Source organism: Desulfonatronovibrio hydrogenovorans DSM 9292, from assembly GCF_000686525.1.
Taxonomy (GTDB): Bacteria; Desulfobacterota; Desulfovibrionia; order Desulfovibrionales; family Desulfonatronovibrionaceae; genus Desulfonatronovibrio; species Desulfonatronovibrio hydrogenovorans.
Map to the genome: position 1 here is coordinate 342162 of NZ_JMKT01000009.1, position 102648 is coordinate 444809.

Here is a 102648-nt window from a genome sequence, read left to right on the forward strand (position 1 = left end):
CTTCAACTGGACCAGAAAAAGAATAATGTCTTCTTTTTTCAGATTATCAAAAACATTATACCTGATTAATCAAAAAAAGGGTTTCCAGGAAAATCCCGAAAACCCTTTACTGTCCTTGGTGCCGGAGGAGAGACTCGAACTCTCATGACCGTAAGGCCGCGGGATTTTGAGTCCCGTGCGTCTACCAATTTCACCACTCCGGCAAAAAAATAATATTAAATTTCTTAAAAGGTTAGGTCAAGATTTTTTTTAAAAATTCAGACGATAAAGGCTTTGACCAGGAGGGGTTATTGTGGCAAAAATCACACGACTTAAAACGACATATTTCCAATTAATCCTGAGCGGAGTCCATATGCTGAGTGAAAAGTATCTTGAAGATCTGGAAAAATACCTTAAGTCCGGGGCCCTGGAAAAAGACTTTGAGTATTCATCTGAGGAAAGGCGTCTTGAAATTCTGGACTACCTGGAAAGACTCATGGATCTGGCAGAACTTGCCGATGAAACAGCCACCAAGATCATTTTCAAAAACACTGAACTGGGTCAGGCTTTTGGGGCCAGAGCCCAGAAATAACGCTTCTTGCGGTTCACCTGATACTCCATCAGGTCTACAGTTTCAAATTCCGGAAAATCCTGATTATCCGGCCTTTGCCCGCTCAGGATGACCAGTCTCCCATCCTTGTCCAGCATACCCTGAACCAGGGGCAATAGTTCAGGCCAGGGCATAAAAGCCCTGCTCAGAATTACCCTGGCCGGCAGAATCTGAGGATCAATTTCCTGGATTCTGACATTGAGCACATAGGTGTCTTTAAGGTCCAGGGCCATAAGGGCCTGACTCATGAAAACCGTCCGTTTCATCCTGCTTTCCACCAGATAGTAACTGCCCTTTTTCCAGGCCAGACGAAGAGGTATGCCTGGAAGACCGGCCCCAGCACCCAAATCCAGAATTACCGACCCTGCCTGATCATCATATATCCTGTTCAGGAAGTCAGCCAGGTAAAAGCTGTCCAGGATCAGGTCATTGAGAATCACCTTCCAGTCTGACGGACCCACCAGATTCATGACCCTGTTCCACTTGAGGAGCAGGCTGAGGTAAACATATAAGCCCTGAACCACCTCCTGAGAGAGAAGCAATCCCTTTCCACTCAGCTCATGCTCCAGCTGCTGGTAATTCATCTTTTCCAGCTCCTTGAAGTAGTTATTCATGTTATGGCCAACCGCGAGGACATCTGTGGTTATCTTTATTAAAAGACAAGTTATTTCTTTAGGTTATCCTGGACAGGCCTGACTTGCTTACCACAAGTTAAATACTCGACTTTTAAATCATTACAGGTTAAATTATAAAGTTATCTGTTTTTTGTTAGCAATAACTTTGGGGCTGTCAGCCCCTGGAACCCATTTAAACGCCTGTCGGGGGAAAAATGACAGAAACAAAGACCGCTCTTCTCTTTCCAGGTCAGGGCTCCCAGGAAAAGAACATGGGACGCCAGCTGGCTGAAAAAGAAACCCAGGCCATGGAACTATGGCAGAAAGCGGAAAAGATATCCGGACATCCACTGCGGGAGATTTTCTGGGACGGAGAAGATCAGGACATGTCCCGTACCGAATACTTGCAGCCCGCCTTGACCGTTGTCAATCTTAATGTATGGTTTCACTTCCAAAGCAGGCTTGCCCCTGCCTTTATGGCCGGGCACAGCCTGGGTGAATTCTGCGCCTTATGCGCCTCCAGGGTCCTGAGTGTGGAAAAGACCCTGGAGCTGGTCTCCCTGAGGGGAAGACTCATGGCTGAATCTGGCCGGCAATCAAACGGGGGTATGGCAGCGGTTCTCAAGCTGGACCAGGGTCTTGTGGAAGAGATGGTCCAGGATGCAGCAGAAAAAACCGGAAACTTGATCATCATTGCCAACTACAATACTCCACGGCAGTTTGTGGTCAGCGGGAGCCGACAGGCTATTGAATTCCTTGAGTCAGGAGTTAAAAAGGCCCGGGGAAGAATGGTCCTTTTACCGGTCAGCAGTGCTTTTCATAGTCCTATGATGGACGAGGCTGCTCATGAACTGGCCAAAATGATGGAAAAGGTTGACTGGAAAAACCCTGATTGCAGCATCTACTTCAATTCAACTGCCCAGCCGGAAAATGACCCGGTCAGAATCAAGGAAATAATGAAGAGTCAGATGATCTCTCCAGTCTATTTTGTTCAGCTGGTCAGGGCCATGGTCGAAGCCGGCGCTGGAAAGTTCTACGAATCAGGTCCCAAAGGCGTCCTGTCCAGGATGATTCCCCAGATTCTTGACCGCAGGGAAATTGAAGCAGTCAATCTTGATGCCCAGGATGCAGCAGTTTGATGAGCGGACCAGAAGTTCCGCCAGAACCTTGGGGCCATGAATAAGCTTGCTCCTGGAACCGGCGGTCATTACCTGAACAACATGAACCTTTTTCTTACGGATAATCCATGAACCCAAAAGAATACCTCCAGACCATTCTGTCCGATGTTCTCAAAGAGATGGATCTGGCCTGGCCGGAAAAAGCAACTATAGAACCGCCCAGGGAAAAAAAATTCGGTGACCTGGCCTGTAACGTAGCCATGATCCTCAGCAAACAGGCAAGTCAGAATCCCAGGCAGCTGGCCGAACAGATCAAGAATAGTTTAAGCAGTCATACCCGTGACTTGAAAACAATTGAAATCGCCGGGCCCGGTTTTCTGAACTTCACCTTTAACAAAGAATACTGGCTGACCACCCTGGACCGGATCAGCAAGGAAACGGAATCCTATGGATCTTCCGACTTTGGCCAGGGATCAAAGGTCCAGGTTGAATATGTATCTGCCAATCCCACTGGACCCCTCCATATAGGCCATGGCCGGGGCGCAGCTGTTGGGGATTCACTGGCCAGGATCATGCGTTTTGCCGGTTATGAGGTCACAACTGAATATTACCTCAACGACGCCGGCAGGCAAATGAATGTCCTGGGAATTTCCACCTGGATCAGATACCAGAACCTGTGCGGCTTGCAGATAGCCCTTGATCCGGACCACTACCAGGGCGAATACTTGATAGAGGTTGCTGAAACCCTGCACAATGAATACAGCATCAGCCTCCTGGACATGCCAGAGGAAAGGGCTGTTTCAATCTGCCGGGAAAGGGCCATGGAAACCATTCTGGACGGCATCAAACAGGACCTTCAGGAATTTCGGGTTGAGCATCAGATCTGGTTTTCCGAAAACAGCCTTATCCAGGACAATAAGGTTGAGCAGACCATTGACTGGCTGAAGAAAAACAACATGGCCTACGATATGGACGGGGCTGTATGGTTTAAAAGTACCATCCTGGGTGATGACAAGGACCGGGTTTTGCAAAAGTCCGACAGCACCCTGACCTATTTTGCTTCGGACATAGCCTATCATAAAGACAAGTACGACCGCGGCTTTGACCTGGTTGTGGATATCTGGGGAGCTGATCATCACGGATATGTTCCCAGAATGAAGGCCGCAGTTCAGGCCCTGGGCAGACCGGCCCAGAGCCTGGAGGTCATCCTGGTTCAACTGGTCAACCTGCTCAGGGAAGGTGAACAGGTGGCCATGTCCACCAGGTCCGGCCAGTTTGTTCCTCTGAAGGACGTCATCCAGGAAGTTGGAACTGATGCCTGCCGGTTTATATTTCTAAGCCGCAAGAGTGACAGCCATCTGGACTTTGATCTTGAAGTGGTCAAAAGAAAGACCATGGATAATCCTGTTTACTATGTCCAGTACGCCCACGCCAGAATCTGTTCCCTGTTTGCCAAAGCAGAGGAAAGAGGAATATCAGCTCTGAACAGGGATCTGGATTTAAAGCTTTTAGACACTCAGGAAGATATTGATCTTTTGAAAAAAATGGCTGAATTCCCGGAAGTGGTAGCATCATCAGCCAAAAATCTCAGCCCCCATCATCTGAGCTACTATCTGATGGAGCTTGCAGGTCTGCTGCACAGGTACTATACTGTACATCCCGTTTTAGCGGCCGACAACCAGGATCTCATTCAGGCCAGAATGGTCCTGTTCAATGCCGTGGCAGTGGTTCTGAAAAACGGCCTTAAACTCCTGGGAGTAACCGCTCCGGAAAGAATGTGAGCATATGGCAGCCAGAAACCAGAAAAAAAAGGGCCCCAAAGCCAGCCCAGGGTTCAAGCTTGAGCTGAACTTTACCAGAGCACTGTCTCTGGGGGCCTTTATAATCCTGGCCGTGGTCTGGTCTTTTATCCTGGGGGTCTTTATCGGCCGGGGCTATGATCCGGAAGATGTGATACCGGATATTTCCAGGATAATCCCTGACTCTACAGAGGAACGCAGCGTTCCCAGGGTCTTGCGGCCCGAAGAGCTGGAATTTTTTGACAAGCTCAGGTCAACTCCGTCCCAGCCTGCTCCTGCAGCACCAGCCCCGCCTGCCCCCCAGGCAAGGATTGATCCTCAACCCCGAATCGAGCCTCGGCCTGATCCTGCTCCTGCACCTGAAACCGTTCCCAGGGAAAAGTTTGTCTACACTTATCAGGTTGGCTCCTTTCAGACCATGGAACGGGCCGGCCGTCTCCAGCAGATGCTCATGGACGACGGCATTACAGCCAGCATCACCAAGGCCTTTGCCGGGGATGAACCCTGGTTCAGGGTCATTGTTGAATTTGAAACTTCTGCTGAAGAGGCTCCAGCCATGATGGAGCAGCTCAAAAAACATGGAATCAACCAGCCCCTGTTCAGGGGGAAACGTCCATCATGAGAGTGATTATCAGACTTGACCAGACAAAATGATTGACATGAACTCGGTTTTGAGCTTTAGATTTTCAACTTTGCCGGAGCAGGAACCACAGAACAACGTTCCAGTTCATATCAATATTCCCGCCATGGAGGATACCTAAACATGTTTACAGAAACTTTTGTTCCTAGCCGAGCCTTTTTTACCCGAGGAATCGGGCGTCATAAAAACAAGCTCCAGTCTTTCGAACTGGCCCTTAGGGATGCCGGAATCGAAAAACAGAATCTGGTATATGTTTCAAGTATATTTCCCCCGAACTGCAAAATGCTTTCTGTAGAGGAAGGGGTCAAGGAACTGCTTCCGGGCCAGATCACTTTCTGCGTTATGGCCAGGAATGCTACCAATGAAAAGGGCAGGCTTGTTGGATCCGCTGTGGGCATGGCCTTTCCTGCTGCCCAGAGCCAGTACGGTTACATATCCGAACACACTGCATTTGGAGCTGATGAAAACGAGATCGGTGACTTTGCCGAAGATCTGGCCTCCACCATGCTGGCCACCACCCTAGGCATAGATTTCGATCCGGAAAAGGATTATGATCAGCGCAGGCAGATCTACATGATGAGCGGACAGATTGTGGACTCGGCTTCTGCTCCTTGTGTTACAACCGGTGTAGCCGGTCTGTGGACAACAACCATATCAGCTGCTGTCTTTCTTCCCTGATTTTCATTAATTCCCAATGCAGTCCGGACTGCCCCGGCGGTCCGGACCAACCTTGGATTAAAAGATGTATAACAACTTTCTGGACCTGGAGTCATCAGAACAGGGAACATTCCCCGTCCATGTCTGGCCGGTTCCTTATCAGGGAACGGTCAGTTTCGGTGATGGAACCAAAAACGGCCCGGAAGCAATTCTCAAGGCCAGTTATCAGATCGAGCCTTATGACCCTGAGCTTGATACAGACATAAGCCGGCTCTGCTTTTTCAAAACCCTGCCCTTTCACCGGGTCAGTGCAGGCGGTCCAGGCCATCTTTACCAGGAAATGAAAGATTATCTGAGTAATTTTGATCCAGGCCGGGACTTTTTTTTGACCTTGGGCGGAGAACATTCCATAACTTATCCCCTGGTGGACTTTTACGCCCGAAAATACCCGGATCTGGCTGTAATCCAGCTGGATGCCCATGCTGACCTGAGGCCGGAATTCGAAGGAAGCCCCTATTCCCATGCCTGTGTCATGGCCAGGATCAGGGATCTGGGCCTTAAAACAGTGCAGATGGGTATCAGAAGCCTGGACAAGGGTGAATCTCTGCTTATCAGCAGCAGCCCCGAACATATTCTCCCCCTCTATCCCTGGGACCTCCCGACCCCTGAGCAGGCTGCGTCCAGGGTCAAAAAATTCATCGGCACGTCTCCTGTTTATGTTTCCTTTGACGCTGATGGACTTGACCCTTCCATTATGCCCGGCACAGGAACCCCGGAGCCAGGAGGGCTGTCCTATGGCTGGGTTAAGGATTTCTGGAAGGCCTTATGGCCCGGCCCAAGGCTGGTGGGTATGGACTTTTGCGAGCTGTCCCCCCTGCCGGGAAGCGTTGTTTCTGAGTCAGTGGCAGTAAAATCCATTCTCAAAATTCTGGCCACCTACTTTTCCAGACTGCGGGAATAAGTGATCTCAAGTCTGATCAACAGATAACTAACCGGGTAAAATCAGTTCAGCATGAAAAAAAAGAAAGCCATCCGAACCATCGAATCCCTGCACAATCCCGGAGAAATGGGGCTTAAGCCCCTGGTATCCCTTGATCCTGACCAAATCGACGATTTTGACGATCTCTTACAGGCCATGTCCAAGACATCCTTCAGCGGCCGCAGCCTTGGCGAATCCCTGGATGTTCTGGAGGAAATGGTCACCGACCCTGACTGCTGCGTGGTCGGCACTTTTTCCGGGGCCATGACCGTGGCTAAAATGGGCACCCTGATCTGCAAGATGATTGAGGAGGGATGGCTCAATGTGGTCATTTCCACCGGAGCCCTTATGGCCCACGGGTTCATCGAGTCCATAGGTCTTAAACATTATAAGTATGAAAAAGAGCTCATGGACGATAAAGAGCTCTTCAAGCACGGATTTAACCGGGTCTACGACACCCTGGAACCTGAAATTAACTTCATCAGGGCTGAAGACATCATCCACAAGGTCATGCAGGGCATTGACCCCAATGAAATCCTGTGTTCAGAAAAAATCTGCCGGAAAATCGGACAGTACCTCAATGCCAATATCGAAGGCAGAGGAATCTTGAAGAGTGCCTACCAGCATGGGGTCCCGGTTTATATACCGGCTTTTACTGATTCTGAACTGGCCCTGGACATTGCCACCCATATTTTAAGGATCAAAACAGACGCTCTGGAAGGTGAGGATTTTTCAAGTATCCCCTATCCGTTCAACCCCTTTCACGATCTTTTGAGCTATACCAGAAAAATAGCCAAATCCAAAAAAATCGGGATCTTCACCATAGGCGGGGGAGTGCCCAGGAATTGGGGTCAGCAGGTGGGACCTTTTCTGGAAATAGCCAATCAGCGCCTAAAGGAAGTGGACCTTCCCCTGAGAAGGTTTCAGTATGGAGTCCGGATATGCCCGGAACCGGTTCACTGGGGGGGACTCTCAGGATGTACTTACCAGGAAGGGATATCCTGGGGTAAATTTGTTCCCAGAAGCGAGGGCGGCAGGTATGCAGAGATATACTCCGATGCCACCATTGCCTGGCCGATCCTGATCAAAGGTCTGCAGCAGAGACTGGCCAAAAAGAAATGATCAGGTCTGCTGCTTCTGCCTGATCCAGTCTACAGCAACCTGAAAATCAAGGCTGCCGCTGTAGATGGCCCGGCCGGTAATGGCCCCTTCCAGACCCTTGTCCACCAGATGGTAAATCTGCATTATATCTTCAAGAACAGATACCCCGCCGGCAATGAGGACCGGTTTATCCGTCAGACCAAGCATCTTTTCCAGGGCATCCATGTTTATTCCGCTCTGCATGCCATCCCTGGATATATCCGTATACACAAAAAAAGCACTGCCCATTTCCTCAAGTTCCGGGACCACGTCCTGGATCATCAAACCGGTATCCTCCACCCAGCCCCTTGACTTGAGTCTTCCGTCCCGGGCATCCAAGGATACCCCGATTTTCCCAGGATATTCAGTACACAGCCGGGCAAATAATTCTTTGTTCTCAAGGGCCATGGTCCCGATGATCAGTCTTTTAACCCCAGCGTCCAGATAGGCTTTGGCAGTATCCAGATCCCTGATTCCTCCCCCCAGCTGGACAGGTATGCCCACTCTGGAGCAGATATCCCTGACCAGTTCCCTGTTGACCGGTTTTCCGGAAAAGGCACCGTCCAGATCCACCAGGTGCAGCCAGCCAGCTCCCAGACGCTCCCAGTGCTCAGCCATGGCTGCCGGATCAGATGAAAATACGGTTACTTCATTTTCCAGGCCCTGTCTGAGCCTGACACATTGTCCATCCTTGATATCAATGGCTGGGAAAAGAATCATAAATCAAGCTCCCTGACTCCGAGTTCCAGGCCTTCCCTGGCCAGTTCTCTGGCTGAAACCCATTTTCCTCCCCGCTGAAGGAAACGGCCCATGCCCAGGATATTTTCTGTCAGCGACTGCTGCCTTTCATCAAACAGATATCTGTTAAGCCTAAGCTCATTGAGGTCAATGAGATTCAACTCAAGGGTGACCTTGGCTGGTTCGTCAACTCCCCATTCCCCTCCTTTGCGTTCTCTCCAGTCAAACACAAAGGGGACCAGGATATAATCTGCAGGCACACACTTTCCCACCTGAACCCAGTAGTGAAAGGCCGAACCAGGTGAAGTCCCGTGGGTGACCAACTCAGTGCACTGTTCAAGCAGCCTGGGGTTGATCACAGTATGTCTGCTCCCGGCAGTAAGGGCGGCAAGATCACTGTCCAGCTTTTTCAGGACGTCCTGATCGATTTTCCGCTCTCCAACTATAACATGGTTGTTGATCATCTGCCACCGGTGTACAGGATGGGAAAAAGAAGCCACTGCAACCACGGCTTTTTCCGGCAGAACATCAACAGGCCGTTTGGGGGCGCAGGACCAGGAAATCAGGCCTGTGACCAGAACCAGTATGATTATTTTTTTCATCTTCAATCCAGTGATCCCTTTGTACTCAGGATCTCGGCCCTGCCCTGGAAGACTGCCTGTCTCAAACCCAGGCCGGTTGCCTTGAAGGCTGATTCCAGGAGATGGTGAGAGTTGGACCCGTAAAGAAAGTTTATATGCAGATTCAGCCGGGCATTAAAGGCCAGGGACTTAAAAAACTCCCGCCAGAGGTCTTTTTCCTGACCGGCTATGATTCCCGATAAAAGATGGTCTCCCTGGTAGACCAGGTAGGGCCTGCCGGATATATCCACCACTGCCTCGGCCATGGCCTCATCCATGGGAACTCTGGCCAATCCGATCCGGTTGATGCCTCTCCGGTCACCAAGGGCCTGAAGCAGGGCCTGGCCAAGACAGATTCCCACGTCTTCCAGAGAGTGGTGAGCATCCACCTGGATGTCGCCCTGACACTCCAGCTTCAAATGGATGTCTGCCCAGTGACTCAAGAGAGTCAGCATGTGATCGGCAAACCCAAATCCGGTTTCAATCCGGTTTTCCCTGGCTCCCTGATCCAGATCCAGTTCCAGGGATATCCTGGTTTCCAGAGTGTCTCTTTTGATGACTGCCTTTCTCATTCAAAACTCCGTCATTAAAATATGGGAGTTAACACCAGGAATCAGGACTGATCTTCCTGTTCCTGGTCCTCTGCCTCTTTCTTTTTTTTCTTTTTTTCCTTTCTGTCTTTTCTCTCCTTGCCCCAAATATAGGCCACCAGTATCCCCAATTCATAAAGGACCACCAGAGGACCGGACATGAGAACCTGACTTATGATATCCGGCGGTGTCAGCAGGGCAGAAGCAATAAAGGCCAGCAGGATGGCGTATTTTCTCTGTTTTCTAAGGGTCTTGGAACTGACTATGCCCAGTCGGGCCAGAAAGAAAATAAACAATGGCAGCTCAAAGGCTATCCCAAAGGCAAACAGGAGTTTAATGGAGAAGCTCAAGTATTCCCGCAGGGAAGGCATGGGCTGAATCATATCCGTTGCAAAGCCCATGAAAAAGTTAAAACCTATTGGAAAAACTATAAAATAGCCGAAAAGGGCTCCAGTGACAAAAAACAGGGCCGAGAAAAAAGCTATGGGTAAAATAAATTTTTTCTCAGTATCATAGAGTCCGGGACCGACGAACTTCCAGATCTGATAAAAGATGTACGGACTGGCCAGAAATACTCCGGCCACAAAAGCCACCTTGAGGTAAGTGAAAAAGGCTTCAGGCAGGGAAGTAAAGATCATGGTGCTCTCAGGAGGAAGCACCTCGATAAGGGGGCTCATGAGCAGATCAAAAAGATCCTCTTTAAACCCGTAACAGGCCAGAAAGCCGATAAAGGCGGCAATGACCACCCTGAAAAGCCTTTTTCTAAGCTCTTCCAGGTGTTCGGTAAAGGTCATCCCATCCGGTACGGATCCGGCCTTATCCTCTTTTTTATCCATGTCTTCAGAGTTCATCAGGCAGTGCCGCTCTTTTTATCGGGTTCAGATTGACTTTTTTCTGCGTCCTGGGTGATTTTTTCCTCTGGATAAGGATCCTGCTGGTTATGCTCCTGGGAGTCCGGACTCTCTTTGCTGGCTTTACCAGCCATTTCCTTTTTGATTCTTTTCTTGGCCCTTATCTCCTCATCCCGGTCCACCTCCATCTCAATGGTCCTTTTGACATCTGTGGTAACCCTTCGAAACTCAGCCAGGGTCTTACCCAGAGACTTGGCTATTTCAGGCAGCTTTTTCGGTCCCAGGACCAGCAGGGCCACCACCAGGATAACAATGATTTCAGTTGTTCCTATTCCAAACATGACATTATTCCCACTCTATGGTGCTGGGCGGCTTGGAGGAAATATCCAGGACCACCCTGTTTACCCCTTTAACTTCATTGATGATCCTGTTGGAGATTCCAGCCAGTATTTCCGATGGAACCCGGCTCCAGTCGGCAGTCATGGCATCGACACTGTCCACTATACGCAAGGCAATAACATTTTCATATGTCCTTTCATCGCCCATGACCCCCACTGTCTTCAGAGGAAGCAGAACTGCAAAACCCTGCCAGACCTTCCTGTACCAGTCCGAGGCCTGAAGCTCGTTTTGTACGATACGATCAGCCTTGCGCAGGATATCCAGACGCTCTGGAGTAACCTCGCCGATGATCCTTATGGCCAGCCCGGGCCCGGGAAAGGGGTGCCGCCAGACAAAGACGTCAGGGATGCCCAGCTCCACCGCCACCTTGCGAACCTCATCCTTGAACAGCTCCCGCAGCGGCTCCACAAGCTTGAGATTCATCTTTTCCGGCAGACCTCCCACATTATGATGGCTTTTGATAACAGCAGAAGGCCCTTTAAAGGAAACGCTCTCAATTACGTCTGGATACAGTGTTCCCTGAGCCAGCCACTGGACGCCTGGGATGGCCCTGGCCTCTTCGTCAAAGACCTCGATAAAGGTGTGCCCGATGATTTTTCTTTTCTTTTCCGGGTCTTCCACGCCCTTTAACTTGCTCAGGAAGCGGTCCTGAGCCTGGACATACTTGAGGTTGAGATCAAAATGTTCCTTAAGGGTCTCAACCACCTCTTCACCTTCTCCATGTCTCAGGACTCCGTTGTCCACCAGAATGCAATGCAGTCTTTTGCCAATGGCCTTATGCAGAAGAATAGCAACTACAGTTGAGTCAATGCCACCGCTCAGCCCGCAGACCACCTGGCCTTCATCTCCGATGGTCTGACGCATGGAATCAATGGCACTGTCAATGAAGGAACTCATGGACCAGTCCGGCTTGAGCCCTGCTATCTTGAACAGAAAGTTGTGCAGAATCCGGAAGCCTTCCTCGGTGTGGGCCACCTCAGGGTGGAACTGGACAGCATAAATCTTTTTTTCCGGATTGCCTATGGCCGCGATTTCAACACTGGCAGTCCTGGCCAGGACATCAAACCCAGGGGGGGGAGCAAGCACTGTATCCCCGTGGGACATCCAGACCGTAAGATTTTCCTTGTCCTGCAGGCTGTCCCACAGGGGACACTGACAGGCGAATTCAAGGGTTGAACGTCCGTACTCCCGGTTGATGGAAGGTTCCACTGTTCCGGAAAAGGTATGGGCAATGAGCTGCATCCCGTAGCAGATGCCCAGAACCGGCAGGCCAAGATCAAACACTTCCGGATCAATACCCGGAGAATCACTGGAGCCGACACTGGCCGGTCCCCCGGATAAGACCAGGGCTGAAGGCTTAATTGTTTTAAGTTCATCCAGGCTGATGGTGCACGGATGGATCTCGGAATAAACCCCGGCCTCCCTGATCCTCCTGGCTATGAGCTGGGTATACTGGGAACCGAAATCAATAATAATGACTTTGCTTTGCACCTGCATGTGATGACCTGCCTGTTAATAGTTTTCAATACGGTAATTAGGGGCTTCCTTGGTTATGATCACGTCATGGACGTGACTTTCCTTGTATCCAGCTGCAGTCATCCTCAAAAACCTGGCCTTGGTCTTGAGCTCTTTGATGTCAGCACAGCCAACGTAGCCCATACCCGATCTCAGTCCACCCACCAGCTGGTATATGGTTTCACCCACCTGCCCCTTGAACGGGACCCGGCCAACAATGCCTTCAGGAACCAGCTTGTTGCTCTTGTCCTGGAAATAGCGGTCGCAGCTGCCCTCCTTCATGGCGTCGATGGAGCCCATACCTCTGTAAATCTTGTAGGTCCGGCCCTGGTAAAGGATGGTTTCACCCGGGCTCTCCTCGGTTCCAGCCAGCATGCTGCCCATCATTACCGAATCAGCCCCGGCAACAATGGCCTTGACAACATCACCTGAAAACTTGACCCCCCCGTCGGCCACTACGCATCGGTCCTTTTCCCGGCAGGCCCGGGAAGACTCCATGATGGCAGTGATCTGGGGCACACCGACCCCGGCCACGATCCTGGTGGTGCAGATGGATCCCGGCCCTATTCCCACTTTGACCGTGTCTGCCCCGGCATCGACCAGGGCCCTGGCCCCTTCATAAGTGGCCACATTTCCGGCAATAAGCTGGCATTTGGGAAAAGAAGTCCTGATCTCCCTGACCGATTTGATGATATTTCTGGAATGACCATGGGCCGAGTCCAGAACGATGAAATCCGCCCCGACCTTTAACAGGGCCTCGACTCTGGCCTCTTTATCGCTGCCGACCCCTACAGCAGCCCCGACCCTGAGTCTGCCCATTTCATCCTTGCAGGCATTGGGGTATTTTTTAATTTTTTCAATATCCTTGATGGTGATGAGCCCTTTGAGACGGTTGCCCTCTTCAACTACCAGAAGTTTCTCGATTTTGTTCTTCTGCAGAATATGCTTGGCCTCGGTAAGGGTTGTGCCCACAGGAACCGTGACCAGGTTTGCGCTGGTCATGACTTCCTTGACCCTGGTGGTCAGGTCGTGGACAAACCTGACATCTCGGTTGGTGACAATACCTACAAGCTCACCCTTATCTACCACTGGCAGCCCGGATATCCTGTACTCTGACATCAGGGTCAGGACGTGATCCACGCTGTCATCCGGGTTGACCGTGATGGGATCAACAATCATCCCGCTCTCGGATTTTTTAACTTTTTCCACCTCAAGTCTCTGGCGGTCAATACTCATATTTTTATGGATGACCCCCACACCGCCGGCTCTGGCCATGGATATGGCCATTCTGGCCTCGGTCACGGTGTCCATGGCTGCACTCAAAAGAGGAATGTTCAAAGGAATTTCCGGGGTGAGCATGGTCATGAGATCAACCTGGTCGGGCAGGACCTCTGAATAATCCGGCATCAGCAATACATCGTCAAAGGTCAGACCCTGACCCCAAATCTTATCCATTTTGCCCTCCGTTTCCTAGGCTAAAAAATATTCTGACAAACACTGTATAAACACAAAATGATACCTGCAAATTCAGGCATCTGTCAAACCGGCAATTCCGACATTGCCAGCCGGAGGCAAATGATCAGGGCTGGTTTTCAGTGCTTGATTCCGAGCCTGCAAGTTCAGCATTGACCCTGTTCAGAAGCTGCTCATCATCAGGGTTGATGTCCAGGATACTCTTAAAATGGTCAACAGCCCGCTGCTGGTCATCAAGATAGTATTTGAAGATGATGGCCAGGTTAAAATGGCTGCGATAGTTGCCGGGATCAATTTCCAGAAGGCTTTCAAAAAGTTCTACCGCCTCTGGATAACGTTCCAGCTGAAACAGGCTGAAACCGGCCTGATTAAGAGCCAGATCATTTTCCGGCTCCAAGGCCAGAATTCTGTTCCAGAAGGCATAGGCCCTGTCCCAGGCTTCCATAAGCATGAAAAAATGGGCCAGCTCCTTGAGGGCTTGGACATTTTCAGGATTCCGGTCCACTTCAGCCATGAGGGCTGTAATTTCCGCCATCATGGCCTGATCCTGACTCTGGGGTCCGGTCCTGGTTTCAACTATGATCGACGGGTCCTGGACCCTGGACCATAACGAAGTGGAAAATATGGCCACCAGGCTGAGAATGGCCATAAAAGCCACGGTTTTCTGCATTGCTGAGGGTGAAATAAAACTATTGCTCATCCGAACTGATCTCCAGTTGCCTGACCTTGAGGTCAAGCCTTTTTTGTATGGTTGCCAGATAAAACAGATAACCGCTGATACCGATCCACACTGCGGCGTTACTGATGATTAGATAAGTCATGATGTCCTCTAATAGATAAAAAGATTTCTGATCCGGTCCCTGATTTCCAGCTGTCTGAACCGATAAAGGATAAAGGTCAGGGTCAGCAAGCCCCAGGCAGTAATACACACCAGAACCGTGGTCATCATTTCCGGCTCAAGCCCTCCTCCCCTGGATCCAAATACAGCAGGATGGATGCTTCTCCACATCCTGGCCGAAAGAAAAACCAGAGGAACATTCAAAAATGCCACAATGCCCAGTACCGCTGACACAGCCCGCATTTTTCCAGGGTTATCCATGGATTTCCTGAGGACCAGGTAACCGGCATAAATGAACCACATAACCAGGGTGGTGGAAAGACGGGGATCCCAGGTCCACCATGTATTCCAGGCTGCCCTGGCCCAGATGGAACCTGTAACCAGGGCCAGGGTTGCATACAGCAGTCCCAGCTCGGCCCCGGCCAGGGCCAGACGGTCAAAAGAAGGATTTCTGGTGATGAGAAAGCCTGCGCTGGCGCAAAATACCAGAAAAAAACAGAGCAGTCCCCACCAGGCCAGAGGCAGGTGAAAGTAGAATATTTTCTGGAGCAGCCCCATGGTCGCCTCAACCGGCGCATACACCCAGATGAAATACTGAGCTCCAACCAGTCCCAGCCCGGCTGCCACCGCCAGGATGGGGATAATTTCCTGTGTCAGGGATCTGTTAAGCATGTAGTTCAAGCCTATCCTCGCCAGCCTGTTGAAAGGGCACTCAGGCCCGGTTCAAGGTAACTGGAAGATGGTTTTATCAGTAAGTATCCGGCCTCACAGGTCAATGGTCAATATTCACTGTACACAAAGGGAAAAAGGATCATGGCAGCTCCTGAAAACACTGCCCCGAACGCAAAGGCAATCCCAATCCATCCAGCCAGGTTTTCTTCTGCTCCTCCTCCCATGAAGCATGCTCCCAGCCTGATTCCGGCCAGAAGCAAAGGAATGAGCAAGGGAAAAATTACCACGCTCAAAAGAGAATCTCTGGATGAATGCCCCTGGGAAACAGCACCCAGAAGAGAACCAACCGCAACCAGTCCCCAGTCCACCAGCAGGATGGTTCCGGCCAGGGACCAGATATCAGCCAGGTCCTGTCCCAGAAAAACCATTATGGCCGGCAAAAAAATCATTTGGGCCAGCACAAGCAGGACAAACCCCGAACAGGCCTTGCTCAACCAGATATACTGCAGGGGCAGGGGGGAAATCAAAAGCCCCACCCTGGCCTGATTGGCTTCTTCAAGGGAGTACAGGGTATTGAAAACAAGCACCAGGGCAAAACTGGTGGCCAGCCAGAAGATCGATGCTCCGGCCTGGGCTGGAACTTCCTCTCCCACCGGGGTGGACAGGCTGAAAACAAATACCAGGATCAGACCGAGCAGGACTGGCTGGATAATGCCGGTTCCGTCTGAAAAGATCAGTTTCAGATCCTTGCCGGTTATGCTCAGAAACCCCCTACTCAAGGCCCGTACCCCGGTTCCAGGATCTGAATTCCCTGGCTGATCCGTAAAATGCAGCTTGCTTATTGTCCAGATACAGGACCGTGTCAGTCAAATCCAGGTCTTCTTCCAGGGTATGGCTTATCCAGACCACAGCTGCCTGATCCTGAACAGCCTGGGCGATCCTGGACCGTAAAAGCTCTCTGGAGCCGGTATCCAGGCCGGTCCCCGGCTCATCCAAAAGCATGAGTTCCGGGTCCAGCATAAGCACCCTGGCCAGACTCAGCCGTTGAGACATTCCTCTGGAAAACCTGCCGGCCTTTTCATGGACAAAGGCTTTAAGGCCAACACTGTCCAGAAGTTCAATGAGCTGATCCTGGGAAAGGGGGAGCGCATAGATCCCTGCCCAGAACCTGAGGTTGTCAAGGGCGGTCAGACCTGGATAAATAAAGGTGTTATGCCCGATAAATCCGACCTTTTCCCTGGCCACGCCATGCTTGACCAGCCCGCTTGATGGCTGCACCAATCCAGACATGATGCTCATGAGTGTGGTCTTGCCGGCTCCATTGGGTCCGGCCACAAGGGTCACACTCCCGGCCCTGACTTCAAGACTGACATTCTTGAATACCAGACGCTGATCAAAAAAATGAGTGACCCGGTCCAGTCTGAGCACCAGCTGATCTTTAAATGTATTGTCCTGCATATTACGGCACAATAGAGGCGCTCTCTATAGATTATCCCAGTCCATTCCCTGCTTCGCAACCCTGACCGGTATCTGGATGACCCGGAAGCCAGAAAGCAAAGACCCTGATTAAAGACCTGGTCCGTGGCCGGCCAGGAAATAACTATTCATCCATATCTTCAACTTTCCTGACCCTGACCCGGCCCATTATTGCAAACCCGGCCAGGCAGACCATGAAGCTGCCGATCCAGATCCAGTTGACCAGGGGGGTTATGTTCAACTTGACCGTGATGGTCTTTTCCTGATCAAAGGCCAGGATGGTTGAATAAATCTCATTACCCAGGGAAGGAATTACAGAAACTTCAGCATAGGGAGAGTCAAAATTTCTGTAGAGCTTTCGCTGGGGAGTCAGGGTTCCAAGCCTTTCATCGCCTTTGTAAACATTGATCCGGGCTTCGTATATGGCCAGTCCCGGGGTGATTATTTCTTCAAACTCCACATAATGAAAATCAAACTGGTTGAAACCTACCCTCTCCCCTTTGGGCATAACCATTTCCCTGCTGTCCTGGTATGGTCCTGAAAAGGCCACCCCGAATACAATCATGGCAATTCCGAGATGCAAAAGATACACTCCCCACCCGACCCTTTTCTTTCTGACCTGGGGAGTCAACAGGATATACAGCAGCATGGAAAACATTCCAGCCACACCACTGGCTGCTGCAGCCAGGGGCAGCAGAAGTCTTATGCCGCCTATCCACAAACCCACCATGGTGAATATAAAAACCAGACAGACAATGAAAAAACTGTTTTTATCCTTGATCCCGTCTCTCCATTTAAACCAGGGGCACACGCAGAGTATAACTGCCATAAAGGTAAAAAGAGGCAGGCAGACCCGGTTGTAGAAATCAGGCCCCAGGCCCAGGGGACTGGCTGTCCACAGCCTGGAAATAACCGGCCACATGGTGCCCATGGCCACGATGATGGCCAGGGCCAGCAGCAGCCAGACTGTGACAATCATCATTCCCTGCTTGCTCCAGAAGCTGTCCACTGCACTCCTGTCTCCCTTTCCGGTCAGGGCCACAAAAAAGGTGAAGACCAGAGAGACCAGAATCAGAATCATCAGAGGCAAACCCACCCCGGTCCCTCCAAAGGTATGCAGGGAGTCAATCACATTGCTCCTGACCAGGAAGGTGGCAAAGAAACAGGTAATCAGGCTCAAACAGATGAGGATGAGGTTGGAACGGTGCAGAGTGTTTCGCTGCTTGCCGATCATGGCAGTATGCAGAAAAGCTGTACTCACCAGCCAGGGGATAAGAGACGCGTTTTCCACAGGATCCCAGGCCCAATAACCGCCCCATCCAAGTTCCATATAGGCCCACCATCCACCCAGAAGAATGCCGCCGCCAGTCAGCATGATCCAGGCAAACAGCACCCAGTTCCGGGTCTGGAACAGCCAGGACCTTTGATCACCTGTAACCCATCCAGCCAGGGCCAGACAGGCCGGGATGGTAAATCCGGCATAGCCTAAAAAGGTCATGGGCGGATGAAAGATCATGCCCACGTTCTGGAGCAGGGGATTGAGTCCGCGTCCGGACACCGGGGCCGGGTCCAGGATCAGAAAGGGATTGCTCGGCCCGGTGAGCATGAGCAGGAAAAAAGCCTGGACCATGAAAAAGAATCCCCAGAAATAGCCCTTGGTCTTTTCTGGCAGGCCCCTGTAAACCGGTGAATAGATCCAGACAAGCCCCATAACAGCCATGACCCAGAGCCAGAAGAGCATGGACCCGGCCTGTCCGGCCCAGAAAGCCGACAGCCTGTAGACCTGGGGAAGGAAATCATCTGTATATCGGTAGACATATGAAAAGGAATAATCCTTCATCCACAAGGCCTGCAGCAGTATCAGGGAGGACAGGGTCAGGATCACAAAGCAGGCCACATGGCCCTTTTCCATCCAGGCCACACTCTTCATCCGGTCACTGCCGCCGGACCTTAAGGCCTCCCAGAAAAAAGCCAGGCCAAGAACAACGTAGATCAAAAGGGAAACAAGCAGAGTGAAGAAACCGATATATTGCATTGCATTATCCCGTTCTAAATCAAAAAATTAATAAAAAAGGATGGATCCAGGTCCATCCTTGAGCATGTCTATCCAGTTGAACCAGGGTCTCACCTGGTCAGGCCCCTCAATCAGGTTGTTATTCTTTCTGAAAAAGGATTGAAGCCATAAAGCATCCCTGCCAGGCAAAGCCAGGCTGCCTTGACAAATCATTCCTTTAGTAGGCCCCGTTCTGATACGGAATCTGATCAGGATGTTCACCCCCGTAGGAATCCTGGGATTCGTACTTGGAAGCACACTTGGTCATAAGAGTCGAGGCCATGAACATATTCTGTTCAGGATTCATTCCGCCTTCCACAATGACCTCAGCTCCCGGAGCAAACAAATCCGGAATAGCACCGGTATACCGGACCCTGATAACTTTGGACTGATCTTCCTTGTCCTGAAGGTTGAAAGTTACCCCCAGAGCATCCTGATCCCGCTCCAGGCCGGACCCGCCCACAGTACCGAACAGCCTGGCCCTTTCAAGGCTGGAGGTGTCCATGGCCAGGGCTTCGGACACCTCCAGAAAATAGGTGCTGTTCCTGGCAATACTGGTGGCCATCAGATAACCCACTCCGGAAAAAATAAGCACAAAGGCCACAACATACATGAGCCTGGAGTTCTTTTTACCGGACATTTAAATCCCCCTGATAGTTTATACACTGGGCAGGCTTTAAAACAATAGGTTCTGGCCTGCTCTTTTTATGAAATAATCCTAATCCATTCATTGTTCAATAGTTAATTTTTGACAGCAACTTCATTTCTGGCGGACCAGCCTGTTCCTCCTTTGCCTGGCCAGCTCGCGCATGTCCACCACCTCGTCGGTTTCATCCACGATCTCCTTGCCCAGGATCTCTTCCAGCACGTCTTCCAGGGTGACCAGTCCGGATATTCCTCCGTATTCATCCAGGACCATGAACAGATGGATTCTGGATTCAAGAAATCTGATCAACAGCCGGTCAAGGCTCATGGTTTCTACAACAAAATTGACCGGTTTCATGAGTTTTTCCAGCCTGAGGTCGTCCTGGTCGTTGGCCAGGGCCTCCAGGACCTCCCTGCGGTATATTATGCCCACAATCTCTTCTGGATCACCGTTTTCATAAACCGGTATCCGGCTGTGGGGCCAGAAGGTCTTGTATTCCTTGGCCTGGGACACTGTCATCTGGCTGGGCAAGGAAAAAACCACCATCCTGGGAGTCATGATGTCCTTGACCATCTTTTTGTCCAGGGACAAAATATTCTGGATGGACATCTCTTCGTATGGCTTGATGATGCCTGATTTCCTGGTGATGCTGATCATGGCCAGCAGATCTTCTTCAGATGTGCCTGGTGAATGCTTTCTCTTTTCAATCAGGCCCACGATCTTTCGGCATACAAAAATGATGGGACCAAAGACCCAGACCAGCATCCTTAAGGGCTCGGCCAGGACAGTTGCCACACGCCGGTTGTAGAGTACCCCCAGGGTCTTGGGAATTATTTCAGAAAATATAAGTATGGTCAGGGTAAAGACAATAGTGAAATAGACAAGATTCTGGGCACCAAAGACATGGGCAGCAGCAGCACCGGCTATGGCTGCGCCAGCTGTGTTGGCAATGGTATTCAGGGTGAGGATGGCGGCAATAGGCTGGTCGATTCTGGTCCGCAGGGCGTACAAGACCCTCCCGCTTTTGCGATTCTCTTTTTTTAATCTCTCGATATAACTCCAGGGTACGGAGTAAAGGGCGGCCTCGGCAATGGAACAGAAAGCCGAAATTATCACCGCAAGGGAGAAAGCAATGATCAGCTCCCACATAAGCTTTTAACTGCTAGCAGAAGGATTGACGCCCCGCAAGCATAAAGATTATGGACTGATCTGGATGTTGACTGTTTAACCAGGGGTTTTTTATTGAAGATCAGAAATATTTTTTTGGACCGAGACGGGACCTTTATCCAGGACATGCACTATCTTAAGGACCCGGAAAAAATCCGGTTCATCCCGGGTGCGGTCCGGGCCATGCAGGAAATGACCAGAAACCAGCTCAAACTCTTTATGGTCACCAACCAGAGCGGCATCGGCCGTCAATACTTTACCCTGGACCAGTACTCCAGGGTCCATGAATACCTTGAACACCTGCTGGCAGATAACAGTATCAGCCTGACCGGTTCTGCATTCTGTCCCCATTCACCGGATGATGGCTGCGCCTGCCGTAAGCCTGGCCCGGGAATGTGGGTGGACCTCAGGGAAAAATTCCAGTTAAAGGCCAGTGAAAGCATCATGATCGGAGACAAGCTCTCTGACCTGCTTTTTGCCGGCAGGTGCGGATTCAGGGCTGCAATACTGGTCCTGACCGGGTATGGACCGGCAACCCTTGAGAAGATGGGCCTTGAATCCAGGCCCGGAAAATGGTTTGAAGCCGGAACCATACAGAAAACTCCCCTGCTGGTAGCTCAGGATCTTTTTGCTGCCTGGAACTGGATCCAAAAGGAGCTCTGATTTGCCCTTCAATAAAATCGGGGTCTGGCAAACCGCTTTTCTGGGCGATGCCGTTCTGACCCTTCCTCTGCTTCAGACCCTGAACAATGCCTGCCCCCAGGCCAGACTGTTCTTTTTTGTCCGCAAAGGACTGGGCCGGCTGTTTGAACCGGATACCAGGTTTCAGACCATAGAATTTGACAAATACGGTGCTGACCAGGGGCTTTCCGGTCTGTTCAGGACAGCCCGCAAGATCCGGAAAATGGACCTGGACCTCTGGATTTCGCCCCATGCCAGCTTTAGAAGCGCTATGATCGCGGTTCTTTCCAGGATCAAAGCCCGGATTGGATATTCAAGTCCCTGGCCCAATGTCTTTGCCTACCCAACCAGGGTGGACAGACGGTTCACCCGGCTTGATGAAATCGAAAGAGTCCTTGAGCTGCTCAGGCCCTTAAAGCCGGACAGCATCCAGACCTGGCCCGACCTTGTTCTGGACAAAAGTTCCATGAACAAAGCTGAACAATTCTGGTCTTCCAATATTTCCGGCAGGACCCTTGGCATCCATCCCGGGTCCACCTGGCCCACCAAGCAGTGGCCTGAGGCCCATTTTGCCAGGATTGTGGACCTGACCTCCACCCTGCCCGGAGTCCGGGTCCTTATTTTTGCCGGTCCTGGTGAAGAAAAGGTGGTTCAGAACATCCTCAACCTCAGCCGGAAAAAGGATCATGTCCTTAATCTGGCCGGCCGGCTGAACCTTCCTGACCTAGCTGCTTATATCGACCGCCTGGACTGCTATCTGACCAATGATTCCGGCCCCATGCACCTGGCCTGGACCAGAAAAACCCCGGTTATCGCCTTGTTCGGCCCAACCACCAGGGAACTGGGCTTCTTTCCCAGGGGCAAGGACTCTGTGGTGCTGGAGTCCGGACTGCCCTGCCGGCCCTGCGGACTGCACGGACACCGGCACTGCCCGGAAGGGCACCACAGATGCATGCTGGACATAACCCCGGAAACCGTGATGAAATACATAAAGGAAATGATTCATGGCTGAATCCTGTGTCATTGTCCGGCTGGGATCTTTGGGTGATGTTCTTCTGACCACCGGTGTCCTTGCCTTTGCAGGCAAAGAGCAAGGACTGATGTTTCATGTGGTGACTAGGTCCTGTTTTGGTGATATATTCCTTAATCACCCTGCAGTGCAGGAGGTCATCCCGGTAAATCTGGAAGACCTGACCTGGCAGGGCTGGCAAAAATTCTGTTCCAGCCTGGTCCGGACCCACCCGGGAAAAGACCTGGTGGATCTGCATGTAAATCTGAGGACCTTTTTTCTCAAGCGGATCTGGCAAGGCCAGGTAAAGACCTATCCCAAATTCAGCCTGTCCAGGCGTTTTTTTGCCCTGACCGGCCTGGATGTCTTTAAAAACAGGCTGGTTAGCCTCAATATTCCCCAGCGTTACGCTATTTCCATGAACCAGGAGGCACCGGACAAAGCCAGCCTCATCCCCAGGATCTTTCTCAGCCCAGAGGAACAGAAAGAGGCAGCTACTACCCTGTCTTTTCTTGAACCTGGCAACCCACTTGTCTGTCTTCACCCTTACGCCACCCACCAGGCCAAGACCTGGCCCCGGAGCAGATGGCAGGAACTGACTGTCCTTCTGGAAAAAAACAATCTGGACTGGATCGTCATCGGTCAGGACCCAAACCCCCTGTTCCCTGATCACCCCAGGGATCTGACCAATAAGACCTCCATCAGACAGACAGGGGCGGTCATTGCTCGGTGCGTCTGCCTGGTTACTGGTGATTCCGGACCCATGCACCTGGCCACAGCTGTGGATACCCCGGTTGTAGCCCTTTTCGGACCCACCAGCAGAGAGTGGGGGTTTTTTCCTTCCGGTTCCAGGGATCTGGTCCTGGAGGCAGACCTGAAGTGCCGGCCCTGTTCTCTGCACGGACAAGTCATGGGCCAATGCCGCAACCGGTGCATGGAGCTTCTTGAGCCCCAGCAGGTGGTCCAGGCCTGCTTGATAAATGGCATGGATTCCAATAAGCAGGTTTCATGATGCCGGCTGGATCTTTTCCTGAAACCAGAGCCCAAGAACTTGAGTGGTTCTTTGAAGAGTCTCCTGAAGGCTTCCTCAGGCTGACCATCAGGGGCAACCTCAACATCAGAACTGCCTCCAGGCTGTGGAAAGAAACTGATCAGCACCTGGGCCAAAAAGATTTCTCCGGGCTGGATGTGGACGCAGGCCAGGTGGATTACCTGGATATGTCCGGCCAGGCCTTTTTACTTCACTTTTCCCGGTCCATGGAACAGAAAGGCAAAAAAGCAAAGATCTTTGGACTGCGCCAGGACTTCAGGGAAATGTTTGACCAGCTTTCCTGCTTTGACTGCCTGGAACGGCCCCTGGCCGCCAAAAGATCGCTCCTGGAAGAACTTGGCAAAGCCACAGTCAAACTGGGCCACGATATCCGGGAATTTTTCACATTTGTTGGTCAGTTCGTGTCCGCCCTGACTTACAGCCTTGCCAGACCAGGTACTGTCCGCTGGAAAGACGTATTGCTGCACATTGAAAATGTTGGCGCCAAGGCTGTTTTCATTATCACCCTGATCGGTTTTCTCATGGGCCTGATCATTTCTTTTCAGTCAGCCATGCCCCTGAAAATGTTCGGAGCAGAAATATTCGTGGCCAGGCTCCTGGGACTGTCCATGGTCCGGGAGCTGGGCCCGCTGGTCACTGCCATCATTCTGGCCGGCAGAACCGGATCATCCTTTGCTGCGGAGATCGGGACCATGAAAATCAACGAGGAAATCAGCGCCCTCAGGACCATGGGCCTGAATCCCACCAGGTTCCTGGTGGTTCCCAGGATGCTGGCCACCATGCTGGTCATGCCCTTGCTGACGATTTTCTTCATTCTTTTCAGTCTGATCGGCGGGGCCATTGTCATGGTCTCCCTGGGCTATCCCCTGACAACATACATCAGCCAGGTGACCATGTCCCTGACCATGACTGACCTGGCCGGAGGCATGTTCAAGGCCCTGGTCTTCAGCCTGCTGGTGGCCTGGATCGGTTGCGTCCGAGGTCTTCAGACCACCACCGGGGCCAGTGCTGTGGGGCTTTCCACCACCAGTGCAGTGGTCAGCGGCATTGTGCTCATTGCAGTCACTGACGGAATATTTGCTGTAACTTTTTACCTGCTGGGTATTTAGACCATGGCTGAAGACAATAGACCGGTCATTTCCGTGCAGGGCCTGACCATGGGCTTTGGAAACAGGGTCCTGATGCAGAACCTGAATTTTGAGGTCTTTTCAGGGGAGATATTTGTCATTCTGGGTGACTCCGGCAGTGGGAAAAGTACTCTTTTAAAGCATATGATCGGCCTGTACACGGCTCAGGCCGGAAAAATACTCATCCAGAACCAGGACTTGACCAGCAGCACTGAATCAGGAAAAATGGAGATTCTTCAGAAAATCGGCATCAGTTATCAAAGCGGTGCCCTTTTTGGCTCCATGACCCTGCTGGAGAATGTCCGCCTGCCTCTGGAGGAATTCACGGACCTGTCCAGGGAGGCCATGGACCTGGTCTGCAGGATAAAACTGCACCAGGTGGGGCTTACAGGATTTGAAAATCATATGCCTTCTGAACTCAGCGGGGGCATGCAGAAACGGGCGGCCATTGCCAGGGCCATGGCCCTGGATCCGGGCATTTTGTTCCTGGACGAGCCTTCTGCCGGACTTGACCCCATCACTTCCCTTGAACTGGACGAACTCATCCTGAGCCTGGCCCACAGCCTGAAGATAACCTTTGTCATTGTCACCCATGAACTGAGCAGCATTTTCAAGATAGCTGACCGGATGATCATTCTGGACAAAAAACGCAAAACAGCTGTGGCCCAGGGTCGACCTGAAGACCTTAAAGACAATTCTCCTGATCCATGGGTCCGGGCCTTTTTGAGTCGCGAACCTTTTAACCGGGAAACTTCCAACCATCAGCTGTCATGAGAACAAGCCCCAACTACTACACCATCGGCATTTTTGTGACCATCGGCCTGATCCTGGTCCTGGGATTTCTGATCATTCTGGGAGCCGGAGCCATTTGGCGGGAACGGGTGCTAATTGAGACTTATGTGGACGAGTCCATCCAGGGTATTGACGTGGGTTCCCATGTTAAAATGCGCGGAGTCCAGATCGGCAATGTTGAGCACATCAGCTTTGTCAACATCAAATACCCTGAAGCCCTTTTGACTGAAAAGCGCTATGTACTCCTGGAAATCAGCCTTTCCCTTAAAGCATTCGGAGATGTCACCCCGGAAGAGCTTGAAACCTTTCTGGAACAGGAAGCCAAAAAAGGCCTCAGGGTCAGGATGCTGCCCATGGGCATCACCGGATCATCATACATTGAGATCGATTACCTGGACCCGGTCCGTCACCCCCCCCTGCCCATCAACTGGTCTCCGGAAAACACCTATGTCCCTTCGGCCCCAGGGACCTTTACCCGTCTGGAAGAGACCTTTGAGTCCCTGAGCAACACCATGGCCAAGCTGGAGCAGGTGGATTTCAGGTCAACCCTGGATCACCTGGATGAATTGATTGTCAGCCTGACCGCTACAGTCAAATCCCTGGATCTGGACCACATGACTACCCAGGCCAACCTGTTCATGGATGAACTCAGAGAGACCAACTTGAGGATCTCCGGGATCCTTGGACCCTCCAGCCAGCAAATGGCTCAGGATATAAATATCTACAATATCCTGTCCGACACCAGCCATGTGATGGGCGACATCAGAAAAGGCTTTGAACGGCTGGGCATGGACCAGGAAGACGGAACCCTGGATCAGCTCTTCCAGACCATTGCCAATCTGAGCCAGGCAACAGAAGACCTGCCCCGGACCATGCAGAGTATCAGGGAAGCGGCTGATGCCATGCATCAGGGTTCAGCCGGGTTCAACCGCATGACCCGGAGGGCCCATTCCCTGATGGCCAGCCAGAACCAGAAGATCGAGGCCATCCTGAGAGACATGGAAGTCACCACCAGAAACCTGATGGACCTGACCACCGATGCCAGAAGATATCCTTCCTACTTCCTTTTCGGCGATAAGCCGTTGGAGAGTGATCCAAGATGAAAAAAAATCTCATTTCCGCAGCCATGGTCTGTGCAGCCCTGCTCCTGCTTGCCTCCTGCGCTCCCAAAAAGCCGGGCTTTGAAAGAAACAACTTCCTGGTTGAAACCCAGCGTCAGCTTCCAGCTCAGGACCGGCTGGTAAACAGGCCTTTAACTGTAAGGATCTTTTCGGTATCCCCCATTTATCAGGGCAAGGAAATCATCTACAGGACCCCCCGGAACAGGGTCCATTCTGATTTTTACAACCACTATTTTGTCCTGCCCGGACCCATGATTACCGATTCGGTCAAGTCCTGGTTCAGGGATTCCGGCCTGTTTGCCTCAGTGGTTCCAGTATCCAGCCACCTGGATACCGACCTGGTCCTGGAGGGAGCAATCAATGCCCTTTATGCTGACTACACTGATCAGCATCAGCCCAGGGCTGTGCTGGACATCAGCTTTCTGGTGCTTGAATTTAAAGGGGTGGAATATGAAATTGTATTTCATAAGCAGTACAGGAAAGAAACCCAGCTGACCACCCGGGAACCGGTGCAGCTGATCAACGGGCTGAACAAGGCCCTGAACCACATCCTGACCCTTGTGGAAGAAGATATGGCCATAAAGCTGGCCAGGGAGGAGTTATAGGCTCCAGCCCGGTGATTCAGGAATATTTTACAGGCTTTCTGGCCACCAGCCCGGCCATGTATCTTTCTGGATCATCCAGTCTGCCTTGATAACAGTCCAGGATGTCCCAGTCCTGAAAAAATTCCACCAGTTCGTTTTCCTGAAGGAGAAAATCCGGATTTTTGGGTTTACCCACCTTGGCCTGCCAGGCTGTAAAGGTCTCATACACCACCAGACCGCCGGGAATGACTGACCCTTTGATCTGCCGGATCAGCGGTCTGTACAGATATCTGAACACCAGAACCGCCCGGAAAAATTCAACCGGGAGCAGACTGCCGGACCCATCCTCAAGATCCACCTGCCTGAGCTTCACATGATAATGTTCTTTTACAGCCTTGGCCCGGATCTGTTCCAGACCCTGCCGGTCCCTGTCCCAGAAATGGACTTCAAGACCCTGTTCAGCCAGATACAGGCCGTTTCGCCCGGACCCGCAGGCCAGGTCCAGGACAGGCCCGCCAGAAGCGGTCTCCAGGACAAGGTCAAGATGTTCGGCCAGGTAGCGGGCCGGATGATCATGGCTCACCGCATTTTACTCCTATCCGGCTCTGATGATTCCATAGATAATAAAAACCGTGGCCGGCAAAAGCAGGATAAAGGTAGGCACTGTAAAAAGCAGGAGCAGAAACTGGTCCTGATAGAACAGCCCCATGCCGATGAGCGGGACCAGATTGGCAGTCACCCCCAGCATGGAGTAGTTGTAAAAGGCTTTTCTGCTTTCAATCTTTTTTTCCAGCTCCTTGTCGGTCAGATCATGGCCCCTGGCCGGGAAAAGCATCCAGGCCACCACATAGACCAGCAGAGGCAGCATGGAGATACCCATGCCAGTGCCTGGAATGAGATTGATCAGGACAAAGATCAGAAAAAAGGATATCCGCAGTCCCACCCTGCCTATGCCTTTTTTTTCCGCAATTCCGGCTGTTACCCCGGCCACCAGGGCTTCGTCCTGGAGTCGATAGTAATTTTTCATGGCTCTTCCATCAGTTGGTTGTTCATATGGAGATCAGCAGTCCCGGGCAGAAGAATGGCCTGGCCGGCTGCTTGTCTTAATCAAAACCCTTAAGACTGGGGCCCTGCCTTCTTCAGCCGTGCCGGGCCAGGGGGCAGAATCGGCCGGGCTCTTTAATCTACCGGGCTGGACAAGTTTTATCAAATCCAAATTCCGGTAAAAAACAGCTTTGCCCGGAGCAGCCGGGTCCTGGCATCTGTTACCGCCACCCTGGAGGACTTTTTCAGGATTAACAGCCTGTTTTGCTGAGGCCATTTATTTTGCTGCACCCCCCGGTTCTGGAAACAGCCTTTGGGGAATCCACCACAAATAAAAGACCATGCCCAGAAGCTCAACCAGGGACTGGAAAACAATGGCAACCACTGCCAGCTCAAAAGACTGGGGCAGGGCCAGAGCCAGGGGCAAGACTACAAAAGAATTCCGCGTTCCCAGGCTGAAGGCCAGGACCCGGCCCTGAGATGCAGGCAACCTGAACAGCCGGGCCAGGCAGCGGGCACTAAGACCGGCAATCAGTAAAAACAGGGTATAGATCTTCAGCAGCTGCCCCAGGACATCCATGGATCCAGTGATCAGGTTGACCTGGGCAGCTGCAATGACAAAGAGTACCAAGGCCAGCAGGGGCACTGGAAACCAGGCCAGCACTTCAAGGACTGAGCAGCGGCTTGGTTTTTTCTCCACCCATTTTTCCGTTAAAAAAGCCCCAAGCAAAGGCAGGATGATCAGGCCGCCAAAGGCCACAAGCATTTCCTGTCTGACCAGGGCCAGGGTAAAGGTCTGGCCAAGGAAAAGCCAGAGGTAAACCGGGAGCAGAACAAGCTGCAGCACCAGGCTCACTGGAGAAAAAGCAATGGCATACCTTGCATCTCCCCGGCCCAGGTGGGTGAAAGTGATGAACCAGTCTGTGCAGGGAACCAGAAGCACCAGCAGTACACCAAGCCGGATGGCTGGATCACCGGGCAGAAACTGCATCAGCCCCCAGACGATCAAGGGGAGCACCACAAAATTGCCCAGCACAGCAGCCCGGAGAAAGGGGGTATTGGACAGGGCCGGACCCAAACCTGCCAGAGGTACCTGGGTAAAGGTGGAATACAGGAGCAGACCCAGAAGAGGCCAGAGAATAACTTCCAGCCCATCAGGGGGATGAGACAGGGCTGATCCGGTCATCAAGCCGCAGCTGATGGCAGCCAGGTAAACCAATATCTGGAACTTCTCAAGGGTTTGAATGGTCATGGAAAAAGACCCGCCCTGATCACAGGATCATCTTTGTGTGAAAAATCAAGTCTTATGGCAGAGCCCATATCCCGGAACCCTGGTTCCGGATGGAGCAGCCTGCCCGGGCAGCACCCTGAACAGCCCTAGTAGTATAACCCGGCGTTTCCACCCGTGTGAATGAATAACACCGGACCACTGCCCAGAAGCTTGTCCTTTGAGTAGCTCAGCAAGGCAGCTGCAGCTTTGCCTGTGTACACAGGATCCAGCAGAATGCCTTCCAGCTCGGCAAAAATCTGGGAGGCTGCCTCGCCCTCCCTGGAAGCACAGGCATAACCAGGGCCGACAAATCCGTCATCAATGATGATTTTGTCCGGGTCCACCTGCTTACCCAGCAACCGGGCCGTGGACTGTGCAAGCTCATGGACCAGTTCAAACTGCTCTGGCCTGGACCTGGAAGCACTGATGCCCAGGACCTGGGTCTCACTCCTGGCCAGGCACTGCCCCACCACCAGGCCGGCCTGGGTTCCGGCTGAACTGGTGGAATGAAGAATATGGGAAAAATGGACTCCAGTCTGTTCTGAATACTGGCGGATTTCGTCAAAAACCCTTACATAACTGAGTGCTCCCACAGCATCGCTTCCTCCAGGGTGTAGAACATAAACCTCTTCTGCCTGATCCCTTAAAGAGGCAATCACGGATTGCAAACGGTTGTCCAGGGCTGTCCTGTTATCCGGCTCATAGTGGCAGCGGGCCCCCCATTTGGCAAAAACAGCCCGGCTCAAGGGATTCTGGTCCGATTCAGTACCAGGCAGGACCACATGGAATTTCAAGCCACAGGCTGCTGCCCCGGCTGCGGCATTTCGACTGAAGCTGGTGGCCTTGGTAGTAACAACAGCGGTTGCTTTCCGGACAAGTGCATCTCCCAGGAGGAAGTCGAGCTTCCGGGTTTTGTTTCCTCCCAGGCCAAATCCGGTCAAATCGTCACGCAAAACATAAATTTCCAGCCCGAACTGCAAAGACACACGGGGCAACCTGTGAATAATAACAGGCAGTTGAATAAGGTTGGCCCGCTGATAAGGGGCCAGACAATCAGATATGGTCTTGGTCAATTGTTCTTCCTTTCTGCTGAAATCCGGACAAGACCGGAAGCGCTTATGGACTTTAATCCATCAGGATTGCCACCTGTCTTGAATTTGGACTTCCTGTAAAAAGTTTTTTCAGATTCCGACCATGATCAATTAAACTCCAGCCCAGTCCTTTGCCCTTGAAAAGATCCCGGACCGGTTTTTAGGACAAGAACTACCTAATTTCACTGAAGTGCTCACGCAGCCGTAAAAGGGACTGCTCATCCCAGCCCGGAGGTTCAGTCAGGGCCACCCAGGCGTCAAAGTAATGCTCTGCAGCATACTCATGGCCGTAGCCTGGCGGAGCTGTTCCAGCCGCCATATCCGCAGCAAGCTGGAGCATGGTGATCATGGGGAACCACCGCAGGTCCGAAGATACATCAGGACCACGGGGATCACCCATCCAGGCAGGCTCCTGGTAGAAGGAATCCGGAGAAAAAAAGGTGATGGGATCACTGGCATACTGGAGAAAGGCAATCCGGAAGTCGCCCCAGGGGGCTTGACCCTGTTCAAGGCCGCCTGACTGGTTGGCAAACCGGATCACTGAGTCGTCCCGGAAACGGGGCAGCCACTCCGGAGTGCCGGCCCGGCGGCGCTGGGTTATATCCCGCCAGGTGTCCATCCGAAATGGTGGACCAACCCAGAGAGCACCATTAAAGGGGTCATCTATGATATCGTAGAAATCAAAGGAACGGTCCAGGTTCATGGCTCCCAGGCTCATCCCGAACAGGTACAGGGCCGGTCTGTCACTCTTTGGCAGTTCCCGCCAGCGCCCGTAAACAGCCTGGAACAGGGCTCGGGTGCTCTCCACTCCGTAATTGCCGTCAGCCACCACAGACAGCGGACTGGGCAGATAGCTGTACTGGGCAGCCACACTGGCCACATCACCCCGGTGCAGATACTCCAGGGTGTCCACCCCTGCCGGATCAATCCAGCCTGTGCCGGTGGGGGCAATGAGCACCAGAATGGAGCGGTTGAAACCGCCAATCCGCTCCAGTTCGGCCAGGGCCAGTTCAGCCCGTTCCCTTGATGTTTCAGCAGCATTCAGGCCAACATAGACCCGCAAAGGATCTCTGGTCTGCTCTTTTGTAAACCGGGCAATATCCTGGGCTGCCGGCCCACCTGCAAGATAGCGGCGACCCTGACGGCCCATGGTTTCCCAGGAGATAAGAGAATCCGGACTGCCGGCCCGCAGACTATCCTGGGGCTGGGCCTGCTCAGGTTCAATCAGGGCATCCACCTGCTGATGGGAGTAATCCGCACTTTTGAGCAAAGATGAAAACAAGACCCCGTTCATCATGGCCCAGAACAGATAGAAGGACAAAAGCAAGCCAATGACCACTGAGACCCGGTGGGGAACAACCCGGCGTAAATGACCCGAAAAAAAATTCCAGAGAGCTGCAAAGAGCTTTCCCAGAGCAAAGACAACCAGAAAGACCAGCATCCCCACCAGACCGACCCACAAGGCCCGGACTCCTGGAACTTCCTCCATGCCCATGAGTGCGCGGATATCGTTCTGCCATTGACTGGCCTGCAAGAGAAAGCTGATGGCCAGCAGACCGCACAGAACAGCAACAACAGCCTGGATAATGCGCTGGATACGGACTGAGGGGTAAGGCAGCTCAAAATAGCGCCAGAGCACACACCCGAGCACTCCGGTTGCATACCCGGCCGCCATGGATAAGCCTGAAACAACACCCTGAACAGTGTCCCCTCGGGGCACCAGGCTGGGCGTCAGAGAGAGGGCAAAAAAAGAAGTGCCCAGAAGCAGGCCAATGGTGGAAAAATGCTGTCCAATACGAATCATGGTCAGGTCTTTATTTATTATAAGCCAGGGGTCTAACAGGTCTGATCTGTTTTCATCAGGGAAAAAGGACTTGTCCGGCTATGAGCTGTACTCCAGCAAAATTTCCAGCTGTCCGGTGTGCTGGTCTGCCTGTTCCCTGACCGGGATAAATCCGTTTTTCCTGTAAAACTTAAGGCTTTTTTGATTCTCACGGTACACGGTCAGATAGAGATTCTTTCGCAGGGACTTGGCCTTATCCATCAGCTGTCTGCCAATGCCCTGGCCCTGGTCCTGGGGAGCAACAAACATTGCTGCCAGAAAATCTCCATAAAGGGAGAAAAAGCCCTTGATAACTTTATTCTGAATAAAAACATAGGTCTCAGAGGCTGGAATATATTTATCCCGCATAGCACCTGCCTGTGATGCCCAGAATTCTTTATCCACAAAGCTGTGGGCCCTGATGGAGGCCTGCAGCCAGATATCCAGGACTTCATCCATGTCTGATGATTCAAAAGCCCGTATCATGTTCATTCATCCTGCACCAGGCAGTATAACGCAGGGTCCATGGTCCAGAATAACCATCTCTCTTATCAGCCTGAATCAGGGAGGTCAGCAGCTGGAAGCCCTTGTTGATATAAGCCTCCAATGCATAAAACAATCGTATCTATTCACCACTGGTTTTGATTAGCATCGGACAGGTCATGATTATGGTGAATACTTACAAACAATCAATGATTACAGATAAGTGATCATGGAAATAAATGCACCCTGAGGATCGCTGATCACGCAAAAGCGGCCCACCTCAGGAATGTCCTGGGGGGGCACAAAAATCTGTCCACCAAGGGCAACCGCCATTTTTGCAGCAGCATCCACATCATCAACAGTGACATAAGTTGTCCAGGCCGGGGGCATGGAACCAGCCTCAGGGGGTAATGTCATGATCCCGGCCACTTCTCCGCCATCGGCCCTGGCCATGGTATAGGTCATACCCTCCATGGGCATATCCTCAAAACTCCAGCCAAAGAGCTTTCCGTAAAATGTTTTGGCTGCATCCACATCACTGGTGGTCAGCTCGCTCCAGCTGATCACACCGTGTTTTTTGAGTTTTGGATCCATTTTCACCTCCTGGCAACGTATTGATATTAATATTGATCAACTGATCCTGATTTGGCCACAGCCCGGTCAACACCCGCAACTTAATCTGCTGAAACCCGGCTCATGGCCTTCAGCTGCATTCCCTGGCCGGGCAAGGCTTTGATCCCAAAGTGGGTCTGCAGCACATCTGCATATTCCTCCTCACCCTTAAGGTCCTGCTCCTGCCGCTTGCTGCCCCGGGTGGTAATCAAGCGCATCCCGCGTAATGTTATCCGACCCTCCTCAGTTGCTAAGGAACAGATGGGCTGCCGGGTAAAGTACGACTCTGGTGAGGTCTGATGGTAGTGCAACATTCTGGCATAATCTCTATAGCTGTGCGGCTCACACCTGAAGCGGTACAAGGGCCTCCACTCACCCTTTGCACTGCCTTCGATCAGAATCAGACGGCCACTGCTGTCTTCCTCAATGCGGTAAGCGCCCAGTCCCTGCTTCTGCTCGGCCCGCTCAGCCAGGCGCAGAGGCTCCCGGAACGAGTCGCCAAAGCCAACATCCACCAGCCAGAGATCATCCAGGGTGACCATCAGGGTCATATGATCGAACTCCGGCCCGAACTCCCCGCGATCACTCATGACACTGCCTGAAAGCATTACAACATCAAACCCTAAAGCCCGGAGCAAAGAGGAGAACAAACCGTTCAACTCGTAGCAGAACCCGCCCCGCCTGTGTACAACAATCTTTTCAAAAAGGGCTTTGTCATCCAGGACAATGGGCTCTTTCCAGTGAATGCTCAGGTTTTCAAAGGGGACGCTGAGCAGGTGCGCCACATGCAGCTGCTCCAGGGTCTGGGCAGTGGGCAAAAGCGATCCAGCATAACTGATACGTTTGAGATAAGCAGCTGTATCCACTTGACCTGCCTTTGATGAGCCACTATCGGCAAGAGTCCGGCACCGCCATCATCCGCCTGTGGCCTGCATTGCCTTGTTAGCGTCAGCCAGCTCGTGCTGGCTGAATACTTGAACCCCGCACCGGCGTAACAAAGCAGCTGCAACCCCGATCCCGGAAACCTTTCTGCCTGAAAAACCGCCATCATAAATAAAAGAACTTCCGCAGGAAGGACTGAACTCTGCAAGCACTGCGATTTCAATTTTAAACTTGCTGCATAGGTCCAAAGCTATGGAGGCACCATCCAGGAAGGCGCGGGTCACAACTATTCCTCCCTGTTCAATAACATTTGCCTTGCCATTTAAGACATCATCTCCATTGCCCTTATAAATTTCAGCTGGCAGTCTGGGAATGCTCATTCCAGCTTCAACTTCAGGACAAACAGAAACAACTCGTCCCTCAGACAGCCAGTGATCAATAATCTGGCCGGTCAGAGCAAGGCTTCCACCATCATACCTGACTTTTTCCCCTAAAAGACAGGAACTCATTAATACTTTTTTCAACTTACTCCAGAATATAAGATAGTTGTCCTGGCATCAAACCAGTTGAGTCCTTACAGGTTCTACGCTCCAACCCGGCTAAGGCATCAGCGCCGGACCCTGGAGCGATCCTGGTCAGGGATGCATCTATCTAGCTGTATGCGGCTTTGGCCAGTCTCTGGGCGCCAGGACACAAGCTAATGGTACCGGGCTGGTTTACGGAATTTTAAAAAACATTCCCATATATTTTTCCAGTAAATGTTTAACTGTCTCTGGTTATCCATGTCAACTCAGCCCCTGTCAAAATTTATATTTTCCAACCTGTTAGAAAAACCTGAACTCATTTTCTCCCAAATGAAAACATAGCAGTCTGACAGGGGAAATTCATGACCTTTACCCGGGACAAGGCTTTCCAGGCCTGGTCACCATGATCAAAAAGAGTCTCTGACCCGGAATAAATTGCAAGTTAGAGATAAATATCAGAACAACTTTTTATTTATCCTGTGAATCAGCACCCATGCCACCCCCAGGCTCAGCAGCTCAGCCAGGGGGATTGCCGTCCACACACCATCAATGCCGAAAAATATCGGCAGCACCGTGACCCCGGCCAGCAGAAAGACCAGCCCCCGCAGCACAGAAACGATTAAGGAACTCTTTGCTTCGCCCAGGGCGGTAAAATAGGCAATGATCAGCACATTGAGTCCGTTGACCAGGAATACAAAAGCAAAGATACGCAGACCATCAGCTGCAATCAGGAAAGCCTGACTCTCACTGCTGTCAAAAAACAGCAGAATCGCATGTCCCCCAAAGACCTGGAGCACCATAAACACCATAAACCCGATGCTCAAGTTGACAACTGCGGCAAAGCCGAACAGCCGCTTAACCCGCTCAAAGTTTCGAGCCCCGTAGTTATAACTCAGTACCGGAATCAGGCCGTCTGAAATACCCAGGAACAGCAGCACGACTGTAAAGTTAATGTAGTTGATAGCAGTGAATGCAGCCACACCGTCGGCCCCCAGGAGCCGGACTACAGTGAGGTTGATGATCAGGATGCTGACCGCAGCCGCCATTTCAGAAACACCTTCGGATGAGCCGTTGTAAGCGGCACGGCCCAACAAAGGCAGCTGAAAGCGCCCTTTAAGCATGGACAGCCGCTGCCGGGGATTGAAGGTAATACTGCCGGAAATCAGCAGGCCAATGGTAAAAGCGACACCTGAAGCCACACTCGCTCCAGCAGTACCCCAGCCCAGTCCGATCACAAAGCAAAGGGTAAGCAGCACATTAATCACCACGGTTAGCGACATGATAATCATGGAAAACCGGGGATGGCCCAATGCCTTGAGCATGGCGTCGGAGTAAAAGCATAAGCTCAGGGGCAGGATAAAAGGTATCAGTCCTTTAAGATAGGCCAGAGAAAAAGGCAGCAGCCGTTCCTCAGCACCCATCAGCCGGGTCAGGGGCTCAGCAAACAGCAGCAGCAGTATTGTGGCAATCAAGCTGACCCCTGCCATGGCCTGAAACCCGGTGGACATGGCGTCCTGGGCCCTGGCCGGGTTCCTGCGCCCCAGCTCCATACTGACCAGGGTCTGACTTCCAATGCCCACGATCAGGGCCAGGACCATGATTGCGCTGAACAGGGGCAGGATGATGTTGACCCCTCCCAAAGCATCCGGCCCCAGATAATTCCCCACTACTACGCCGTCGACCAGAGTCTGGACCCCAAAAAACACCATGGTGACCACGCTTGGCAGGGCGTACTTCAGAAAGACCCTGCTGACCGGGCCCTGTTCCAAGAGATATCTGTTATCAAGATTGCTTTTCATGGGTGGATACAAATGCCCTGGACAGGGACAAGGTTATGGACCGATTTGAGGGGAAGCCAGGCTTGAGCAGGTGAGTTCTCTGACTCGGGTAATGATCATGGTCATAAATACAGTTGATTCAAGGTTCCTGTTCAGCAGGCTTATCTTATTCAGCTTTTACTTAAAACCCGGCACCAGCTCATGCCCTGCTTATGAACAGTCAGCTGGGCACAAACCATAAAGCAAACTGCCTGCTGATATTATAATAGTCAAGTTTTCTTTAACGATCACAGTAAACTGTGTAAATCCGGGCATGGTGGTCTGCACAAGTCCGGATCCATACACAGGGAGGCGGGGTGAGGAAAGATGGGCAGAAATAGAGTTTGATTTTGGGGTTGAGCACATTAGTCAGGAAATCCGGCAGAACCAGTCCTAAGAGCAGGCCTTCCAGCAGCCGGCAGCTGGAACAGACTAACTGCTGCCTTGGGCAGTGATTCCGGCCGGAAAGCCGCATAACGGTGCGCTAACCAGCCGGCTCTGCCGGTCTGGTTGGGCGCCATGTTAAACGTTTTTATTAGCTTACTTCCTTCAGGTTACCCGTGACATATTTATGTAAGATACTGGTTATCAGGGTTTGATATGGAATTCCTTTTTCCATTGCCTTGGTTTTTAGTGCTTCTATATCACGTGCGGACGACAAAAACGTAACCTATGTTGGTACACTGGAATGTCTGGTTGGCCTATTAATAAATACAAGCATCCAATATCGACAGGACTTCAGACAATAGCTCATCGTTCCGTCGCTGGATGCGTTTAACACGACGGGCATGGAAATCAACTGATTTCACTTGCTCAACCATGACGAAACCGGTCAACTTGCTTGCTTTTGGAATAGGTACATGGAAAGGAAATCCGCGATCTGTATTTGTAATAGGACATACAATAGCCAAACCTGTGCTGCTATTGAACAGATCCTTGCTGACGACCAACGCCGGACGGCGTCCTTTTTGTTCATGACCAGCTTGCGGATCAAAAGTAATGGCAATCAAGTCTCCTTGTTCGGGAATATAGATTGCCATTTACCAGACCTCTTTTCCGGCTGGTTTCCCCCAATCTGTTTCTTTAGTTTGGTAACCTTTGGGAATTTTCGCCACAAGATCCTTGAGATTATATTTTCTTCGGGTTCTCTGGGCTGGGGTGACGATTAAGGCACCATCTTTTACAGTGACATTGACGTCATCGCCTACATTTATTTGTGCGTCTGATAGTAATGTCTTTGTAATACGGAGACCTTGGCTGTTCCCCCATTTTTGAATTTTTGCAAGCATATGATCACCTCCCAATGTATATCCGAAGTATATACACCTGCAATTTGAGGGTCAAGGTTTTTTCAGGCCAACGCCCAGCTCACCGGTAAATTGGGAGCGCCAGCGACTGAGGCAGTCCATGTTAGGCGCTTTGTTCGGCTCTTGATCACTTTCTCGGCTTCCAATAACCTGGTTTCCGATGCAGATTCATCTTTCATGGGTCGGACCTAACCATCATCCTTAAATATCAGGATAAACCCAGTGAAATCTCTTACTATTTCACCGGGGTATGCCATACATGATCAGGTAAAAAAAATCTGTTGGCTCTGGGCATATTTGCTTACAACTGGTTTTTGAGCATTGAAATGGGCGTTCTAAGGCCAATTATAGACTCTATAGAAGATATTTATACAATCAACTCAATAACTTGATAGGTCCGACCCCATAAGAGACAAGAGACTTGAGAAACTTGTGTTGTTAACACGCCACTTCTTCCTTTACACTAGGACGACAGGTTCTCATGTTCCGTACTAAAGCCTGCCCTGAATTCATGCCACCTCCATGCCGGCTGCCGCTTCGCCCGTAGCCAAATATCGTCGAAACTTGTCCCGGAAATACGCTCGTTCCCCGGTTTTGACAGCATTTATCCATATCGACACCTCATCAGTGGTTCATTTGCATTCATCTCTTCAGGCCGTACCTGACAGATTCATTTCTGCCTTTTCCCTATCACTCACGACAACTACTCTTAATAATTGCCGCATAGGGCGGTTTGGTTCCAGTATCTGGATACCGAAACCGAGGGGCCTACCCTCATCTTTAATACAGCTAGGAAGACTATTGTCTTCCGTCATGACACACGAGCGCAGCGGAATTGCCGTCCATTGCAGCGCCTTGTTAGCCCTTTTTCAATATCACTGTCTTATGAAAGAGCATGTTCGGTCCATTAGTATCAACAAACCCTACACTTCTGGCTTTTTTGATAGTTTCTTCAAACGCTGATTTTGAAACATGAAATGGAGGCTCAACTATGAGGACTTGTCCTTTTGGTCTTAGTATTGACCATATCTCATTAAAAAGCCCTTCCTTGTTTGGAATCTCGTGAACGACATAAAATAATAAAACAAAATCAACATGATTTGATACGCCTATTTTATTCTCTTCGCATTTGTGGAGTTTAATTCGCGCCTCAAGTTCTGTGCCGTTTATCTTATCTCTTACCTTTTCAAGCATTCCTTCCTGCATGTCGCAAGCAATCACTTGACCCGATTTGCCAGCCATGAGAGCCATATCTACCGAGAAAAAGCCCGGGCCACATCCTACTTCAAGAACTGTCATTCCCTCTTTTATATAAGGTCGTAGTATTTTCTGAGGATTTTGGAACCACCTCCGAATTCTATTATCAAGACTGCCCGCTCTTTCAACCGGGCATACACGATTACCTCTATCACTCATTTCATTTTTCTCCTTATATGGGTTAACGCGGGGCGTGAGCCGCGGCTGCGAAGCAGCCGTCGCGTTCCACGCCTTTGTTAGGCCCGTCTTTATCCACCGTAGCATCGAGACCGCGTGATGACATCATAAGGAGACACCAGCCTACCTAACACAGTCTGTTTGCAGCGGATCAGTGCAAGTAGGCAGCAGATGATTGCGACGGCGAGACGTCTCTTCCAGTTCAACCAGAACGTGTTTTTCCAGTGCAGTGAGGGCCAGGAACACGTGCTGAAGCCTGTTCTGTCCATATTCTGACTGAACCAGATAGTCGGAGAAATCCCCAAAAGAGATGTCACCGGACCTTTCCTCAACAGGAGAATACGCGCGTAGGGCCTCTACAAGCTCCGGCAGACCGGACCGTCGACTGAAGTGGGCCATATCGTCCTTCATCTTGGCCGACAGAGTTCCGGAGTGGATAGAGGCAAACTCATCAAGAGCGGCAGCGGCGTCCACGAATGCATCCGCGGATGAGGCGGAGAATTGGTGCGCTTCCGAGCATGGCTTGTTGATAAACCTCTGAATCAGCTCGTCGCTTGACAAGACTGGAGTTCGATCAAAGGATGATGGTGGCATGCATAACAAATGCTTTTTCAATGATTCAATTGAAGTGTCGACCCGCTGCAAGACCAAGTTCTGAGCCGTCAGCTGAGCCAATGCTTCAGAGTTTTCCTTTGAACTGGTCAAGATTACCTGCGCGATCGCGATTACGGCAGCAAGGGCAACAACCCCGAACTGCGATGCCCCCACCTTCGTGAGCCGCTTGTTCTCTGTCGCGGGGCCCAGCATTGCAAGCGCGGCTGCTGCGGCAGTAAGCAGCGCCGCTATGACCGCAAGCGCAGAGCCCAAGCCAACCCCTAGAAAATAAAATTCTTGCATTCTAACCACCTAATAGCGCAAGCCATTTGTTTTGGTGATGGGGCATGATCGGTTGCCTAACGCCGGCCATAAACGGCCGAGTGAAACGAGGTCCGGCGACCGAAGGGAGCGAATTCAATGGCTTTGTTATGGCTCACTTCTGGATTCTCGGAGACAGCTTTTCGATTTCTTCATTAACATGCTTCTTTAGCATTCCGAATGGAGCAGGTAAATCCCTGGCGGGAACCTGTGGTTCGGCCATATTCATAACATGAAAGCGCCAAATTGAAGTGCTAATATTATTGTGCAGTCCCATTAAAGCCAGCAATGATTCTGGCGATCTTGCTTCTAAAAACAAGCTTTTAGGCACAGAAATACGTTCTTTTCCAGACCCATTGTATAGCTTTGTGAAAAAACGAGAGATCGTATCATTTGACGGAGGACGTGAAACCTTTAAAAGATTGTCCCGGAATCCACAAAGTATCACTAAGTCTGTATAAAAGTATCTAACACTAAAATCCTGAGCTGCATCGATTTCAATCAAAATCACGCCGCCACCGACCCCTTCACCATATGGAGAAAGTTCCAAACCAAAATATTTAATCTGGTCAATAGTCGGTCTCAATATTCGCTTATGAATATTCCAGTTAGTAGTGCCAGCCCCCTTCATTACCGTTTTAAGCTGTGTTTTTACGACCAGGTCGTGGTCGTCGAAAATCATATCGAATCCATCCTGATCAACTTCAGGAAGGTAAACGTTAAGAAAGTAACCCCGATTTGCAGCTGCAAGCTTAAGATCAAATAGAAGTTTGTTATTTATAAGTGATTCTTTTCCATGGCTATTTGATGCATCAAAAAAGAATCTTTCCAACTGTGATCTGTTATTAGGACTCAATGCTCCACCTGGTGTTTTTCAATCTAGTTGCCACCATCATCCATAACGCTTCGTTAATGTGCGCCACTTGCGAAAAATAAACCTGGCACCATTCTCTGTACATATTGTTAATACTATTTCCATTAGTAAAAATGCTTCTTTTGTTGCCTAACGCCCGGCTTAACCGGCGCCGGCTTTGCCGGCGTCCGTGTTGAAGCCGTTGTTAGATGCCATTTCAACGGCGCAGCGATAGAAGATGCTTCACGCCGTCCTGAGATACTCGTTTGTAGGAAATCTTGCTCGGTTTTCGGGTTTGAAAGATCAGCTTCTTGCGCTCGATTTGTTTTAAAGTCGACGATGCATTGGAGAGCTTTATTCCGTGATCGGACAGAAACTTCGTAACTTCAGAGGTCTTAAACTCATTCCCTTCCGACTTGCTTTGTACAAAGTATGCAGTGATGAGGGCCTTTTCCTGATCAGATATATCGTCTCTGAACGAGTGGAGCCATTCCCCAAAAACTTCGGGTACATTGAGCGAGCCGGCCTGTTCGTCAGTCTCTGAATTGACACTGGAGGCTTCATTAACAGGTTCTTCCAACGGCTGACCGCTATTTGCCTGTGCGGCGGCGGGCGCACGTCCGATCGTGGCAAGCAGCTCTTCCAAATTGGCTAGTTGCTCTGTAACAAAAGCCTCAGAGCCTTCGAGCCGAATCTCCCCACTGTTTAGATTGATACTAACGACTGCTTTTTCCGACATTATCTACTCCCTTATCTCAGTATGCCTGCTTTGTAGAGCAACTCTTCGATACAGGCACGATAATCCTGCTTAACTGCCTGCAAATCTGCACGCTTTGCGTTGTAGTGGATCTTGTGAGCTGAGAAATTGCCCAGCGTTCGGAATATTTCCAAACAGGTCTTCGTGTTTCTCGATAGTGCCAACGTTTGATTTACAGACGCATTCGACACTATTGCCTGTAGCAATTTATAGTTTCCATCGCTGTCTTTAATTTCAGATGCGATCCCTAATTTCTCGTAAGAAAGGATTAAACAAATCTCCAATAGTCTACGCATAAGTACTGCGCATCCATCAAAGATATTGCTCTCATAAGATGCATTTATTTGATCAGCGAGCTTTTCAATGTAACCACGCGTTGAGCGGTACAAAGACTCTGGCAGCACTTCCTCATCATGTAGAATTTCTTCCGACTTTGATCCTACAGTCGGAAGTTGGCTTTGTATTTCTCGAAGTTTTGTTGCGTGAATCTTGAATGAGCCTGGTGATCCGCCATTTACAAAAGCGCGCTCCTGACGCATCCGCTTAGCTAAGCGCGACTGATTTGGACGAGAAAAGTGTAATTCTTCGAATAGCGCAGTCAAATCAGCTACGGAAACTGCCGACCGGCCCCGATCTTTCAACAAGTAGTAGCTCAAGTATAGGCTCTTCTGAAGCTCTGTCTTGGACTCAAGGTCGGCCATTTCAGAAAATTGCTGCAAGTTCATCGACTGATCTCATCTGGCATCTAACAATGTTATTATACGGAATTCAAAAAAAATACTCTTACATATTTTTCCAAAAATTAATTAACAATTTCTTGTATTTTCTGTCAACTCAATCCCTTATCAAAAATCATATTTTCCAACACATTAAAATGACGAAACTATTTGCGCCTTGACGACCAGGTCAGCTTTATGCTTATATTGAGGTTATCCTTATGCAGCAGTGGCCTAAAAGCCCTGTAATTTTGAGCATAAAGCTGACTTCGGAGCTACCCATGGATGAAACTGTGATTATTTTTGACGACTGGGAAAAGGTCTTGAAAGCCAGTGTTCCTCCAGATCGTTACCGAGCATATCGGGAAGCCATAGTCAAATTCCGGTACTGGCTCCGGAAAACCGGCAAATCACCACATGCTGCCATCTTTAAGCAGCACCTGGCCTGGAAGAAATCTTATCTTGCCCCTGACATCTTTATGATCCGGCAGGAAGCGTTGCGCTGGTATTATCTGGAAGGTCGCAAGCGTACGCTGGAAGGGGCATCATCGTCTGGAATAACAGAAGCCGGTGTTGATAATCATGCTTCAAGGTCAAGCTATACACCTGACAATGAAACAAATCCGGTTCAACCTCCCTATACAAAGAAACATTCAACAGGAATCACCCCAAAGGTCGGTGAATATCGTGTATATTCCAGGAATAACCTGCCCGGGCCAGCAGCACCTGATCTTGGTGGGCCGGAATGGGAGCAGAAATTGGTCAGGCGCCTTCGGGAAAAGAATATGGCCTGGAACAGTGAGAAAACGTATCGATCATGGTGCAGGCGGTTCATCATGTCGGTTGACGCCAAGCCTCTTGCTGAGCTGGATCACCATGATGTCCGCCTCTGGTTGTCCGACTTGGCCGTCAAAGAGAGTGTTGCCGCAGCTACTCAGGCTCAGGCGTTAAATGCCGTGGTTTTCTTCTTTCGTGAAGTATTGCAGCGCGATCCCGGAGACTTCAGTGATTTTTCCAGAGCGCGGCGCGGTCGAAAGATACCCAGCGTCCTGTCGCCAGGCGAATGCAAAAGACTTTTTAATGCCATGGACGGAACCTATCGCCTTATGGCTGAACTGATGTACGCGGCCGGGTTACGATTATCCGAACTTTTGCGGCTGCGGGTCAAGGACGTGGACCTGGAACGCCTCCAGCTTGCCGTACAGTTTGGCAAGGGGAACAAGAGCAGGTACACCATGATTCCACCTCAGCTTGTGCAGCGGTTGCAAAAGCATCGTGAACGGCTGCGGATCCTGCACAAAAAAGATCGTCAGGCCGCTCTGGCAGGCGTTGAACTGCCTGGAGCGCTGGAACGCAAGTGGCCCAGAGCCGGGGAAAAATTCACCTGGTTCTGGTTCTGGCCTTCGCGCAATCTGATGCGGGACCATCGCCACGGAATCATCCGTAGACACCATGTGCTGGATGCGACGTTTCAGAAAGCAATCCGCATGGCCGCAAACAGGGCACAGATTGATAAACGCGTCACGCCGCACACCCTGCGCCACAGCTTTGCAACCCATCTTCTGGCCAGCGGAACCGGGATCCGGGACCTGCAGGATCTGCTGGGCCATGCAGACATCTCCACAACCCAGATCTATCTGCACACCGCCAAACAGACCGGTATCGGCGTGCGCAGCCCGTTTGAGCTGCTTGCAGATCATCCCGGCTCCCAGAATGATGACCAAGCTCATTAGTTCAAAGAGCGTCCGGTCTGCTGCGCTTCTCCCTAGACATCCCCCTGCTGGTCCATTATTAACCAGCCCTTGAAAAACCCAAGCTTTCAGGGCAGATTAGACCCACCATGAAACCACTTTATTTTGACTACAACGCCACCACCCCGGTCCATAAAGACGTAGTCCAGGCCATGCTCCCCTATTTCACTGACAAATTCGGCAACCCTGGCTGCGGACATATGCACGGCCTTGAAGCCAGAAGAGCAGTTGATCTGGCCAGACAAAACCTGGCCAGACTGATCAAGGCCGGGCCAGACCAGGTATATTTCACCTCCTGCGCCACAGAATCCAACAACCTGGTCCTGTCCGGCCTGCTTGAACCAGGCCATGAACTGATCATTTCAGCTGTTGAGCACCCTTCTATTTCCCAGCCAGCCCATGAACTGGTTAAAAAGGGAATAATTCTGAAAATAGCCCCGGTTAATAAAAACGGTCTGGTTGATCCGGATCAGGTCTTAAGTTTGGTCACGGATAAAACCCGGCTGATCAGCATCATGCTGGCCAATAATGAAGTGGGTACTATCCAGCCTGTAGCTGAAATCGCTTCCAGGCTGGAACCCCAAAAAGTGCTTTTGCATACTGATGCAGCCCAGGCCGTGGGCAAGATTGAAGTGGACGTAAATGAGCTTGGCGTGGACTTTTTGACCCTGGCCGGACACAAGATGTATGCGCCCAAAGGAGTTGGGGCACTGTTCATGCGTCAGCCAGGCCTGTTAAAACCGCTCTTTTTTGGTGGAGGCCAGGAAAAAGGCCTTCGCCCTGGAACGGAAAACATCCCTTATCTGGCCGGGCTGGGCCGGGCCGCTAGACTGGCTGAAGACCTTGACCAGGAAGCAGTCCGGCAGCAGGCCCTGGGCAAAGCATTCATCACCGGCCTGGCCCGGATCCATCCTGATTTTGTGCTTCACGCTGAAAAAGCTCCCAGACTGCCCGGGACCATGTCCATAGGATTCAGAGGCTGCCTGGCCGGAGATATCCTGTCCGGCATGATCGCCTCCAGCCTGTCTGCCTCAGCCGGAGCAGCCTGCCACGGCAATACCCAGAAAATGAGTTCAGTCCTGCAAGCCATGAAGGTTGATCCTGACTATGGACTGGGAACCATCAGGTTCTCCTGGGGCCGGATGACTTCAGAACAGGATATTAAAGAACTGTTGACCCGGCTGGACTGGGTGTTCAAAGAGTTTCTCAGGTCAAGAGCCCGGTAACAGGCTGATTCAGGCTGAAGGATGAGTTCAGACCCGGCATCCACCAGGCTGGGGATACTGTACCAGGCTTCACTTTTTCCTGGACCTGATCATGGCTATGACCAGCCGGATACTTAGAAACAGACCCACAATATACCCGATCACCCCCAGGGTGGGATAGCCCCAGAGCCTGGGTCCAGTGTCAGCCAGAATGACCATGCTCGACCCCAGAAAAAGAGCTCCAGTAACAATACCCACCACCAGACGGTTGATCACCCTTTCCATGGTGGACTGCATTCCTTCAAGGTTTTCATGCTGGAACCTGATGGCCAGCTCACCTTTATCCAGCTTGCTGACAATACCCAGGGCCTGTCTGGGAAATTCGTGCTGAAAACGAAAGATATGCCGGATATTGCGGTGAATGACCTTGATCAGATTGGCAGCACTGAACCTGCTCCTGCTCAGCCGGTTGACCAGGGGCTCAGCCTCCCGGATTACATCCAGATCAGGATAGAGCATCCTGGCTGTGCCTTCAGCTGTAATCAGGGCCTTGATCATGATGGACAGATCAGTGGTCAGGACCCGGCCATGGGCTCTGAGGATGGAGGTCAGCTCCAAAAGGAGCTGGCCCAGATTGACCTCTTTCAGGGGCATCCTGGTGAACAGGCTGATCACCTCCAGGACCTCGTTCTGGAGGATGTCCCGGTTCACCTTTTCCCGGCCAATGGTGAATCCCAGCAGGATATCGGTGATTATTTCCACGTCGTTTTCCACCACTGCTGAGATGAGATCAATGAGCTCGAACCGGACCTTGTCCGTGAGTCTGCCCACCATTCCCCAGTCCAGGAGGATCAGGTTTTCATCCTCATCAATCAAAAAATTGCCCGGATGGGGATCAGCATGGAAAAAGCCGTGTTCCAGGACCTGGCGCAGGGACAGGGCCAGCCCCCTTTTAGCCAGGGTGGCCCTGCGTTTCAGGGAAGATATGTCCACATCCCGCATCTTGCTGCCCCTGGCCAGCTCCATGGTGATGACCACCTGATTGCAGTACTCGGGATAGGCCTCAGGGACCATGATCCCGGTTTCGTTTTTCACAGTGGACCGGACCACCTGCATGGTCCTCATCTCCCGGGTAAAATTCAGCTCCTGGAGCATGAGCTTTCTGATCCGCCGGACCAGCTGGGGAAGGTTATAGACCTTGAAGGTTTCCAGACGGCCGTCCAGGCGGATGGCGATCTTTTCCAGGATGTCCATGTCGTTTTTTATGGTCTGGGCAATGTCCGGACGCTGGACCTTGACTGCTACTTCCTGTCCGGTTCCAGCCAGTCTGGCCTTATGGACCTGGGCCAGGGAGGCTGCAGCCAGGGGGGTCTGTTCAAATTCCTGGAAAACAGCATCCAGGGGTTTTTTAAAGCTGTCTTCAATGACCTTCCTGATCTCGGCAAAAGCCTCGGGAGGCACGTCATCCTGGAGCTTGCGCAGCTCATCCAGGAGTTCTTCCGGCAGAAGGTCAGCCCGCTGGGAAAGGATCTGGCCGCATTTGATAAAGGTCGGACCCAGCTCCTCCAGGACCATGCGCATCCTCTCCCAGGTATTGAGATGAGTATCATGGACCCGGATCTTTTCAAGATACTTGCGGCCAGGTATCTCCAGGCGGTCCACTATATCATCGAAACCATACTTGACCAGGGTGCTTACAATCTGCCTGAAGCGGCCCAGGTGGGCTATGGCCTTAATGTCCATTAACTGTTCCCTGGCCCGGCCTTTTTACCTTCATCCATTTTCAGACTTTCCAGGGTGGACACCCGGTCTTCCAGGCTGGACACCCTGGCCTCCAGATCCTCCACCTGGGTCCGCCCGGCAATATCCAGGGAATCCATGGTCTTTCTGATACTGCCTGAAAACCATTCCTGAAACTCGTGCTGCTGCTTTTCAGTTTTATTGATCAGATCCTGAACCAGGTTTTCCCCTTCTTCAGTGGTCAGTTTGCCTTTTTCCACCAGACTGTTCACCTTTTTCTCAATTTCCTCAGCCGTGATCACCACCAGGCCCAGACCGGTAAAAAAACCTTTTTTAAATAGTTCCATCATGTTTAATCTCCCTTTTGTTCAATATTATGCCTGTTTTTCAGGCAAAGACCCGGCCTTTTTGATATCCTTTAAAGATTTATGCAGACTCATGCTCAAGCCAGGTCAGGCTGCTGCCGGCCCAGGAGCCTGGATAACTCACCCCAAGCACCCTTTTCAGGGGATGAACCTTGATTCAGGCCCAGCAGCTTATAATTGCGGACAATCCTTAAGGGCCTCGGCAATTTCATCATCAGTAAAGGCCTTGTCCTGAAGGTCCCCCCGCAGATAGGCATCATAAGATCCCAGATCCAGCAGGCCATGACCTGAATACAGAAACACAATGACCTGCCCCGGCTCCGCCTCCCTGGCCAGGTCAATGGTGGCCTTGATGGCATGGGATGTTTCCGGGGCCGGAAGAAAACCCTCAGCCTGCATAAAAAGCCTGGCTGCATCAAAGACCTCGTTCTGAAAATAGGCCCTGGCTTCAACAAAGCCATGCCTGGCAATATGGGAAACAATGGGTGATTCTCCATGATACCTGAGGCCGCCGGCATGAATAGGCGGCGGAAAATAGGCATGGCCCAGGGTGTACATCTTGAGCAATGGGGTCTGCCTGGCCATGTCGCCGAAGTCATAGGCAAATCTGCCTTTGGTCAGGGTGGGACAGGCCTGGGGCTCCACAGCCACAAACCTGATCTTCTGACCATCCATTTTCTCCGGCATATACGGCAGGACCAGACCGCCGAAATTACTGCCTCCACCTACACAGCCCACCAGGATGTCCGGCTTTTCCCCGGCCATTTCCAGCTGTTTCTTGACTTCCAGACCAGTGATGGTCTGGTGCAGGACCACATGATTCAGGACACTGCCCAGGGCGTATTTGGTATCGCCATGGGTGGCAGCATCTTCAACTGCCTCGGAAATGGCCAGTCCCAGGCTCCCTCCGGAGTCAGGGTCTTTTTCCAACATTTGCCGGCCAATGGAGGTCCGGGAAGATGGAGACGGATAAACATCCCCGCCGTAAGTCCTGATAATTATCCCCCGGTAAGGCTTCTGGTCGTAGCTGCACCTGACCATGTACACGGTGCACTCCATGTCAAACATCTTGCAGGCAAAAGACAGGGCCGTTCCCCACTGACCGGCTCCGGTCTCAGTGGCCAGCCGCCTGACCCCTTCCTGCTTATTGTAATAGGCCTGGGCTATGGCGGTATTGGGCTTGTGGGAACCTGCCGGAGAAACTGACTCGTTTTTGTAGTATATCCTGGCCTTGGTTCCAATGGCCTGTTCCAGACGCCTGGCCCGGACCAGAGGGGATGGCCTGAACAGCCTGTAGATCTCAAGGATAGGTTCCGGAATATCGATCCAGCGCTGTGCAGACATTTCCTGCTCAATCAGGGCCTTGGGAAAAATTGCTTCCAGCCTGTCCGGAGCAAGGGGTTTTCTGGTCTCCGGGTCCAGGGGCGGGGCCAGGGGATCTGCCAGATCAGGCAGAACATTGTACCATTGCCTGGGCATGTCTTGTTCAGACAGGTTGATTTTGATTTGGTCCATTTCCGGATATCTCCTTGAATTTCAGTTTATTGCCTTGAAAATAAACCAGCAGGGTCTCCTGCCTGGAATATACTCTACAATACCGGACCAGCGATTTCAACCGAATGTACCAGGACCATCCCTGGCTGAGCGGCCAGGACGGTTCCCGGACAATCTTGACAATAAGACTTGCAAAACGTAATAATTTAAGATTAACAGAGTGAAAAAATTCATATTTAAATAACCAGTCAATTCTGATCTGTTTTTTTCAGTCGAGGAGATCCAATGGCCAAAGAAGAAGCAATCGAAGTCGAAGGTACAGTGGAAGAAGCCCTGCCCAACGCCATGTTCAGAGTCAAGCTGGACAATGGGCATGAGGTGCTGGGGCATATTTCCGGCAAAATGCGCAAGTTTTACATCAGGATCCTGCCCGGAGACCGGGTCAAGGTGGAGCTTTCTCCCTACGACCTGACCAGGGGCAGAATCACCTATCGCTACAAATAACTTTTTTCCCTGAAATCCGGCAGGATTCCCATAATCCCCTGGTCCTTCAGGGTCCAGGAAACTGTATGTCTCAGATAGACCTGCACACCCATTCCACTGCTTCAGATGGAACCTTTACCCCCCCTGAACTGGTCCGGCACGCAGTTGGCAAAGGTCTTGATGCCATAGCCCTTACTGATCACGACACAACAGGCGGCCTGGCCCAGGCCCTGAAGGCCGGGCAAGAGCTGGGCCTGGAGTTGATTCCAGGCTGTGAACTGAGTGTCGAGTACAAGGGTTTGATGCATATCCTGGGCCTGTGGCTGAAGCCCGACGCCCCTGAGCTGAACCGCTCCCTGGCTGAACTGCGGGCCAAACGCAACTCCAGAAATGAGATCATGCTGGGCAGGCTGCAGGAGCTGGGCATCAGGATTACCTTTGAAGACGTCAAGTCCCTGGCTGGAGACGCAGCCATTGGCCGGCCGCACATATCAAGGGTGCTCATGAACAAGGGAGTAGTGAACTCGGTCCAGGAGGCCTTTGATCGCTTCCTTGGCCCCAAGGGCAAGGCCTACGTTGCCAAGGAAAAATTCGATCCGGCCAAAGCCATCTCCATTCTCAAAAAAGAGCAGGCCACCGTGATCCTGGCCCATCCTTTTTCCCTTAAACTTTCCCCTGAACTGCTCAGACAGGAACTCGTCCAGCTCAAAGAACTGGGGCTGGACGGGGTGGAAGTCTTTTATCCCGAGCACACCAGGGAACAGACCAGACTTTACCTGGACCTCTGCCAGGAACTGGACCTGCTTCCCAGTGGAGGATCGGATTTTCACGGCACAGTCAAGCCCCAGATCAAACTGGGAAAAGGCCGGGGAAAGCTTGATCTGCCCTATTCCCTTCTCCAGACAATGAAAGACAGGCGGCAGGAGCAGGGTCTTTGGGTATAGCCCCTGTCCTTCCAGAGCTACTCTGCCCGGCCGGAGACATGGATCGGCTGAAAACCGCCCTGGCCTTTGGAGCTGATGCTGTATACCTGGGCGGGACTGCCCTGAATCTGAGGTCCAAGGCCGGAGGATTCCAGCCGGATCAGCTGGCCCTGGCTCTGGATCTGGCCAGATCCTGCCGGGCCAGGGTCTACTACTGCCTCAATGCCCTGCCCCTGGAAAAAGACATGTCCATGATCCGGACCCAGCTGGAAACCATCGCCCAGCTCAGCCCGGACGGGATAATCATTGCTGATCCCGGAGTATTCAGTCTGGTCAGGCATGCTCTCCCGGCCATGGAAATTCACCTGAGCACCCAGGCCAACACCACCAATGTCCACTCAGTAAACTTCTGGAAGGACCAGGGCGTCAAAAGGGTCAATCTTTCCCGGGAACTCAGCCTTCAGGACATCCGGGCCATCAGGACCAAGGTCCAGGATGTGGAGCTGGAGATGTTCGTGCACGGGGCCATGTGCATGGCCATATCCGGCAGATGCTTCATGAGTGCCCATTTAAACAGCAGATCAGCCAACCAGGGCCTCTGCGCCCATCCCTGCAGATATGGCTATCGTCCATTTCAGATGGATCTAGAGGAAGAGACCAGGCCGGGCAGCCCGGTCTGGACCCTGGTCCAGGAAAAAAACCATTCCCGGATATTCAGTGCCCAGGATCTGTGTCTGGTCAAGTACCTGCCCTGGCTGGTCCGAAACAGACTGGATTCCCTCAAGATCGAAGGCCGGACCAAGAGCGTGTCCTACCTGGCCGTGGTCACTGACGTGTACCGGACAGCCCTGGATGATCTGGCCCAAAACAGATTCAGACCGGCCAGATATCTTAATGAATTGTTTCTCATCAGCACCAGGTCCATGGGATCTGGTTTTTTCCTGCCCAGGAAAGTGTCTTTTTCATCTTTCAGGGAGTCAGGGCAAAGATGGAAAAAAATCCTGGCCAGGATCATCAGACCCGAAGGTCCTGGGAAATGGCTGGTCCAGGTCAAGGAAAAATGGACTCTTTCCCAGGACCTGGAACTGGTCCTGCCCGGACTCCGGCGCCCCCCTGTTCCAGCCGGGGATTACAGCCTGGAAACCAGAGAGGGGTGCCGGGCAGAGACTGTCCATTCCGGCATGGAAGCCATCTTCTGCTGCCACCACGACCAGATCCGGGAAAATACCTTTGTCCGTTCTGCAGACTAAAAAAATCCAGGGCCTGTTTTAATCCCTGGCCAGTTTCCGGTATCTGACCCGTTTGGGGATATCAGCCTCCTTGCCCAGCCTTTTTCTGCGGTCTTCTTCGTATTCAGTGAAATTTCCATCAAAAAAGACCACCTGGCTGTCACCTTCAAAGGCCATGATATGCGTGGCAATCCGGTCCAGGAACCACCGGTCGTGGCTGATGACCAGGACACATCCGGCAAAATTGAGCAGCCCTTCTTCCAGGGCTCGCATGGTGTTCACATCCAGATCATTGGTGGGTTCGTCCAGCAGGAGGACATTGGCCTCCTCCTTGAGCATTCTGGCCAGCTGAACCCGGTTCCTTTCTCCCCCTGAAAGAATGCCGACTTTTTTCTGCTGATCCCCCCCGGTAATATTGAATCTGCCGAGATAAGCCCTGGCATTGACTTCCCGGCCGGCCATCCTGATCATATCCTGACCATTGCTGATCATCTCAAATACGGTCTTATCAGCCTCCAGATCATCCCGGTGCTGATCAACATGGGCCAGTCTGACCGACTCACCCACAGCAATGGAACCGGCATCAGGCTTTTCCGTGCCGGTGATCATTCTGAACAGGGTGGTCTTTCCAGCTCCATTGGGTCCAATTATTCCAACAATGGCTCCTGGAGGAATGAGAAAATCCAACTCGCTCATGAGCAAACGATCTTCAAAGGCCTTGGTCAATCCTTTGGCCTCAATCACCTTTTGCCCCAGTCTTGGTCCGGGCGGGATGAATATTTCCAGTTCCTTCTGCTGCTTCTGGTGGTCCTGGGACAGCATCTGCTCATAGGCGCCGATCCTGGCCTTGCTTTTGGCATGCCTGCCCCTGGGAGACATCCTGATCCATTCCAGCTCCCGTTCCAGAGTCTTCTGCCGGTGGCTTTCAGCTTTTTCCTCCCTGCGCAGCCGTTCTTTTTTCTGGTCCAGCCAGGAAGAGTAATTACCCTTCCATGGAATCCCCCTTCCCCGGTCCAGCTCCAGAATCCAGCCAGCCACATTGTCCAGAAAATACCGGTCATGGGTCACAGCAATGATGGTTCCGGGATACTGCTGCAGGTGGTGCTCAAGCCAGGCCACTGTTTCTGCGTCCAGGTGGTTGGTGGGCTCATCCAGAAGCAGAATGTCCGGCTGCTTCAGAAGCAGGCGGCACAGGGCCACCCTTCGTCTTTCTCCCCCGGACACCTTGTCCAGGGTCATGTTTGAAGGCGGACAGCGCAGGGCATCCATGGCCATTTCCAGTCTTGATTCCAGGTCCCAGCCGTTTAAGGCATCCAGCTTGTCCTGGACCTCTCCCTGGCGCTCAATCAGAGCGTTCATTTGATCGTCATCCATGGGTTCGGCAAACCTGGCATTGATCTCTTCAAAGTCCTTGAGCAGAGCCACTGTTTCGGCTGCCCCTTCTTCCACCACTTCCCGGACCGTCCGCTTTTCATTGGCCAGAGGCTCCTGCTCCAGGTAACCAATGGTATAGCCCGGAGCAAGAATGGTCTCTCCCTGAAAGTCCTGGTCAACTCCGGCCAGGACTTTCAGCAGAGAACTCTTGCCTGAACCGTTCATCCCCAGGACCCCGATCTTGGCCCCGTAAAAATAGGACAGGGATATATCTTTTAAAACCGGTTTCTTATCGTAAAACTTACTCACCTTGACCATGGAATAGATTATCTTGTTGGGTTCGCTGCTCATATCAGATCCTTCTTGTTTTGTTTTGGTCGAAATTACATCCAGAAATAACAGCCAAAGAAAAGAGCTTATCCAATGCTGTTCCAAAAGAAAAGCCCGGGAATCAGATGGTCTGGCATATAATACCGGCCTATTGACCAGGCCTGGCTTTTTGAATAATGAAATATTTGAAATTAAATGCTGTAATTTCAAGCAGTCCTGATGCCAGCTGGCTTTAACCCAGACAAAGGGATTTTGGGCAGTTACTGCAAATAAGAAATGCATCCTCAGCAGGTTAAACTGAAACGACCCTGCAGCCTCCGGCTGACTGTCATGGCAGTTATCTGGTCTGCTCAAGCCATGATCCCTCAGCTGAGTTCCTATGTTGACCTCAGGTAAAAGGATGATCCGTGTCTGAGAACCTCCAACAGCTTAAATCCTACATCCCGTCCAGAACTGCCCTGGCCTATATCATCATTGCCGGGTGCTGGATTGCCTTTTCCGATTACTTCGTTGCCGTGCTCTTTGATGATCCTGAAATCATCACCAGAATGCAGACCTACAAAGGATGGTTTTTTGTCCTGATTACCGGGCTCTTGCTGTATCTGGCCCTTAGAAGCCAGGTCCTTGTTCTGGAAAAAAAGTCCCTGGCTCTGGTGGAAAAAGAAAAAGAATTCTATACCCAGCTGGAACAACGGGTAAAACAGAGAACAGCCCAGCTTGAAGCAGCCAACCATGAACTGGACGCATTCAGTTATTCTGTTTCCCATGACCTGCGGGCTCCTTTGCGCAGCATAGACGGATTCAGCCAGGCCCTGCTGGAGGACTGCCATGACCAGCTTGATGAACAGGGCAGGGATTATCTGCACAGGGTCCGCAGGGCCAGTCAGCGCATGGGCTGGCTCATTGACGATCTTCTCAAGCTGTCCAGGGTATCCAGGGCCGAGCTGAAAGTATCCCTGGTTGATCTGAGCAGGACAGCTGAAACCATCATTGAGAATATGGTGGAACGCCATCCTGACAGGAAAGTCACAGCAAATGTTCAGCCCGGGTTAAAGGTATCCGGTGACCAGGCCCTTTTAAGGGTCGCTTTGGAAAACCTCCTGGACAATGCCTGGAAATTCACCACCAGGACTGGGGAACCAGCCATTGATTTGGGCTCAACTACCAGGGATGGAGAACAGGTCTTTTTTGTCAGAGACAATGGAGCCGGGTTTGACACGACCTATGCAGACAAGCTCTTTACGCCTTTTCAAAGGCTCCATTCTCCGGAAGACTATCCAGGAACCGGTATTGGTCTGGCCACAGTTGCCAGAATAATCAGAAAACATGGGGGACGGATCTGGGCCGAATCAGAACCTGATCAGGGAGCAGTTTTTTATTTCACCCTGCCTGACCCGGACCAGCCGCCCTTTAAAACCCGCGAGGATGGGTATGCCTGAGAAAATCATTCTTCTGGTTGAAGACAATCCAGACGATGTCCTGCTGACCAGAAGGGCCCTCCAAAAGAACAACATCCTCAATCAGCTGGTAGTGGCCAGGGACGGAGTAGAAGCCCTGGACTACCTTTTGTGCAGGGGTGAACATCAACACAGAGACCAGTCCACCCAGCCCCAGGTCATCCTTCTGGACTTGAAGCTCCCCCGCCTGGACGGGCTGGAAGTTCTAAGGACCATCCGCTCCAGCCCCGGCACTAAGCTTTTGCCGGTGGTCATCCTGACCTCCTCGGATGAAGAACAGGACCGCCTGGAAACCTACAGCCTTGGAGCCAACAGCTACATCCGAAAGCCTGTGGATTTTCAACAATTTATGGAAGCCATCCATCAGCTGGGCCTTTACTGGCTGGTCCTTAACCAGACCCCGCCCACTACCGGAGGATGATCATGCAGACTTTGCATGTACTTATAGTTGAAGATTCCCAGGATGATGTCCAGCTTGTCCTGCGGGCCCTGGAAAAAGGAGGCTACCAGCCTGTCTATGAACGAGTGGAAACTGCTGAAGACTTGTCAAAAGCCCTGGACAAGTCCTGGGATCTGATCATTTCCGACCATGTCATGCCAAGACTCGATTCTTTCCAGGCCTTAAAAATACTCCAGCAGACCGGTCAGGATATTCCCTTCATCCTTGTCTCTGGCAGCATAGGAGAGGAAACCGCTGTCAAGGCCATGAGAAACGGGGTGAATGACTATATCATGAAGGACAAGCTGGCCAGGCTGGTTCCGGCCATCCAGCGCGAACTAAGGGAGGCAGCCTTTCGAAAGGAAAGAAGAGAGGCCCTGCAGGACCTGATCAAGGCCAAGGAACAGGCTGAGGCAGCCAGTGCCGCCAAGACCACTTTTCTGGCCAATATGAGCCATGAAATCCGGACTCCGTTAAACGGGGTCATGGGCATGCTCCAGCTCATGCTGGACTCACCTGCATCAGAAGAACAGCGCGAATATCTGGAAATTGCCCTCAAGTCCTGTCGCAGGTTGACTGAACTCTTAAGCGATATAATTGACATTTCCAGGATTGAGGCAGGAAAAGTCCTGATCCGGCAGGAGCACTTCCAGATCAGAGACATCCTGACATCAACAGAAGAACTGTTCCACCTTCTGGTCAGAGAAAAAGGAATTTCCCTGACTACCTTCTGCGACCCGAGGATCCCGGACTTCCTTCTGGGTGATGAACAGCGTTTAAGACAAGTCATCTTCAACCTGACTGCCAATGCAGTCAAGTTCACTCAGCACGGCCAAATCAGCATCGAGGCCTATCCTTTGGTCACCCAGGACACTTCAAGATACGGAGTCATCTTTTCTGTATCCGACACTGGCCCGGGGATTCCGGAAGACAAGCTGGAAACCATTTTGGATCCTTTTGTCCAGCTCAGCCAGGGGTTCACCCGCAAACACCAGGGTGCCGGACTGGGACTGGCCATTGTCCGCAACCTGGTCAAGCTCATGGATGGAGATATAGCTCTGCAAAGCAGACCAGACAAGGGAACAACTGCTTTTTTCTGCGTTGTCCTGGCTAAACCTCCCCAGGACTGAGGGCCCTGCCCGGACCTGACCTTTGTCCTTAATACAATGCCCCGGCCCAGTGGTTTAAGTTGATCATTGACAGGGCCTTTGGGAAAAAGCACAATATTTTCTGCTAAATAACCTTTAACAGCCAGGAACAGGTCATGATTTCTGAAAGATGTTCAGTGCTGAAACCATTTTATGTCATGGAAATCCTTGAACGGGCCAAAGAGCTGGAACGGTCTGGAAGGCAGATCATTCACCTGGAAATCGGTGAACCAGACTTCGACACTCCGGAATGTGTGAAAAAGGCTGCCATTCAAGCCATTGAGCAGGGGTTGACCCACTACACCCACAGTCTGGGAATCCCTGAACTCAGACAGGCGGTCTGCCGCCACTATAAACGAACCTACAATGTAACCATAGATCCTGACCAGGTCCTGGTCACATCCGGTACATCTCCGGCCATGTTCATGGTTTTCTCAGCCCTGCTCCACCCCGGAGACCAGGTCATCATGTCTGATCCCCACTATGCCTGCTATCCGGGTTTCATCTGCTTTGCCGGCGGGGAACCGGTTAAGATAAGGGTCCGGGAGGAGACCGGGTTTCAGCTTTCCAGGGAAGAGGTCCAGAAACATATCACTTCCAGGACCAAGGGGATCTTTATTAACTCACCCTGTAATCCAACCGGCAATGTCACCCCGCCGGAAATCCTCCAGGAACTGGCTCAACTGGGACCATGCATAATTTCCGATGAAATATACCACGGACTGGTCTACGAAGGAAAAGAACATTCCATCCTGGAATTCACTGATAACGCCTTTGTTCTGAACGGTTTTTCCAAGTCATATGCCATGACCGGATGGAGGCTGGGGTATGTAATCGCGCCCAAGTCCTTTGTCCGGAGCCTGCAGATCGTTCACCAGAATTTTTTCATATCAGCCAATTCCGTGGCCCAGTGGGCAGGGGTGGCAGCCCTGGACCAGGCCGGACCGGACGTTGCCCGGATGAGGGGGATTTACAATGAAAGGCGGAAATATCTGCTCAAAAGACTGACCAGCATGGGCTTTGGAGTGACTGTAAAGCCTACCGGAGCCTTTTACGTGCTGGCCAATGCGGAATTCTTGTCCAAAAATTCCTATGACCTGGCCTTTGACATCCTGGAAAAGGCCGGTGTGGGTGTGGCCCCTGGGATCGACTTTGGCCAGGGAGCCCAGGGATACCTGCGTTTTTCCTATGCATCCTCCCTGGAGAATATAAAAGCCGGCATGGACCGGCTGGAGGAATATGTTCAGGACATGAAATAAGGGCTGGAAAGTGACCTGTGATAAATAGCAGAAACCTGTCCACACCCCTGTATTCGTGTCCTGGTTATGCCCCGGGGGAATATCCATCCCAGCCAGCCCGCATAATAAAGGCTGTCTTGCCGGACAGGACTCAGATGCTCTGCCTGTAACGCATGGACTGCTTCAGGGTTTCCTTGTCCATGAACTTGAGATCCGATCCCAGAGGGATGCCCTGGGCAAGGCGGGTCAAGGTCAGCCCGGAAAACTCCCTGGCCACCATGTTCTTGATATAGGACCCGGTGGTTTCGGCCTCCAGAGTTGTCCCCAGGGCCAGGATCACTTCCTGTACCCGGCCATTGCCCAGCTTTTTCCTGAGCCTGTCAAACTCCAGAGAACATGAGTCAATGCCGTCCAGCGGAGACAGGAGTCCCCCCAGGATCAGATACCTGCCCCGGAAAAATCCTGACTCCTCCATCACCAGCAGACTGTCCCATTCAGAAACCACGCACAGTTTGGAATCATCCCTCAAAGGGTCAGCGCATATCTCGCAGGGATCACTGTCTGCCAGGCCTGCACAGCCTGAACAGATGCAGAGCTTTTCCCTGAGATCCAGGATGCACCTTCCCAGGTTTCCGGCCTTTTCCTGGGGCCACTTGAGAATGGTCATGGCCATGCGCAGGGCGCTCTTGGGACCGATTCCGGGCAGGGCGGACAACTGGTCCACCAGCTGCTGAAGGGGTAAAGGAAGCTTGCTCAACTATCCTCCTGCTTTTTTTATTCAGAAAAAAATACTTAGAACAGGCCCGGAATCTTCATGCCGCCGGTTAACTGGGCCATCTCAGCCTGGACCATGTCCTTGGCTCTTTTCAGGGCATCATTGGTTGCAGCCAGAATGAGATCCTGGAGCATTTCTACGTCTTCAGGGTCCACCACGTCTTTTTCAATCCTGATCTCAGCTATTTCCTGGGCTCCGGTGGCCTTGACCGTGACCATGCCGCCGCCTGAACTGGCCTCCACAGTCTTGCTGTTCAGTTCTTCCTGCATTTTGGCCATTTTCTTCTGCATCATCTGCGCCTGTCTTACCAGATCGTTCATCATTACTCTTTTCTCCTTATCGTTGATTGGATATTTTATTCATTCCCCGGTCCGGACTTCAGCCTGGTCATTCATTTCCAGGAAAACCAGGCCTGTCCTGAACTTTTTTGATCTCCAGCACCCTGGCATCAAAGTCCTTGATTATCTTCTGAACCACCGGGTGATTCATGGCTTCGTCCCTGAAGGCTGAATTGCTTTTGGAGCCATTGCTGACAAACTCCACCCTGAGTCCCGGTCCGAAATACTCCTCAGCCAGTCTGGAGATTATTTTTCTGCGCCCGTTTTTCTGGATGGAATCAAAAATAAAGTCCTGCCCGCAGATCAGGACCAGGGTCTGGTCCTGTTTCCGGCCTGTGCAGTTCCCCAGCATCCTGATCAAGGACTCGTCAGCATCAGGGCTTTTCCGGCAGAATTCAATAAACCCGGCCCAGTCCAGATCTTTGGCCGGGACTGACTCCCGGTTCTCAGGGCCTGAGGTCTTTTTAGGCTGATCTTTCAGTTTCCGGGCTGGAGCCGGGCTTTTTTTTTCTGCCCTCCCTGCCTGAACAGATGTTTTTTTTGACTCAGAGGACTTGATCTGGACCTGTTCAACCGGAAGCAGATCAGGCAGATAAGCCAGGTTGAAAAAAAGAAGCTCCAGAGAAAGAGACGGTTCATGACTTCTAAGGATATTCTTCTGTTCCTCAATAACCATCTGCCAGCCAGCATGAATCCTTGGTGCTGGCATTTTCCCGGACATTTCCAGCCAGAATTCAAACTCCTCCAGGGGAAGGTCCAGAATCTCCCTGGCGGCCTGGCCGCACTGGGAGATCAGAAAAAGATTTCTCCAGCAGGATGCAAATTCCTGGAGAAAAAAACCGATATCCAGCCCCTGTTCAAGAACCAGGCTTATTCCTTTATGGATTTCCACCAGGTCCCTGTCCAGGATGGACTGGAAAAAAGCTGAATAAACTTCGTGCCCGGCAAGGCCCAGGACCTCCCGGACCGATCCTGAGTCCAGTCTGTCTCCGCCCAGGGCCATGACCTGACCAAGGATGGACATGGAGTCACGCACACTGCCGGCACCCCTTGCAGCCACCAGCCGGACAGCTTCACTGTCGTATTCAAGCCCTTCTTTTTCCAGGACCTGCTGGAGATGAGCAGTAAGCTCTTCCAGACCGACCATCTTGAATACATAATGCTGGCAGCGGCTGACCACAGTAGCAGGAAACTTTTCCGGAGCTGTAGTAGCCATAATAAACACGCAATGCCTGGGGGGTTCCTCCAGGGTCTTTAAAAGAGCATTAAAAGCAGCAGTGGACAGCATGTGGGCCTCATCAATGATGATCACCTTGTACCGCCCGCTCATGGGAACGTACACTGCATCTTCCCTGAGCCTGCGCACATTGTCCACCCCGGTATGGGAGGCTCCGTCTATTTCCATGACATCCGGAAACACTCCCCTGGTGATCTGCTGACAGCTGGAGCACTGGTTACAGGGCTCAAGTCCGGGGCCATTGAGGCAGTTGATGGCCTTGGCCATGATCCTGGCTGTAGTGGTTTTGCCTACTCCCCTGGTCCCGCTGAACAGATAGGCACTGGCAGGAGAATCCTGCTGGGAAGCCCTGGACAGAATCTTTTTGATAAAATCCTGTCCAATGATCTCCCCAAAGGTCTGGGGTCTGTACTTTGCAGTCAAGCCTGCTCTGGCCATAGTCTAGTCAGCTCCGGTGGTGCATATGGTTCATGCCGGGATCATGCCCGGGCCGATGCAGCCTCATTATGTCTTTGGGTCCGAGTTTTGCTGTCCAATGTTCTAAAACCGGTCAATGAACATCGAATCAGTCTAAAGTCAACCAGCCTCTCCTGTATCTAAACCAGCTTTGAAAGGCGGCCAGGTCGGGCCAGCCTGAACAGGGCAGACAGGCAAAGACCTGCCTGCAGGGGCCGGGCAAGAACCGAGGTTCCTGCCCTGTCCGAATCTGATCATATCTTATAATTGGTCAGCCAGCCAGCATACTTGAGGTTGTCGCCGTGCACTACTTTGAAATACTCACTCTGAAAAAGCAGGCTGGTCGGACCGGCCTGGCCTGCCCCGATTATCCTCCGGTCAACTTCCCGAATAGGGGTCACCTCTGCTGCAGTGCCGCAGAAAAAGGCCTCATCAGCCATATACAGCTCATCTCTGGTAAATCGCTGTTCAGTCACCTGATAGCCCATATCCCGGGCCAGGGTGATCAGAGAATCCCGGGTGATTCCTCCCAGGATGGGTCCCAAAGGAGGTGTCTTGAGTTTGCTGTTCTTGATGATGAATATATTTTCACCGGTGGCTTCGGCAACATAGCCGTCAACATCCAGCATCAAAGCTTCGTCATACCCGTCAGCCACAGCCTCGCGCTTGGCCAGGACCGAATTGACGTAATTGCCGGCAACCTTGGCCTTGGTCATCATAACGTTTACATGATGCCTGGTGAAACTGGACGTCCGGATCCTTATCCCTTTTTTCAGGGCCTCTTCCCCAAGATAGGCTCCCCATGGCCAGGTTGCAATCATGACCCGGACCGGATTCTTGCCTGGATGAACCCCCATGACCCCGTCGCCGATAAAGGCCAGGGGCCTTATGTAACCTTGATCAAGCTTGTTGACCTTAAGGGTTTCAATGATGGCCCTGGAAATCTCCTCTTTAGTATAGGGAATCTCCATTTCCACAGTTCTGGCTGAGCCGAAAAAACGCTCAACATGCTCTTCCAGACGAAATATTGCTGATGATCCATCCTTGCACTTGTAGCACCTGATGCCTTCAAAAACAGCCACCCCATAGTGCAGAGTGTGGGTCAGGACATGAACATTGGCTTCGTCCCATGGAACAAGTTTTCCATCGAACCATATCTTTTCCGCTTTCTGAACCATACTTCCTCCTTAGATTTGTGAACAACGCCGTAGATCAACTATGACTGGACCGGAAAACAAGCCGCAAAGGAGTCATGTCCAGCCTGAACAACTTTCTGATCTGTTTTTCCAGATATTTTTTATAGGATGGCTTGAGCAGCTCCGGATTATTGACAAAAAAGACAAACTCCGGAGGATTGCTTGAGGCCTGGGTCAGATAGTAGATCTTGGCCCGCCTGCCTTTGACCAGAGGGGGCTGATGCCTGGAAGTAGCCTCCTTAACCAGCCTGTTGAGTTCTCCTGTCCCTACCCTTATCTGGCACTGCTTCCAGAGTTTTTCAGCCAGAGGAATCATTCCCCCCAGCCCGGCCCTGGTCACGGCAGAAGTATAGACCACAGGCGCATGGGAGCAGAATCCAAGCTCGTGCTTGAAGACCTCCCTGAGCTTTCCCTGCTCAGACCTGGGGACTAAGTCCATCTTGTTTACAAGGACAATAAACGGAGTCTTTTCCCTGTCCAGAAAGGCCAGGAGCTTTTTATCCTGGGCAACCACCCTGCTCAGGGCGTCCAGGACCAGAAAAACCACATCTGATCGCTTGCTGCTTTTAAGGGCGCTAAGTACGCTGAATCTTTCCAGGTCATCACTTATGGTGGTCCTGCGCCGGACTCCGGCTGTGTCAATAAAGGTATATTTCCGGTCATTTCTTTCCACGGTAACGTCCACGCAGTCCCGGGTGGTCCCGGCAGTGGAGCTGACCATGACCCGGCATTCACCGGATACTGCGTTGAGCAGGGAGGACTTGCCGACATTGGGCCGCCCCAGAAAAGAAAGCTTCAATCCCTTGTTTTTTTCCTGATCTTCAGAAGGACCAGTCTGAGGCAGTTTGGCCAGGATGTCATCCAGAAGGCCTGAGATATTATGACCATGGGCAGCAGAAACCGTAGTCAGATCAAGTCCCAGAGAATAAAAATCCGCTGCAGCCAGCGGGCTTTTTTCGCTTCCGTCCACCTTGTTTACTGCCAGATGAACCGGCTTGTTGCTCTGCCTGAGCATCTCAGCCAGCTGCTCATCCAGTCTTAACAATCCCTGACGGCCGTCCACAACCAGAAGAATCAGATCAGCAGCTTCTATGGCCTCTTCCACCTGGCTGAATATCTCTTTTTCCACCTCATCCCGGTTGTCCAGGACCAGGCCACCCGTATCAACCAGGGCGAACATCCGGTCATCAGACCTGACCACTCCGTACAGCCTGTCCCTGGTTACTCCGGGCCGATCATGAGTCAGGGCCTTGTTCTTCCTGATCAGACGGTTGAACAGGGTCGATTTGCCCACATTGGGTCTTCCGGCAATAACTACGTATGGAAGCATGTATTTCTTCAGGATTAAGATTTTGGAAAAGACTAAGGCTGCGCCATTATGGCCCTGATGGAGTCCTGACAGGGCTTTTCAATGATTCCCTTTTCCGTGATGATGCCGGTGATGAGTCCGGCTGGAGTAATGTCAAAAGCCAGGTTGAACACCTCCACCTCATTGGGAATAATGGAAATTTTGTTGATGTATTTTACTTCGTCGGGTGTCCGGTCTTCAATTGGTATCTGGTCTCCTGAAGAAGTTTCAAGATCAAAGGTGGAGAACGGAGCAGCAACATAAAAGGGTATATTGTGTCTGGCAGCTGCCAGGGCCACGCCATAGGTTCCGATCTTATTGGCCACATCTCCGTTGGCTGCGATGCGGTCCGCACCCACCACCACCTTGTTCACCAGTCCCTTGCTCATAAGCAGACCGCAGGCATTGTCGCAGGCAACCTTGACCTTTATCCCGTCCTTGAGAAGCTCGTAAGCTGTCAGCCTGGCCCCCTGTAAAAACGGCCTGGTTTCATTGGCAATGACCAGGATGTCCTTGCCCTGCTCCACAGCTGCCCTGACAACCCCCAGAGCTGTTCCATATCCACCTGTGGCCAGCGCACCTGCATTACAGTGGGTCATGACGGAATCGCCGTCCTCCAGAACCGTCCGACCCTGCCTTCCAATGGCCCGGTTGATCAGGATGTCCTGTTCATGCAGATGAAGGGCCTGTTCCAGCCAGAACCCGGCCAGATCCGGGCCAGATGAAAACTCGGCTTTTCCGGCCAGATCCTGCATAACCTGGACCGCCCAGGCCAGATTGGCCGCAGTGGGCCTGGCAGAGGCCAGAAGAGACAGGTTGCGGTTCAATTTATCCTGCCAGTCTTTTCCAGAGCCCGACTCCAGGGCAGCCAGGACGCATCCGTAGGCAGCAGTGACCCCGATGGCCGGAGCTCCCCGGACCACCATGGTCTGCAGGGCGTACACAATATCCGAAGTGTCTTGGCATTCAAACCACTCTTCCTTTAAGGGCAGAAGCCTCTGATCCAGAAGGATGAGCCTGTTTTTTTCTTTGGAAAAATAAATATGTTCCATCAGGCTAGTCCAGCTTGTGCTTGAGGATCTGGTTGACCAGACCGGGATTGGCCTGTCCTCTGGTCTGCTTCATGATCCGGCCCACAAAAAAGCCCAGAAGTTTTTTCTGACCTTCTCTGTATCTCTGCACTTCGTCAGGACAGGACTTGAGAACATCATCCACAATAGCTTCCAGGGCAGATTCATCTGAAATCTGCACCAGTCCTTTTTTCTCCACCACTTCTTCCGGATGGGTTCCTTTTTCAAAGACCTCGGCAAAAACAGTCTTGGCCATTTTACCGCTGATCTTCTCATCATCCACCATGCGCACCAGGCAGGCAAGATACTCCGGATTAACAGCGGCCTCAAAAACTGACTGGCCGGTATCATTAAGCTTGCCCAGAAGCTCCCCGGTTATCCAGTTGCAGATCTTTCTGGGCTGATGATAAAAGGAAAGGGCTTGTTCATAAAAGTCAGCCAGATCCTTTTCCGAGGTCAGTACCACTGCATCGGGTTCAGACAGTTTGAACTCACTGACAAACCTGACCTGTCTGGCATGGGGAAGTTCGGGCAGGTCGGACTGCAGCTCTTTGATCCACTGCTGGTCCAGGACCAGAGGGACCAGGTCCGGATCCGGAAAATACCGGTAGTCGTGAGCCTCTTCCTTGCCGCGCATGGATCTGGTCACGCCTTTATCCACATCAAAGAGCCTGGTTTCCTGGACCACATCCTCGCCGTCCTCCAGCAGGTCCCCCTGTCTGGAAATCTCGTACTCCAATGCCTTTTGCACATGGCGAAAGGAATTGAGGTTTTTTATTTCAGTCCTTGTGCCCAGTTCCTCTTGCCCTTTTGGTCTAAGCGATACATTGGCATCGCACCTGAAACTGCCCTCTTCCATATTGCCGTCACAAATATCCAGGTAAAGCAGGATCCCGCGCAGGGCCTTTAAATAGGCCACAGCCTCCTGAGAACTCCTTAAATCCGGCTCTGACACTATTTCCAGCAGTGGAACACCGGTCCTGTTGAGATCCACATAGCTCACATTTTCGGTTGGAGAATGAATGGATTTTCCTGCATCCTCTTCCATGTGGATCCTGGTTACACCGATTTCCTTTTCTCCCTGAGATGTGAGGATGGTTATCCTGCCGTGTTCAGCCAGGGGTTGTTCATACTGGGATATCTGGTATCCCTTGGGAAGGTCGGGGTAGAAGTAGTTTTTCCTGGCAAATATGGATCGTTCATTGATCCTGCAGTCAATGGCCAGGGCCATTCTGACTCCGTACTCCACTGCCCTTTTGTTAAGCACAGGCAGAACACCGGGCATGCCGCAACATACCGGGCAGGTATTTTCATTGGGCTCCTGTCCGAACTTTGTCGAACAGGAACAAAATATCTTGGATCTGGTCTTGAGCTGGGCATGCACCTCAAGGCCGATTACCGTCTCATATGCCTTCATCAATAACTCTCCGATGAATTAACGAAAAATATATTCTAATCTGTCAATTTACCTCAGCCTGGCCGGGAAGTCAAAAACAAGTCTGCCTGGAACAGCCCTATTTAAGACTTAAAGAAAAACCATTTGTCTTAAGATCCCAAAAAAAGTATTGGCCCAGATGAACTTGCATCACAAGGAGTACTCAATGAAAATACTTATCACCGGCACAGCCGGATTCATCGGTTTCAAGCTGGCCCTGGCCTTTGCCCGGCGTGGAGACCAGGTTGTAGGGCTGGACAATATCAATGACTATTACGATATCCGGGTCAAACATGGTCGTCTTGAACACTCAGGATTCCCCCCCCCTTATGAGTATGGCAGGCTGACCTGGTCAGAAAAATACCCAGAACTGGGCTTTATCAAGTTAAACCTTGAAGATCGCCAGGGTCTGGAAAAACTGTTCAAAGAACAGAAGTTCGACCGGGTCTGCAACCTGGCCGCCCAGGCCGGAGTCAGATACAGCCTGACCAATCCCCAGGCTTACGTGGACTCCAACCTTGTTGGTTATGTCAATCTCCTGGAATGCTGCAGACACAATAATGTCCAGCACTTTGTCTTTGCCAGCAGCTCAAGCGTCTATGGACTGAACGAAACCCAGCCCTTTTCTACTCACGACAATGTTGACCATCCCATAAGCCTTTACGCTGCCACCAAGAAAAGCAATGAACTCATGGCTCACACCTATGCCCACCTTTATGGGCTGCCCTCAACCGGCCTGCGTTTCTTCACCGTATACGGTCCCTGGGGACGCCCGGACATGGCCCTTTTTCTATTTACCAAAGCCATTCTTGAAGACCAGCCCATCAATGTCTTCAATCACGGTCGGATGCAGCGCGACTTCACCTATATCGACGATATTGTTGAAGGGGTGATCAGGGTAGTGGACAAGGCCCCCCAGGGTAATCCTGACTGGTCCGGTCTTGATCCTGATCCGTCATCGTCCAGGGCGCCCTATAAAATTTACAACATCGGCAACAACAACCCTGTGGAGCTGATGGATTTCATCACCACCCTGGAACAAGTCCTGGGCAAAAAGGCCAGGAAAAATCTCCTGCCCATGCAGCCCGGAGACGTGCCAAGCACCTATGCCGATGTCCAGGACCTTGTTCAGGATCTTGGCTACAAGCCAGAGACGCCGGTAAAAGAAGGAATTATGGAATTCGTAGGCTGGTACAGGGATTTTTTCAAGGTTTAACAGCAGGTACTGCCGGCAGGCCAAGGCTTTTAAAGCCTTATGATTTGAAGAACCAGGGACCCCCAAAGACCCATTAATGGGCCTTTGGGGGTCCCTGGCAATACTCTTATCCCGAGGGTAGTCTCACTTATATGTCCAGAAGATCAGAGACCGCTGACAGCAATGGCGAAATAAACTGTCCGCACCCAATCCTCTTCTCAATTACAGCTTAAAGCTGGACATAAGCTCCTTAAGCCGTTCCGCCAGCCTTGAAAGCTCATCCGAGCTCTGGCGGACCTGGGCGCTTGAATTACTCATTTCTGTGGCATCTGCGTTTACTTCAGAAATATCCTTGGCTACGTCACCGGATACAGTTGAACTCTGGGCCACATTTTCGTTGACTTCCTGGATACCCATGGCTGCCTGTCCGACATTTTCGGCAATATCTCTGGTGGTAACGCTCTGCTCTTCCACAGCTGCGGCAATGGTGGCAATGATGGAGTCAATATCATTGATGATTGCGCTTATCTCCTGAATCTCGGTCACGGTCAGGCCGGTAGCCTCCTGAATGCCCTGGATCTTGTCCTTGATCTCATCCGTGGCCTTGGCAGTCTGCTGGGCAAGCTCCTTAATTTCATTGGCCACCACAGCAAAACCCTTGCCTGCCTCTCCAGCCCGGGCTGCCTCAATAGTGGCATTAAGGGCCAGCAGGTTGGTCTGGGAGGATATGGCCATGATGGTTTCGGTCACCTTGCTGATCTCACTGGCGGCTCGACCCAGTTCATCCACCCGGGTCGAACTTTCCTTGGCTTTGCCAACTGCCCTGCCGGTGATGTCCTTGGCTTTTTCTGAGTTTTCAGCGATTTCAGATATGGTGGCACTCATCTCCTCGGATGCAGTAGCCACTGTATTGATATTCGTAGCTGCCTGCTCCATGGCTGCAGCCACTGAGCTCATGTTGGCACTCATCTCCTCGGCTGCTGTGGCAACTGTATTGGCCTTGCCGGCTGTCTGCTCGGACCGGGAAGCCATGTCATCAGAAATTGAATTTAGTTCTGTGGATGATGAAGCCAGGGTCTGAACCCCGTTGCCGATATCCTTGAACATCCGGCCGAGACTGTCCACCATGTCGTTGAGGGCCTTGGCCAAAATGCCCACCTCATCTTTCTGATCTATGTCCAGTTTTTTGGACAGATCTCCATTGGCCATGCTCTTGGCAAACTCAACCCCTTTGTAAATGGGCCTGGTAATGGTCATAGTCAGGATGATCCCCAGGACCAGGGCCAGGATTGTTCCCAAAGCCATTCCTGCCAGAACCAGGGTCTGGACAAAGCCTGTATCAGAGTCAGCAGCATTGATGGCATCAGCCGCAAGACCGGAATTCATTTCCACCAGCTCGTCCAGGAGCCCCAGAGCTTCATCAGCTGAGTTACTGGCCTCGTTCAGGGCGTAACTGATCATCCTTTGATAGATGTCTTCAGCCTGCTGAACAGTGACAATGAGTTCATCAAAATAAGAGAAAACCTGAAAAGCAGCCGGAGCCATCTCGTCTCTGAGATGATTACGGGCCTCCTGGGTCCTGTTTTCAGCAACCAGGTCCTTTATCCTGCCCACAGCAGCGTGGAACTCATTGTGGGGAGGGATCATCCTGCGCAAAATGTTTTTCAACTCTTCGCTGTCAGTTTCAAAACTGCCCAGCCACTGCCCGAAGTTGCATGCTCCAGGATCATCACCACCGTCGAAGTCAATCCCGAAATCAATAAGGTTACGGACATTGTCCATACCCTGATAGTGATCACCCCGAAACAGGTTCAGGTTGCTGAGGGTCTGCATGGGGTCCAGAATCCCGGTTCGCTCCAGCTCCCTGGACAGGGAAACCACATGGTTGTTGTCAACCCTCCACTGCTCAAAAGCCGGCAGAAACCTGTTCCAAAGGGCCTCTTCCTCTGGAGTCTGGGGCAGAGGTTCATATTGGTCCCAGCCTCTTTGAATGCCCTGACGGGTCCTCTCAATGGCAGCATACTGACGCTGCCTCTCTTCCAGACTGATGTTGGGATTCAAAAGGGTTCGGATCGAAATCATGACCTCCTTTCCTCCGTCGGCTACCCTCATCAGCCCTTCCACACTGGCCAGTCTGACCTCACCCACCTCATGAATGTGATCGCCAAGATTGGTGGCCCCCCTCCATCCGACAAAACCGACAATCATTGTTATGGCGGCCACAATCAAAAAACCACCGATAAGCTTCACACTCAATTTGATGTTCTTCATCCCTTCCTCCAAAAACTAGGCTGCTTTTTTATTTAGAAAATTAAATATGCTCTGCATGAGTTTTTCTTTGTCCAGCTTGATCTGGTAATCATCTATCCCGGCCTGCTTTCCCCTGGCCACATCTTCTTCACCAGCAAGGGAGGTCAGGGCCAGAACCGGCAGGTGCTTGAACCGGTCATCGTTTTTAATATGTTCGGTAAGTTCAAATCCGTCCATAACCGGCATCTCAAGGTCGGTGACTACCAGAGACACATCTCCCGGATTCTGGTTCAGGTATTCCCAGGCCACCAGGCCATCTTCTGCTGTTGCAACAGCATAGCCTTCGTCTTCAATAAACTTTTTTACCTGGGACCTGAAAAAATCAGAATCCTCCACCAAAAGAATCTCGCCGTCCTGACCACCAGGGGCGCTCTCCAGCTCCCGTTTGACAAACCAGTGGGGATTGAGGGTTTCCATGAACTCGAAAATATCCACTATCAAGGTGGTTCGTTCATTGATCACAGCTGAGCCTGAAATACCCGGCTGCTTAAGGGTAAAGTCGTCAATCCTGATCCTGGCTTCAATGGCATCAACAGGAGGAGAAGCCAGCAGACCGACTTCATGTCCGGCCATGAAAAAGACAATGACCACCAGTTCTCCTTTGAGTTCAAGGGGATCCACTTTGGCCACTTCATCCATGGCAAAGATGGGCAGGGTCCCGCCCCGGTACTGGATGACTTTTTTCCCGCCGATAATCTCTATCTCTTCGGCCCGGATGAGTTCAACTCTGGCCACCAGATCCAGGGGCACGGCACAGAACTCTCTGGGGCTGTTATTAAACAGAAAAAGGGACTGCCTGTCTTGAGGGCCCTTTTCCTTTTCTTTCTGCTTTGCCAGCTCCTTGGCCTTATCAACTGTAGATGAGGACAACTGGGCCAGCCTGGCCATGCCCACCACATCCAGAATCAGGGCTACCCTTCCATCTCCCATAATGGTAGCTCCGGCATAGCCCTCGCAATTCTTAAGATGTCTGCCCAGGGGTTTGACTACTATTTCCACTGAATCATGAAGCTCATCAACCACCAGGCCGTACTTAAAAGATCCGGCCGAAACAACAACTATATCCACATTGTTATTTTGACCGCCGTTCTTAGCCGGTCCGGTCCTGACATCATCCTCCCCGGAATGATTCAAATCCGGCCTTTTTTGAGCGGATTCTGCGCAGTCTGGGACGGAATCCACCGGCTGTTCAGCCTGGGGCAATGTCTGGTCATGACCCTTTTTCAGGTCCAGAATCATTCCCAGATCCAAAAGCGGAATAAGCTCACCCCTCAATTTCAGGACCCTGGCGTCACCAACCTTTTCAATCCTGTCAGCCACCTGGTCCCAAGGTATCTGGATCAGTTCCACTACATTGACCTGAGGAATAGCAAACCGTTCACTGTCTACTGATATGAGCAGGCTGGGAATGATGGCCAGGGTCAGGGGGAGCTTTATCCGAATGGACGTCCCTTTACCCTCTTCACTTTCAATATCCACCTGACCGCCCAACCGGTCCAGATTGCTTTTGACCACGTCCATTCCAACACCCCGGCCAGACACATCGGATACCTGCTGGGCCGTTGACAGGCCTGGAAGAAAAATCAGGTTGGTCTTGTCCTTGTCAGACATGGACCGGGCCTGCTCATCAGTGATAAGACCCTTGCCAAGGGCTTTGCTGACAATCTTGTCAACTGGAATACCCTTACCATCATCAATGATTTCAATGTTGACCTGACCTGCAGCATGAAAGGCCTTGAGAATGATCTTGCCCTGAGGCTTCTTGCCTGCGGCCATCCGTTCATCCGGCCTTTCAATTCCGTGATCAGCCGAGTTTCTCACCAGATGGGTCAGGGGATCAGACAATCCTTCAATGATTGTCTTATCCAGTTCAACATCCTTGCCTTCCAGAACAAGCTCGATGTCCTTGCTCAGATCCTGAGCCAGATCACGGACTACCCTGGGAAATTTATTAAAAATATTGGAAACCGGCTGCATCCTGGTCAACATGATGGCCTCCTGAAGTTCAGAAGTCACCAGGTCGATGCGCTGCCCTGACAAGGCTACTGAATGGTCATCCTGGGTGGAGATGGCCTGCATGAGTTGATTTCGGCTCAGGACCAGCTCCCCAGCCAGGTTCATCAGATTTTCCAGAAGGCTCACGTTTACCCTGAGGCTCTCAGGCAGAGACGCTCCTGGGGTGGCTGCAGGTGTTCCGGGCCTTGCCCTTGAGGTTTTCTGCCTGGCCGGAGCAGGGGGCAATTCCTCTGAGCTGTCTTGGTCCGGTAAAGATTCAGCCTGCTGCTGGCCATCCGAATCTGGACCTGCTTCCTGCTTTTCCAGGTCATCATCTGCTTGATGATAGCTTTTATCCTCACTGGATCCATCTGGATCGTCGGGATATAATTCATCAGTCTGCAGCTCCTCCTCATCGCCAGAATAATCAGCTGCTGCCGGGATTTCTTGGGCAGAAGGTACTTCAGGAATTTCTTCCACAAGAGATACTTTTTCAGGGTCCAGGTCAAAAAGGGTATTGATTATATCCGGTTCTATTATGGAAGAGAAAAGGATATACATGGGAATCTGATTGGAAAAGGATTCGTCCTCCAGAGTTCCCACTGCATCCAGGTCCACCTTCAAGTCCAGTATTGTGCCGGTGGACTGCATATCCTTGATGACATCCATGGGCTTTTTATTTTTTTGATGGACATCATGAATAAGATCAAACTCCAGCAGATAAATGATTTTCCCACCCTTGGCAGCCTGATTCAGGTCGAACTCGGATATGGAAAAAACCACCCTGCCTTTGGAGTCTTTGATCTCAACTTCCCGGACAATACTGTCTTTTTTATCATCCGATACACTGGCAGCAGCAATACCCGTCAGAGCCACGACATGCTCAGATATCTCCATTGCATCGCTTTGAGCGACATTTTCAACCAGATCCCTCAGCCGGTCAAAGGCAAGCAGCACTATGTTCACAATCTCAGGATTGGGAACCAGCTCCATGTTTCTGATCATATCAAGGACATTTTCAATCTTGTGAGCCAGCTCCTTGATATTGTTGAGACCAAGAAATCCAGCACCGCCCTTCATGGAGTGGGCTGCCCGAAAGACCTTGTTGACCAGCTCTACATCAATATTTTCGCCAGCTGATTCTATGGTCAGAAGGTCATTTTCTATGTCTTCCAGATGCTCTCTTGATTCCTCAACATACATCTGCAAGGTTTCGTCATCCATACCCTGTCCTTTTTCTGAAAATAAAATATGAGTCCATCATGACCCACATTGGGTCATGATCAGGCCTTGATTTCAACCTCAAAGTGCTTGTCCAGCCTCATTACCCTGAACAGGTCGTAAATATTTTCACCAACATTGACCAGCTTGAATTCTATGTTTTCCTTGCGTAATGTATTATATGCCGCAATGAGTACTCCCATTCCAATGGAGTCAACCTGCTCAACCCGGTCCAGATCCAGAATAAGAGTCTTCATGCCCGGTGAAATGGCGTCTTTTATCATCTGTTTTAAATTCTGGGATGTGGACGCAACAATATTTTCCTCCACCAATACCAGTACATCTTTGCCATCTTCAGTCATCAGGTCCTCCTCAGGCATCCAGGGGGTTCAGTCCCCCTTACAATTAATCGACACCCCTGGCCTTATCTTTAATACCATAACCATAAAATCATACCAGATGAAGATTGATTTAAAGGCGATTAGCTGTCAATATAAGTTTTTTTTGGACAAGCCATGGTCTGAAATTGCCTAGTTTTTTTCTTGGCAACTGGTATGTTTTTTTCTAAAAAACGTCCATCTGCTTTCCCTGGTCAGGTATGGCCCGGCTCAAACCGTATCCCGGGCCAAGGTATTAAGCATATGATGCCCTGCCCTGGCAGGATCAGCTGCCATTCAAGCCAGACTGGCATTTTTAGTTTAACTGGCATCTGATTGACAGCCTGCCCTCCTGACTCAGTCCATAACTGACATAGTCGTTTGGCAGCAACAGAATCGACCGGCAGGAGCAGAACATGAGACACCTTTATGAACTGGAACGAAATTAGTGTAAAATGGAAAATCCTTACAGTTGCCCTGGCCGGTCCGGCCATTGTGGCCGTTGTCTTCATGCTCCATCAGATGAACCAGACCAGGGAAAACACGCACAAATCCATTATTGAAACAAGCAGGGCCATAGTGGTCATGGCGGAAGCGGCCAGGGAAAACATGGCCCACAAGATCAGCACCGGCGTAATGCGGCCTTTTGACGAGCTGGAAACCAAAGAGCAGATCCTGGAGGCGGTTCCCATTGTGACGGCCATGCGCATAGCCCAGGAAAACGCCCAAGAAGCTGGTTACACATTCAGGGTTCCCAAAATCAATCCCAGAAACCCGGACAATGAGCCGGACCCGGTGGAAAGAGAAGTTCTTCTGGATTTCCAGAAGAACTATACTGATGAAACAATCATCATCACCCGGGACGAAATTAGATATTTCAGACCCATCACCCTCAGCCAGGACTGCATGTACTGCCATGGAGCCCCCAAAGGAGAACCCGACCCCATCGGAGGGATCAAGGAAGGCTGGAGTGTCGGGGAAGTTCACGGGGCCTTTGAAATCATAACCTCCCTGGAGAGCGCCAATGCAGCTGTAAAAAGGACCCAGGCCGGGATGATGGCCTGGACCGGACTGATTCTCCTGGCGATCAGCGCACTGGTGCTGATGATTGTCAATAAAAGCATTGTCAATCCTTTAAAACAGGTGGGAAATTATCTCAAGGAGATGGCCGGCGGGGATCTGAGCCGGGACATCCCGACCAGCAAACAGGATGAGCTGGGCCGGATGATCCAGGATCTCAACCGAATGAGCATTAATCTGCGGACAATGCTGGAAAACATATCCAGCAAGGCTGGCGAACTGCTGTCATCAGCCAGAGATCTGGACTCAGTATCTGGAAAACTGTCCCATGAGTCCGAAGAAATGACTTCCAGAACCAGTACCGTTGCTGTTGCTTCAGAAGAGATGAGTATGAACATGAACTCAGTGGCATCAGCCATGGATCAGGCCTCGTCCAATGTCTCCACTGTGGCCACTGCTGCCGAAGAAATGAGTTCAACCATAGCGGAAATATCTGATAATGCAGACCAGGCAGGTCGCATCACAGACAAGGCTGTCAAACAGGCCCGAAGCGCTTCCGACCGGGTCAATCTCCTGGGCCAGGCTGCTCAGGAAATCGGGAAAGTATCCCAAACCATCATGTCCATATCCTCCCAGACCAACCTGCTGGCCCTTAATGCCACCATTGAGGCAGCCCGGGCTGGAGAGGCAGGCAAGGGTTTTGCTGTGGTGGCCAATGAAATCAAAGAACTGGCTAACCAGACCGCCCAGGCAACTGAAGAGATCAAGCAGCAGGTCAACAGCATTCAGGAATCTACCAGGGGCACCATTGAAGAGATATCCCTGGTAATGAAGGTTATCACCGATGTGGATCAATTCGTGGGTACCATTGCTGCTGCTGTAGAAGAACAGAGCATCACTACCCGGGACATTGCTGAAAACGTGTCCCAGGCATCGTCCGGGATACTTGAAGTCAATGTCAATGTTGCCCAGTCCTCAACAGTCACCTCTGAAATGAACCGGGACATAGTCAGACTCAGCGATTCATCAGAGGCCTTCAATCAGGGCAGCAAGGAAGTTAAATCCAGTTCAGAAAAACTTTCCAGCATGGCCGAGGAACTGGAAGGTCTGGTCAAAAAATTTAAAACCAGATAAAACTGCCTGTCTCTGCACAGACCAGGCAATGGATCATTCAGAACAACCAACTGGCAATTAATATTATGAAATCGCAGATCCTCGTTGTAGATGACGAACTGATAAATCGTTCCATGCTCAAAAGATTTCTGACCCCCATGGCCGATGTCCAGGAAGCCCAGGACGGCTTTACAGCCCTGGAAAAAGTCAGCCCGGAAACCGATCTTGTTTTGCTGGACCTAGTCATGGAGGGCATGGACGGGATAGAAGTCTGCCAAAAAATCAAGGATAATCCTGCCACCAGAGATATTCCGGTTATATTCATTTCTGCTGTGGATGACCCCAAGGTCAAAGCCAGAGGTCTGGAGGCAGGCGGAGTTGATTTTGTCAGCAAACCCTTTGACCGCTCTGAGCTTTTATCAAGAATAAACACCCACCTCACCATGCGTGCCCAGGCTCTGGAAATCAAGAACTACACTTCTGATCTGGAAAATAAAGTCAGGGAAAGGACCCGGGAATTGATGGAATCGGAAAAGCGTTACCGAACCATCTTTGAAGCCACCAAAAGTGCCATGGTCATAGTCAACTCAAAAAGCGGCCTGATTGGAATGGTCAACAATGAATTCTGCGATCTGTCCGGATATTCCAGACAAGAAATCCAAGATAAAATACATTTTTCCCAGTTTGTTCACCCTGATGACCTGCCAAGAGTTTCTTCGTATTTTGAAAAACGCTTCACAGATCCTGGATCCGTGCCCAGTGAATACGAACTGCTGGGGCTGACCCGCAACGGCTCTCAAAAAATACTGTTTGCCAAGGTAGCTACCATTCCGGAATGGGACTCATACGTTGTTTCACTTTTTGACTTGACCGATAAAAGGCGGGTTGAAGAGGAACTTCGCCAGAGGACATTTTACAGTAAGCTGACCGGACTGCCCAACAGCGAACTCCTTGGCAACAGACTGCAAAAAGCCATCCGGACCAAACATGAAGACCCCAATTATTTCTTTGCTGTAATCCATGTTGATCTGGACCGCTTCAAGATAATCAATGACTCACTGGGGCACAAAGCAGGGGATCAGCTTATAAAAATGGTGGCTGGCCGACTGGAAAAAAGTGTTCGCAAAAAAGATACTGTGGCCCATATTGGCGGAGACGACTTTGTCCTGCTGATAGAAGTTTCTGATCTACCAGAAGCCGCCCTTAGGGCCGAAAAAATAAAGGATCAATTTACTGAACCGTTCATTGTTGATCAAAACGAAATTTTTGCCACATGTTCCATGGGCATCGTGGTGGGATCAACCACATATACTGAACCTGAACAGATTTTCCGGGATGCTGACACGGCTCTGCACAGAGCAAAATCCACTGCGCCCAACAGCTATATTGTTTTTGATCCGATAATGCATGCCCAGGTTACTGAACTTCTGACCATTGAGACTGAGCTGCGCAAAGCCATTGCCCGCAAAGAATTTATCTTGTATTATCAGCCAGTTGTAAGCCTGAGCGATGGCCGGATAACTGGATTCGAGGCACTTATCCGCTGGATGCATCCAGAAAAAGGACTGGTTCCACCCAGCGTGTTCATACCTATTGCTGAAGAAACCGAGCTTATCATTCCCATGGGCGAATGGGTCCTGAACACTGCCTGCGCCCAGCTGTCCAGCTGGAAAAAGTCCGGTCTTGATCTTAAAATGAACATCAACCTTTCAGGAGTCCAGTTCAGAAATATGGGTCTATTGAACTCCCTGGAAGAAATTTTTTCCAAATCCCAGGTTGATCCCAGCGATATCAACCTGGAACTCACTGAAAGCGTGGTCATGGACCATGCTGAAAAATCCATTGCTGCCTTGAACAGAATTAAAAGCCTGGGCGTTCAACTGTCTGTGGATGACTTTGGAACCGGTTATTCTTCCCTCAACTACCTGCAGCAACTGCCCATTGATTACATTAAAATCGACCGCTCCTTTACCAACATGCTTTCAACCGACAACGGGCTGGCCTTGGTCAAGGCTATCCTGGCCATGGGACACAGCCTTGGATTGAACGTTGTGGCTGAAGGCATTGAAAATCCCCAGCAGATGCACAGCCTAAGGGCTCTAAACTGCAACTACGCCCAAGGCTACTATTTTTCCAGACCCCTTCCAGCCCGGGAGGCTGACTCTCTTGTCAGGGAACATCCATTCATCACAGAACTTAAACATAATTAACAACTTCTAAGAGTAAATCATGACAAAGGTAAAAACCCTGGTGGTCACCGGCTACGGAACTAATTGCGAACGGGAAACTGCCCATGCAGCCAGGCTCGGAGGAGCTGATACCGTGGATATCTGCTATTTCTCGGACCTGGTGGTTGGCAAGAGCAAGCTCAATGATTATAATTTTCTTATTTTTCCTGGAGGCTTTCTCGACGGAGACGACCTCGGAGCAGCCCAGGCTGCAGCCCTGCGCTGGAAATACTCATCAACTGATCAAGGTTCCAGACTAATTGATGATTTAAGGGCATTTTATGATTCCGGCCGGATCATCCTGGGCATCTGCAATGGATTCCAACTTTTGGTCAAACTTGGACTGCTCCCGGCAGCCGGAGGCAAATCCTTTGAACGCCAGGTCAGTTTAACCCACAATGATTCAGCCAGGTTTGAAGATCGGTGGGTTCACCTCAAGGCTAATCCAGACTCGCCGTGCGTTTTTCTCAAGGGGATTGATTACATATTCCTTCCTGTCCGTCATGGAGAGGGAAAACTGGTCACCAAAAACGACCAGCTCATGGCTGATCTCGTATCCCAGCAGTTGATCGCCCTGCAGTATATTGATCCCAGAACCAAGGAACCCACCCAGGAGTATCCTCTGAATCCCAATGGCTCACCATTGGCCATAGCCGGGCTGACCGATCCCACCGGACGAGTACTGGGCCTTATGCCGCATCCAGAGGCATTCAACCATCCCACCAACCATCCGGCATGGACCAGAGGTGCAAGATCCACTCCGGGCACTGAAATCATTGCCTCAGGGATCAGATACCTGCGTGGAGGATTCTGATCTGACCAAACTTGACTGGCCATACCTTATGGGTCAGGCACTGATCCAGGCCGGATCAGCGGCCGAAATGGGGGAAGTCCCTGTGGGGGCCCTGGTGGTGGACACCGGCTCCGGCCAGATCTTGTCCAGGGCTCACAATAACTGCATCAAACTTAATGATCCTTCAGCCCATGCCGAAATCCTTGCCATACGCAAAGCAGCAGAGGCCAGACAGAACTATCGCCTTGCCAACTCGGTCCTGGTAGTCACCCTGGAACCCTGTCTTATGTGTGTTGGAGCCTTGATTCAAGCCAGGCTATCCGGGCTTGTCTTCGGAGCAAGGGACCCCAAGGCAGGTGCTGTAATCTCTCGTCTTGACATAGTGGAACTACAGTGGGTAAATCACAAATTCTGGTTTATTAACGGCTTGTTGGAAGATGATTGCTCTTTGCTTCTCAAAAACTTTTTTCAGAACAAGAGAAATCGTTCCGCCTGCTGATCAGGTCTTTCACAGCACTTTTTTTAGCATGGTCCGGAGAGGTACCGAAGTGGCCGTAACGGGGGCGACTCGAAATCGCCTTGTCCCTTAACCGGGGCACGTGGGTTCGAATCCCACCCTCTCCGCCAACCTGTCTTCCAGCTGGCTCATCTTTTCCCAATCTTCTGCTCTGATAAATCCCGTCTATTCACTTATCTCCAGCAACTTTACGTATAGCCTAAGAAGCCGAATATCTCTATCTTCCACAAAAATTCCCCAAAATGTGACCACCTGCCCCAATGACCTGTTGACTAACCCGCTTGGAACATTAACTTCATGTGAACTGACTGAACTGGAAACAGTCAAGATCCAAAACCACAGAACCCAATTCAGGGTGAGCAAAGAAGGAGGCAATGACTCGATTAGACATCAACTGTCTGGCAACACTCAATTTTATAATTAACTGGAACAGCAACCAGGCCTTACACCAGGAGATTTACCTGGCCAGAAAGGTAAACCTCTGGAGGGACATATTTCCTCCAGGCATGAAGGACGGACTCATGGACCTGGAAAAGGGCAAGTCAATATCCTTGGACTATGCTCCTGGCCAGGCTGTTCCAGCCCGTAAACCCAGTGATAACATAAACACCCTTTGCAAGAATTTCACTGCCCGCAGGTTCCAGGGCAGATCAATAACTCCCAGACCAGGACGCTTCTATCCCCGCGGAATGCTGGGAGGAGTTCATTTTTTCCCTCAGGATCAAAGACCCTGCCGGGTCCTGTCCATAGATGACAAGACCATTTCTTCAGATCTGGCCCACCCCCTGTCTGATTACCCTTTGAGCATAAAAGTCAGGCTGGAGGACTTGGCCCAAAACAATTGTGAAACCGGTGGCAGGCTGAGCCACTGGATGGAGGAGATCCTGGGAACAGGACCGGGCATGCAGGCCGGAACAAAGGATGGGGCAACAGAATACATCTCCCTTGGGGCCCTGGATCGAACCGACCGCACAGATGATCAGCTTTTCTATAAAATGCCCAGACTCATCAACCATATTGATGCCCAGGCTGATAAATTCCTGTGCCATGAGTATGGAAATCGCCTTAAACCCGGAATGAGGATTCTGGATCTTATGGCCAGCATGAATTCCCACCTGCCATCAGAGCTGGAGGCAAAAGTGGACGGACTAGGTCTAAACCAGAAAGAAATGGATGCCAATACCCGGCTGAGCAATCGTATTGTCCACGACCTGAACCTGAATCCTGAACTTCCATTTGCCAACGATTCATACGATGCTCTGCTCTGCAGCCTGTCTATAGAATATGCTGTTAAACCCTATCAACTGGCCAGAGAAGCAGCCAGGGTCCTTCGTCCGTCAGGCGTTTTCATGATCGGATTTTCCAACCGCTGGTTTCCGTCCAAGGTAACCCGAATATGGCAGGAACTACACGAATTCGAACGGATGGGACTGGTTCTGGACACCCTGGATCAGACCGGACATTTCAAAGACCTGGAAACCGTCAGCATTCGCAACTGGTGGAGACCGGAAGATGATCCGCACATTGACAAAACATGGCTCAGCGATCCTATCTACCTGGTGGCAGGCAAAAAAAAGTGAGCAGTCCAAGACTTCATTCCAAGCCCTCAATAGCTTGTCCTTAATCTGCAGCGGACTATGAAGAAAAACAGGCACACTGTCGCTGAACCAAAACCAAGTCAGTATTTTCTTTATAGCTGAAGACAAAAATCAGCCGAAAAACGAACTCAAGGGGCAATACCATGAACTGCTGATGAACAATTTTTAATGACCACGGCAGTTCATGGTCCTGACAATCAATTCAGATCCACAGGTTTTGCCCCTGATATGGGCGGCCATCTGCAGTTCACACCCTCAATCAATAGGTGCACATGCCACTGGCCTCCTGGAACCTGTACAGGAGATACTTAATCCTGCTCTCATCCTTGGCAGCATCATAATCCAGAGTATATTTGCCCCCTTTGTTGAACCAGATCCTGTCAAAATAACCCTCTACATCCCTGGATAAAGTCGAGTCCGGCCGGGTTTTGATCCAAAGATCCAATTCTAGGTTGTAATTATCAAGATTCCTGGAGGTCAGGTTGGCTGACCCGGCCATGAGCACAAAAGACTCTGCCCGTTTGACCGCCACCAGTTTGGAATGAAACTGTTCACCGTTGGTCTTGTACCACCGGACATTCAAATTATCTCCAAAACAGGGATCAACGGCCAGGTCCAGGGCAGCGTGCCTGTTGGGGATACCATACTTTTTCATTCCAAAGGCGTGCTCACTGGAGTCCAGGATTATCCGCACTTCAACCTTTCTCCCTGCTGCCTCTTTAAGTTCTCTTATGATTTGGCGATGGGTAAGGTAAAGCATGCCAACCATGATCAGATCTCCTCTGAAAGAATCCTGGATCTCCCGGATCAATCGATCTTTGATCTTCTTTTCTGTAAGCAGCTGGATCTGGTAACGTGATTCACACTCTCCTGCTGTATTGCCCTGGGCAGCAACAGGCCTCCCAGCACTCTTTTTTGCTGAGCCCAGGGCAGGAAACCCTGAAAAAGCTGCCACTGCATGTTCAGCGTATTCCGCCTCCCTGGCAGGAGCTCCTTTGATGATGATGGCTATATTGGAATGCAGACTGCTGGGATCATGGGGATTGGCTGATGTGACGACTGCCGTATGCGAGTCAACCACCAGGACCTTGCGGTGGTTGGCCTTGAAGTTCAGAGATCTGAACAGGGCCGACAAGGTGATTGTTCTCTGGGGATGCCCAAAAGGATGAGGAATCAAACCTTTTCCGAAACCAGGAAGCCAGGACAAAAACATGCGATACCATGTTGAATAAAGCGGATTTGGATCACGCAGCCGGTCCAGGTCGGTAATTACTGTCTTAACTTGGTGGGATTCCAGCCGGTTTAGAATGGGTGAAGCATAGGAACGATAAAAACAGTTTATTTCATCAGTGATGAGCATCACGTCCAGACCCTGATCAGCCTTGGTGCACAATAAATCAGTCAGGCTGGTGCTGTTGGGTCTGTGGTCTGGTTCCTGAGCATTCCGACCATGGTCGGTGTTATACAAAAACATATCTGCCAAGACTTTGTCTTGAGCAGACTGGATCAATGCAAACATTTCCGGATGAATACTTTCTTCAAAAACCAGACTGCCCTTTTCATCTTCATAGCGCAGATCGTAAATAAAACGGACATCCCCAGGCCAGACATTATAGACTATGCTTTGGTAATCCGTTCCCGGGGGCATGGACTTGAACCTGTGCCGGATGAAGACAGCCAGATAAATAAGACATAGAATAGTTGCCAGTATGAGCATTATCCCAAATACAATAACTAGGGTTCAGATCCAAACCTGATATACTTCGGGATCAGGTATAATCGTATACCAGGTCGAAATCGATAACTGTTGACTAATCTATTGAATTTTGATCAGAATATACACCTAAGAACACCCTGGATCACCAGTGGATAATATCTTTAAACTTTAATAACACTCATCATCCCATGGATAAGAACAGCAAACCATCTGCCCTAGAAAAAAAAATTGACCAGGGTCTGATTACCGGATCACCCGATTATTCCGGCTTAAACCCCCAGGAAGCTCTCCAGGCTGAACGAGACATACTGAAGTCCATAATGGCTGCTGCACCCGTGGCCATCATAGTTTTTGACCAGCAGGCCAGAATCCTGGATGCAAACCGGGTTGCCATGGATATGTTTCAGTCTAATCAAAAAATGATCCCAGACGGACGATGCGGAGATTTTATCAATTGCATCCACCGCCTCAGCCATCCTGAAGGATGCGGATATTCCATTCATTGTCCTTTATGCGAAATTGATTCAGCAATCAAGCAGGCCCTTAAGGATGAAACCCCCATATCCGGCATGGAGACTCATATCATCAGAACTACTGAATCTGACCCGGAAAAAATCTGGGTCAGATTCAGTGCTGAACCAGTGGTCCTTCTGGGCAAGCCAAGTCTCATAGTGGCCATGGAAGACATCACCGACCGCAAGTTGGCCGAAGAAGAGATCAAACTAAAAAATGAGCAGCTTGAAACTGCCCTTGCTGAAAAGGAAAAGCTTTTTTCAATTATTGCCCACGACCTCAAATCCCCCTTTTCAGGTTTTCTTGGCATAACCGGACTCATGGCTGAAGATCCTTCCCGCTTCACCTTGAATGAACTTCAGGAACTGTCAGCCCAGCTCAATCAGTCAGCAGAAAACCTCTATGACCTTCTGGTCAATCTTCTGGAATGGTCCAGCATGAGAAGAGGATTGATTGGTTTTGAACCTGAGCCCTGCTCCGTGCTGGAGCTGATCCAGTCAAATCTCAAGCTGTTTAAGACACTGGCTGGACAAAAAAGCATCCAATTATCCAAACATATTCCTGAAGACATAGTAGTGATGGCTGACAGACATCTTTTGAGCACAATCCTTCGCAATCTTTTATCCAATGCCATTAAGTTTACAGGTCAAAACGGAAAAGTTTCAATCTCTGCTCAAAGCTCTGATGAAGGGCTGCAGGTTACAGTAACTGACACTGGAACTGGAATACCTGCCATGATCCTGAAAAATATGTTCACCTTGAATCGCCAGACACCCCATCCGGGAACTGAAGGAGAAAAGGGAACAGGTCTGGGTCTTCTCCTGTGCAAAGAGTGCGTTGAGAAACACGGGGGGAAAATCTGGGCGGAAAACTTACCGGACCAGGGGGCTGCTTTTCACTTTACCCTGCCGGTCAATAACCACAGGACTGAGCAGCCAGCAGATATCAGCTGACATTTCCTGGATCATGAGTCAGACACCATGGCCGGGATGTTGAGGACCAAAACACCCCAACCCAGCTGCTTTGACTATCCTGGGAATAAGCAGGCTTTTTTCCTGGAGTGGGATATTGCAGGCCAGAGAAAAAGAAAGCTTAGCTCATTTCAAGAAATCGTTTGGCCCAGACCGTAGATTCATTCATGATCAGCGCTGTTTCTTCAGATGACAGCCCGGTCTGTCTCAAAAGGCGGGCTGTATCCATCCACAGTCCGTGTTCGCAGGAAAGAGCCAGATCCAGCCATTTCTGCAGCTCAGGGTCCTTGCCTTTGAGGGCTTTGGAAATCCTTGGTTCAAGAGATATTTTTTTCAGGACTTCTTCCATGGGCTGGGAGAGAAGAGCGTCAAGGCAGGAAAAAAGGCCCATCAGAAACATGGACCCGGAAGAAACAGGAAGGCCTGGACTCCTGTTGCCCACACTTTCCAAAAACCTTGCCCGCTGTAGAGATAAAAACAAGAGTTCCTGACCCTTTGGGGTAGAATTAATTTCTGCCAGAATTATTATCTGCAGCCAGGTTGATATTCTCTGCTGACCCAGCATGGCCACAGCCTGGGAAATGGATCTGATCTTGAAGGCCAGTCCCATTCCAGCAGAATTGATCAGCCGAAGCAGCCTGTAGCTGAGCGATACATCGGTTTTGATAATATCCGCAATCCCTGCAAGGTCAAGGTCATCAGAACCAAGCAGGTTGATCAGGTTCAACTTTGCCAGCTGACTGGCATTGAGCTTTTTTCCAGTCATAATCCAGGGTCTGCTGAAAAAAAAGCCCTGAAAAAGATCAAAGCCCATATCTCTGGATAAATCAAACGCCTTGAAATCCCCAACCTTCTCAGCCAGCAGAATACAGTTAAATTTCCTTAAATCCCGGACCACCCTAACCAGGTCAGCAGCTGGCAGGCCGCTTATATCCACCTTGACAATGTCCACCAGCTCAATCAGGGGCTCAAGACCGGGCAGGCCAGTATAGTCATCCAGGGCCAAGGTATAACCCTGGTCCTTCAGGTGGCGGCACATCCGGATAATTTCCTCATCAGGACTGACAGTCTCCAGAATCTCCACCACTGCCAGCTCGGCTGGCAGGGCCAGAGGAGAACCCCGCAAAAGCATGGACTGGGAGTAATTGATCAGAACCTTCTGGTTGGGAGATAGCCATTCTTCTGCCATGCCAAAGCCATCGGCAATGACCTTGGAAGTGGCAATGTCACCATCCTCATAATAAGCTGAGTTGACGTCCTGGCTATGACGGAAAAGAAGTTCATATCCCCAGATCTGCATATCCCGGTTAAAAACGGGTTGCCTGGCTACATAAACCGGCTCAAAAGAGGGACTGGTCTGGTCCAGGTCATTGTCGCGGCCAGAAGACATAGGTTACTGCCTGTAATCAACCTTTGCTGCTGTAGGATTAGGAAGTTCGGAAATGATATCAGCCAAAAAACACATAGAAAATATTTCAGCAGCCCTTATTTTTGTAAAGTCAACCTTCTTGTAAACCTTGCAGATTTTTGTAAACTTTTATGTAAACCTCTGCAGATATCAAGGGAAAGAACCCGGCCAACTCCACCCTGATCCCCAAGGAGAGTGCGCCGGGGAGACTGGTTCAGGCATGAAATAGATATTATGCAATCTGTGATGAACGTTTTTCATATGCCTTTCGGATTGCTTCGGTCAGCTCCCTTATGTCCACAGGTTTCTGGAGACAGGCAAAAGCCCCCAGATCAAGACAGGTCTGCAGGTCTTCATCGTACCCTGCTCCAGACAGGATGATCACCTGAACCTTGGGATGACTTCGCCTGATGTGCCTTAGCACCTGAACCCCGTCGATCTCCGGCATCTTAAGGTCAAGGATGACCACTTGGGGTTCGTCCTGGTCAATGAGCTCCAAAGCCTCTTCTCCATCGTAGACAACCGCTGTTCCCATCTCGCGCATCCTCAAACGCTCGGACAGGGTCCGGGCAAACCTTTGCTCGTCATCCACCAGAAGGACCCTGGCCGGGGATTCAGATTCAAAGGGACGGTAAACATCTGTCTGAAACATATCCGGTCCTGACTGCACCTCAATTTCCATGTCTCCGGCAATGTCGGCTACAATACCTGAAATCTCCTTTTCCAGTCTTTCTGGTCTCAAGATATTTTTGTCCAGCCTGACCTGAAGTTTTCCATCCCCAATATTCACCCTGACAAACCAGCCCTTAAGGGCCATGCCGGCTTCAATTTCAGCACTTAAGGCAAAATTTTCAGCTGCCTGGATGGATTCCCTGGTGGGCAGGGTTGCTGCTTTCTTAGCATAGGACCTGATCAGACGGGAAACTTCCGGGATGGTATATTTTTCCATGGAAATCAGGATGTCATACAAAGATGACTGCCAGGGGCCCTGATGGACCACGTATTCTGTCCAGCGATATCTGCTGGCATCTTCCTGGGCTATTAGCTTTTTCAGGCCACCAGAATCCAGACTGTGTTCCTGCCCGGCCACCTCCAGACGGTATTCCATGTCAGCCATGAGACATACCTTAAGCACATGGGTTATTTTTTTGGGGATAAGGAACCCTCCAAAGCCCATGGCCACAAGGTCCTCTTCCAGCAGGCAGGAGGCCAGGACAGCCTTATAGCAGGCAATGCACCGTTCCTTTTCCCGGGTGAAGGCGTTAAAGACGGAACTTTTGCCATAAAGGGACCGGTAGAATTTATCCTCGGAAATATTATATCTGGAAGCAGCTCTGGAAATAATCTGCCTGTCCCTCAGTATCTTCATCCTCAACTCACCAGCTAAGTTGGTGGCTACTTCCTCTTCCCGACAATATGGAGCGCTGAAAATGGTTATTACCGGCATAATGGCTTATCCTTGGAATTTTTTAAAGCTTCTTGGTTATTCGATAAATCAGAACATTATGTTCAACACCACCAGAGACACCACCAGAAATATCATGGTCATAATCCACCCTGCCCGCATAAAATCAGCGTTCTTATAACCTCCTGGCCCCATTACCAGGGCATTGACCTGATGCGTGGGGATAAGAAAAGAATTGGAAGTGCTTATGGCCACGGTCAGGGCAAACATTGCAGGATCAGCACCTGCAAGCACGGCAATGTTTACAGCCAGCGGAACAAGCAAAATAGTAGCTCCCACGTTGGACATGAGCAGGGTGAACACAGTTGCCAGTACAGCCACAGCCCCCTGAAGAACCCAGACCGGGACATTCCCCATCAGGTTGATGGTCTGAATGGCGACCCAGGCCGCAGTTCCAGTGGACTCCATGGCCAGACCCAGGGGAATCAGACTGGCCAGGAGAAATACCGACTGCCAGCTGACTGATTTATATGCTTCATCCATGGTCAGAACACCTGCCACGATCATGGCAATGGCCCCGGACATGAGGGATACTGAAAGACGAAGGTCACTGAATATGACCAGGCCAAGAGTAATAAGTGAAATGATGACCGCATGGGGAAGCTTTTCATGAAGGATGACTTCGTGGGGAAAATCAGATGAAATGACCACAAAATCAGGATTTTTTTCCATGACCACCAGGTCTTCCCATAGACTATGCAGAACCAGGGTGTCGCCTGCCTGCAGAGGAAGGTCCCTGAGATTTCCCCTGATGACCTGTCCTCCCCGGTTGACTGCCAGAACACTTGTGCCAAAAGTCTTGCGCATCCTGATGTCCTGAAGGCTCTTGCCGATCATGTGCGAGCGCGGAGGAACCACCACCTCAGAGATTCCTGCAGTTGCCGAAGACAGTACTTCGGCAAAATGGCGAAGCACCCCGAAACATTTTAGTTCCATTCCCTTGCAGATGTCCTGGACTTCTTCCCGGTTGCCCAGCAGCCCCAGAACCGCTCCAGTTTCTATGATTATGTCGTGAGCCGGTGAAATACGCATATCCCTGTTCTGGTACAAACCAATAACAGCTACCCTGTGTCCAAAGAGGCTTTCCGCTTCAGACACTGTCTTTCCCTTTAACGGACTGTCCTGCTGGACATGGACTTCAAAAATATCTCCTTTAAGTCCATATAATTTTCGAAAATATTCGACAGTTGAAAATCCCTGTTCCTCACTGCCTTTTCTGGCCGGTAGGACGTAGCGGCCAAAAATGGTGAAATAGACTACTCCGGAAAAAATCAGGGCCAGACCTATGGGGGTTACATCGAACATTCCAAAGGTCTTCATGGGTTCAACATTATCAGGCAAGGATGTATTGGAGGCCAGAATAAGGTCATTAAGAAGGATCAGAGGACTTGAACCGATCAGAGTCAATGTTCCTCCGAGGATGGCACAGAAAGCCATGGGCATAAGCATCCTGGACACGGGCAACTGGGTTCGCAGAGATATACTCTTGATCACAGACATAAAAAGGGCTGCAGCCCCGACATTCTGCATAAGTCCGGAAATAACCCCTACAGTGCTGGAAATAATCGGTACAATGCGCTGTTCTGTACTTCCTCCCCAGCGTAGGATCATCAAGGCCAGCTTGTTCATAAGTCCGGTTTTTTCCAGAGCCTTGCCAAGGATGATAACCGCAATAATGGATATTACCGCATTACTGGCAAATCCACTGAAAAGCCTGTCCCCGGGGACCAGTACAGGACCGCCGGGTATCAGTCCCACCAGCCCGATGATCATCATAATCGTTACAGCGGCCACATCCACCCTGACCAGTTCTGATATGAACAGAATAATAGTCAGCCCCAGGATTCCCAGGACCCAGATCATCTCAGGAGTCAAAGCCAGTGTTTCATGCATGATTGATTGTTTATCCTCCCCTAACTTGCTAAAAAACAATATCTTTTTTCAGGTCAATCCCGTATTTGCGCATCCGGTTTAATACAGTTACCCGGTTTATCCCCAGGATCCTTGCTGCCTGAGACTTGTTCCCTTTGCTCTGGCGCAGGGCATCAATAAGCTCATTCTTCTGGTTCAGATCAACCGGTCTTCCCAAAGAACTGTCATCAGGCCCGGGAGCGGACTTAGCTGTCAGATTGTCAGGCAGATGATCCGGGGTAACCAGGTCGGTATCAGCAACAACAAAACTGTACTCCAGGGCACTTTTAAGCTCCCGGACATTTCCAGGCCATGAATAATCCATAAAAATCTTCATGGCCTTTGGACTTAATCCTTTTACCTTTCCTTTACCGGCCTTGGACAGTCTTTTTATAAAAAAATCCACCAGGTGCGGGATGTCCTCTTTTCTCTCTCTCAGGGCTGGAAGATGGATGGGAATTACATTGATCCGGTAAAAAAGATCTTCTCGAAATTTATCCTGTTCTATAAGTGAGGGCAGATGCTTGTTAGTCGCCGTAATGAAGCGAACATCCACAAAGACCGAACGGCTCTCCCCCACCCTCTCGAAAGTCTTGTTTTCCAGAACCCGGAGAAGCTTGACCTGAACCGGCATGGGCAGATCCCCGATCTCATCCAGAAAGATATCTCCTTTATTGGCCACTTCAAACCTGCCTTTACGGTGCTGCACAGCACCGGTAAAAGCTCCCTTTACATGGCCAAACAGTTCTGATTCCAAAAGAGACTGGCTAAGGGCAGCGCAATTGACCTGAACATAAGGTTCCTTGGAGCGGGGACCAAGTTCATGAATCGCCCTGGCCACCAGTTCTTTTCCGGTTCCTGACTCGCCAAAAATAAATACCGGGAAATCGCTTTGGGCGGCTTTCTCAATCAGCTGAAAGACCTTGCGCATCCTGCTGGAATGCCCCACCATCCCATGAAACACGGTATCCTGATCAAGCATCCTGGAGAGCTGCTGAACCTTGGTGTCCAGAACATCCAGTTCAGATATGTCCGTCATGATTTCCACCGAGCCAAGGGGTCTGCCGTCATCATCATAGAGTATGCTGGCTGTTTTGAACACAGTGACATATGATCCGTCCTTGCGCATTATATGACACTTTTTCTTGAGAATCTTTTTCTTTTCAAAAAGCCTGCACCAGTGATCCGAGGACGTCTTTCTCATTATTTTGCAGGCATCACACTTAAAAATGGTGCAGGGCTTGTCCAGCAGCTCTTCTCTTGAATAGCCGGTGATATCTTCCAGAGCTTTGTTGACCATCTGAACAGTACCGTCCTCAGCCACCACCAGGAGCCCTTCATGCATGATCTCAACTATATCTTTGCAATAGATATTAAAACTTATGGGCTTCACTATATACTCCTTTTTTATTCTCCAGAAAAACACCTGGCCTCAAGCCAAACCTCCCGGTCCAGCCGGGTCTCCATCTTGGTCGGATTCCAACACTGGCCAGCAATCGCTTTTTGAAATTATCCTGTTTTCATCCCGGGTTCAAAGCAGTCTCAAGTCCATCATAGGTGATTAATCACCTGTTTAAATACACCTGTTTTAATTTAAACACAATACCCAGCTCAGAAATAATGCCTCAAAAAAACAAGTAGTTAAATTAATGCTTGTCCGTCAGGACTTATGGCATGCTTCGTGCTGTTCAGTATATCAGGAGATTCATCATGATCAGAAGAGAAATTTTAATGATCTTGTGTATACTCACAATAAACATGTTGCAGCATATCTGACCATGAGATAATCCTGAACCAAAGTCCTGTTTTGACCAATTTCAAGCAAGGAGGAGAAAATGAAGAAGATGGTAATCATGTCTATGGCGGCAATAATCTTTGCCACTCAGGTAGGTATTGCCCTGGCCATGCTGGACGGCAACCCCAGGAAGGGACGTTTTCTGTTCCGTCAGGAGTGTCGCCCCTGCCACATGGAAAACCCCATTGGCGCAGTTCCTGCTCATTATCTGGGCCCTGATGCCAAGCGCCAGGCTGAATGGCTGGAGGTCTTTGAAAACAAGGAAAACCTGCCCTGTTATGAGCACTGGAAGGATATGCCCGAGGCCGATCTGACCGACATACTGACTTATCTGCATGGTGGAGCTGCCGACTCGCCGACTCCTGAACGCTGCGGCTGATATTCAACCTAAAGCTGAAAATTCGCCTGGGTCCGGCATGTTACCGGGCCCGGGAAACCACGATGATTTTAAGAATAACCTGACAGCAAGCATCAAAAGGGCGAATTCTAGCCTGGAAAGGAGTTATTGATGAAGGACAAAATGCCTCCCCTTAGCAGGAGGAAATTCCTGAAAACCAGCCTGGCTGCAGCAGCCATAAGCTCCGGCGCATCAGCACCTCTGGTCAGGTCACTGGTTCCCGGGGTTCATGCTGCTGGCTCCCGCCCGGCAAAAGGTGAGTATGAGTCTCATTTCACTGCCTGTGACATGTGTTTTAACCGATGTGGAATGATCGCCAGGGTCCGAAACAATGTAATAGAAAAAATCGATCCCAACCCGAAATTTCTCAAGTCCAGAGGAATGATCTGTGCCAGGGGAAACGCAGCAGTCAAGCATATCTACGACCCAGACCGGCTCAAGTATCCCCTTAGAAGAACAGGTAAGCGCGGAGAAGGAAAATGGGAACGGATCAGCTGGGAAGAGGCCCTGGATTATACTGCTGAAAAGATGCTGGAGATCGGAGAAAAGTATACCAGATGCGGGATGATGTTCATTCCCGGTTCTGACATGCAGTCCCAGTTTGTCCACAGGTTTGCAGAGGTTTACGGCTCATACAACATAACCTCCCATGAAACCCTTTGCCTGCTCAGCAAAAACAGAGCCTACCTGGATACCATCGGAGAAGTACCTTATCCTGACGTACTTTTCAGCAAGTATGTTATAATTGCTGGAGCCAATCCTTTTGAGGCATTTATCACCCCTGACACCATTGATTTCTTCGAGGCCAGGAAAAACGGATGCAAGATCATTGTCCTGGATCCCAGGTTTACCAAAACTGCAGCCATGGCTGACGAATGGTACCAGATCAAGCCTGGTACTGACATGGCCTTCTTCCTTGCCCTGTGTCATGTCATTGTTAAAGAAGAGCTCTATGATGCCGAAGGTTGCTGCCCTAAAATGACCTATGGCTTTGACGAATTTTTCCTGCACATCCAGCAGTACACTCCGGAGTGGGCTGAAGCCGAGTGCGGCATCTCTGCCCAGGATATTGTCAGGATCGCCAGGGAGATCACTGCTGCTGCACCTGCAGCCATGGTCTATCCTGGCCGCAGGACTTCGGACTACAAAAATTCTACCCAGATCAGACGCGCCATGGCCATTACCAATGCTTTGCTGAATAATTTTGATAAGCCTGGAGGCTTGCTGGCTCTTCGCGAAGTCGGGGTCAAAACCCCATACTATGACATCCCCTGGTACGACGACAATCCCTTTGACCGAGTGGAAGCCGGCCTGGTTCCAGGACTTATCGACCATGAGGGATCATTCCAGCTCATGCGCGAAGCCATAATTTCAGGTGAGCCCTACCCCATCAAGGGATGGTTCAATTTCAAGACAAATTTCATGCAGACTGCAGCCAATCGGAACAAGACCCTGGAGATGATGGACCACCTTGAATTTATCGTCAATATTGACATCGCCATGACTGACACGGCCTGGTATTCGGATGTGGTTTTGCCCGGGGCAAGCTTTCTGGAAAGAAAAGATCCGGTTTCAGGACTTCAGGGATCATCAGCTTGCGCCTGCGCCGTGCTTCGTGACCCGGTGGTTCCGGAAATGTTTGAGTCAAGATCCCCATTCTGGATCTGCCAGGAGCTGGCCAAAAGACTTGGCCTTGGTGACTCTTTTGACTTCACCATTGAAGAGTACCGGGAACAACAGGTCGACGGCCTGGATGGAGCCATGGAAGCAATGTTAAATGATGGGGTTTACTATAACCCCAGCAAAGTCTACGGCATCTATGCCGGTTCTCCTCTGAAAACCCTTTCCGGGGTCAAAGAGATCTACAACCAGCGTTACGCCCGCTCCGGGGTGGACCCCATGCCTGTTTACAAGCGTCCGGATATGCCCTCAGAAGACCAGTTCAGGCTGGTGGTGGGCAGAACCGCCTTTTTTACTCACGCTCAGACCAACAATGAACTGCTGACTGAATTCATGGAAGAAAACGTCTTGAACATGCATCCAGAGCCTGCCCTAAGGCTTGGCCTTCAGGAGGGAGATCTGGTTGAGGTGTCCAGCAGGGCAGGAGCTGGCAGACTCAAGCTTGAACTGACCGAGGGAATTGAAAAGCAGACCGTGTATATGGCCACCGGGTTCGGAGCTTTATCTCCGGGCATGAGCCTGGTCCATAATAAAGGGGCCAGCATAGCCGAAGTACTGGAGGATTATCACGATGAAATATCGGGAAACATGGCCATGCATGAAACTCTTGTCAGCATAAGGAAGGTGGCCTGATGAAGAAAAAATACTGCATGGTCATTGACTCCTCAGTCTGCATCGACTGCAAGGCCTGCATGGTCTCCTGCAAGGTTCAGCACAATCTGCCCAGAGGGCACTGGCGTAACTGGATCAAGCATACTGATCCCGACTTCACCATGGGCAAACACACTTTTGTTCATTTTCAGCCCGGAGGATGCATGCAGTGTGACAACCCCACCTGTGTCTTCGCCTGCCCCAGCGGCGCTACCTTCAAAGACGAAGAAACAGGCATTATCCACGTCAATGAAGATCTGTGCATTGGTTGTGGCAATTGTGTTAAGGCCTGTCCCTATGGAGCCAGGTACAGACATCCCACCAAGAGGGTCCCTGACAAATGCGATTTCTGCAAACAACGCCTGGATATGGGATTGTTACCGGCCTGTGTGGACACATGTCCAACCAAGGCCAGGACCTTCGGAGACCTGAACGATCCGGAGAGCGAAGTTGCCAGACTGGTCCGGGAACACCAGACTGTGCGCATCACCACCCAGCCGGTGGATACTAAACCCAATATGTTTTACCTGGCTCAGACCATGCCTGTGGACTGGCCCGGACCTGTTGAATATCCCATGGCCCATCGGGCCATGACCGGACTGGTCAACCCCCTGGTCAAAGTAGCAGTTGGTCTGTCCGGACTCGGAGTTGCTGCCATGTTCCTGAAACAGATATTCACCAGCCCTGAATCCTCCCAGCAGGACAACAAGGAGGAGGTGTAAAATGAACACCAGAATGATTCACAGACATGACCGGGCAGCTATTTTTATCCACTGGTTCAATGCATTGTGCTGGATATTCCTGACCCTGACCGGACTCGGACTGATAAAGAATGACCAGATCAATCCCGTTGGGGCCTGGTGGCCCAGTCTCATGCGAACCATCTTTGGCAGCGGCGAGACTCTGCTGACCTTTCATATCTACACCGGCTTGATCTGGGCTGCTGTTTTTCTAATCTACATCATCATCAGACGAAAACAGACCACAGACTTTCTAAAGGAAATATTTTCCATAAATCCCACCTGGGATACAGCCTGGATGATCAAGAAAAACATCCAGCTCACCCTTGGAAAGGGTGCTCTGAAGAAAATGGGCATGACCACTGACATTCCACCTCAGGGATTCTACAATGCAGGACAAAAACTCTTTGCTCAGCTGACGGTCATTGCCGGACTTGTCCTGGTTATAACCGGAGTGATCATGTATATCTCAACCATTATTCTGAACAACCCCACTCCAGTGGCCTGGTCCAGGACCATCCACTTTCTCATGGCCGGGCTGGCCTTTGCCGGGCTGCTGGTCCATATCTACATGGCTGCTGTATCAAGGGAGGAAAGGCCGGCTTTTAAATCCATGTTTTCCGGTGTCGTGCCTGAAGACTATGCCAAACACCATCATGAACTTTGGTACAATGAACTAAAGAACAGATAATCATTGGCTCGATACGTCACTTGGACCAGCTTTATCAAATCCTAACTTTAGTTGTTGATTAAAGTCATGGGGAATACCGGGTCAGCCTGCTCGAAATGCCATCTGCAGCTGATCTGATTATCCTGCAAGTAAAAACCAAAGATTCTTAACACAGGAGGAGCCAAAATGAAAATCACTCTCAAAAATTTTATGCCACTATTATTCATCCCTGCCCTGATCATATTGTTTCTGGCCGGATGTACAGCCAAGGAAGGCCCAAGGACAACCTATGATTCTGGTAAGATACCCACTGTGGATGTGGAGTTTGATCCAACCCAGGTTCCCAAACCATTTCACACTATTGTAGGCATTGACTTTGTAAAGCCTATCGTTTGCGACAACCTCTTACTCCAGGAGCCAAGAACAGATGTGCTTCTTATTGATTCAAGACCTAAACGCCCCCGCTACGACAGAGGACACATCCCTTCGGCCATCAGCATCCCTGACAGCCAGTTCAGTGAAATGACTGACCTGCTTCCTGAAGATAAGTCAACCCTGCTGATCTTTCACTGCCAGAACCTTGCCTGACCCCTTAGCCACAACTCCGCCTGGAAGGCGGAAGAATTGGGTTACACCAATGTTGTAGTTTATGCATCTGGAAATGTTGAATGGGACAGCAGATATATTTCCTGGACAATTGAAGATATTACCCCATCCGAACCCGCGCCCGAGGTTGTCAGAGAAGCACCTCCTGCTCCTGCACCTGTTTCTGACATTAAAGAAGGTCCATTTGAAGGTTCCATTGACAATGACTTCTTTGTTGAACTCATGGCCACAAACCCTGAGAGTATCCAGCTGATAGATGTCCGTTCTCAGCAGGAATTCGGCAGCGGGCATATTCTTTCTTCCATTAATATGACCGTTGACCAGCTTCAAGAAAACATTGATTCTTTTACTGATGAAAAGCCCATTGTATTCATCTGCTCCACCGGAGCCAGAAGCGGGGAAGCATACTATCTTTTCCTGGATCGTCGCCCGGACCTGCAGAATGTATATTATGTTGATGCTGATGTTTCCTTTACCCCGGATGGAAGTTTCACCATAGAATAAGAAGCTTCTTCACCACCTCCGATGGGGGCCCTGTCCCGGATCACTCTGGACTCTATCCGGGACAGGGCCCCCAAAAGGCGAATAATGGAAAAATCGATTTTCAAAACTATTTGGCTGAGCATTTTTCTGGCTCCTTTCTTACTTTTTATTCTTTCGCCCCATGTTGCTGCAGAAACTGCTGAAGGATGGTGGGATCACGCCCAGAGCGTGGCCCAGAGAGAGGGATACCAGGTAATCACCTCCAGCCAGCTCATGGAGCTTTACCAGGATACCCGCGAATTTGCAGCAATAGACAACAGATACTCCTATGAGTACCATGGTGGCCACCTTCCAGGAGCCATAAATGTCCCCTTTGATCTCTCCCAGATCCAGTCCTTGTCCTCTGATAAAAGGTCCCAGCTTCTGGAAGCCATGGGTCCGGACAAAGAAAAAATAATTGTCATGTACTGCAGGGACTTCAGGTGAATTCTGAGCGGAATTGCCGCCAAATGGGCCGTGCGCCTGGGATATGAAAATGTTTTTCGCTACACTGCCGGAATTAAGGCCTGGAAACAAAACTTTCCAGACATGATTGAAGGTGCTCAATCCCCTGAAAAAGATGAGCTTCAGGGAACTGAATAAGGCAGAAAATCCCTGTTTCTGCCAAAATCTCATTTTTAATTAAGATGGGACCATGAACTACTCAAGAGATTACTTTACTTTGTCCGACCGCAACCAGTCCCTGATCAAAAATGCTGTCAGGCTGCTCATCAGAATCTTCTGGACCCAGGACGGGCGCAAAGACTGGGCTGAAATCATGCATGACTCCCAGGATGTCTGGAGGTCCATGCATAACATCCCAGGCTTGGAAAAAACCATTGTCAACCACACTGTTAATCAGCTTCTGGGAAAATACTCTCCCTTTGTTCTCCAACAAGAAATCGAAAGCGAGTTCGTAAGAATATTTGTCAACACCAGGGGTGGTGTCAGTACCCCTCTTTACCACTCCTGCTATTATGATGATCAGAAACTGCTCATGAAAAAACCAGCTCTGGAAATGTTCGAGATGCTTGAACACGCAGGGATAACTCTTGGTCCGGACATTGGTGAGCCTCCAGACCATCTGTGTATTGAACTGGAATACCTCTATTTTCTCCTGAATCATGGAACACAGAACTCCAATCAGGAAATCCAGGATCATGTCAGGGAGTTTGCCAGGGATTTCATGCTCCCCTGGATAACCAGACTGCAAAAGCAAATCCCTGACAGCGGACCTGCTCTGTTTTTCACCCATTCAGCCCAGGCCCTGGTTGATCTGCTGCGCTTTCTGGGTCAGGTCGACCAGACATAATTTTTCTGGATGCAGAATTCACATATCAATCTCCTCTGTTAACCGAACTTATCCACCCTGATCCATTTTTCAGTCCTGAAATCCTGCCATTTTCCCTGACAACCGGATTTTTCCGATAATCTTTGTCCTGCCTGGACCAGATTTAAAACCAGCCTGTTCATTTACACATGCTTAATCACTTTTACACCTTACAGTTTAACTCAAAAAAATAATCCTTAAAAAACATAGCCTTAAAAGGATCACAAACTTGGAACAATGGTTGCTAAATAAAGGACAGGACTGATCTGACCTAACCTACAAGGAGATTAAATTGGCCGGAACATTTTGGCAGAGCATTAAAGAAGAGACTCAAAGGAGCTATTCTTCAATCTTTGAAAGCAGCTGGCCGGGATGGCTGGCTGGAATATTTCTGGCAATCCTGGCCCTGATGATCTTCATGTGGCACAGCCCCTGGGGTATTACAGCCGGTTTCCGGAACTGGGGCGACTGGATAATTTTTGGTTTGGGCCTAAGTACTGAAAGACCTGTCCCTCCGTGGCTCAGTACCACATCCGTAACAAACCTGGGCCTTCTTGCCGGAGCCTTTGCCTCTGCTTTAATGGCCCGTCAATTCAAAATCCGCAGTGCGCCGGCCTATGAATACCTTAAGGGAGCAGTTGGAGGAGCCTTTATGGGAATCGGAGCTGCACTGGCGGCTGGCTGCAATATTGGCGGGTTCTACAATGCCATTGGCATGTTTTCCATGGGCGGATATGCCATGATGATCGGACTTGGCATCGGGGCCTACATCGGACTTCGGTTTCTTATCTGGGAACTTGAAAAGTTTCCTCAGCAGGCAGCAGGCCCGCCCAAGATTAAAAAACCCCAAGCCAAACCCATGATCAATTGGGGTCAAGTCAGTCCTTTTGCTGGAGGAGCTGTTCTGCTCATGGTTGTGGCAGCCTTTTATCTGTACTCTGCCCAAGGTCACACCCAGCTGGGAGGACTCTTCTTTTTCGGAACCCTCATCGGAATCACCATGCACCGGTCAAGAATGTGCTTTGTCCGGGCCTTCAGAGAACCCTTCATGACCGGCGATGCTGAGATGATCCGGGTCATAGCCATGAGTCTGATGATATACGGTATGGGTTCAGCCGTAATAAAATGGAGTTATCTGCAGCCGGAAATGATGGGTGTATATCATCCTTTCTGGCTAGGCAGCCTTACCGGTGGAATCATCTTTGGTTTCGGCATGCTCCTGGCGGGCGGATGTGGAACAGGATCGCTTTGGAGGGCCGGAGAAGGTCACACCAAATTAATGCTCACCCTGGTCTTTTTTTCCATCTTCAACTCTCTGGGATACAGGGTTGTTCACCATACCGGACTGACTGAAAAAATCGGCTCAGGCATATTCATGCCGGAAGTATTCGGCTGGGAACTGGCCCTTCCCCTGTACATGCTTTTTCTTCTGGCCTGGGTGTTTTGGGCAGTATGGAATGAAAAAACAGAAAAATTTGTTGTATTCTGAAACACTTCAAAGGAGAGACAAAATGGACCCCACTACTATCAAGGCTGACCAATTTCTGGACACCAGCGGACTCAGCTGCCCAATGCCTTTATTAAAAACCAAGAAGATGCTCAAAGAATTGGCTCCGGGACAGATCCTGCATATCCTGGGAACCGATCCTGGATCAAAAAACGATATCCCGGATTTTGGAAACAAGAACGGAAATGAATTCCTGGGCATGTATGATGCTGATGACGGTTCAACCAACTATTTCATAAGAAAGGGCTGAGTTATGGCCGGAGTCATCGTCATCATCAAAGACCCTGAACAGCACTATGAGGGACTAAGAACCAGCCTGGGTTTGCTGCTGCATGCCGCAGAAGTATCAATGGTTGTCCTGGACCACGAAGTCGCTGACATGAATGAGGCTTATCAGGATAATATGGGTTTTCTGGATGAAATGGAAGGACAACGGTTTTCTAATAACCAGGAAAATATTGATAAATACGGATTCCAGCCCCTGGACAAAGATATTCTGGTCAAGCTGATCAACCAGGCAGATACAGTAATCCCGTTTTAGCTAAAACAAGCCGGACCAGTTAACTAATCAGGAAATTGGCGATTCATTTTAGCATTGGAGGCAAAATGACCACCCTGCACATTCTAAAGTCTGAACCTGACCAGTTTGTCAGGGATCTGATCAAAACAGCCTGCAAAGACCGCAAATGTAAACAAGTGGCCCTGTTTAAAAAAGATACTGACTGGGAATTGGTGCTTAATGAAATATTCGCTGCAGACAAAGTCATCTGCTGGTGGTAGCAGCCCTCAAGGAGCTTAATTATGGGTATGGACAAAAATGTGGCCACAGCCATCGTTTTGGAGCGCTGCAATTGCTACGATTCTTCTCTTGAAGCTGCAAAAAAAGCTCTTATGTCTGGTGATCTTCCCCATGACCAGATCCAGGCAGCCAAAGAGGTGATCATCTCCCTGGGCAACTTCTACCTAAACCAGCAATGCCTGGAGAAAATCATGGAGTGCTGCCGCCTGCTTGAAAAACACCCCACTGAGCCTGACCAAGAAGTCCATGACCTGGAAGCAACTATTCCCAGGGACCTGTTTGAACTGTTCAAAGCCACCCAAGCTGTTCCAGAAAACCAAACCAAGACCATACATCAGCTGATTGCTGAAGCCCTGACCCTGCTGGTCCTGGAATATGCTCAGCAACCTGAAGTGAAAAAAAAGATCCTGGAAAACGCTGAGAGCCGGTTTGCCAAGTATTCCAGCTCCAGTGAGTGATTCCTGCATCATATTTCGGGGCTGTTTCCATCTGCTAAAAAAAGGAGAAAGATCTACATGCATCCTTCATTAACTGGGAAAAAGCTGGGAATCCTGGTCAAAGATGACAAGTATCTGGACCAGGTGGTCAATTTGACCAGAACAGCCCATCAAAAGGGAATTGAAGTTCGAATATTTTTTACCGGCAAAGGTGTCCTTCTGACCCAGAAAGCTGATTTTGAAGCCCTGGTCGGAAAGGCCCGGCTGTCGGTCTGTGATGTAAGCTTCCGGGGTTTTGGTTTGTCAGCTGACGTTCCCGGGCTTAATTTCAAAGACTTTGCCACTCAGGCCAAAAACGCAGAGATGGTGGATGAGTGCGACAGATATGTTGTATTCTGACGTTTTTTAAATACCAGATATTTGGCCATATCTCTATAAGCTGGATTAACCATTTTCCAGGCCTGCCTCAACGTCCTCAGCCTTTATATAGGGTTTAATTGCACCGTAGCATCAAAGTTAAACTCATCATATTTCATATATCTTTATTAAAGTATTCATAGCAATACTTTAATACATTTCTTTTCAATGCACCAACAACCAGCCATTAATTAAATTAATACATTTTACGCTAAACCATAAATCTTACATTTAAATTGAAATATAAGATACTAAACAGGGCATGCAATTGCCAATTCCAATGCGCGATCCTATTTAGTTAAGTGCAGCAGGGTGCATTATTAGTATTGACTATTGATTCTATCATGTTTATGATACAATAAATTAAGGAGGATATTACAATGATTGACTTAACAGATTCGGCTAAGGATCAACTGGTTAAATATTTTGAAAACAATGAGCCATCTCCTATCAGAGTTTACCTGGCAGCTGGATGCGGTGGTCCAAGGCTGGCCCTTGCATTGGATGAAAAAAAGGACAATGATGCATTTGCAGATGTTAAAGGTTTCCAGTTTCTGGTTGATAAAGCTCTCCTGGAGACAGTCTCACCTATCGAAATAGACCATACTGAAAGCGGTTTTATTATTAATTCAAGCCTAAAGGTAAATCAAGACGGTTGCTCTTCATGCACCTCATGCTGAGATTTAACTCAGCAACCTCAGATTATTGAATAAGCTGCACGGCTTATTTTATACCCACTTCTGGGCTGAGGCCTGCATAATCAACCACACCAACTGAACAAAAAACCTTTACACCAGGCAGCACCTTTTAACCGGAATAGCTTACTTGACTTGCCCGGGGACAGGTGCTGCCTTTTTCCTGATCAATTTCAACCCAACTGGCACAGTTGCCAGTCCAGAGCCTGCTTCACACCTCCATCTCATTAAAATCATTAATTAATACCAATCTATCCCCCCGTAAAGAACCGTTATTAATTTAACCTGTCTGGGATGAGCAGCCTCCTGAAACCTGGGTAATCAGTCCATTTGAGTCTGAGCCAACCTTTTTCTTTTCAAAAGGACAGCTGGCTGTGCTTTTTTGCCGATACCTAGTCATCTGCAAAAAGTTTATTCAATCCTTGCCACTGACACAGGATCTATAAAGTCAAATTAGTGCACAAAATTTTAAAAAAATATTGTAATTAAGATATTATAATCTAATGATTTTTATTTAAGTTTTACAATATTTTTTCTGCTGGAAAATATCCTCTAAATCCAACGTAAGATTACTATCATTTCTATTAATAATAAATATAGGTATAACCAATTAAGATTAAATTCATAGATTTATCCCTTTAATATCAATATTTTAAATATACTCTAAACAGAAATAGGACCTGATTTTTAGAGGATTAATCAAAGTCTGGCCTAAAAAAGTCTGCCTGCTGGTCAGAGTGTCTTTAAAAGAATCACCATCAAAAAATTGTGCGGTACTTTGAATTTTTAAAATGCTTTGACTTTTTCTCTTAACCTGCCAATTCGTTAGATCATGCATCGCCTTAATGACCTGAGCCCAAGGATAGGGCTTACCGGTCCATGGCTCTACTACAACGCTCACCCTTATCATGATTAGGACCTTACCATGTTAAATTATTCAACTCCCTTTTCAGGACTGGGGTTCGATCTAAACAAAGCAGAAGAATTGTGCCTGGAAAATCTTTTTTTCAGGTTTGAACACAGTGACAGACTTATCTTTGAATATGCAGACTATACTCCCTGGGGATTTGAGCTTCTGATCCAGCTCAACAGGGAGACTGGGGGCAGTTAACACTAACCAAACTACAAACTACAGGAGGAATCATGAAGTTAGGCCGAAGAGAGTTCATTAAGTTATCGGCAACAGCTACCGCAGTAACCGCCTTTGGGGGACTGGGCTTCAACTTAAAGCCCACTGTGGCCAAAGCCCAGCTCCTTCAGATCAATTGGGCCAAAGAAAGCACCACCATCTGCTGCTACTGTTCAGTCGGCTGCGGAATGGTCGTGCACACCTCAAAAGAAGGTCAGGGAAGAACCATCAATGTTGAGGGCGATCCTGACCATCCCATTAACGAAGGCTCACTCTGTTCCAAGGGTGCCTCAGTCTTTCAACTGGCTGAAAACGAGAACAGACTAACCAAGGTCCTTTACCGGGCTCCTTACAGTCATCAATGGGTAGAAGCCCCCTGGAACTGGGCTATTGACAGAATTGCCCGAAAAATCAAGGAAACCCGCGATGAGACCTTTGTCAAGACCAATGCTCAAGGCCAGGTGGTAAATCGTACCGAAGGCATAGCCCACGTTGGGTCTGCTGCTCTGGACAACGAAGAATGCTGGTATCTCCAGGCATTAATGCGCAGTCTGGGCCTGATATATATAGAGCATCAAGCCAGGCTCTGCCACAGTTCAAGCGTTCCATCCCTTGCTGAGTCTTTTGGTCGAGGGGCCATGACCAACCATTATAATGACCTCATGAACAGCGACTGTATCCTCATGATGGGTGGTAATCCGGCCGAATGTCATCCTATTTCATTCAAGTGGATATTAAAGGCCAAAGAAAAGGGTGCTGTGCTGATCAATGTTGATCCAAGGTATAACCGCACTTCAAGTTTGGCTGATATTTATGCGCCTTTGCGCTCAGGAAGTGATATCGCCTTTCTGGGAGGCATGATCAATCATATTCTGGAAAACAACCTTTTCTTCAAGGAATATGTAATAAACTACACCAATGCCTCATTTCTGGTTAATCCGGATTTCGGGTTCAAGGATGGTTTATTTTCAGGCTGGGATCCAGAAAATAAGGTCTATGACCGGTCCACTTGGACGTACCAGATGGATGATCAGGGAGTCCCTAAAAAAGACCCGAGCCTGAATAATCCCAACTGCGTTTTCCAGCTTCCCTCTGTGCCAATGAGAGTGAGACACCGACCATTTGAGAATTTAAGCAAGGGCGGTTAAGGTGGCTCACATGATGCACAAGAAGAATGAACATGATGTTTTCAAGTTAACCCCTGGCAGCTGCCAGGGCAGTCCCACCCCCTTCCGGAAGGGGGTGGGAAACGGGAACCAAAACGATCCTGAGGTGGTTCCCAAGAAAAAAAGACGTTATTACACCGCCAACTACAAGCTTCGCATCCTCCAGGAGGCTGATGAGTGTACCAGCCAAGGCCAATTCGGAGCCCTGCTGCGCAGAGAAGGTCTTTATCACTCAAACATCAAGAGGTGGCGGGAGCA

The 102648-nt window shown here is 50.4% G+C and carries 98 protein-coding genes, 2 tRNA genes and 2 pseudogenes; 49 read left to right on the forward strand and 53 right to left on the reverse strand.

The genetic code is table 11. The features are described from left to right. Positions 1–116: 116 nt before the first annotated feature. Positions 117–203, reverse strand: a tRNA-Leu gene (locus P771_RS0107015). A 149-nt stretch (positions 204–352) separates the two neighbouring features. Here P771_RS0107015 and P771_RS0107020 point away from each other — a divergent pair. After that, positions 353–571 (forward strand): hypothetical protein, encoded by a 219-nt coding sequence (locus P771_RS0107020; protein WP_028574590.1) that lies wholly within the window; start codon positions 353–355, stop codon positions 569–571. Here P771_RS0107020 and P771_RS16800 read toward each other — a convergent pair. After that, the gene (locus tag P771_RS16800; protein ID WP_035244006.1) at positions 541–1203 is read right to left on the reverse strand and encodes a 16S rRNA (guanine(527)-N(7))-methyltransferase RsmG; all 663 of its coding nucleotides are present in this window, start codon (positions 1201–1203) and stop codon (positions 541–543) included. The two genes, P771_RS0107020 and P771_RS16800, sit on opposite strands and share 31 nt — an antisense overlap. A gap of 215 nt (positions 1204–1418) precedes the next feature. Here P771_RS16800 and P771_RS0107030 point away from each other — a divergent pair, with 215 nt between their 5' ends. The 6 genes from P771_RS0107030 to P771_RS0107055 all read left to right on the forward strand — a co-directional run bounded on the left by P771_RS0107030 (position 1419) and on the right by P771_RS0107055 (position 7518). After that, positions 1419–2342: an ACP S-malonyltransferase gene (locus P771_RS0107030; RefSeq protein WP_028574591.1), complete on the forward strand. Its 924-nt coding sequence runs from the start codon at positions 1419–1421 to the stop codon at positions 2340–2342. Positions 2343–2449: 107 nt separating this feature from the next. Further along, positions 2450–4102 (forward strand): arginine--tRNA ligase, encoded by a 1653-nt coding sequence (gene argS / locus P771_RS0107035; RefSeq protein WP_028574592.1) that lies wholly within the window; start codon positions 2450–2452, stop codon positions 4100–4102. 4 nt (positions 4103–4106) lie between these two features. After that, positions 4107–4742 carry an SPOR domain-containing protein gene (locus P771_RS0107040; protein ID WP_028574593.1) on the forward strand — a complete coding sequence of 212 codons (636 nt, stop codon included), beginning with the start codon at positions 4107–4109 and terminating at the stop codon, positions 4740–4742. Between the two features lie 141 nt (positions 4743–4883). Continuing rightward, complete coding sequence (locus P771_RS0107045) at positions 4884–5438, forward strand: pyruvoyl-dependent arginine decarboxylase (protein WP_028574594.1); 555 nt, start codon at positions 4884–4886, stop codon at positions 5436–5438. Positions 5439–5502: 64 nt separating this feature from the next. Beyond that, positions 5503–6378 (forward strand): agmatinase, encoded by an 876-nt coding sequence (gene speB / locus P771_RS0107050; RefSeq protein WP_028574595.1) that lies wholly within the window; start codon positions 5503–5505, stop codon positions 6376–6378. Between the two features lie 51 nt (positions 6379–6429). Next, on the forward strand, positions 6430–7518 hold the full coding sequence (locus P771_RS0107055) for a deoxyhypusine synthase family protein (RefSeq protein WP_028574596.1): 1089 nt from the start codon (positions 6430–6432) through the stop codon (positions 7516–7518). On the opposite strand, the gene hisA is transcribed toward P771_RS0107055, so the two are convergent. From hisA to P771_RS0107135, 15 genes are all read right to left on the reverse strand, one after another. Continuing rightward, positions 7519–8256 carry a 1-(5-phosphoribosyl)-5-[(5-phosphoribosylamino)methylideneamino]imidazole-4-carboxamide isomerase gene (gene hisA, locus P771_RS0107060; protein WP_028574597.1) on the reverse strand — a complete coding sequence of 246 codons (738 nt, stop codon included), beginning with the start codon at positions 8254–8256 and terminating at the stop codon, positions 7519–7521. Beyond that, the gene (locus tag P771_RS16805; RefSeq protein ID WP_051617177.1) at positions 8253–8876 is read right to left on the reverse strand and encodes a hypothetical protein; all 624 of its coding nucleotides are present in this window, start codon (positions 8874–8876) and stop codon (positions 8253–8255) included. Before P771_RS16805 ends, hisA begins: the two co-directional genes overlap by 4 nt. Before the next feature lie 2 nt (positions 8877–8878). Beyond that, a complete protein-coding gene (gene hisB, locus P771_RS0107070) occupies positions 8879–9466 on the reverse strand; it encodes an imidazoleglycerol-phosphate dehydratase HisB (RefSeq protein WP_028574598.1) in 588 nt (195 codons plus the stop codon). A 41-nt stretch (positions 9467–9507) separates the two neighbouring features. Beyond that, positions 9508–10278: a twin-arginine translocase subunit TatC gene (gene tatC / locus P771_RS0107075; RefSeq protein ID WP_028574599.1), complete on the reverse strand. Its 771-nt coding sequence runs from the start codon at positions 10276–10278 to the stop codon at positions 9508–9510. 56 nt (positions 10279–10334) lie between these two features. Beyond that, complete coding sequence (tatB, locus tag P771_RS16810; protein ID WP_084301731.1) at positions 10335–10676, reverse strand: Sec-independent protein translocase protein TatB; 342 nt, start codon at positions 10674–10676, stop codon at positions 10335–10337. Positions 10677–10680: 4 nt separating this feature from the next. Further along, positions 10681–12231 (reverse strand): glutamine-hydrolyzing GMP synthase, encoded by a 1551-nt coding sequence (gene guaA, locus P771_RS0107085; RefSeq protein ID WP_028574600.1) that lies wholly within the window; start codon positions 12229–12231, stop codon positions 10681–10683. A gap of 15 nt (positions 12232–12246) precedes the next feature. Beyond that, positions 12247–13704: an IMP dehydrogenase gene (guaB, locus tag P771_RS0107090; protein ID WP_028574601.1), complete on the reverse strand. Its 1458-nt coding sequence runs from the start codon at positions 13702–13704 to the stop codon at positions 12247–12249. Positions 13705–13828: 124 nt separating this feature from the next. Further along, positions 13829–14422, reverse strand: coding sequence for a tetratricopeptide repeat protein (locus P771_RS0107095; protein WP_028574602.1), 594 nt, complete (start codon positions 14420–14422; stop codon positions 13829–13831). After that, positions 14412–14543, reverse strand: coding sequence for a CcmD family protein (locus P771_RS18675; RefSeq protein WP_084301733.1), 132 nt, complete (start codon positions 14541–14543; stop codon positions 14412–14414). The genes P771_RS0107095 and P771_RS18675 overlap by 11 nt, the downstream gene beginning before the upstream one ends. Positions 14544–14551: 8 nt before the next feature. After that, positions 14552–15232 (reverse strand): cytochrome c biogenesis protein CcsA, encoded by a 681-nt coding sequence (gene ccsA, locus P771_RS0107105; RefSeq protein WP_051617178.1) that lies wholly within the window; start codon positions 15230–15232, stop codon positions 14552–14554. A 107-nt stretch (positions 15233–15339) separates the two neighbouring features. Continuing rightward, positions 15340–16011 carry a heme exporter protein CcmB gene (locus P771_RS0107110; RefSeq protein WP_028574604.1) on the reverse strand — a complete coding sequence of 224 codons (672 nt, stop codon included), beginning with the start codon at positions 16009–16011 and terminating at the stop codon, positions 15340–15342. Further along, positions 16004–16690, reverse strand: a complete 687-nt coding sequence (locus P771_RS0107115; RefSeq protein WP_150112150.1) for an ABC transporter ATP-binding protein — start codon at positions 16688–16690, stop codon at positions 16004–16006. The genes P771_RS0107110 and P771_RS0107115 overlap by 8 nt, the downstream gene beginning before the upstream one ends. Before the next feature lie 142 nt (positions 16691–16832). Further along, entirely contained in the window at positions 16833–18743 is a 1911-nt protein-coding gene (locus tag P771_RS0107120; protein WP_028574606.1) for a heme lyase CcmF/NrfE family subunit, read from the reverse strand. Between the two features lie 196 nt (positions 18744–18939). Then, the gene (locus P771_RS16815) at positions 18940–19401 is read right to left on the reverse strand and encodes a cytochrome c maturation protein CcmE (RefSeq protein ID WP_051617179.1); all 462 of its coding nucleotides are present in this window, start codon (positions 19399–19401) and stop codon (positions 18940–18942) included. A gap of 120 nt (positions 19402–19521) precedes the next feature. Then, positions 19522–20556 carry a hemolysin family protein gene (locus P771_RS0107135; protein WP_028574607.1) on the reverse strand — a complete coding sequence of 345 codons (1035 nt, stop codon included), beginning with the start codon at positions 20554–20556 and terminating at the stop codon, positions 19522–19524. A gap of 93 nt (positions 20557–20649) precedes the next feature. On the opposite strand from P771_RS0107135, the gene P771_RS0107140 reads away from it, so the two are divergent. The 7 genes from P771_RS0107140 to P771_RS0107170 are packed head-to-tail and all read left to right on the forward strand — an operon-like array spanning position 20650 to position 26960. Then, a complete protein-coding gene (locus P771_RS0107140) occupies positions 20650–21237 on the forward strand; it encodes a D-glycero-alpha-D-manno-heptose-1,7-bisphosphate 7-phosphatase (protein ID WP_028574608.1) in 588 nt (195 codons plus the stop codon). Between the two features lies 1 nt (position 21238). Beyond that, positions 21239–22267, forward strand: a complete 1029-nt coding sequence (locus P771_RS0107145; RefSeq protein ID WP_028574609.1) for a glycosyltransferase family 9 protein — start codon at positions 21239–21241, stop codon at positions 22265–22267. Continuing rightward, on the forward strand, positions 22260–23276 hold the full coding sequence (locus tag P771_RS0107150; protein WP_028574610.1) for a glycosyltransferase family 9 protein: 1017 nt from the start codon (positions 22260–22262) through the stop codon (positions 23274–23276). Before P771_RS0107145 ends, P771_RS0107150 begins: the two co-directional genes overlap by 8 nt. After that, positions 23273–24424: an MlaE family lipid ABC transporter permease subunit gene (locus P771_RS0107155; RefSeq protein WP_244147304.1), complete on the forward strand. Its 1152-nt coding sequence runs from the start codon at positions 23273–23275 to the stop codon at positions 24422–24424. Before P771_RS0107150 ends, P771_RS0107155 begins: the two co-directional genes overlap by 4 nt. Before the next feature lie 3 nt (positions 24425–24427). Then, on the forward strand, positions 24428–25216 hold the full coding sequence (locus P771_RS0107160; protein WP_028574612.1) for an ABC transporter ATP-binding protein: 789 nt from the start codon (positions 24428–24430) through the stop codon (positions 25214–25216). Next, positions 25213–26337 carry an MlaD family protein gene (locus P771_RS0107165; RefSeq protein WP_028574613.1) on the forward strand — a complete coding sequence of 375 codons (1125 nt, stop codon included), beginning with the start codon at positions 25213–25215 and terminating at the stop codon, positions 26335–26337. The genes P771_RS0107160 and P771_RS0107165 overlap by 4 nt, the downstream gene beginning before the upstream one ends. Next, positions 26334–26960, forward strand: coding sequence for an ABC-type transport auxiliary lipoprotein family protein (locus tag P771_RS0107170; RefSeq protein ID WP_028574614.1), 627 nt, complete (start codon positions 26334–26336; stop codon positions 26958–26960). Before P771_RS0107165 ends, P771_RS0107170 begins: the two co-directional genes overlap by 4 nt. A gap of 16 nt (positions 26961–26976) precedes the next feature. Here the strand turns inward: P771_RS0107170 and P771_RS16820 are convergent, their stop codons facing one another. From P771_RS16820 to P771_RS0107280, 17 genes are all read right to left on the reverse strand, one after another. Continuing rightward, positions 26977–27522, reverse strand: coding sequence for a methyltransferase domain-containing protein (locus tag P771_RS16820; RefSeq protein WP_051617180.1), 546 nt, complete (start codon positions 27520–27522; stop codon positions 26977–26979). Between the two features lie 12 nt (positions 27523–27534). After that, the gene (locus tag P771_RS16825) at positions 27535–27966 is read right to left on the reverse strand and encodes a PspC domain-containing protein (protein WP_035244007.1); all 432 of its coding nucleotides are present in this window, start codon (positions 27964–27966) and stop codon (positions 27535–27537) included. 294 nt (positions 27967–28260) lie between these two features. Then, the gene (locus tag P771_RS0107190; RefSeq protein WP_028574616.1) at positions 28261–29235 is read right to left on the reverse strand and encodes an arsenic resistance protein; all 975 of its coding nucleotides are present in this window, start codon (positions 29233–29235) and stop codon (positions 28261–28263) included. Positions 29236–29360: 125 nt separating this feature from the next. Next, positions 29361–30326 carry a pyridoxal-phosphate dependent enzyme gene (locus P771_RS0107200; protein WP_028574617.1) on the reverse strand — a complete coding sequence of 322 codons (966 nt, stop codon included), beginning with the start codon at positions 30324–30326 and terminating at the stop codon, positions 29361–29363. 190 nt (positions 30327–30516) lie between these two features. Further along, positions 30517–32148, reverse strand: coding sequence for an alpha/beta hydrolase (locus tag P771_RS0107205; RefSeq protein WP_035244008.1), 1632 nt, complete (start codon positions 32146–32148; stop codon positions 30517–30519). A 78-nt stretch (positions 32149–32226) separates the two neighbouring features. Further along, positions 32227–32658 (reverse strand): GNAT family N-acetyltransferase, encoded by a 432-nt coding sequence (locus tag P771_RS0107210; RefSeq protein WP_208595950.1) that lies wholly within the window; start codon positions 32656–32658, stop codon positions 32227–32229. A 204-nt stretch (positions 32659–32862) separates the two neighbouring features. Then, complete coding sequence (locus tag P771_RS0107220; RefSeq protein WP_028574620.1) at positions 32863–33243, reverse strand: VOC family protein; 381 nt, start codon at positions 33241–33243, stop codon at positions 32863–32865. An 80-nt stretch (positions 33244–33323) separates the two neighbouring features. Further along, positions 33324–34127: an arylamine N-acetyltransferase family protein gene (locus tag P771_RS0107225; protein ID WP_028574621.1), complete on the reverse strand. Its 804-nt coding sequence runs from the start codon at positions 34125–34127 to the stop codon at positions 33324–33326. 48 nt (positions 34128–34175) lie between these two features. After that, on the reverse strand, positions 34176–34667 hold the full coding sequence (locus P771_RS0107230; RefSeq protein WP_208595951.1) for a 2-thiouracil desulfurase family protein: 492 nt from the start codon (positions 34665–34667) through the stop codon (positions 34176–34178). A gap of 455 nt (positions 34668–35122) precedes the next feature. Next, positions 35123–36466 carry an MATE family efflux transporter gene (locus tag P771_RS0107235; protein ID WP_028574623.1) on the reverse strand — a complete coding sequence of 448 codons (1344 nt, stop codon included), beginning with the start codon at positions 36464–36466 and terminating at the stop codon, positions 35123–35125. Positions 36467–37188: 722 nt separating this feature from the next. After that, positions 37189–37524 (reverse strand): type II toxin-antitoxin system PemK/MazF family toxin, encoded by a 336-nt coding sequence (locus P771_RS0107250; RefSeq protein ID WP_028574624.1) that lies wholly within the window; start codon positions 37522–37524, stop codon positions 37189–37191. Further along, entirely contained in the window at positions 37525–37773 is a 249-nt protein-coding gene (locus P771_RS0107255; protein ID WP_028574625.1) for an AbrB/MazE/SpoVT family DNA-binding domain-containing protein, read from the reverse strand. 876 nt (positions 37774–38649) lie between these two features. Then, complete coding sequence (locus P771_RS0107260; RefSeq protein ID WP_028574626.1) at positions 38650–39207, reverse strand: class I SAM-dependent methyltransferase; 558 nt, start codon at positions 39205–39207, stop codon at positions 38650–38652. Between the two features lie 141 nt (positions 39208–39348). Next, complete coding sequence (locus tag P771_RS0107265) at positions 39349–40122, reverse strand: hypothetical protein (RefSeq protein WP_028574627.1); 774 nt, start codon at positions 40120–40122, stop codon at positions 39349–39351. 133 nt (positions 40123–40255) lie between these two features. Next, on the reverse strand, positions 40256–40996 hold the full coding sequence (locus P771_RS0107270) for a hypothetical protein (protein WP_028574628.1): 741 nt from the start codon (positions 40994–40996) through the stop codon (positions 40256–40258). A gap of 214 nt (positions 40997–41210) precedes the next feature. Further along, a complete protein-coding gene (locus tag P771_RS0107275) occupies positions 41211–41732 on the reverse strand; it encodes a hypothetical protein (RefSeq protein WP_028574629.1) in 522 nt (173 codons plus the stop codon). A gap of 11 nt (positions 41733–41743) precedes the next feature. Further along, positions 41744–42475 (reverse strand): hypothetical protein, encoded by a 732-nt coding sequence (locus P771_RS0107280; protein WP_028574630.1) that lies wholly within the window; start codon positions 42473–42475, stop codon positions 41744–41746. Between the two features lie 272 nt (positions 42476–42747). Between P771_RS0107280 and P771_RS16830 the strand changes: the two genes are divergently transcribed. Next, a complete protein-coding gene (locus tag P771_RS16830; RefSeq protein ID WP_051617181.1) occupies positions 42748–44199 on the forward strand; it encodes an integron integrase in 1452 nt (483 codons plus the stop codon). 107 nt (positions 44200–44306) lie between these two features. Next, positions 44307–45443, forward strand: coding sequence for a cysteine desulfurase family protein (locus P771_RS0107290; RefSeq protein ID WP_028574631.1), 1137 nt, complete (start codon positions 44307–44309; stop codon positions 45441–45443). A 69-nt stretch (positions 45444–45512) separates the two neighbouring features. On the opposite strand, the gene P771_RS0107295 is transcribed toward P771_RS0107290, so the two are convergent. The 3 genes from P771_RS0107295 to P771_RS0107305 form a co-directional block, all read right to left on the reverse strand. Next, complete coding sequence (locus tag P771_RS0107295; RefSeq protein WP_028574632.1) at positions 45513–47165, reverse strand: ABC1 kinase family protein; 1653 nt, start codon at positions 47163–47165, stop codon at positions 45513–45515. Continuing rightward, positions 47165–47512, reverse strand: a complete 348-nt coding sequence (locus tag P771_RS0107300; RefSeq protein WP_028574633.1) for a phasin family protein — start codon at positions 47510–47512, stop codon at positions 47165–47167. The genes P771_RS0107295 and P771_RS0107300 overlap by 1 nt, the downstream gene beginning before the upstream one ends. 186 nt (positions 47513–47698) lie before the next feature. After that, positions 47699–49042: a TrpB-like pyridoxal phosphate-dependent enzyme gene (locus tag P771_RS0107305; protein ID WP_028574634.1), complete on the reverse strand. Its 1344-nt coding sequence runs from the start codon at positions 49040–49042 to the stop codon at positions 47699–47701. 264 nt (positions 49043–49306) lie between these two features. On the opposite strand from P771_RS0107305, the gene infA reads away from it, so the two are divergent. The 3 genes from infA (at position 49307) to P771_RS0107325 (ending at position 51677) form a co-directional block, all read left to right on the forward strand. Next, positions 49307–49525, forward strand: a complete 219-nt coding sequence (infA, locus tag P771_RS0107310; RefSeq protein ID WP_028574635.1) for a translation initiation factor IF-1 — start codon at positions 49307–49309, stop codon at positions 49523–49525. Between the two features lie 65 nt (positions 49526–49590). Continuing rightward, entirely contained in the window at positions 49591–50448 is an 858-nt protein-coding gene (locus P771_RS0107320; protein WP_028574636.1) for a PHP domain-containing protein, read from the forward strand. Further along, entirely contained in the window at positions 50439–51677 is a 1239-nt protein-coding gene (locus P771_RS0107325; RefSeq protein WP_028574637.1) for a peptidase U32 family protein, read from the forward strand. The genes P771_RS0107320 and P771_RS0107325 overlap by 10 nt, the downstream gene beginning before the upstream one ends. An 18-nt stretch (positions 51678–51695) precedes the next feature. On the opposite strand, the gene ettA is transcribed toward P771_RS0107325, so the two are convergent. Beyond that, positions 51696–53381, reverse strand: coding sequence for an energy-dependent translational throttle protein EttA (gene ettA, locus P771_RS0107330; protein WP_028574638.1), 1686 nt, complete (start codon positions 53379–53381; stop codon positions 51696–51698). 386 nt (positions 53382–53767) lie between these two features. On the opposite strand from ettA, the gene P771_RS16835 reads away from it, so the two are divergent. The 4 genes from P771_RS16835 (at position 53768) to P771_RS0107355 (ending at position 57663) form a co-directional block, all read left to right on the forward strand. After that, positions 53768–54799: a sensor histidine kinase gene (locus P771_RS16835; protein WP_051617182.1), complete on the forward strand. Its 1032-nt coding sequence runs from the start codon at positions 53768–53770 to the stop codon at positions 54797–54799. Next, positions 54792–55238 (forward strand): response regulator, encoded by a 447-nt coding sequence (locus P771_RS0107345; protein WP_150112151.1) that lies wholly within the window; start codon positions 54792–54794, stop codon positions 55236–55238. The genes P771_RS16835 and P771_RS0107345 overlap by 8 nt, the downstream gene beginning before the upstream one ends. A 2-nt stretch (positions 55239–55240) precedes the next feature. Beyond that, positions 55241–56386: an ATP-binding response regulator gene (locus tag P771_RS16840; protein WP_051617183.1), complete on the forward strand. Its 1146-nt coding sequence runs from the start codon at positions 55241–55243 to the stop codon at positions 56384–56386. Positions 56387–56520: 134 nt separating this feature from the next. Then, a complete protein-coding gene (locus P771_RS0107355; RefSeq protein WP_028574640.1) occupies positions 56521–57663 on the forward strand; it encodes a pyridoxal phosphate-dependent aminotransferase in 1143 nt (380 codons plus the stop codon). A 130-nt stretch (positions 57664–57793) separates the two neighbouring features. On the opposite strand, the gene recR is transcribed toward P771_RS0107355, so the two are convergent. From recR to gatB, 7 genes are all read right to left on the reverse strand, one after another. Continuing rightward, positions 57794–58399: a recombination mediator RecR gene (recR, locus tag P771_RS0107360; RefSeq protein WP_028574641.1), complete on the reverse strand. Its 606-nt coding sequence runs from the start codon at positions 58397–58399 to the stop codon at positions 57794–57796. Between the two features lie 35 nt (positions 58400–58434). After that, positions 58435–58737: a YbaB/EbfC family nucleoid-associated protein gene (locus tag P771_RS0107365; protein WP_028574642.1), complete on the reverse strand. Its 303-nt coding sequence runs from the start codon at positions 58735–58737 to the stop codon at positions 58435–58437. Positions 58738–58804: 67 nt separating this feature from the next. Continuing rightward, positions 58805–60430 carry a DNA polymerase III subunit gamma/tau gene (gene dnaX, locus P771_RS0107370; RefSeq protein WP_028574643.1) on the reverse strand — a complete coding sequence of 542 codons (1626 nt, stop codon included), beginning with the start codon at positions 60428–60430 and terminating at the stop codon, positions 58805–58807. A gap of 272 nt (positions 60431–60702) precedes the next feature. Continuing rightward, complete coding sequence (locus tag P771_RS0107380; protein WP_028574644.1) at positions 60703–61626, reverse strand: branched-chain amino acid transaminase; 924 nt, start codon at positions 61624–61626, stop codon at positions 60703–60705. Between the two features lie 34 nt (positions 61627–61660). After that, on the reverse strand, positions 61661–62974 hold the full coding sequence (gene der, locus P771_RS0107385) for a ribosome biogenesis GTPase Der (protein WP_028574645.1): 1314 nt from the start codon (positions 62972–62974) through the stop codon (positions 61661–61663). Between the two features lie 32 nt (positions 62975–63006). Next, positions 63007–64047 carry an S-methyl-5-thioribose-1-phosphate isomerase gene (gene mtnA, locus P771_RS0107390; RefSeq protein ID WP_028574646.1) on the reverse strand — a complete coding sequence of 347 codons (1041 nt, stop codon included), beginning with the start codon at positions 64045–64047 and terminating at the stop codon, positions 63007–63009. A gap of 1 nt (position 64048) precedes the next feature. Continuing rightward, positions 64049–65479, reverse strand: a complete 1431-nt coding sequence (gene gatB, locus P771_RS0107395) for an Asp-tRNA(Asn)/Glu-tRNA(Gln) amidotransferase subunit GatB (RefSeq protein WP_028574647.1) — start codon at positions 65477–65479, stop codon at positions 64049–64051. 184 nt (positions 65480–65663) lie between these two features. On the opposite strand from gatB, the gene P771_RS0107400 reads away from it, so the two are divergent. Then, positions 65664–66713, forward strand: coding sequence for an NAD-dependent epimerase (locus P771_RS0107400; RefSeq protein WP_028574648.1), 1050 nt, complete (start codon positions 65664–65666; stop codon positions 66711–66713). A 201-nt stretch (positions 66714–66914) separates the two neighbouring features. On the opposite strand, the gene P771_RS18260 is transcribed toward P771_RS0107400, so the two are convergent. The 3 genes from P771_RS18260 to P771_RS0107415 are packed head-to-tail and all read right to left on the reverse strand — an operon-like array spanning position 66915 to position 72580. Further along, positions 66915–68963: a methyl-accepting chemotaxis protein gene (locus tag P771_RS18260; RefSeq protein ID WP_051617184.1), complete on the reverse strand. Its 2049-nt coding sequence runs from the start codon at positions 68961–68963 to the stop codon at positions 66915–66917. A 15-nt stretch (positions 68964–68978) separates the two neighbouring features. Further along, positions 68979–72221: a chemotaxis protein CheW gene (locus tag P771_RS0107410; RefSeq protein WP_028574649.1), complete on the reverse strand. Its 3243-nt coding sequence runs from the start codon at positions 72219–72221 to the stop codon at positions 68979–68981. A 59-nt stretch (positions 72222–72280) separates the two neighbouring features. After that, entirely contained in the window at positions 72281–72580 is a 300-nt protein-coding gene (locus P771_RS0107415) for an STAS domain-containing protein (protein ID WP_028574650.1), read from the reverse strand. 444 nt (positions 72581–73024) lie between these two features. Between P771_RS0107415 and P771_RS0107425 the strand changes: the two genes are divergently transcribed. From P771_RS0107425 to P771_RS0107450, 6 genes are all read left to right on the forward strand, one after another. After that, complete coding sequence (locus P771_RS0107425; protein WP_028574651.1) at positions 73025–74749, forward strand: methyl-accepting chemotaxis protein; 1725 nt, start codon at positions 73025–73027, stop codon at positions 74747–74749. Positions 74750–74814: 65 nt separating this feature from the next. Continuing rightward, positions 74815–76938, forward strand: a complete 2124-nt coding sequence (locus P771_RS18265; protein ID WP_028574652.1) for a two-component system response regulator — start codon at positions 74815–74817, stop codon at positions 76936–76938. 19 nt (positions 76939–76957) lie between these two features. Beyond that, the gene (locus P771_RS0107435; RefSeq protein ID WP_028574653.1) at positions 76958–77770 is read left to right on the forward strand and encodes a phosphoribosylformylglycinamidine synthase subunit PurQ; all 813 of its coding nucleotides are present in this window, start codon (positions 76958–76960) and stop codon (positions 77768–77770) included. After that, a complete protein-coding gene (gene tadA, locus P771_RS0107440) occupies positions 77757–78248 on the forward strand; it encodes a tRNA adenosine(34) deaminase TadA (protein ID WP_244147305.1) in 492 nt (163 codons plus the stop codon). The genes P771_RS0107435 and tadA overlap by 14 nt, the downstream gene beginning before the upstream one ends. 35 nt (positions 78249–78283) lie before the next feature. After that, a tRNA-Ser gene (locus tag P771_RS0107445) sits at positions 78284–78376 on the forward strand. Between the two features lie 264 nt (positions 78377–78640). Further along, the gene (locus tag P771_RS0107450) at positions 78641–79846 is read left to right on the forward strand and encodes a class I SAM-dependent methyltransferase (protein WP_028574655.1); all 1206 of its coding nucleotides are present in this window, start codon (positions 78641–78643) and stop codon (positions 79844–79846) included. A 277-nt stretch (positions 79847–80123) separates the two neighbouring features. Here the strand turns inward: P771_RS0107450 and P771_RS16855 are convergent, their stop codons facing one another. Beyond that, complete coding sequence (locus P771_RS16855) at positions 80124–81581, reverse strand: phospholipase D-like domain-containing protein (protein ID WP_051617185.1); 1458 nt, start codon at positions 81579–81581, stop codon at positions 80124–80126. A gap of 188 nt (positions 81582–81769) precedes the next feature. On the opposite strand from P771_RS16855, the gene P771_RS0107460 reads away from it, so the two are divergent. Beyond that, positions 81770–83047: a PAS domain-containing sensor histidine kinase gene (locus P771_RS0107460; protein WP_028574656.1), complete on the forward strand. Its 1278-nt coding sequence runs from the start codon at positions 81770–81772 to the stop codon at positions 83045–83047. A 139-nt stretch (positions 83048–83186) separates the two neighbouring features. Here the strand turns inward: P771_RS0107460 and P771_RS0107465 are convergent, their stop codons facing one another. The 4 genes from P771_RS0107465 to P771_RS0107480 all read right to left on the reverse strand — a co-directional run bounded on the left by P771_RS0107465 (position 83187) and on the right by P771_RS0107480 (position 89233). Next, positions 83187–84455, reverse strand: coding sequence for an EAL and HDOD domain-containing protein (locus tag P771_RS0107465; RefSeq protein ID WP_051617186.1), 1269 nt, complete (start codon positions 84453–84455; stop codon positions 83187–83189). A gap of 250 nt (positions 84456–84705) precedes the next feature. Next, positions 84706–85920 (reverse strand): response regulator, encoded by a 1215-nt coding sequence (locus P771_RS0107470; protein ID WP_028574658.1) that lies wholly within the window; start codon positions 85918–85920, stop codon positions 84706–84708. A gap of 48 nt (positions 85921–85968) precedes the next feature. Then, a complete protein-coding gene (locus P771_RS0107475; protein WP_028574659.1) occupies positions 85969–87831 on the reverse strand; it encodes an SLC13 family permease in 1863 nt (620 codons plus the stop codon). Between the two features lie 28 nt (positions 87832–87859). Continuing rightward, positions 87860–89233 carry a sigma-54 interaction domain-containing protein gene (locus P771_RS0107480; protein WP_422614946.1) on the reverse strand — a complete coding sequence of 458 codons (1374 nt, stop codon included), beginning with the start codon at positions 89231–89233 and terminating at the stop codon, positions 87860–87862. A gap of 451 nt (positions 89234–89684) precedes the next feature. Between P771_RS0107480 and P771_RS0107490 the strand changes: the two genes are divergently transcribed. From P771_RS0107490 to P771_RS16865, 18 genes and pseudogenes are all read left to right on the forward strand, one after another. Next, a complete protein-coding gene (locus P771_RS0107490; RefSeq protein ID WP_028574661.1) occupies positions 89685–90023 on the forward strand; it encodes a cytochrome c in 339 nt (112 codons plus the stop codon). A 129-nt stretch (positions 90024–90152) separates the two neighbouring features. Then, complete coding sequence (locus tag P771_RS0107495; RefSeq protein WP_028574662.1) at positions 90153–92354, forward strand: molybdopterin-containing oxidoreductase family protein; 2202 nt, start codon at positions 90153–90155, stop codon at positions 92352–92354. Continuing rightward, positions 92354–93094, forward strand: coding sequence for a 4Fe-4S dicluster domain-containing protein (locus tag P771_RS0107500; protein WP_028574663.1), 741 nt, complete (start codon positions 92354–92356; stop codon positions 93092–93094). Before P771_RS0107495 ends, P771_RS0107500 begins: the two co-directional genes overlap by 1 nt. A gap of 1 nt (position 93095) precedes the next feature. Continuing rightward, the gene (locus P771_RS0107505) at positions 93096–93803 is read left to right on the forward strand and encodes a formate dehydrogenase subunit gamma (RefSeq protein WP_028574664.1); all 708 of its coding nucleotides are present in this window, start codon (positions 93096–93098) and stop codon (positions 93801–93803) included. Positions 93804–93968: 165 nt separating this feature from the next. Beyond that, positions 93969–94370 carry a rhodanese-like domain-containing protein gene (locus P771_RS0107515; RefSeq protein WP_028574665.1) on the forward strand — a complete coding sequence of 134 codons (402 nt, stop codon included), beginning with the start codon at positions 93969–93971 and terminating at the stop codon, positions 94368–94370. Between the two features lie 36 nt (positions 94371–94406). Beyond that, positions 94407–94892, forward strand: coding sequence for a rhodanese-like domain-containing protein (locus tag P771_RS0107520; protein ID WP_028574666.1), 486 nt, complete (start codon positions 94407–94409; stop codon positions 94890–94892). Between the two features lie 84 nt (positions 94893–94976). Then, on the forward strand, positions 94977–95513 hold the full coding sequence (locus P771_RS0107525) for a rhodanese-like domain-containing protein (RefSeq protein ID WP_271121210.1): 537 nt from the start codon (positions 94977–94979) through the stop codon (positions 95511–95513). Between the two features lie 52 nt (positions 95514–95565). Continuing rightward, positions 95566–96222 (forward strand): molecular chaperone TorD family protein, encoded by a 657-nt coding sequence (locus tag P771_RS18270; protein WP_084301741.1) that lies wholly within the window; start codon positions 95566–95568, stop codon positions 96220–96222. Between the two features lie 310 nt (positions 96223–96532). Next, a complete protein-coding gene (locus tag P771_RS0107545) occupies positions 96533–97729 on the forward strand; it encodes a YeeE/YedE thiosulfate transporter family protein (protein ID WP_028574669.1) in 1197 nt (398 codons plus the stop codon). A 22-nt stretch (positions 97730–97751) separates the two neighbouring features. Next, on the forward strand, positions 97752–97997 hold the full coding sequence (locus P771_RS0107550) for a sulfurtransferase TusA family protein (protein ID WP_028574670.1): 246 nt from the start codon (positions 97752–97754) through the stop codon (positions 97995–97997). A gap of 3 nt (positions 97998–98000) precedes the next feature. Further along, a complete protein-coding gene (locus tag P771_RS0107555; protein WP_028574671.1) occupies positions 98001–98288 on the forward strand; it encodes a hypothetical protein in 288 nt (95 codons plus the stop codon). Between the two features lie 65 nt (positions 98289–98353). Beyond that, positions 98354–98527, forward strand: a complete 174-nt coding sequence (locus tag P771_RS18895; RefSeq protein WP_153304077.1) for a hypothetical protein — start codon at positions 98354–98356, stop codon at positions 98525–98527. A 21-nt stretch (positions 98528–98548) separates the two neighbouring features. Then, a complete protein-coding gene (locus P771_RS0107565; protein WP_028574672.1) occupies positions 98549–99004 on the forward strand; it encodes a hypothetical protein in 456 nt (151 codons plus the stop codon). A 57-nt stretch (positions 99005–99061) separates the two neighbouring features. Then, a complete protein-coding gene (locus P771_RS0107570) occupies positions 99062–99382 on the forward strand; it encodes a DsrE family protein (protein ID WP_035244011.1) in 321 nt (106 codons plus the stop codon). 398 nt (positions 99383–99780) lie between these two features. Next, positions 99781–100080, forward strand: coding sequence for an IscA/HesB family protein (locus P771_RS0107575; protein ID WP_028574674.1), 300 nt, complete (start codon positions 99781–99783; stop codon positions 100078–100080). Positions 100081–101020: 940 nt separating this feature from the next. Then, complete coding sequence (locus P771_RS0107590) at positions 101021–101206, forward strand: hypothetical protein (protein ID WP_028574676.1); 186 nt, start codon at positions 101021–101023, stop codon at positions 101204–101206. A 32-nt stretch (positions 101207–101238) separates the two neighbouring features. Continuing rightward, a pseudogene (locus P771_RS0107595) lies at positions 101239–102312 on the forward strand (molybdopterin-dependent oxidoreductase); the annotation flags it as partial. Positions 102313–102382: 70 nt separating this feature from the next. Next, positions 102383–102648, forward strand: a pseudogene (locus tag P771_RS16865) (hypothetical protein); the annotation flags it as partial.

Excerpts from the sequence above, each read along its gene's own strand:
- P771_RS0107020 (WP_028574590.1), top strand. The coding sequence starts at position 353 with ATGCTGAGTGAAAAGTATCTTGAAGATCTGGAAAAATACCTTAAGTCC.
- P771_RS16800 (WP_035244006.1), bottom strand. The coding sequence starts at position 1,203 with ATGAATAACTACTTCAAGGAGCTGGAAAAGATGAATTACCAGCAGCTG.
- P771_RS0107030 (WP_028574591.1), top strand. The coding sequence starts at position 1,419 with ATGACAGAAACAAAGACCGCTCTTCTCTTTCCAGGTCAGGGCTCCCAG.
- argS (WP_028574592.1), top strand. The coding sequence starts at position 2,450 with ATGAACCCAAAAGAATACCTCCAGACCATTCTGTCCGATGTTCTCAAA.
- P771_RS0107040 (WP_028574593.1), top strand. The coding sequence starts at position 4,107 with ATGGCAGCCAGAAACCAGAAAAAAAAGGGCCCCAAAGCCAGCCCAGGG.
- P771_RS0107045 (WP_028574594.1), top strand. The coding sequence starts at position 4,884 with ATGTTTACAGAAACTTTTGTTCCTAGCCGAGCCTTTTTTACCCGAGGA.
- speB (WP_028574595.1), top strand. The coding sequence starts at position 5,503 with ATGTATAACAACTTTCTGGACCTGGAGTCATCAGAACAGGGAACATTC.
- P771_RS0107055 (WP_028574596.1), top strand. The coding sequence starts at position 6,430 with ATGAAAAAAAAGAAAGCCATCCGAACCATCGAATCCCTGCACAATCCC.
- hisA (WP_028574597.1), bottom strand. The coding sequence starts at position 8,256 with ATGATTCTTTTCCCAGCCATTGATATCAAGGATGGACAATGTGTCAGG.
- P771_RS16805 (WP_051617177.1), bottom strand. The coding sequence starts at position 8,876 with ATGAAAAAAATAATCATACTGGTTCTGGTCACAGGCCTGATTTCCTGG.
- hisB (WP_028574598.1), bottom strand. The coding sequence starts at position 9,466 with ATGAGAAAGGCAGTCATCAAAAGAGACACTCTGGAAACCAGGATATCC.
- tatC (WP_028574599.1), bottom strand. The coding sequence starts at position 10,278 with ATGACCTTTACCGAACACCTGGAAGAGCTTAGAAAAAGGCTTTTCAGG.
- tatB (WP_084301731.1), bottom strand. The coding sequence starts at position 10,676 with ATGTTTGGAATAGGAACAACTGAAATCATTGTTATCCTGGTGGTGGCC.
- guaA (WP_028574600.1), bottom strand. The coding sequence starts at position 12,231 with ATGCAGGTGCAAAGCAAAGTCATTATTATTGATTTCGGTTCCCAGTAT.
- guaB (WP_028574601.1), bottom strand. The coding sequence starts at position 13,704 with ATGGATAAGATTTGGGGTCAGGGTCTGACCTTTGACGATGTATTGCTG.
- P771_RS0107095 (WP_028574602.1), bottom strand. The coding sequence starts at position 14,422 with ATGAGCAATAGTTTTATTTCACCCTCAGCAATGCAGAAAACCGTGGCT.
- P771_RS18675 (WP_084301733.1), bottom strand. The coding sequence starts at position 14,543 with ATGACTTATCTAATCATCAGTAACGCCGCAGTGTGGATCGGTATCAGC.
- ccsA (WP_051617178.1), bottom strand. The coding sequence starts at position 15,232 with ATGCTTAACAGATCCCTGACACAGGAAATTATCCCCATCCTGGCGGTG.
- P771_RS0107115 (WP_150112150.1), bottom strand. The coding sequence starts at position 16,690 with ATGCAGGACAATACATTTAAAGATCAGCTGGTGCTCAGACTGGACCGG.
- P771_RS0107120 (WP_028574606.1), bottom strand. The coding sequence starts at position 18,743 with ATGCAATATATCGGTTTCTTCACTCTGCTTGTTTCCCTTTTGATCTAC.
- P771_RS16815 (WP_051617179.1), bottom strand. The coding sequence starts at position 19,401 with ATGTCCGGTAAAAAGAACTCCAGGCTCATGTATGTTGTGGCCTTTGTG.
- P771_RS0107135 (WP_028574607.1), bottom strand. The coding sequence starts at position 20,556 with ATGTGGGAGCTGATCATTGCTTTCTCCCTTGCGGTGATAATTTCGGCT.
- P771_RS0107150 (WP_028574610.1), top strand. The coding sequence starts at position 22,260 with ATGGCTGAATCCTGTGTCATTGTCCGGCTGGGATCTTTGGGTGATGTT.
- P771_RS0107155 (WP_244147304.1), top strand. The coding sequence starts at position 23,273 with ATGATGCCGGCTGGATCTTTTCCTGAAACCAGAGCCCAAGAACTTGAG.
- P771_RS0107160 (WP_028574612.1), top strand. The coding sequence starts at position 24,428 with ATGGCTGAAGACAATAGACCGGTCATTTCCGTGCAGGGCCTGACCATG.
- P771_RS0107165 (WP_028574613.1), top strand. The coding sequence starts at position 25,213 with ATGAGAACAAGCCCCAACTACTACACCATCGGCATTTTTGTGACCATC.
- P771_RS0107170 (WP_028574614.1), top strand. The coding sequence starts at position 26,334 with ATGAAAAAAAATCTCATTTCCGCAGCCATGGTCTGTGCAGCCCTGCTC.
- P771_RS16825 (WP_035244007.1), bottom strand. The coding sequence starts at position 27,966 with ATGAAAAATTACTATCGACTCCAGGACGAAGCCCTGGTGGCCGGGGTA.
- P771_RS0107190 (WP_028574616.1), bottom strand. The coding sequence starts at position 29,235 with ATGACCATTCAAACCCTTGAGAAGTTCCAGATATTGGTTTACCTGGCT.
- P771_RS0107205 (WP_035244008.1), bottom strand. The coding sequence starts at position 32,148 with ATGATTCGTATTGGACAGCATTTTTCCACCATTGGCCTGCTTCTGGGC.
- P771_RS0107210 (WP_208595950.1), bottom strand. The coding sequence starts at position 32,658 with ATGAACATGATACGGGCTTTTGAATCATCAGACATGGATGAAGTCCTG.
- P771_RS0107220 (WP_028574620.1), bottom strand. The coding sequence starts at position 33,243 with ATGGATCCAAAACTCAAAAAACACGGTGTGATCAGCTGGAGCGAGCTG.
- P771_RS0107235 (WP_028574623.1), bottom strand. The coding sequence starts at position 36,466 with ATGAAAAGCAATCTTGATAACAGATATCTCTTGGAACAGGGCCCGGTC.
- P771_RS0107250 (WP_028574624.1), bottom strand. The coding sequence starts at position 37,524 with ATGGCAATCTATATTCCCGAACAAGGAGACTTGATTGCCATTACTTTT.
- P771_RS0107255 (WP_028574625.1), bottom strand. The coding sequence starts at position 37,773 with ATGCTTGCAAAAATTCAAAAATGGGGGAACAGCCAAGGTCTCCGTATT.
- P771_RS0107260 (WP_028574626.1), bottom strand. The coding sequence starts at position 39,207 with ATGAGTGATAGAGGTAATCGTGTATGCCCGGTTGAAAGAGCGGGCAGT.
- P771_RS0107265 (WP_028574627.1), bottom strand. The coding sequence starts at position 40,122 with ATGCAAGAATTTTATTTTCTAGGGGTTGGCTTGGGCTCTGCGCTTGCG.
- P771_RS0107275 (WP_028574629.1), bottom strand. The coding sequence starts at position 41,732 with ATGTCGGAAAAAGCAGTCGTTAGTATCAATCTAAACAGTGGGGAGATT.
- P771_RS0107280 (WP_028574630.1), bottom strand. The coding sequence starts at position 42,475 with ATGAACTTGCAGCAATTTTCTGAAATGGCCGACCTTGAGTCCAAGACA.
- P771_RS16830 (WP_051617181.1), top strand. The coding sequence starts at position 42,748 with ATGGATGAAACTGTGATTATTTTTGACGACTGGGAAAAGGTCTTGAAA.
- P771_RS0107290 (WP_028574631.1), top strand. The coding sequence starts at position 44,307 with ATGAAACCACTTTATTTTGACTACAACGCCACCACCCCGGTCCATAAA.
- P771_RS0107295 (WP_028574632.1), bottom strand. The coding sequence starts at position 47,165 with ATGGACATTAAGGCCATAGCCCACCTGGGCCGCTTCAGGCAGATTGTA.
- P771_RS0107300 (WP_028574633.1), bottom strand. The coding sequence starts at position 47,512 with ATGATGGAACTATTTAAAAAAGGTTTTTTTACCGGTCTGGGCCTGGTG.
- P771_RS0107305 (WP_028574634.1), bottom strand. The coding sequence starts at position 49,042 with ATGGACCAAATCAAAATCAACCTGTCTGAACAAGACATGCCCAGGCAA.
- infA (WP_028574635.1), top strand. The coding sequence starts at position 49,307 with ATGGCCAAAGAAGAAGCAATCGAAGTCGAAGGTACAGTGGAAGAAGCC.
- P771_RS0107320 (WP_028574636.1), top strand. The coding sequence starts at position 49,591 with ATGTCTCAGATAGACCTGCACACCCATTCCACTGCTTCAGATGGAACC.
- ettA (WP_028574638.1), bottom strand. The coding sequence starts at position 53,381 with ATGAGCAGCGAACCCAACAAGATAATCTATTCCATGGTCAAGGTGAGT.
- P771_RS0107345 (WP_150112151.1), top strand. The coding sequence starts at position 54,792 with ATGCCTGAGAAAATCATTCTTCTGGTTGAAGACAATCCAGACGATGTC.
- P771_RS16840 (WP_051617183.1), top strand. The coding sequence starts at position 55,241 with ATGCAGACTTTGCATGTACTTATAGTTGAAGATTCCCAGGATGATGTC.
- P771_RS0107355 (WP_028574640.1), top strand. The coding sequence starts at position 56,521 with ATGATTTCTGAAAGATGTTCAGTGCTGAAACCATTTTATGTCATGGAA.
- P771_RS0107365 (WP_028574642.1), bottom strand. The coding sequence starts at position 58,737 with ATGAACGATCTGGTAAGACAGGCGCAGATGATGCAGAAGAAAATGGCC.
- dnaX (WP_028574643.1), bottom strand. The coding sequence starts at position 60,430 with ATGGCCAGAGCAGGCTTGACTGCAAAGTACAGACCCCAGACCTTTGGG.
- P771_RS0107380 (WP_028574644.1), bottom strand. The coding sequence starts at position 61,626 with ATGGTTCAGAAAGCGGAAAAGATATGGTTCGATGGAAAACTTGTTCCA.
- der (WP_028574645.1), bottom strand. The coding sequence starts at position 62,974 with ATGCTTCCATACGTAGTTATTGCCGGAAGACCCAATGTGGGCAAATCG.
- gatB (WP_028574647.1), bottom strand. The coding sequence starts at position 65,479 with ATGAAGGCATATGAGACGGTAATCGGCCTTGAGGTGCATGCCCAGCTC.
- P771_RS0107400 (WP_028574648.1), top strand. The coding sequence starts at position 65,664 with ATGAAAATACTTATCACCGGCACAGCCGGATTCATCGGTTTCAAGCTG.
- P771_RS18260 (WP_051617184.1), bottom strand. The coding sequence starts at position 68,963 with ATGAAGAACATCAAATTGAGTGTGAAGCTTATCGGTGGTTTTTTGATT.
- P771_RS0107410 (WP_028574649.1), bottom strand. The coding sequence starts at position 72,221 with ATGGATGACGAAACCTTGCAGATGTATGTTGAGGAATCAAGAGAGCAT.
- P771_RS0107415 (WP_028574650.1), bottom strand. The coding sequence starts at position 72,580 with ATGACTGAAGATGGCAAAGATGTACTGGTATTGGTGGAGGAAAATATT.
- P771_RS0107425 (WP_028574651.1), top strand. The coding sequence starts at position 73,025 with ATGAACTGGAACGAAATTAGTGTAAAATGGAAAATCCTTACAGTTGCC.
- P771_RS18265 (WP_028574652.1), top strand. The coding sequence starts at position 74,815 with ATGAAATCGCAGATCCTCGTTGTAGATGACGAACTGATAAATCGTTCC.
- P771_RS0107435 (WP_028574653.1), top strand. The coding sequence starts at position 76,958 with ATGACAAAGGTAAAAACCCTGGTGGTCACCGGCTACGGAACTAATTGC.
- P771_RS0107450 (WP_028574655.1), top strand. The coding sequence starts at position 78,641 with ATGACTCGATTAGACATCAACTGTCTGGCAACACTCAATTTTATAATT.
- P771_RS16855 (WP_051617185.1), bottom strand. The coding sequence starts at position 81,581 with ATGCTCATACTGGCAACTATTCTATGTCTTATTTATCTGGCTGTCTTC.
- P771_RS0107460 (WP_028574656.1), top strand. The coding sequence starts at position 81,770 with ATGGATAAGAACAGCAAACCATCTGCCCTAGAAAAAAAAATTGACCAG.
- P771_RS0107465 (WP_051617186.1), bottom strand. The coding sequence starts at position 84,455 with ATGTCTTCTGGCCGCGACAATGACCTGGACCAGACCAGTCCCTCTTTT.
- P771_RS0107470 (WP_028574658.1), bottom strand. The coding sequence starts at position 85,920 with ATGCCGGTAATAACCATTTTCAGCGCTCCATATTGTCGGGAAGAGGAA.
- P771_RS0107475 (WP_028574659.1), bottom strand. The coding sequence starts at position 87,831 with ATGCATGAAACACTGGCTTTGACTCCTGAGATGATCTGGGTCCTGGGA.
- P771_RS0107490 (WP_028574661.1), top strand. The coding sequence starts at position 89,685 with ATGAAGAAGATGGTAATCATGTCTATGGCGGCAATAATCTTTGCCACT.
- P771_RS0107495 (WP_028574662.1), top strand. The coding sequence starts at position 90,153 with ATGAAGGACAAAATGCCTCCCCTTAGCAGGAGGAAATTCCTGAAAACC.
- P771_RS0107500 (WP_028574663.1), top strand. The coding sequence starts at position 92,354 with ATGAAGAAAAAATACTGCATGGTCATTGACTCCTCAGTCTGCATCGAC.
- P771_RS0107505 (WP_028574664.1), top strand. The coding sequence starts at position 93,096 with ATGAACACCAGAATGATTCACAGACATGACCGGGCAGCTATTTTTATC.
- P771_RS0107515 (WP_028574665.1), top strand. The coding sequence starts at position 93,969 with ATGAAAATCACTCTCAAAAATTTTATGCCACTATTATTCATCCCTGCC.
- P771_RS18270 (WP_084301741.1), top strand. The coding sequence starts at position 95,566 with ATGAACTACTCAAGAGATTACTTTACTTTGTCCGACCGCAACCAGTCC.
- P771_RS0107550 (WP_028574670.1), top strand. The coding sequence starts at position 97,752 with ATGGACCCCACTACTATCAAGGCTGACCAATTTCTGGACACCAGCGGA.
- P771_RS0107555 (WP_028574671.1), top strand. The coding sequence starts at position 98,001 with ATGGCCGGAGTCATCGTCATCATCAAAGACCCTGAACAGCACTATGAG.
- P771_RS18895 (WP_153304077.1), top strand. The coding sequence starts at position 98,354 with ATGACCACCCTGCACATTCTAAAGTCTGAACCTGACCAGTTTGTCAGG.
- P771_RS0107565 (WP_028574672.1), top strand. The coding sequence starts at position 98,549 with ATGGGTATGGACAAAAATGTGGCCACAGCCATCGTTTTGGAGCGCTGC.
- P771_RS0107570 (WP_035244011.1), top strand. The coding sequence starts at position 99,062 with ATGCATCCTTCATTAACTGGGAAAAAGCTGGGAATCCTGGTCAAAGAT.
- P771_RS0107575 (WP_028574674.1), top strand. The coding sequence starts at position 99,781 with ATGATTGACTTAACAGATTCGGCTAAGGATCAACTGGTTAAATATTTT.
- P771_RS0107590 (WP_028574676.1), top strand. The coding sequence starts at position 101,021 with ATGTTAAATTATTCAACTCCCTTTTCAGGACTGGGGTTCGATCTAAAC.